A 115,343-nucleotide genomic window follows, 5' to 3' on the forward strand; every position below is an offset into this window, starting at 1 on the left:
TTGAATCTTTTGATATGTCACCATTCTTTATGCCCGTAAGAGTACGCTGTTGATTTTTGTTATTGGTAATATCGATTTTATCACCACCTGCACCCTTGCCTATAGTGATGTCTTGCGTTTCAGCATCTTGTTTAACAAGGCTATTATTCACCACATCTTTAATTTGATTTTCAACATTTGTGACAGAATTATTCACATCCGTAATCTGTTGCTTTACCTCTGTAAAAGAGCTACTCACACCAGCAAAAGCACTCGCAACATCATTATAGGACTTGTCTTCAATAGTATAGGTGGGTGCTTTACTATTCAATATATCAGCACCACCACCCAAATATTGCGATGTATTTGCAGCTATTGTTGATAAGTTTGTTTTAACACTTTCTACACTCGTTTGTATCTCAGAAAAGTTACTCTTAAGAGTTGCAACATCATTATTGGTCACAAAAAGCTGCGAACCAGTCACTGCTTCATTTGAATCTTTTGAAAGTGCTCCATTCTTTACACCAGTAAGAGTCCTATTTTCTTTATCCTTGTTAGCAATATCAATTTTATCACCACCTGTATCTTTACCAATGGTGATGTGTTGCGTCTGCTCATCTTGTACAACTAACCCACTGCCTTCTAATTGTTTTTTAACTTCCTCAAGCTGCGCAAAATTCACCGCATCTGTATTCTCTGTACCCGTTGCAACTCCTGTTATTTTTTTATTGCCAGAATTAATACCAGAAGCTGTTATGCTTGGACCATCTTCGATGATTAAACCTGTTTTATCTAAGGTATTTTCACCTGTTTTTACACTATCCAGCGTAACGTTCTTTGCTAGATCAAATTTTACCTTATTGTCGCTTTCACCTTTGGTAATTTCAAGGTTTTTACTTCCAGCTGCAAAATCTACTGTATCGTCTATCCCCACAGTTTTAGCATTTTCACCGTCAACAGAGAGTTTCCAGCCTTTGTCTACATAGGTTTGTAACGACTTTAACTGCGCAATATTGACTGCATCAGTATCTTCAGTTCCTGCTGCTACTTTTGTAATCTGTCGCGTCTTGTCTGAGGTACCAACACTTACCGCACCTCGTCCACTTTTCCATGCAACATTCGTATCAGTTGCAGCCTTCTTAAGGAGAGGATCAAAACCAAAAACACCAGAAGATACATCCGCTACAGAAGAATCACCTAAAGCAACACTCCCCATAGCCGTTGCTTTTGTATAAGCACCAAAAGCACTGCTTAACTCCCCACTTGCATTTGCATTATATCCAAAAGCAACAGAATCTTTTTTCTCTGCCTTTGAAAATACCCCTAAAGCAATACTTTGCTCTGCCTTTGCCTCTGAATAAAAGCCTACAGAAATAGCGTATTTATCCATTGCATAGGCACGATGACCAACAGCAGTGGTACCATACTCCATAGCCTTAGAAACAGCACCCAAAGCCGTTGAATAATCACCCTTCGCAGTAGTATAATCATTCTCCCCGTGCTCACTCTTCTCATTATATTCAGAACCTAATGCGGTACTGCTTTTACCTAAAGCGTGTGCCATGCGGCCTATAGCCATGCTATCTTCTTTTGTCGCCTCTGCCTCATTACCCACAGCTATACCGAATTTCCCCGTTGCCTTTGCTTTCTCACCTATAGCAACACTATGTTCACCGCTTGCTTTTGTCAGTCCACCAAAAGCAAGCGCAGCATCTCCTGACGCTTCTGCCCCCACACCTATAGCAACCGTCACCTTCCCACTTGCAAGTGCAGCAACACCAAAGGCTTGCGATCCCCCAGTCATTGCTGTTGCATTTGCACCAAATGCCACGGAATAATTCCCCTGCGCAGAAGAACCACAACCGGTTGCAAAAGAATAAATACCATAAGCCTCAGGCATGATATTTGTATCACCACCAGTTGAGTCCTTCCCCATATAACCAATGTTGCCATCTGTTTTTCCATCACCAGTCCATTTATGTGATGTTGAGCTTTGGCTATAAGGAGAAAAGCCATTAAACTTTACTTGTTCGAGAAATCTCCGATATTCTTCTTCCACAGTTATTGCAGCCCCAGTACGTGCAGCAGTGCCTCCACGACCCGTAACATTATCCACACCGCAGTAATCATCATCACCAGAAAAAACAATACTGCCATGACTCCCTTTAGAATAACTTACACTTGGAGCATTTTGACTCATATTCTTCGCTCCTGTAATGGCAAGATTTGCAGCCATCACAGGCGATACACTCGATAAAAGCACGGCCATTGCAGTTCCAAATGAAAGCTTTGCAGATACAGATAAACACCGAGAAACAGGTGAAATATTCCAATCATTTTTCTTTAGTATGGCAGGTATTTTTTTCATAATAAGTTTCCCAATGCAAAAAGTAAAATCAATATATTTATGCCACAAAAAAGACATATTTCAATTTACAAGGCTTCCTCCTTTCATCATTAATGAGTTATTAATAACTGCTGGAAAAAATTGTTTCTGTGTAACGTAATAATAAAAAGAAACCGATCTTAAGAAAACCTGAAGATTTTTTACGGTTTTTTTGTGTTAGTATTTTATTGGGACAATGATCCCGTTTAATAAATAAGTAAAAGTGTATTTTCGTGTAGATTAGTAGACTGCCGTTTTTAGAAGTCAAGTAATTCTTTTTTTTATGATCTTTTAAACTGCTTTTTAATAACTCGTAGAAGCTTTTAGTATGTGTTATTCTACATTCTTATCAAATTATAAAATGATGTGTTCTATTTTGTTACACATTTACTTGTAATGTTTTTCTTTAAAGTCTGCATTATCTTATTTTTTGACTTTATTGTTTTCTTATTAAAAAATTTTCGCCCTTGTCTTCATTGAAGACAAGGGCGAAAACGTTTACTCAAGCTATTTTATTGATTATCAGTTCAATGTCATATTGAATCCCGCACCTATACCCCAATGACCACCAGAATTCGTGACAGATACATTAGACAGAACAGATCCGCTTTCAGATGTATAACCAGCACCAAAGGCAAAGGCAGATTTATTACGCCATAAGCCGGTACCAAATCCAACACTTAATTTTCCAGGCGTTTCATTGTAGCGTAAATTGGCCACTGCTATACCAATAGCCGCTGCTTGTCTTGCTTCTTTTCTCACACCCTCAATGCTGTAATTTAAAGCATCAAATTTCATGTCCGTATAAGATTTTGCTTCATTAATAACATCGCCCATTTGGTGATTGATAATGTCATTGAAACGCTCATCCGTATATGTTTTTGCCTTATCAAGAACTACATCTATCTGCTGGTTTGTCTCCCAAAGTTGACTACCATTCACAGCTTGTTTCGAATCTTTGGATAATTCACCAGCCGCTACATTGTCTAACACGACTGGGTCACTTTCACTCACACCAGCTAATGTGACTTTATTTATTTTATCACCCTTGTCATTTTTATCATACTTAACTGCATCATTCGTAACCGTATTTTTAATATTTTCTACCTTTTGATTAATATCCTTTACACTCTCTTCAACCTTTGTAACCCTATTATTTGTCTCAAAAAGTTGACTACCATTAACGGCGTCTGTCGAGACTGCTGTTACACTACCTTTCTCTACATGCGTAATCTTACTTGGCTTTCCATTATGGTTAGCATCATAGGCTTTTTCTGTCTCATTCCAATTTAAACCACTCAATGAGACATCCTTAGCAACATTATTAATACGCTCGTTGATACTGGACAGACTTCCATTAACTCCTTCAAAAGCAGCAGCAACATTGTTATAATCTTTCTTTTTGTCATCAACACTACCATCGACTTTAAATTGCGAAACATAGAATGTGGGCTCTTTCCATTGGCCATCCTTATACTCTGCACCACCACCAAAATATCCAGTAAGGGAATTGATCACTGCATAAAGCTGAGATCCATTGATTGCATCCATTGAGTTTTTAGTGATGTCACCATTCGCAAGAAAGCTGATCTTACTATTCGTCTTTTCTTTTCCATGCTGAGCTACAAATGCTCTATCACTCTCGCTCCACAATAAAGCATCACCTTTTGTTTTATTGATTTCCTTGGTAATTTCATTGGTGATTGTATTCTGAATATTCGTGAAAGATGTACCAACAGCAGAAAATGCTTTTTCTACAGTATCATAACTTTCTTCACCTGCTGTACCATCCTTTTTAACTGTGTTAACCTTAAAAGTAGGTGCTTTCCATTCTCCATTCTTATCATAACCAGCGCCATCACTAAAATATGCGGCAAGATTATTACTCATCGAATAAAGCTGTGAACCATTGATTGCATCCGTTGAGTCAGCAGTAATGTCTCCATTTAAAAGGAATTTAAGCTTGCTCTTTGCTTTTTCTTCACCATGCTGGGCTACAAATGCTCCATCAGAAGCACTCCACAATAAGGAATCGCCTTGAACTTGTTGCGTAATATTCGTTAATTGATCAGTTACGCTCTTGATACTATTATCAAGCTGCCCCTTGTTAACAGCGTCATTGTTGTTTTTGGCATCATCCACACCAGAAATAATCCGATTTGCACCGCTTGCGTTGGCAATACTGATTTCTGTGCCTTCTGTTTTAGCACCAATCGTAAGGCGATTTGTTTCCTTATCCTGCTGAATAAAACTCTCACCCTCCATTTTGGTAATAGCATTATTAATCTGGTTGGTGATATCATTGGTCATTTTATTCTGAACATTCGTGATAGAACTACCAACTCCCTCCAAAGCTTTTGCTACATCCGGATAAGTCTTCTCTTCAGAGTTACCATCCTCTTTAACTGTGCGGACCTTAAAAGTAGGCTCTTTCCATTCTCCTTTTTCATTATAGCCAGCACCACCACCAAAATAACCTGCAAGCTTATTACTTATCGAATAAAGCTGAGAACCATTTATCGCATCCGTTGAATCAGCAGTAATATCTCCATTTAAAAGGAATTTAAGCTTACTATTCATCTTTTCTTCGCCATGCTTAGCAACAAATGCCCCATCACTCTCGCTCCACAATAAAGCGTCACCTTGAACTTGTTGCGTAATATGCGTTAATTGATCAGTTACGCTCTTGATACTATTATCAAGCTGCCCCTTGTTAACAGCGTCATTGCTGTTTTTGGCATCATCCACACCAGAAATGATCCGATTTCCACCACTTTTATTAGCAATATTGATTTCTATGCCTTCTGTTTTGGCACCAATCGTAAGGCGATTTGTTTCCTTATCCTGCTGAATAAAACTCTCACCCACCATTTTGGTAATAGCATTATTAATCTGGTTGGTAATATCATCATTAATATTCGTGAAAGTAGTACCAATACCTTCAAAAGCTTCTGCTACATTCTTATAGATTTTCTCTTCTTCTGTACCATCAGCTTTAGTTCTTTTAACTTTAAAAGTTGGAGCAAACCATTTGCCATCCTTATATTCAGCTCCACCACCAAAATAGGTAATAACCTTTTGATTTGTAGCAAAAAGTTGTGAGCCATTAATCGCATCGGTTGAGTCTTCGGTAACGTCACCACCCTTTATACCCGCAAGAATACGCTTTTCATTTTTGTTGTTGGTAATATCAATTTTATCACCATCGGTATCCTTACCAATAGTGATGTATTTCGTTTTATCATCCTGTTTCACAAAGCTACTGGCTGCAACTTGTTGTTCGACCTGTTTCTCAATTTTCTGTAGCTGTCCAAAATTTACGGCGTCAGTCTCGTCCGTACCTTCTGCTAAACCTGTTATCTTCTTACCGTCAACATTCATACCTTCAGTCGTTATTTGTGGACCGTCTGCAATTTTTAAACCCGTTCCATCTAAGGTACTTGTGCCTGCTGTTAAACTATCCAGTGTAATATTCTTTGCGAGATCAAATGTTATCTTATTGTCATCTGTGCCTTTTGTAATTTCGAAATTGCTACTTCCAGCTGCCAAATCTATCGAGCCGTCTATAGCAACAACTTTATCATTGGCACCATTAACAGATAGCTTCCAACCTTTGTCCACGTAAGTTTGTAATTCTTTCAATTGTGCAATATTCACCGCATCAGTATCTTGAGTACCAGCTGCTACCCCTGTAATTTGCCGCGATAGCATCTTAGCTTTATTACTAACACTAACAGCACCTAACTTACTTTTCCATACATAATCTGGATTTTTTGATGCATCCTTTCGCAAAGGACTATAACCAACAATATCAGCAGCAACATCAGCTACAGAATACGCCCCTATAGCAACTCCTGAATTCACTGTTGCTTGTGCTTCTGCTCCCAAAGCTACAGACGACTCCTTTGATGCAGATGCCTCAGAGCCTATAGCAACTGAAGATTCCCCATCAGCTATAGCGTCTTTAAAATCATTGCCAGTCGTGTTAATTTTTAAACCTTTTACAACCGCTGCTTCTTGTATTGCTTTGAGCTGTGCAAAATTCACCGCATCGGTCGCATTAGTACCCGTTGCCACATTAGTAATCTTTTGACTGCCAGCATTAATACCCTCAGTCGTTATCTGCGGACCATCCGTAATTTTTACGCTCTTCAGCGTTATGTTTTTCGCTAGATCAAATTTTATATTATTATCACTTCCGCCTTTGGTAATTTCAAGATTTTTACTTCCAGCTGCAAAATCTACTGTATCGTCTACCCCCACAGCTTTAGTATTTTTACCTTCAACAGATAGTTTCCAGCCCTTATCTACATAAGTTTGTAGTGACTTTAGCTGTGCAATATTTACAGCGTCAGTATCTTCTTTACCAGCCGCTACGCCTCCAATTTGCCGTGTTTTGCTCTTAGAAATATCACCAACACTCACGGCACCTTCTGTACTTTTCCATACAAAATTAGTATTTTCCTCCTTCGTCCTAAGAGGGCTATAACCCTCAATACCAGCTGCAACATTAGATACAGAAGCACTGCCTAACGCAACTCCTCCTACTACTTCAGTTACAGCATAATCCCCAAGCGTAACACTTCTCTCTTTATTCGCTTTCGAATAAAATCCCACAGAAATAGATTGTTCACCTGTTGCATATGCACGATGCCCAACAGCAGTTGCACCATCTGCAGTAGCCCTAGAAACAGAACCCAAAGCTGTTGAATAATCACCATTAGCCGTTGTATAATCATTTTCCCCATGTTCGCTCGTAGCATTATATTCACCACCCAGTGCTGTACTGCTTTCCCCCATAGCATGCGCCATATAACCTACAGCAACACTCGAGTTTTTTGGCGTTTGCGATCCCTTACCAAAATTAACACTTGTGTTTGCACGTTGTAATCCGGCATCAGGCTGCGCTATTGCAGTTGAATCATCACGCGAGGCATCAAATACACCAATGATCGCTGTATTTTCATCATGCTGTGCAAGCTGTTGTGAAGACATACTATTACGAACAGACAATTGCGGGCTGATAATAGATTGCTTCTTTTCTTCCTCTGTATTTACCGCTCTTTTCGAGCGATTACTACCATCTGCTCTAAAAGCATTTACAACAAAATTATCATCACTCCCATCAGAAAGGGTGCTCGTTAAAAAATTTGCATAGTCACTGTCACCTGCAGAAGCACTCACTTTTTGTATCAGCGCTGTATTCAACACTGTCACATAATTATCTTTTGATACATCAAGAGGTTCCAAATAACCAGTAGAGGTATGATAAGCAGAGATAACACTTTGTGGATACACCACAGCAACATTCTTTATATTCGTAGAAATTTCTTCTTTTGAATCAAGATTTTTTGCCAATACAGGAGAGACGCTCGATAAAAGCGCAGCAATTGAAGTTAATGACAGAACTTTAATAAAAGGAAAACGAGAAAATTTTAAATCAATCCCCGCTGATTTTGTACATAATTTTTTCATAAACAAATTCCCCAATGAAAAAAAATTAACTATAAACACAAAAAAGACATATTTAAATGTAGATGCTAAAGGCCCCCCGATTTGTTTTTTTCTAACGTATTCAGAAAATTAAAGCGTAATTGAAAAGAGAGAGAAATTACGTTTAGTTAAAGTGAATGTGTTCGTCTTTTTTAAAGAAAACAAGAAGTATCTTTTTGTATATTGGTTAATATTTATTTAATTTTTTAGACTGATTGATTATTTTTTGCAAGGGAATGTTGTTTTCTTAGTTTTTGATCTGCCCTTTTTATTTAATAATAACTTATTGCACTGTAAAAAAGGTTTTTTCTTTGTTTAGTAAAGCGCTGAAAAGGAGTGTTTTTTGAAAAAAATAAGCTTAATATTAGGGGCTTAGTGATTTTTCTTGAAAAATGTGTGAAGAAGTGTTGTTGTTTCTAGATTCTGCGTTTGTACTTCGTTTTTCCTAAACGCATTACAAGGTTAGAATGGTATCACTGTTTTTACAGTTCAATACAAAAAGTAGATGTATGTTAGAATGTACTATGTGCTATTATCAAATGCTGCTTGACTTTTTTGCTAAATAAAGGCATTTATACTTCTATTTCTCTTCTTTCAGTGCAAAAGTACTAAAGAATGCTGTTTCATTATCAGCACTATAATTTTGTATGCCTTCAGCACCTGTTATGACAGCAATAAAGAGATAAATCGGTAAATGCGTATTTTATGATAAGTTCGTAACTTGTTTTCTGTAGAAATTAATTAATCCATTGGTTTTAGAGCTCTTTTAAACTGCTTTTAGCAGAAAATATTCATGTGTGGTATTTTACCTTTTTACCAGATTATACATGGGTTAGAAAAAGAGCTTTATTACGCATGTTGTGTTTTGTTTTACTCTTCAGCTCTTTATAATTTATTGCTTTTAAGATTTAATTCACCCTTTATTATCTCATTTATAACTTTAGTTGTTTCTTATCAAAAGAAATTTTTTCCCTTGTCAATTAAGATAAAGGAAAAAATTCTCTTAAAATTTAGTTTTCATATTATTTTATTTTCAGAGTTATCGCACCGCCTACTCCCCAATGACCACCAGCACTCGTTGCAGATAGATTAGAGCGAATTTTTCCATTTTCAGACGTATAACCAGCACCAAGAGCAAATGCAGATTGTCCACGCCACGTGCCGCTACCAAATGAGACACTCAAAGATCCTGGATCATCGAAGTAACGTAAATTAGACACGGCTAAACCAATGGCTGCTGCTTGCCTTGCCTCTTTACGTACATTCTTAATATCATAAGTTAAAATATTAAACTTCATATCTGTATATTGGTCAGCCCGATCAACAGCATCATCAATGGCATTAATAACGATATTCTTCACCTGACTATCCGTATATTTTTTTGCATCATCGAGAACTATCTTCATTTGTTGTTCAGTATAGTCATGCAGTTGTCCACCATTAATAGCTTCTTTCGAACCTTTCTCAATGCGACCATCAGCGACATTATCAATCATAACAGGTTCACTAGGATCGCCACCTTTCAACGTGATTTTATTGGTTTTTTGACCAGTTTTATCTGTGTCATAGCGAACAGTATTTTCAGCAATACTGTTAATCCTATTATCAATATTATCAACTTTTGCATCAATATTGAGAACTGTTTCACCAATATCAGCAATAGTATTAGAAATGTTATCAACTCTATTGGAGATATGTTGAACATCTTTTTCAACACCAGAAATACGCTCATTGGTTTCCCATAATTGCCCTCCATTTACAGCTTCTTTCGAGTCTTTTTCAATTTTACCATTGGCAACGCTATCAATCTTGCTTGCTTTGCCTTTATGACTAGCGTCATACATCCCTTTCTGCTCATTCCAATTTAAGCTATTGGAAGAGACATTCTTTTCAACATTTTGAATGCGGTTGTTTATCTTCGACATACTCTCACTTACACCGTCAAAAGCACTGGCAACATTATTATAGCTTATCTTCTTACCAACAGTACCATCAACATTGAATTGCGCAACTTGGAAATTAGGAGCTGTCCATTTTCCATCCTGATAGCCAGCACCACCACCAAAATACATAGCAAGTTGATTGCTCATCAAATAAAGTTGATTGCCTGTGATGGCTTCCATTGAGCCCTCTGAAATATCTCCATCTGCAAGAAACTTCAGTTTGCTCTTGCCTCTTTTATCTCCTTTTCCATGAAGAGCTACAAATGCTTCATCCGCATCGCTCCACAACAAAGCATCCCCTTTAACTTCTTGAGTAATGTTTGTAATTTTTTCATTAACATCTTTGACTACATTCGTCAGATGCGTATTCACATTGTTGATATTCACATCAAGTCCCGTTAATGCTGAACCAACATCATAAAAAGCAAAATCTTTCGATGTTCCATCCTCAGAAATACGCGATAAATGATAGTGCGGACCAAACAAGATACCATCACTAAATTCCGCATCACCACCAAAAATGCCCGCTACATCTCGGGATATTTTTTCAATCTGGCTACCATTAATTGCATCATGCGACCCTTCTGCAATTATACCAGCTTGTACATTATGGAGAGCAACTGGTGCCATAGTCTTATCACCACCTAAAGTCACACTCTTATAATTAATGGTTCCATTTTCTTTATCGTAGAGAACTGCAGCAGCACTTGCCAAATTAATATCCTTAGAAATCTTCTCTATACTTTTATCAAGCTGGGCTTTATTAACAGCTTCATTGTTCGCAACAGCCGCCTTCACACCAGAAATAGTCCGATCTTCACCCGATTTGTTTGTAATATTAATTACAGAACCGCCTGTTGCCTTACCTATGGTGATGGTACCTTCATTTTTTTCCTGCTTAACGAGGCTGTTTTCTGTCACATTCGCAATCTGATTTTGGATATTCGTGATAGAAGTATCAACAGCATTAAAAGTCGATTCAACATCATTATGTGGTTTGCCTTGAATGATGTAAGTGGGTGCCTTACCGTTCGATACATCTGCACCTCCACCAAAATACTTTGATATATTGGTGTTTATATCTTTAAAATTCTCATTTATATCAGTAATAGCACTCTTAACCTCAAACAATTGCGAACCATTTATCGCATCGGTCGAATCTTTACTGATGTCTCCATTGGCAAGAAACTTAATTTTGCTATTTGTTCTGCCCTCTCCATGCTGTGCTACAAATGCCTGCTCATCATCGCTCCACAACAAGACATTCCCTTTAACTTCTTGAGTAATATTCGTGATTTTTTCATTAACATCTTTGACCACATTCGTCAGATGCGTATTCACACTCTTCACATTTGTATCAAGCCCTGTTAAAGCATCACCAACATTATAATAGTTAGCTTTTGCCACCTGACCCTCTTCAACAATAACAGATAAGCTATATTTTGGTCCTTTAAAGGCGCCATTAACAAATTCTGTGCCACCACCAAAATAGTTTGCAATATCCTTAGATATTTTATTAATCTGGCTACCATTAATAGCATCGTGGGAATCTTGGGAAATTCTGCCATCTTTAACATTAAGAAGAGCAACCGGTCCGTTATTTTCTACTCCACCTAACGTTACACGACCATAATTAACGATACCATCCTCATTTTTATCGTAGAGAACCGCAGCAATGCTTGCTGTTTCAATATCTTTAGAAATTTTCTCTATGCTTTTATCAAGCTGGTCTTTGTTGACAGCTTCATCACCCTTCTCTGCTGCCTGCACACCAGAAATCTTGCGTGTTAGCTTACCAACACCTGCAATATTGATTTCAGTACCAGCGGTATCCTTACCAATAGTAATCGCACCCTCATTTTCTTCCTGCTTAATGAGGCTATTTTTTGTCACATTCGCAATCTGATTTTGGATCTTCGTGATAGAAGTATCAACAGCATTAAAAGTAGATTCAAAATCATTATGTGATTTGCCTTGAATGGTGTAAGTTGGTGCCTTACCATTAGATACGTCTGCACCTCCACCAAAATATTTAGATGTATTTTTAGCAATCTCGAAGAGCTGGGAACCATTTATGGCATCTGTTGATGTTTGAGATAGTTCTCCCTTTCTTACACCAGAAAGGGTTCTCTCTTGATTATCTTTATTTACAATACTGATTTTTGTGCCACCTGTTGCTTTACCAACAGTAATAAGATTGTCTTCTCCATCCTGTTTAACAATGCTATTTTCTGTTATATTAGAGATCTGATTATGAATATTTGTGAAAGAATTATTCACACCTTCAAAAGCATCAGCAACATTATTATAAGGCTGCTTAGAGGAAGTACCATCATCCTCAAAGTGGATAACCTTAAAGATAGGGGCATGCCACTCTTTTTGATCATCATATCCAGCTCCACCACCAAAATAAGATGCAGTATCATTCATCGCATAGATGAGATGATTATTGACATGTCTGATATTGGTATCGAGCCCCGATAAAGCTGAACCAACATCATTATATTCATTACCTTTTACCTCACCGTTTTTATCAATAGTAGTTAAATTATACCTAGGTCTTTTAAAAATACCATTCTCAAATTTTGTGCCACCACCAAAAAATTCTGCAATATCTCCAGATATCTGATTAATTTGGTTCCCATTAATCGCATCATGTGAATTTTCAGCAATTTTGCCATCTTTGACATTAAGGAGTGCAACTGGTGCCGTAGTCTTATCACCACCTAAAGTCACACTATTATAATTGACAGTGCCATCTGTATTTTTATCGTAGAGGACAGCAAAGCTATTTGCTTCTTTAATGACCTTAATACTGTCCGTGATATCTGCAATTTCACCATCGAGTTGTTTTTTATTAACGGCTTCATCATCATTCTCTGCTGCTTTCACACCAGAAATAGTCCGGTCTTTACCTGATTTATTTGTAATATTAATCTCTGCGCCTTCTATTTCCTTACCAATGGTGATACGATTTGTCTCTTCTTCTCGCTTAACAAGGCTATTACTTTTTATGGTGTCAACAATATCTGCAATTTCACCATCGAGTTGTTTTTTATTAACAGCTTCATCATCATTCTCTGCTGCCTTCACACCGGAAATTGTACGAGCATCACCTGATTTGTTTGTAACATTAATTACAGAACCACCTATCTCTTTACCTATGGTGATCCTACCTGCTTCTCCCTCATCTTGCTTGACAAGACTATTTTTTACTATTTGATCTTTTGTCTCTTGTAGCTGTGCAAAATTCACTGCATCGGTATCTTCTTCCCCTGCCGCTACTCCTTTAATCGTTTTATCACCAGCATGAATGCCATTAACAGTTATGCTCGGCCCCTTACCACCTTCAAACCCAAAGCCAACAGCACTCATAATGCTTTCTCCTGCTGTGACAGTCATTACATTAATATCATCAGCTAAAGCAAATTTGACATTATTATCTGTTTGACCTTTTGTAATCTTAAGGTTGTTATTTGCTGTTGATAAATCTACCACGCTCGTTATACCAACCGTTGTAGCATCTTTCCCTCCAACAGATAGCTTCCAACCTTGGTCTACGTACAGTTCTAACGCTTTTATCTGTCCAACATTAGCAGCATCAGTAAATAGAGTACCAGCTGCTACCCCTTGAATCTGGCGTGATAGAGTATTCTTATGATCACCAACAGTCACTGCAGGTGCAGTACTTTTCCATGCGAAGTTGTCAGTATTTGCAGGACCTTTTCGCAAAGAACTATAACCTACCTCACCAGCAGGCGTTTTTGTTGCAGAACCGTCTCCAAGAATAACATTACCATATGCTCGCGTCTCAGATTTAGTCCCTATAGCAATATCTGCATTACCTTCAGCTCTTGCTCTTGAAGAATAATCATTCACGAATGTATACTCCTCAATGCCATCTTGGTGATTGTATTCGGAATCTATAGCGCTATTGCTTAGCCCTAAAGCGCGAGCCATGGATCCTATAACAGCACTTTTCTTCTTTGTCGTATATGTCTTTGGATTTAAAACAATAGCATTTTTAGTCTTCTTGTCTTGCTTTGAATTAGAAACAACAACAATCCCCGCTGTAAAGATATTTTGTGCATCTTCCCTTATAGACCTTCCGTCAACTGTTAAAACATTTATGACAGAATTATAACCACTCATACCACTGTTATCATCAGTATAAGGAGAAAGAATAGTTTGCGGATAAACCACAGCAGTATTCTTTACACTTTCAAGAGATACTTTTGTTAAATCAAGTTTTGCTGAAAAAACAGGAGAAACATTTGATAAAAATAAGACCACCGCAGTGCCCAATAAAACTCCTTTAAAAAACGAGATCCTATCATGTGAACGAGAAAATTTTAAATCACATGCCGTTTGTGTCGTATATAATTTTTTCATAATACCCCCCCCATAATAATACATTTTAAACACAAAAGACACATTCTAGAGTTTTAAAGCTCTCTCTTTTCTTTGCGTATTTGTGCTTTTACAGCGTGTTTTTAGACTATAAATAAAACAAGATATAAGCTGTTATTGCTACATCACCTTTAAGGGGATTTAGGAGCCTATTTGTGAAAATCAATGTGGGGAACATAAAAAAGTGATTTTCATCATTAAATATGTTTTCGTTTTTATCAAAGATGACGCACTGTTTGTTTAATTGTATCCTCTGTGAGTTAGCGTAATCTTTATGCTTATGGATCATTCTGTTAAGAGAGGGGTTATTATTCACGGATAAGATTTTTTACTTCATGAAAGGATTTTAAAGCTCTTACCAAAATGCCCCTGCTTCATCAAAGCAAGGGCAAAGAATGTGTTTAAAAAAGTTTTCGAATATCAGTTCAGAGTCATATTGAATCCCGCACCTACACCCCAATGGCCGCCAGAAGTGGTGACAGATACATTAGACCGAATATCTCCTTTCTCTGATGTATAACCAGCACCAAAGGCAAAGGCAGATTGGCTACGCCATAAGCCACTCCCAAATCCAACACTTAATTTTCCAGGTGTATCATTGTAGCGTAAGTTCGCTACTGCTAAACCAATAGCCGCTGCTTGTCTTGCTTCTTTTCGTGCCCCCTCAATACTGTAATTTAAAGCTTCAAACTTCATATCGGTATAATGTTTAGACTTATCAACAGCATCGTCAATCGCATCAATAACGATATTATTTACCCGTTGATCTGTATAGCGCTTCGATTCATCGAGAACGATTTTCATCTGTTCTTTGGTGTAGTCATGGAGTTGCCCACCATTTACAGCTTCTTTTGAACCCTTCTCAATGCGACCATCAGCAACATTGTCAATCATGACAGGTTCACTAGGATCACTTCCTTTCAAAGTGATTTTATTGGTTTTCTTACCGCTTGCATCTCTGTCATAGCGAACAGCATCCTCAGCAATGTTGTTAACCTTGTCATCAATCTTATCAACTTTAGTATCAATATTGATAACTATATCACCAATATCCTCAATCGTATTGGAAATATTATCAACTTTTTTGTCGATAATCTCAACATGATTTTCAACATCCGTAACGCGATTTTCAACCTTTGCAACACGCTCATTGGTTTGCCAAAGTTGTCCACCATTCACCGCTTCTTTGGAACCTTTTGCAATTTTACCATCGGCCACATTGATAATCTTACTTGGCGTTCCATCATGAGTAGCATCATAGGCTTTTTTATCACTATTCCACTTTAACGCATCTAAATCGCTCTTGTTGATGACATCATCAATACGGTTATTAATGTTTGACATATTCTTATTGACGTCACCAAAAGCATCAGCAACATTACCATGGGTTTTTTCAACCGTCGTACCATCAACATTGACTTGAACAATCTTGAATTGAGGTGCTGTCCATTGGCCATTTTCATATTTAGCACCACCGCCGAAATAAGCAGCAATCTTAGCACCCATCGCATAAAGCTGGCTACCATTGATTGCATCTGTTGAATTTGCAAAAATGTCACCATCTACGAGATATTTAAGCTTGCTGTTTGTCTTCTTGCCATCTTTTTCATGACGTGCAACAAATGCTTGCTCCTCATCATCCCACAATAACGCATCTTTGGAGATATCTTCAATTTTCTGATTAAAGTTATTAGCTACATTTGTTATACGATTATTTACACTTTTGACATTCGCATCAAGCCCCGTTAAAGCATCACCAACATTATAATAGTTAGCTTTTGCTACCTGACCCTCTTCAACAATAACAGATAAGCTATATTTGGGTCCTTTAAAAGTACCGCCAACAAACTTTGCATCACCACCAAAGTAATTTGCAATATCTCTTGATATTTTATTAATCTGGCTACCATTAATAGCATCGTGGGAATCTTGGGAAATTCTGCCATCTTTAACATTGAGAAGAGCAACCGGTCCGTTGTTCTTATCACCACCCAAAGTTACGCTACCATAATTAACGATACCACCTTCATCTTTATCATAGAGAACCGCAGCAGCGCTTGCTGTCTCAATATCTTTAGAAATTTTCTCTATGCTTTTATCAAGTTGATTTTTGTTAACAGCTTCATCGCCCTTCTCTGCTTCCTGCACACCAGAAATCTTGCGTGCTATTTTACCAACACCTGCAATATTGATTTCAGTACCAGCTGTATCCTTACCAATAGTGATAATACTTGTTACACCTCCTTCTTGCTTAACAAGATTATTTTTTTCCAAATTAGAGATTTTATTATCAATCTTATGGATAGAAACATTCACACCCGTGAAAGCCTCTGTAACATTATTATATGAATTTCCATCAATAAGGAAAGTAGGTTGTATCCCTTCAATTACATCTGTGCTACCACCAAAATATTCCGATATGTTTTGAGCAATATTGAAAAGCTGAGAACCATTGATGGCATCTGTTGAATCTTCCGTAACATCACCCTTCAAAAGAGAGGTAATTTTACTGTCTGTTTTACCTTCACCTTTTTCATGGCGTGCAGAAAATGCTCTCTTCCCATCATCCCACAAGAGGGCATCTTGAGAGAACTTATTAAATTTATTGTCTACATATTGTACATGTTTATTGACATTTTTGACATTCGCATCAAGCCCTGTTAAAGCATCACCAACATTGTCAAAGATCTTCTGTTCTACATTACCATCTGCAGAAACTGTAGATAAATTATATCTTGGACCTACAAAAGCACCATCCTGAAATGCTGCATTACCACCAAAAAATTGTGCTATATCTCCTGATATCTTATTAATCTGGCTGCCATTAATAGCATCAGTTGAAGCCTTTCCCAGGTTACCATCTGCAACACCAGAAATAACTCGATTTTGGCCGTTAGAGTTGGCAATACTGATTTTTGTGCCATCTTTTTGCGCACCAATAGTGATAAGCTTCTGGTCTTCTATCCATTTAACTAGACTATTGCCTGTTACATTGTTAATCTGACTATAGATATCTGTGATAGAAGTATCAACAGCATCAAAAGCATCAGCAACATTCTGGTAATTGTTCTTAACAATACCACCATTCGTGTCACGCCGAGAAACCTTGAAAGTAGGAGCTTGCCATTTGCCTTTCTCATACTTAGCGCCACCACCAAAATAGTCTGCAATATCATTAAATCCAATAATCATTGTGTGGTCAACATGAAAGACATTTTTATTAACTGCATCTAAAGCTGAACCAACATCACTATATCGCTTTATAGCTATTGTACCATCTTCATCAATAGTCGTTAACTGATATTTTGGACCTACAAAAGCACCATCCTGAAATGCTGCATCTCCACCCAAAAATTGTGCTATATCTCCTGATATCTTATTAATCTGGCTGCCATTAATAGCATCAGTTGAAGCCTTTCCCAGGTTACCATCTGCAACACCAGAAATAACTCGATTTTGGCCGTTAGAATTGGCAATACTGATTTTTGTGCCATCTTTTTGCGCACCAATTGTGATAAGCTTCTGGTCTTCTATCCATTTAACTAGACTATTATCTGCTACCTCTTTTATTTTCTCTTCTACTTTTTGTAACTGTGAAAGATTCACCGCATCCGTGTATAAAACACCGTCTGCTACGTTTCTAATCTCTCTATCTCCAGCATCAATACCGCCATATGTTATACTTGGACCATGTCTAATCGCTAAGCCCTTATCATTTATAGTAACTTCGTTACCTACTTTTATGTTTTTAACTTTAATAAGTTCGTTTAAATCAAATTTTACTTCGTTATCATTGCCTCTTACAATTTTGATATTTTTGTGACTATCCTGATCCATAGCAGCTACAAATTTTACTGTACTTTCTGCCCCAATATCTGTAGCATCATCACCATCAACAGAAAGCTTCCAGCCCGTTTTGATGCCTGATGTGATTTCTTTTAACTGCGAAAGATTCACCGCATCTTCATCTAAAACACCATTTGCTACTCTGCTAATCGTTTTACCACCCGCGTCAATACCCCCCTTTGTTACTCTTGGTCCATCTTTAATCATTAAACCTGCGTTACTTAAAGAAGTTATTCCTGTTTCTACACGATTAACTTTAATATAATCATTTAAATCAAAGGATACTTTATTGTTTTCGTCTTTTATAATTTTAATATTTGTGACCTCATCATTTTCACTACCATCATCATTTTTATGCTTAATGGCAACAAAATCTACTGTGCTACCTGCTGTAACATCTGTAGCATTTTGACCATCAACAGAAAGCTTCCAGCCGCTCCCTTTTCCTACAAATCTTTTCAGCTGCCCAAAATTCACTGCTTCATCATCTTCAGTCGCCTCTAACACTTTTGTGATGTTTGTATAGCCAGCATTAATACCATCCACAGTCATACTTGGGCCACTATCACCATTAATAAAAAAGCCATCATCATTCATAATGCTTTCTCCTGCTGTGACAGTCATTACATTAATATTATCAGCTAAATCAAACTTTACTTCATTGTTGGTGCCTCTTACAATCTTGATATTTTTATTAAGGTCATCATCTTCAACGGCTATAAATTTTACTGTACTACCTGCTCCAACATCTGTAGTCTCTTCATCTTCAACAGCAAGTTTCCAGCCTGTTTTTATCCCTGCTGTCAAATCTTTCAGCTGCTTAAAATTCACTGCATCGGTATCATCAGTCCCCTCTACTACTTTCGTAATCTTTTTACTACCAGCATCAATACCAGCAGTCGTGATTTGAGGACCATTACCATTAACAAAAGCAAAACCTGCTTCACTTATAAGAGTATTCCCTGCGGTGACACTTTTTACTGTAATATTATCAGCTAAACCAAATGTGACATTGTGGTCACTATCTTTTTCTATTTTGATATTCTTTTTATTTTCGTTGCCAGCTGCTTGTAAATTTACCATGCCATTTGGACCAATAGCTGTAGCATCTCCACCTTCAACAGCAAGTTGCCAAATTGTCTTATTTGCTTTTGCCATAGCTTTCAGCTGTTTCAAATTCACCGCATCGTTATCTTCTTCCCCGTCTGCCACATTTTTAATAGCTTGATTGCCAGCATCAATACCGTCAATAGTCATGCGTGGACCGTTGTCACTATTAATAATAAAGCCATCGTTACTCATAGAGCTTTGGCCAGTAGTGACACTTGTTAACTTAAGATTATCACTCAAGGCAAATTGGATTTTATGCTTATTATCTGCAGTGTTTTTTACAACTTTTAAGTTATCTTGTCCTACGTTACTCTTTGTCACTGAAAAATCTACGGTATTGCCTGCATTAACATTTGTAGGATCTGTATCGTTAGCAGAAATTTTCCAACCTCCTCCTCCTGCTATGACTTCTCTCATAGCTTTCAACTGTGCAACATTTACTGCATCAGTATCAGCACTACCAGCAGCCACACCAGTAATTTGTCGTGTTAGATTACCATTACCTGTGCCACCAACTTCACCAACGCTAAAAGCACCTGTTGTGCTGATCCATGCCATATTATTTGTTTCTGTCGTATCACCATCAAGGTAAGGGTCGTACCCCTTAACCCCTTTTGCTCTATCAGAAACAGCCCCTCCACCCACAGCAACACCATCATGAACAAGTACCTGTGCATTTGCACCAATAGCAACCGAATCTTCTTCTTTAGCGAAAGTATCTGTACCTATAGCAATGGCATTTTTAGCAACCGCTATGGCTTTTCTATTTGGATCATTAGGATCAGTTCTGTCAGAACGCCTGCTACCTATTGCGATGGAACCTGAAGCTTTCGCTTCAGCAGATAAACCTATCGCAATCGCATAATTATCTTCTGCTTTTGCTTCAGCACCTAAAGCAATACTTCTGTTACCAGCTGCAGTTGCAAGACCACCAATAGCAACTGCAGCCTCTCCTGATGTTTCTGAACTCACTCCCATAGCAACACTTGCTCTACCGCTTGCAAGCGCAGCAACACCAAAAGCTTGCGCTCCACCAGCTTTTGTGGTTGCACCAGCACCAAATGCCGTTGAGTAGTTCCCTGTTGCCGAAGCTCCACACCCCGTGACAAAAGAATAAACACCATAAGCTTCAGGCAAAATATTCTGAGATCCCCTTGTAGCTGTTCCCATATAACTCGCTTTGGGATCACTAAGGACCCCATCGGACACCCAAGTAACTTTTTTAGTAGTTGTACCATAAGGATTACGACCACTGTCTGTTGCTTGGTCATAAATAAAATTTTCAAACTCTTGTTCTGCAGATATTTTATTAGCAATTCCCTGCTGTTGCGTCCCCCCACGTCCAACAACATTATCCACACCACAGTAGTCATCATCACCAGCAAAGACGATACTCCCATGACTGCCAAATGGATAGGGAACATCAATACCACTCGAATTACGAACAACTGCCCCTGTTGTAGAAACACCCGCAGCGAAAACGGGAGAGACACTTGATAAAAGTGCAGCCATGGCGGTTCCTAATGAGACCGCTTTAAGCAAATTTGATTTTGAATATTTGTTCATAAAAAAAACCCCTCCAACAGAGCTCAATATCATTACAACGCGCAAAAACTCCCACGGCAAAACCCTGCTTGCGCACCTAAAAACGAATAAAAAGGTAAAGCTGTCCCCTCCTGATGCCGGCGTTTCTTACGGCTTCATCCTAAAGTCTCAGTAAAACATTGAATCTAGAAAAGTCCCCAACCCTTTTAGCTAGAGGGATTCAAGCTAAAAATAAATAAAAACACAAACTTTGAGAATATTACATCATTTCCATCCAAACATATCGCGATTTAGCTCATAATAAAAATAGCTTCTTAAAGAGCAACTCTACCTTTCAAATAAAGCGCATAAACAGAATGGCAAGAGTATGAAAAATAATTTTTCAATAATTTGCAAAATTCTTCTCATTAAATACAAAAAGAGTTCTTTATAATAACTGTTCTTATAAACATAAATTTATTTTTGTTAACTTATAACATCATGTGATAAATAATGATCATACTCATCAACGCATTTTTTCTACGAGATACTCTATCCTAGAAGAGGCGTGTTCGAAAAAACTTTTCCATTTATTGCTCTATAATATCAGTCTTCACTTTTCTGAGCGATTTTATCTTCGTAAAGCAGAGTTTTTTTCATAAATGTCTCTTAAGAATGAGCATCTAAAACAAACTTTCAAAACATTTTTTACAAATAAACCATGCTCTCTCTGTTTTTTGTACAAAAATACAAAATATTTTCTGAAAATGAATAGCTTATAGATTTTTGATTTCCTAAACAGACATTATAGAAAAATGCATATTGCTAAATCCAAGATGTTATCACAAAGACAATTGCTGATATTCTTTGAACATTCTCAAAATATATCACTCGGATATCGGTATGTTTAGATATCCTATTATCTAAAATACATATTTTAGTGAATTTTCTGACTTCTCAAAGATAAGACACTTACAGCGTTCTCTTCTTATCAAATGTTATGTTTTGAAAACTTGCTTTTTCTTTATGAAAGTAAATACAAAAACTTTACCAAAATAATAAAAGACTGAAAAACCAAACTATTCGCAGGTCAAGCCTTTATAATTGCTCTCTTTTGCCTTTGAATATCATTCGTTCATTTGTTTCTTGACAAAGATCTCTACAGTATATTTGGAAATAAATATGCACGTTGTGCAAATCTTTTTCTGTATCCAAAATGATCAAAAGCCAATAAAATGAATTTTCTGTATTATCTGAAGCTTTGTATCCTATAGAAAAAAATTCAACGAAAAATATGTCTTAGAGATATTTACCATTCAAGGCACTGTTTTTGAGAGAATATTTTTATAGCAAAAAAGATTTTTCTTTTGAGATCATTCATCTGTCTCTTTTGTCGTTGTTTGCTGTGCCTTTTCAGCTTCGATTTGGCGTTTTAAATGAAGTTTTAACAAAGGCAAAGTGGCTTCAACTTCTTCCATATCATAGATGTTTTGAATAAGCTCTTGCAATCTTCCATAAAGCTCTGCTGCTAATTCCGCCACATCTTCAGGAGAAAGTATTATTTTTGCATCATGATAGGTTGTATCAGCTAAATGCCCAAGCTTTTTCATCAGCCCTACAGGAATCGCTTGCGGTTTAAAACCAGCAGCTTTTGCCTTGGCTATGTCTGCGAACATTTCACCTGTACCAGTTATCAACCAATCTAATGAAACACCGCAAATTTCTTTGTATTTAGAGAGAGCAGAGGCGGTAGGTTCACTGATGCCCGTCTCATAAGTTCCTATAGAACCAGCAGTTACCCCAAGATGTTCAGCAAATTGTTTACGCTCGGTAAAACCAAGTGCGCGCCGCACTTCACGAAAACGTCTTGCCAATTCGGTTTTAGGTTCTTTTTCAGGACGTGCCAAAAAATTACTCCAAAATCAATATAATTGTTGACTAAATAATTATATTGATTTATATCTCCTATCACTGCCCGTTAAGGTCGGCGGTTATTTAAATAAACCCCACAAAAATGGATGCTTTACCATCTATTTAAGCAGGAGCGAAATTTATGACAATCACACAAAAAATGCGATCGCCGTGGTATTTTGTTAAACTGCCCCGTTGTCATATGACCTTGGAAAAAGTACAAAAACCTCTTACAAACTATTTTCCAGTGTCAAAAGCATTTGGACACAGCCCAATGAAAAAGCCAAACGCGCCATTACTCACTTTATCAGTTTGCCCGCTAAGCCAATTTTCTCGATCACTCTTTCAAAAATCGCAGTCACACTCCTTCAGCCGAAAAACAGCTTAATACGATTTTTCTCACCTTCCTGCCTTAAACCTCTTTGCAAGGATCTACATATCAAACGTATTCCCATCATTTTTAAATTACAACATAAGATAAAAGGTTTATCAATGTCTAAAAGTCAATACAAAATGGATAAGATAAGTGATGTTCTACAAAAAATGTGCATATCAACTCTTCTGCAAAGACTAAACATTTATAACCCACACTTGCTTATTAACAATGGCACTGATTTGGCTTTTATTGGCAAGGATAAAATCTTAAAGCGCTTTGTTCATCGTAAAAATATCCTCTCTTACATGCAAATTAAAAGCTGTTTAGAAATACAGCTTAAATTCTGCAAACTCTATCATCATATTGCGAGATCTCTTCATGATTGGAAAATTCATAGTATTAACGCAATAACGTTTCTCACAAATAGCGTTTTAAAAACTGCTCCTTTGCAGAAAATTGACAAAATGATCACGTTGGTATACATGGCAATTCTTGGTGATGACAGTGAGGTGAGACCTAAAATATCAAAGCCACATGGAAAAGCCGCAACGTGGAGGAGTAGGCATGGCCTCTTTAGGCGATAAAGAATTGTCCGATACACTTGTTGGTCTTTATGACGACTATCAACGCGGTTTTGATATTGGAGAAGAGCTTAAATTGTGCGTGGATTTGGCTTTATCTCTTGAATTGGAACTGAGTATTCATCGTTTAAGCGAAGCAGATGCACTTTTGAAAAAAGAAATTATACAAACCTTGCACCGTCGCAAAAATATTCATTCTAATGAAGATGAAACAATTGATGAGACGGACACAATTATTCATATGGATTTTGAAGAACGCAATTAAAAAAATATAGCAGGTATGAGAGAAGCGGATTGTTCTGCTCTCTATTATTTTTATTACATTGATTTATAAAGATAATCACTATCCCTATTGAATAATAACCCCGCATATCCTAAAATTCTCTCCATTCAAATCTAGAGCTCTTGAACCCATTAAAACCATTTGTTTGCATGCCACAAGCGGGAGTGCCGTGTAGATAAAACAAAGAAAGAAAAAATACCTCTCATAAATGCTCTCAGGCGCTAAAGAATATCGTAACATTGGGAGCTGGCAAATAGTATGATGATGCTGCTTGCTCAAACATAAAAACTTTTCAAAATTTTAAAACGCTGTGTTAGAAAACCATCGCATAATGAACTTAATCAAAAAGAACTCTTGATGCTTTCTTGGTAATGCATCAACACAACTTGCATTTAAAGCATCGATAAAATTTATGCTTTATTCGTTAGCTTCCTTAGCATTCACTTCCCCTTTAAAAGCAAAATATGAAAGCTCTCGCAACTGTTTGTGAATAATACTTAAATACAATTTATTGTTTTCCATTCTTGTAAAATAGGGTGATGAGCGTACCAATAACAGCAATCATACCTTGAAAAAAGTATATCGACTGAGATGAGATGCTGTTGGTATCACTTGCCATAAAGAGATAAACTCCAAGAATAAAGCAGCCAGAAAGACCATTAAAACTTGCTTGTAATCTTCCTTGATATTTGGGATCACAAGAGAGTTGCGATAAAGAAATCGAAAGAGCCCAACTTGAAAGTCCAAATCCAATCATGAAATAAACAGGAAAAACAATGTGTGTCTGTGTATTAACAGACAGAATAATAAGACCGATAGCCATAATAGCTAATAAAAGTGCCAATGTTTTCCTTATAGAGAAAGCTTTACAAAGAAGTGGCGAAAAAAGCGCACCGATAAATGCACCCGCAGAATAAAGCGCTTCCAATATTGCAAAGATCTTGTTATCTGCTTTTAAAATCTCTTGCGTATAAGGAACCAGAATAACAGGAATGGTCATCAAAAGAGTCATAATAATCATCTGGCTTACATAAGGCATAAAAAGAGCCGGATTCTGCTTAAAATAATGAAATGACGCTATATAACTTTTCCACCAATTGAGTTTATTTTGATTTTCATATTTTCGCATTTCAGGTACTTTCATTGCCAAGTTAAATAAACCAGCAATAATAAAGAATATACCACCTATGAGAAGCGTTCCTTTTGTTCCTGCATAGGTGAGTATAAATCCACTTACCCCCATACCCACGATGGTGCCAAGTTCATAAACCATATCGATTGTCGCATTTGCATTAACAAGCTGTTCTTTTGGAACAATACTTTGGATTAAAGGTACAGCTGATGGCATATAAAAAGAGACAAAAATACCTAAGCAGGTAGACAAGACCATCAATTCAATTTCTATACCCAATTTCCCAAATATTACCCAAGCCACGAGTATCATCCCCCTGACAAGATTTGAAATCATAATCTGCATTTTACGATTGTATTTATCCGCCAATACGCCAAAAACAGGTGCAAAAATAATGCTCGGCATCCAGAGAAAAAACATGAGAAGCGCTACACCACGAATTGAACTTGTCTGATGGTAGGCAAGCCATGACAAAGCGATATAATTTAGCCCATTACCAAATGTAGCAAATAAGCCGCTCAACGTAAAATAGAGAAAAGTCCTACTTTCCAATAAAGCAGCGCGTTCTTTCAAATTTGCCGCGAACATAAATTCGCTCCCTTCATATCAATATTATTTGCTCTATATTGAAATCCCTTTTAAAAGATATGCTTTTTTTACAATTTTATATTTTAGCCAGTTAAATTAAAAACTCTTCGCTTGGATGCTTTTAAAATGTTCATTTTGTCATAATGTGACTCACTTTTCTATGAAAATAAAGCACCTTAGATATAAGGTTAGATCATTTTACAATAACAAAGATTCATAAACATCACTGCTCTCATTGAATATTTACACCGTAAACACAAAATAGTCGTGTTGAAATAATTGCTCTGCTCGTACCAAAGGATAGCAGCCACAAATCAAAGATTTGCGAAATCTTACCGAGCTAAAACTGGTGTCATTTTATAGATATCAAGGAAAAACTATAGCTTCTACTCTGAACGAACCTTTGCCATTTCATCTCTCACGCATCTATGAAAGGCAAGAGGATATCAAATTCCCCCCAAAAAAAGAGACGTTATTGCCTTCATCTTTCGTTTACTCTCTGTATGCAAATATGTTTGAGTATATCCATACCTGATCGTGCTTATAGCGCTACATTTAATGTAAAGAATGAAGATATTATCATCATGATAAATATAGATCATTTTTCTAACACTGTATCCCTCTTGCCAAAAATCTTTCAAAAAAGTATTTTGCGATTTAATGATAGATAATTTTTCAGTAAAAAGCTTCAAATATTCAAGGAAATATTTTTCCAGCACATATCAATTATTATGACATCTTTAGAATTTCCTATATAAGCTTTAAGCCAATAATATAAGAAGAATATACCGCAGATAGGTTTTTATATTACATTTATGCATTGGCCAAAACAAACCTTATCTATATAGTGCCGTATTTGATTATGGATTGAAGAAACAGAATTAGTTCCATCAATTACAATAAATCGCTCATCCATTTCTGACAAAAGTTGATATACTTCACAAACTTTTTCAATAAATGAGAGTTTTTCTTCGTATTTTAAGATTAAACCATCCCTTTTTTGCAACCGTTCTATAATCACAGCAGGCGGTAAATGAAGGTAAAATGTGATATGAGGTCTTGGAATAGATTGATTTAATTTCACCACAGTTTCAAGAGAAAGATCTCGCGCATAAAAATAAGCAAGACTAGAATAAACATATCGATCGCTGATTAATAAATTTTTTGATGACGTTAAAGAGGGCTCGATAATTTCAAGCGTATGTTTGCGTCTATCTGTCGCGGCTAAAGCCCTAAAAGCAATGGATCAATTTGTTTTCCATTATCTAAATAATCTCTAACCTCTGGTTTATTTCTATACCAATTACTAGGCTGAAAAGTTTGTATTATATGTCTTTCTTGTGAGTAATGGCGAGAATTTTTTTTGTTTGAGTTGTTTTTCTACTCCCATCAAATCCACATAAAGCAATAAAAGAGCCAGAATATTTTTTTAGAGACCACATGGAATTATAAACATCTTTATTAAGATACATTTTATCTATTAAACCATCCATTCTTTAAGTCATTTGATACGCAAAATCTCTTTAGATATGTTTAAATTCATCACTCGTTACCAGAGAGAGGCATCAAGAATATCAAGTTCCTTTAGTGTAAGAGACTGAAATTTTTGAACATTATTTGCAACGAGAGACATATTTTTAAACTTTATATTCAATGAAGCCTTTTGATTCAACAAGAGATAAGAGACGCCACTTTACTGAAAATACCAGCCCCCCGCTCCTATGAAGATAAATTAAATTTATCTTGCATTGATGTTTATAAGCCAGTTTATAACACTTCACCTCATTACTATTTATACTCATATACTCTTTTTATACCTTGTATATGAAATATGCTTATTTTATTAAACCACAGTCATAAGCATTTCAATATAACATAGAACTCTTTCTGCACGAAAAACGAAGATATTAAGCATACCCCCAACTTTATAGGGAGTATAGGCAATCCTGATATTACCATATATTGGTCAATACCGACTATTGCTCCCAAAATGGCATGAGAAAATATCAACTTTGATAAAGCGCTTTATAAATTTCAGAATTCACCCTTCGCTAGGGATGCTTCTATAAATGCTATAATCTTCCTCACTATAAACACATAGAGACAAATTCCATATATTTAGCATCTCACATTTTTGAAAATTTTTGACTTGAGTTTTCTAATAGCGTACAAATGCGTGACCTCATCTTTTTCATTCCAGTATTCGAATTTGATCGTTCCCATCTAGTGAGCTATAAATTCAAGACTCGCTCAAAACATTGAAGCGATAATCGCACTAGAATTGGGACGGATTTTTATTGGAATGTATGAAATTTCTACCTGATTATAATTGCATTGCAAAAGAGATCATTTAAAGAAAAATGTGTGTATCAATTTTATCGAATGAAAGAGAGACAATACTAAAGGATAGTACTCATTTCGCCCTTTTGCAGAATTTATGCTTACTAGCCAAAGAAGAGCTTCTCAATTATTTTGGCAACAATTATAAGGGAGGGTACTATGATACAAAGCGTTCAGCCAAAAAATGAAAAATTTGACGGATTGGCTGATGATTATGATCGCTATCGTCCGCGTTATCCTTTTGCCTTATTGAACACTATGTTGCTTCCTTTTAAGAATAAAAAGCATTTGTCTATCGTGGATGTGGGAGCTGGAACAGGCATTGCATTAGAGGGAATTGTTAAAATTCTAGGAAATGAACACCAATATCATGCTATCGATGTCTCAGCAGATATGATTAAGCAGGGGCAAAGAAAGTTTCCTTTTGTGCAATGGTATCAAGGCAAAGCTGAAAGCCTATTGCCCAAAATCGGTAAAATTGATCTTGTTGTTGCAGCGCAAGCGTTTCAGTGGATAGATCGCCCTCTGTTGCTTAGCACCGTCTCAAACCAACTCCGAGCTGGAGGTGTCATGGCGGTCATTCAAAATAATCGCGATTTTAAACAGAGCGAATTTCTCAACGCTTATGAGACATTATTAGAGGAGATGAGCCCTAACTATTCCCGTTATTATCGCCATTTTGATTTTTTACAGGAAATGCGTGATGGTTTTGCGGTAAATCCAGAAAAGATTTCTCTCCATACACACAATTGGGTGATGAAAATTCCATCTAACACCTTTATTGGTATGAGCCGCTCTTCAACGCAAGCACAACGCGCGATTGCTAGGCATGGAGACGAATATTTGCAGCAATTAGCTATATTGATAAAACAATATGAAGTACAAGGGAATTTGCAGCTTTTGTATCAAAGCGAGCTCTACATGTATGTAAGATAAGCTACCTCAGTTACCTTCACTTTCTTTCGGTATCCTAAAACAAATGATGCGAAAAAAATGCACGCATTACTCATATGCGCGTTTAAAAGCAGCGCACAGATTTTCCCCCTCAGGGCTTAAACGGACATCTCGTTGCATTCAATCTTACTGTCTACTACCGATGTTTGTACTCAACAGAGAACTTCTTGGCTATGCCATGATATTTGAAAAAAAATGTTATTTTATCTTCTACTTCATAATAATCAACCGATCGACAGACTGGATGAGAAAAAGCCTTTGTTACAGCCATGGTGTTCAAAGCTGTAAACGTCAAGTTTGGATGCATGAAAATATACGTTTTTTTACCAAGGAGGGATTATCCGAATGATGCCCTTTAAATCACCTGTCCATTATGGATATCAGCTAGAGTCAATTCAACGAACAATAGATACATTGCTTGTTTGGTTACAAGTACATTGCTTCTTAAACAAACCACTCAAAGGAGGAAACGGAAAATGCGTTTAAAGACAATGCGATGTATAGATTCAGTTCTAAACTAAAGGTTCTCTTCTTGATCCCTTAAAATGAAATTCATTCCTTGTCATCAAAGATATTTTTGTTCACACTGCATAACCTGCTATTTTTCAGTAAAGCTTTTGAGGATTGATCGCGTAGTGTCAGTGCTATAGAGACAGATGTTATCAAAGCATATTATTGCCTCTAAAAGAGAATACTCCATTCTGCTACATAATTAGCTTATGAATTCTTGACCTTTTCTTGAACCACCGCCCGTTATATACATTTGATATCCAATCTTGTCAAAAAGGAGCAAGGCAAGTCTTAAAGCATCACAGAACTATTGGTATGCTTCTTGTAAAAGCGTTTAAAGAAAATATTTCTTATATATTTTCAGTTTGATAAGAAGCTGTTATATAAACTTAACAACAACGATGCCGATCCATATAAATCCGTTGTATAGAATCCTCTAAAGCTCATTTATCGCGTGCCCAACTTGAAAAAAATACTCTGTAAAACCGTTAATACAACTGTGTCTTCAGCCTGAGATCATAAATGATTTTCTGCCCGATAACAGAAGTTGTCGTCACAGCAAAATCAAAGCTTATTACCGTAACGATCAATAGCAAAATTTCAACACCAAACATAAACATAATCAACCCTGAAAGCTTCATCTCAAGGGCATCGCTAAGCGTCTCTCTTCGTGAAGCGTCCCCTTATCGACAACGCATCAACACGCAGAGAAAATACTAAACTGCCCTCAATCCTTGAACATGAATTATCGTCATAAAAAAGATCAACGTTCAAATTTATATTATGTCCCTCTCAAAAAAACTTGAAATACTCGCCAATGCGTGTACTCATTATTTGTCGGCATGCATGTTGATTATCATATTGCATATTTTTAGACCTGCGGGCATAGAGGTTATAGGGGGGAGATATGCGCAAACAACTGATATTTCGGTTTTATGGTCTTGTTGTCCTGCTCTATCTTTCTGATATGGTGCTCTTTTTAAGTAATCTTTGGAATGCTTATCGTATAACATCCTCATCGGTTTTCCTAGGCGTAACCATGGCTTTGGCACCCTTACACCCTATCTTTTGAAAAAAAGCAAACTTGTACGCATTAAGTCCTCACTGCGGTTGGTAGATTTATACAAAAGGCGGATTATCATTTATAGTCTTCTTTTATTGATTGCCCTTTTTCATTATGTCGATTCCCCTTTTGGTTTTATTGCTGTCTCTATCTCTATTGGTTATCTTTCTTTGATCACTCTAAGCACACTCGAGACTTATAATACTAAACTAGCGCTTAGTGGTTATATTAGCGCGCAAAAGGCTTCCCGCATCATGCAAACAGTGGTGCAAATTGGTGCCTTTTTGGGAGCAGCATTGAGTGGTTATCTCTTAAAAGCAACCAGTTCACAAGGAATAGCAGCTGGAATCGGCTATAATGGCTTGATTGCAGCAATTTGTCTGTTTGATATTATCGTAAGCCTTGTGGCCGGTTATGTTATCTTTCGCGATGAATATAGCACCGATAATGCTACAAATGCTACGCCACTTGCAACCGAGAATATTCAAACAATACCACCAAAAGCAGATGGGCTCACTCCTGAACTAAAGCTTTTATGCGTCTGTATAAGCCTTATTGGCTTTCATGCTTGCGCCTATAATACACTGGCAACCATTCTTTTTCAAAGTGTGAAAAATTTTGGCTCTGAATATTATGGGCTTTGCAGCGCTGTTGCAGGTGTTGGCGCTTTTTTGGCTGCTTTTATTAAAATCCCTCGCTTTGAATTCATCCTCCCAGCCCTATTGTTGAGTGTAGCTGATGCCATTTTTAGCATCACCCAATTACCCTATTTGGCTGTGGTCTTTTGCTTTTTTATTGGCTTTTCGATGAATACCATACGAATTAATGCCCGCAAACATACGATTGAAGCAACCAAGACAGAAACTCAAGCAGAGCTGGTGGGAAGCTATAGCGGCATGCTTTATACTCTTTCCCAATCGGCTGGTTATGTTATCCTTGGTCTCCTTACAAGCTCTGCCCTTATGGGGCCACAAGCAGCTGTTTATCTTCTCCCCCCTATAGGGCTGATAATCTTTATTTATGTCCTTTTCCTTGTCACACAGCGGACCACAGCATGAGTAAACCCATTCTTATCGTCGATCCTTTCTCCACGGGTGCCCTCTATGGCCCTGCCTTGCAAAAATTAGGTTATGCTTGTTATGGCGTTGTCTCTCAACCAACTCTCTCTTCGCATCTCACGCTTGCTTATCAGGGTGATGGCATGGCAGAAGCAAAACTTCATAGTGTCGATGAAATCAAGCAGCGTTTTCCGATTAGCACGATAGAAGCCGTGGTGGCTGGTGCTGAAGTCAGTCTTTATTGTGCAGAGCAATTGGCTGCTTATTATGGTTGCCCTGGAAACAATCCCTTGACCACCGATTGGCGACGGAAAAAAGCAGCAATGCAAAAGCGCCTCCATGAAAATGGTTTGTCTTATATCCGCTCAAAAATTCTTACAAAAGACAATTGTGCTCTCGATGATTTTGAAAGCCACAGCGGCTATGTAGTGAAGCCCAATGCTTCTGCTGGAAGCGATGGTGTTTTATTTTTCTCCAACCGTGAGGAAGTGGAAGCGTGGATCTCTGGAATCGATTGGAGGCAGAAAAATATTTTTGGTATGCCTAATGAGGCTTATTTGCTCCAAGAAAGATTAGTAGGAGAAGAATACATCGTAGATGCCGTTGTAAAGGGAGAAGCTATCAAGATATGCAGTTTATCGCGCTATAAAAAGGGGCTCCATAATGGCAGTGCTTTTGTTTATGAATCGCTTGATGTGCTCGATGCTCAAGACTCTCTTTATGCTGATCTTATCTCTTATGCAAAAAAATGTATTAGCGCAGTGGGAATTGAATATGGACCTGCGCATATGGAAATCATGCAAACCGCTCACGGTCCCGTGATGATTGAAGTGGGAGCCCGCCTCCACGGAGGGATTGCACCCTCCTTGTTCGTGCATTGCTATGAAGATGATTTACTGAAAAGCTCTGTCAACCTTATTGCGGGGGTATTTTCGCAAACACCAAGCCGCTTTAAGAAAAAAGGACGTATTCTCTTTCTTATCAACAAGACTGAGGGCTTTATTATAAAAGATATGAACCTATGGCAGCAAAAACTTCATTCTTGCGAAAATGTGGTTCATTTTATGCTCTTTTTTAAAGAAAATGAACCTCTACCCATGACAATTGATTTAAATACCTGCCCAGCTATTATAGCAATTTTGGGCGAAAATGATGATGAATTATCGACCTTAGAGGCCTCAATTCGTAGCAATTTCTTATAAAATATAACAGTTTGGAGAAAAACAGGAATTCAGCAACACAAATAATGAGGAATAGAAACTAAAAATCGAAGCAGGTTGTTTTTAAAGAATTCGATGCGCTCATGAATAACAAAACTAGAATTTTCCCTGCCTATTCAGGGTGAATGGATAGCAAAAAGACATGCTCTGATTTGGATTCTACAACAAGTTGACCACAAAAATATGATGATCCCAAGAATAGAGCGCGGATGCAATACTTCTGCAGATAATAATATTGAATCCCCATCTTGCCCATATCATCTCATGGAGCACGATAATGACTAAGTTTTCTAAAATTCAATTAAATAAAAATATCTATGATATCTTAAAAATGATGCTGCCAAAACAAGGCTCGATAGAGATACAAAGAGATTTTCCAGGAAAAATACACGATTGGCATACCCATAAGGTCGATGAAACTCTCTTAATTATAGAGGGAGAGTTAGATTTTTTCTATAGTGAGAAGCGTATAACCTGTACACCAGGAAATATGATACATCTTCCTGCCAACACAAAGCATAAATCAGTAGCTGCAGATACAGGATGCATATATGCAATCGCTACGGAAATCCTTGCTCTTGAAAATGGTAGATAAATGCGCTCTCGTTGATTGCCTCTGATACAGGGGACCTTTTCGTCCCATTCCCATAAAGCTGTACTCCTTGGGTTTTGTGGCGGATCAAATCATTAATTTGACTGCTTCCAGCTCACATCTAATGTTAGAACCCCTTCGAGCATCGCATTGCGCTCGTCACAGTTCATTTTGCCCTATGTTCTATAATGAAAAAATAGATAATGTAGAAAAACACCTGACCACTCGAAAGTACTGAGTTTGTGCTATACACAGCCAATAACCTGAGATCATATTTTTTCATTTTACCTACCAAACTATCTGCAAGATGAAGGGTGCACCCTTATATACCTGTTTAGTTATAGCAAATGCTGTCGTGGAGCTGTTTATTATCCCAAGTAAAACCAGATGTTCTTCATGTGCAAATCAGAATCATATGAAAAATTTCAGTGTATTGATCAAGAATATTAAGAAAAATTCTATGCATAGTTTATTAGATCTATACAATACGGTTGCTGTTTTTTGGATTGTTCTTAAAGAAATGAAATATTTAATGTATTTTTTACCAATAAAAAATTATAGAAAAAAATTCTTCATGAAGCTTTCTGGATAAAAGATTGATAAAACTGATGCTCCATATAGGGCTATTGCTCTATTTTTTATAAAAGTATAAGTTTTCGCGTCTATCTCTTTCACAAAGTAATGTACTCATTACTTTATTCATTGTTGGTGTGGAATAAATGACGAGTATATGAGCATTTGGGTTTTTATTTAACGGTATAAGGATTTCAACAGGCGCCTTTATTGTATTTTATATGCTTGAAAAAGGCTTGACGCTTATTGATATCGGTATCATTAAGTCATTCCAAACCTTTGTCATGATGGTTACAGATATTCCTCTTGGATATTTTGCAGATAGAAAAAGTTATAAAATATCGATCATTTTAGCAGCGACTTTTGCAGCCAAATGGCTCTTTCTTATGGGCATTTCTACAAGCTTTTACGGTTTTCTTCTAGCAGAGCTTTTTAATGCATTATCACTTACATTGATTGCTGGTACCTATAACGCTTTACTTATTCAAGATGCAAAAACAAAACGTACATCTACGAAAAAAATGTTTGATCATAGCTCTCAATATAATTGCATTGGCATGCTTCTCTTTAGTTTGATCGGTGCATATTTTGCCGGTTATTCTAGCCAACACATATGGTATAGCTCTACATTTCTCATGATGAAGACCACAATATTCGGTTTGTTTTTTTGGATGATCTAAAAGGAGAGAAAGAAGCAAAAAAGCGACTTCTTTTATTTGTGGCGCAAAAGAGATGTTGTCTATTTTTATTAAAGTTTCTTATATTTCTCTCTGTTTTTATTTTTCACTTATTTTTTCAATATCTTTTCGCAGTATTGGCAGTGGATATTTAAAGATTATAATATCAATGTAAGTTATTTTTATCTTGGCTTAGTCTTCTCTCTTCTATTGCTCTCCCAGCTAATGGTTAGTTTCCTATTTAGAAAATTCAGTGAGAGAATGAATTTTGTTTTACTGCTGTTGCTTTCAGTTGCCATAATTTTGACAGTTGTTTTCTTTGAACCAAGAAAAGAAATTGTTGTTCTTTTAGTCTGTATGATTTTTTATTTCATTAAGCATACATATCTTCGTGTAGAAATTTCCCTGCACAACAGTATTAGCGACAGTCTTAGAGCCACATACGAGTCATTCTTGTCGACTATTGGAAGACTTAGTCTCTTGGTATTTTTTTACATGAGTGCATATATGGTCAATATATTTGGCTTTTTGTCGTTGGTTTATATTTTGGGTATATATTTACTTATTTATTTGCAGTGTTTTTTTAGAAGGAACTCTTAAAAAATCACACTGAGAATATTAGCTTATCATTATCACAAAGGTTTCACAGAAGACGGAGTGAAACGTTTAAATATCACGATAGAGCTTAGAATTTTCGACCACCAATCATATGACTTCCCATGAATCTATGGCTGTTTGAGTCTTTGGTGTATAAGCCATTAACTTTTCTGCTTTCAACCCAAACCCAGCACAGAAAATTTTCAGGCACCACATCATGTTCTTTAGGTTGATTTTGTAATGTGAGATAGAATACTGAAAGAGGTCCATTTCCTTTATAGTAAAAGAGGCTTGTGCATTGAACAGCACATCAACCAGTGGTAGGGTGATAAAATAGAGAATGGCTCATTCAGCAATTACTGCATTTTTCTGCAACAGTTCGGCCTGCTCTTCATCTATACTGGCTTAAAAAATTCTCAGCGTCTTGGATTTCATGGCTGTAGTGAATAGTAACCTTCTAGACCAAAATAAACGATTTAATCGAATCTCTCGAGCCCTTTAAAGGATCAATCCATTTAATATGTCTCATTTTTCCGGCATTCCTGTAACTTGCAGACTTTTATCTATCTATTCAAAAGCACGCATTTTGACTGGTCCACAAATAAACAGCACCCTCTATATCAATGACCTATAAAAGCATTCAGCAATGTAAAAAATTTAACAGGTAGATAATAAACAGTAAAATCAGCCAAAAGAAGCACAGAACCTAAAATGCCCAAACTTTTATATAACCTATTAATTTTATGATCGATGGCGGAGAGAGAGGGATTCGAACCCTCGATATGATTTCTCATATACACGCGTTCCAGGCGTGCGCCTTCAACCACTCGGCCACCTCTCCAGAGGTTTGCACACTATACCCAGAAAGAAATAACGTGCAAGTCTAAATTATAACTCAAAATTTAAAAAACAACTTTATTTCCCAAAATAAGATGCGATACTTGTTGAAACACAAACACATCCTCTCCTTTTAAAAAACAAATTTTTCCCGTGAATATAAACAGCTAAAATAAGATCACAAAATTACCATAAGTAAGCCATTTTTATCTCACATGTCATCTTCTCACTGATGAATAACACTATTGTTGATTACACTGCCTAATGTTTTTGAACAAAGCATTACTCAAAACCCATTACCCTTCATTGCATCTCATAATCAGCTAAATAAGTAACTGCTTTAATCTGTGGTTCTCCAATATTTAAATATGCTTCATGGATATAATAAAATTATTCTAACAAAAATGATTCATAATGCGCTTACTTTACCAAATTGCCAACTGGCGCACCCTTCTCCTCTTTAAATCTCTTATTGCTTTATCTCGTTGCTAAGAGCGCGTACAGCTCGCGCAGTCTCACACTGTAATGCTTTTTTTGCTAAAATTTTCATATCTTCAAAACTATGAGCTTGTAAGCACGCTTTGACTGAAGCAATATCACAGGATATCATAGAAAGTTCATTAATTCCCAATCCTGTCAAGATCATTGCTGCAAAAGGATCGCCAGCCATGCCACCACAAACACTAACCCAACACTCGTGTTTTGCTGCACCTTGAACCGTTTGATGTATCATGCGTAAAACTGCTGGATCAAGACTATCCGCTTCAGCAACGAGATAAGGATTTTGTCTATCAACAGCCATTGTATATTGTGTTAAGTCGTTGGTTCCAATCGAAAAAAAATCAACATAAGCACTTAAAATATCTGCCATAATGGCAGCCGCTGGAACTTCAATCATAATACCAAGTTTTAATTTTGGTGCATCAATATCGTTGCGAATTTCTTCTGTGATCTTTTTTATAGCAAAAATTTCTGAAACAGACATGACCATTGGAAACAGAATCCATAAATCTCCACCTTCTTTTGCAACTCGATAGAGAGCACGTAACTGAGGAACCAAAAGATCACGCCGTCGCAACAAAAGCCGCGTTCCCCTAATACCCAAAAAGGGATTGTCCTCTTTAGATAAATGTAAATGTTTAACCTGTTTATCCCCACCAATATCAAGTGCGCGAATAATTAATGGCTTATCTCCTAGAGCTGCAATCATCGCACGGTATACATCAAATTGGGCGTCTTCATCTGGAATATGTGGACTATCTAAAAACAAAAATTCTGTACGCATGAGCCCAACACCCTCAGCCCCCAAATCTAGTGCAATAGGAACCTGATTTGCGTAGTTGACATTAGCCATGATACGAATTCTTTGGCCATCTGTTGTTTGTACTGGTAATTTACACACACCTATCTCATAGTCACGCTTTTGCATGACAATACGCATCTGCCTTTGAGCATCTTCAATATCTTCAGGAGCAGGATCAAGATAAATAAACCCGTTATCGCCATCAATAATCGCTTCGATACCACACTCAACTGATAAAACATCTACACCCATAGCGACAACCATAGGAATACCAAGGGTACGCGCCAAAATAGACGTATGAGAGAGTGGACCTCCCCATGCTGTTGCTACCCCTTGTACTTTTGTACAATCAAGCTGTGCTACATCGGAAGGAGAAAGGTCATCCGTAACAAGAATAACATCACGTGGAATATCATTTAAAAAGAATGATCTATAGGATGGATTGATTTCTCCTAAAACACGACGACCAACATCAATTAAATTAACAGCACGTCCTGCTAATATAGGATTATCTATCTTAGAGAACATATCTGCAAATTGCTGAACTGCTCTATCCCAAGACCAAGCGACACCATGACCTTCTGCCATAAAACGATAAGCCTGAGCTATCAAATTTTCATCTTCAAGCAAAACCATTTGTGCAGAAAAAATCGCAGCCGAATTTGCACCCATACGCGCTGTAATATCAGCAATCACAGATGCCATTTTATGTTTTGTTTTTGTAAGAGCATTTTCAAGACACGATGCACCAGCTGCAAAACCTATGGGCTGATCTATGATGGAAATATCATTTTTCTTTAAAACAAAAATCTTGCCAAAAGCTAACCCTGAACTTGCCCCAACACCAGAGATCTCTTTTTGTCTGAAACGTGGATACCAACCATGAAAAGTCTTTGTTTGAGATTCCATTTCTCTCACCATACACTTTTCACTTATACTCACTTGCTTCACAACGGAAATCGCATTCTCAAGAAGTTGTGTACCTTCTACAGCATCCGTTGAAAAAATGAGAACATCACCGTTTTTTGCCCCTAATTGCAATAAACCAACCAAATTTTTCATTTCAACGGCATATTGACCGTGGCGAACTCTGATAGAACTTTGCGCTTTTTTCGCAAAATCAACCCAAAGAGAGGCTGGACGCGCATGAAGACCACTTGGATAATCTAACGTCCATGCTTGACACACTGAAAGATCACCTATAGACGCTTTCCCTATCTTCATATCCTGACCAAAAAGAGTTGTGACAATCTGTTGTTTATCACCAGTTGTTAAAAGTGTTTCAAGCCGTTCCTTATCAAATAAAAGATGTGTTAACTGTTGGCAAATGTCTCTATAGCGATCCGCACAAGCAGCAATGGCAATAACCAAACGCGCCTTATTTCCATCCCACCACTCAACACCAGCAGGAATCTGTATAACAGCAATAGCATCCCTGATGATCAAATCACCACTTTCAAACATTCCGTGGGGAATTGCTATACCATTCCCAAACCAAGTATTTGTTATTGCTTCACGTTTGAGCATACTTGCTAGATAACATTTGTTAACGGCACCAACCTGCACAAGCAATTCAGCAGCAGCATGGATCACATCATGCTTATGATCAAAAGTAGCTGCAAGCTGTACAGATCTAATAGACAAGATTCCACTCTCATTAAAATCTGTATCCATTGCCTCTACTTCCTCACATCTCATAATGAATCTAAACTGCCTCACATTTAAGTATAAATATGTTTGATCAATTTCATGCCAAAGCCGCAGTTCCCAAAAAGATAAATGATAAATAACACTACAATTTGCTTCTGGTATACCAAAGATAACTTAAGCAAAGTGTTTAAATACCCCAACATGACTGATTCAATAATTGGAGAACAACGGCACCCAAATTGCCCTAAAACTATCATAGGCAAATATGCTTCTTCTTCTGTTTCTGTACTTCACAAAGACAAATGTCCCACTCTTGACATACCCACTTACGAAAAAACTCTTTTTAAAATGCTCCCACACTCCAAGTTACCCTCTATAACTTGTTATTATTCCCCATACAAAGAAAGCAACTCCCCAATTATCCGCAACTTTAACTGATCTCCCTTCAACTAAACAAGCCATATTTCTCTCTGATCCAGTACGGAATCACAAATGCCTACACATCATTTCCCTCTTTAAAATCCGACGTCGCTAAATATCTCATAACATAAAATCCTCAACATATCACTTTAATGATATCATATGTTTTCCCTTCTCAAATCAATACTGCAACCCCATAGCCCCCTCTGTCTACGTCCCAATTCAGTATTTCTCCCTAAAAGTGTGTGAGATCGCTAAAGAAAAAAATTATAAAACGGAAAACGCTTTTAGCTTAGATCAATCTTCTCTTAAATACTAATAGAGTTTATGTTCATAACATGCCATAATAGATAGATCAAAAAAACTCGATATCACTGATTACATACCAGTCATTTCGATCATCTCAAACCACGCTTCCTTAAAGGTGATTTCCTCTCTTCTAGATTGTTCTTCCCTAAAAATATTTCATTTCAAAATTGTTTTGATCAACATTTTGTATAACCTATTTTACATATTTTTTCTCTCTCAAATGGATAACCTCATCACTATCTATAACCGTTTAAAGAATATTTATGTACACCCTTAACCTCTACAAATTTATTCACCCTTACCCAAATGATCATGCAAATATTCCCATAAAATTTCTCTAAAATTCTCTGAAAATATAAATTATTGAGCACTTTTTGCACGTCAAAAGAAAAAAACTTCTCACTGCTATCATACACCAATTTATCAGGAAATTCTATCACCGTATCAATGTCTTCATTACAAACTCAATAGAGTCGTCATTTTTTCATTATTTGAGGAATAATAATTGCCTAAATTCTACCTTTGCAATTATCTACATGCTTCTGTGTTCATTATACTATCAACAAAAAAGGAAAGACAGTATCCTATCTTTCCTTTTTTTTAAGATTCATAATCTTACTACTAACTTCCAATGAAATATTGGCTTATACAGAGAATATTATAATCTATTCGGGCGCCTCTACCACAGGAATGACGGAAACATAGGAACGGTTATTGGCTTTTCTTTGAAAAGAAACCACGCCATTTGACAGTGCAAAAAGGGTATGGTCTTTTCCAATACCAACATTGTTACCAGGATGCCAGCGTGTACCACGCTGGCGAATAATAATATTTCCAGCGACAACGGCTTCACCACCAAATTTTTTAACGCCAAGACGTTTCGATTCTGAATCGCGGCCATTACGTGAGGAACCACCAGCTTTTTTATGTGCCATGGACGTTCTCCTTTAATCTTCTTTACTCTTTGATGCTACAGCCGCTTTTTTTGGCGGCATAGTCTTTTTTTCAGCTGCCTTCTTAGCTGTTTTTTTAACAGAAACATCCGCTTTTGTTTCTTCTTTTAATGCAGTTGCTTCTTCTTTAATTGGTTTTGCTGCTGCTTTTTTAGGTTTTGCACCACCCATTAACACTTCTAAAATACGCAGTGTTGTTAGCTCTTGGCGATGACCACGCGTACGTTTCGAATTTTGACGACGGCGCTTCTTAAATGCAATAACCTTACGTCCACGTATTTGCTCTACAATTTCAGCCGTAACTAAAGCACCCGCAACAACAGGAGAACCAATAACCGCATCACCCTCTTGCCCTACCATCAATACATCATTAAATTCAATGATATCACCGGCAGTGCCAATAATTTTTTCAACTCTCACCACTTGGTTAGCAACAACGCGGTATTGCTTACCACCGGTTTTAATGACTGCGAACATTTTTTATCCTTTCGTTCACTCCAGCTCTTATTTGACTCTTATTGAATTTCTACCTTATTAATAAGAAAAAATAGGCCGCTTTTTATCAGTCGTAATAGATTTTAAAAGAAGGACAAAATACCCTTCAAACACAAATATGCGCAGATTTCTCCACGCTTGTATTTTGCGTATATGACCGAATTTCTCTTCTCTGTCAATAAAGTCATACAAAAAAACAAAAAAAGGGTTGTACTAGGAGAGATTGAAGTTTATCTACCCGTCATATACTTAAATAGTGCAAATCTTGTTGTACTTTTACGGAGAGATGGCTGAGTGGTTGAAAGCACCGCACTCGAAATGCGGCATAGGGGCAACTCTATCGGGGGTTCAAATCCCTCTCTCTCCGCCAGAGCACTCAATAAAGTGTTCTTTTTAAATATTTTAATGCATATAGCTTTTATAGCTTGCCGGCAGATTTTGTACCAATTTATTTTTTTCAAAGAGTTTTTTAAGGGGCTCTCAAAGGATCTTCAGAAACCTTTCAAAGATCATTTAAAATCCCTTTAACAAGTCTTTTTTCTTTTAAAGGTCGCAATTTTTGAGAGTAGGTCATCAGCAGGAATCGTATTATAGGAAACACATTATTTGAGAAGCAGCATGCATAAAATATGATTTCTTTTAGCATAAACTGGCGTGATAGCTTTTTCGATTTTCAGTACGTTATTAAAAAACAAAAGAAAATTTGAAGAATCGGTCAAGTTGACCGAATTGCATTTCAATTTAATCTAGTGGACAAACACGAATAATATGGCCGTCGGGATCTTTGATGAGGAAGGTACGTCCGAATATGTCAGTATAGGGTTCCTTCAAGACATTTATCTCAACGGTGGTTTGCTCTTGCCATTCCGCATAGAGTTTATCTACATCCTCTCCATGAGGCAACATAATGCCAATTTCTGAAAAACGAGGCACATTTTCCTCAGGTGCATCGCCCCCAGACCAAAGTGCAAAGAGTGCATCACCCGAAGAAGCAAATGCAACATAGCGTGGCGAGATGAATACAGGCTCCTTCTTGAAGATGAATTTGTAAAAAGCGGTAGAATGCTCTACGTTTGATACGTATACCAATTGTAGATTTGGCGTAACAGGATAAGTAGGAATATTGCTCATAAATTCTCCGTGATTTAGTAGCTGTTGCTTGACACGATATACCTATTCGAGAATCTTTCAACAAGAGTTTATCATGCTTCCGTTCGCAGTGGGCTCTACTGATATATTTTTACTCGCTTATTGCTCGAAGCCGCTACTTTATAGTCTTTTCTAACCTGATTTTGCCACCAATATAAACAGCAGCTGGTGTGATAGGATCAACGGATTTTAATTTGTATAATTCCTCGTTGTTTTCATTTTCTGCTGTTAAAATTTAATTTAGCAAACAATGTATGAATGATAAATGTACATAAAATGGTGAATTATCACGCATTATTTTGATTTATAATGGAAATTTATCTTTTCGCATGTTGAATGAAAGTTTCGAATATTGTAAAATTCCCTCATTTAAAACTTTCTTATTTATTTTGAATCAAGCAAAATCATCTGTAGATCAGAACAAAAATGAGCGTATGAATTAAGAAATAAAAATGCTCTTTATAAATTAATAAATGTAAGGGTTATCGCGATATTTTGAGCGCGCAAATAGAATGATGTTGCTGTTGCCTAACACCCTCATAGATGTAAAGATGAAGGTACACAATGGATTATGCGTTATTTTGCACGTCTTGCCTGAATATGTGCTAACAATCCCAATGTCGAGCTATCGCGTTTATCTGCTTTATTTTCTCCGCGAAGTATTGGTAACAATTCATCTGCTAATTCTTTACCAAGCTCAACACCCCATTGATCAAATGAATTAATGTTCATTAAAATCCCTTCAACAAAAATACGATGCTCATAAAGTGCAATGAGACGACCAAGTGCAAAAGGTGTCAATAAATCCTGAAGCAACATAATACTAGGGCGGTTTCCTGCAAAGCTTCTATGACGTGCTAAATTATCCGCTTCGCACGTATCAATGCTCTTTTTTAAAAGGATACGCCGCGTATCTTCAACACTGCGTCCTTTCATTAAGGCTTTTGATTGTGCTAAGCAGTTCGCTACCAACATATCATGCATAGGATGTAAATTGTGCTCATGACCTTTTATAAACAAAATAAATTCTACAGGAATAACATCTGTTCCTTGATGCAGAAGCTGAAAAAAAGCATGTTGACAATTGGTTCCTGAATCACCCCAAACAACTGGACCACTTGAAAAATTTAATGGTTTGCCTTCTAAAGAAACTTGCTTACCATTTGATTCCATATCAAGTTGCTGTAAATAAGCTGGAAAATGCTCCAAACGTTGTGCATAGGGAATAATAGCACGTGATGAATAACCACAAATAACACGATGCCAAAATCCTAAAAGTGCGAAGCGAATAGGAATATTTTTATGGAAAGGCATTGTCTTAAAATGTTGATCCATTTGCAAAGCGCCTTGGAGAAACTGACGAAAATTACGCCCCCCTATCGCTAACATCACAACAAGACCAACAGCTGACCAAATGGAATAACGCCCTCCAACCCAATCCCAAAATTGAAAAACTTTCGAAGAATCTATGCCAAATTCCTCTACTTTATCAAGAACACTCGAAACAGCAACAAAATGCGTACAAACAGCTTTTTCTCCTAAATGTGAACGAATCCATTGGCGTGCAACTTGAGCATTTGCCATTGTTTCAGCCGTTGTAAAAGTTTTAGAAGCAATGATAAATAACGTTGTTGCCGGATTCAAAACAGAGAGAACATCAAAAATATCTGCACTATCCGCATTAGAAACAAAATGACAATGGGGACCATCATGATAAGGTTTTAATGCACATGTAACCATCACCGGTCCAAGATCAGAACCACCAATACCAATATTGACAATATCGGTTATCTTCTCACCACTGTGCCCCTTATAGCTGCCATCACGCACTCTTTCAGAAAATCTTTCCATATCATGGAGAACAGCTTGAATATCCTGAATCAAATCATGACCATCCAACATGAAAACTTCATCAGCAGGTAAACGGAGTGCAATATGAAGAACTGAGCGCTTTTCCGTTGTATTAATCGCCTGCCCTGAAAACATTGCTTCACGTTTGCCGAACACATCTGCTGCAACAGCCAAATCATCTAGGAGTTTCAATGTGTTAAACGTTACGCCACATTTTGAAAAATCAAAAAGGAGATCATCAAGTTTTAAAGAAAAATGAGAAAAACGCTGTTTATCTTCCAAAAAATGCTTACGGATGTCACTCACATCATCCTTCGTAGCGTGTTCTCTTAAAGCCTTCAAAATCCCCTCAAAAGCTTTCTCGTTCCGCAGCGATAAACGATCTTTCATGGATTTATCCCGTACAGTTATTGACAATAAAATCTACACACAAAATGCATCATAAAACAGCGAATACCTCCTTTATTGCTTATCCTTTTAATGCTCACATACAAAATGAAAGGATCAAAAGGAGAACGATAAGATCCGAAAACGACATTTTTAAAACAAATAAAAAACTTCTCAATCTCTTTATAAAATGTATCATTCAACTTGGCTAAGTTCTCTTGTTAGACGTACCGCTTCTTCTGCTTTTGATTTTACAAAATGTCCAAGAAAAAGGTAAACAACCGGTGTGACATACAACGTAAAAATAGTTGCTAAACCCAAACCACCAACAATAACCCAACCTAAAGCTACACGTGCTTCTGCACCCGCACCCTTGGCTAACACCAAAGGAATCCCTCCTAAAATGGCACAAATCATGGTCATACAAACCGGACGAAGACGAATATTGGCCGCTTCTTCTACGGCTGCACGAACAGTTTTGCCTTGATCTCGTAATTGATCTGCAAACTCAACAATGAGAATACCATTTTTGGCCATCACTCCAATCAACAAAATCAAGCCAATTTGACTATAAATATTAAGGCTAACACCGCTCAACAACATCGCAATCACAGCACAACCAATCCCTAATGGTACGGTCGCCATGATAATAAATCCTGAAACAAAACTTTCAAATTGTGCGGCTAAAACCAAGAGGATAATTATAAAGGCAATTCCAAAAACAATCATAAAATTGGAAGATGTTTCATCAAGTGTTGCCGCCTCCCCTAAAGGTACCACATAATTTCCTTTTGATAACAAAGGAGCAGCAATTTTTTGTACAGTCTGATAAGCATCCCCTAAAACAACACCTGGAGCAAGATTAGCACTTAAAACAACAGCACTCATACGTTTTTCCCGTTTTAATTGGGGCGCAATAGCTTTTTCATGTAAATTCGCAATGACTGATAAAGGAATATATTGATTTCCTTTTGTTTTTAAAAAAATATTTTCCAAATCATGAGGACTTCTCATAGGATTCTTCCGCGATGTCAGTTTAACATCATAAGAATGATCATCCACATAAATGGAACCTATCTTTTTACCATCCAGCATCGCTTGTAATGTATTGCCTAAATTCGTGATATCAATCCCTAAATCTGCCGCTTTTTCTCGATTTATTTCAATAAAAAATTGCGGTTGCGTTGCATCAATAGTAAGACGTGGACGAATAAAATGCGGATCAGCTTGTAGAGCACTCACAAGCTTATCAGCAATTGGCTGCAATTTTGTGTAATCATTGCCAAGAATTGCAAATTGTAATCCTTGCCCCGTTCCTCTCACACCTAAAGAATTTCCCTGCGCTGCAAACACCAAAACTGCTGGAAACTGTCTTACCTTTACATTAACATCTTCTACAATCTCTTGTTGACTCCGCAAGCGTTTGTCCCAGGATGAAAGCAACAAAACTAAAAAAGCAGTATTAGGCGAACCACCAATCCCCGCAATAGAATAGCTATTAACAATCTCTCCAGCATCACGTAAAGGTTGTAAGCTTGCTTCAACCTGCTCTACTTGCTCATTGAGATATTGTGTTGAAATACCCTGTGGCCCATTAATGACTAAAAAGATAAGAGCCCTGTCTTCTGCTGGTGTTAATTCTTGTTTGAGTTTCGTATAACCTCCAATACAAAGACAGGCAAAAATAAGCGAAACGAAAACAACTGTCCAAGGCCTTTCTAAACATTTATGCAAACTATAAGCATACCATTTGCTAAAAAAAGAGCCTAATTTATCCAGAAAAGCAAAGTAATGTGCCTCTTCTCTATTACCCTCAACATGTCCTTTAAGAAAGCGTGAAGCTAACATGGGACAAAGCGTCAAAGCGACAATAGAAGAAAGAAGAATCGAAATTGCCAAGACAAAACCAAATTCTCTAAAAAGTCCCCCTACTTGCCCAGGAAGAAATGAAATAGGCACAAAAACAGCAACGAGAGTCAATGTCGTTGCTAAAACAGCAAAAAATACTTCCCTTGTTCCTAACACTGCTGCAGCCCGAGAACCTAATCCCATATTACGCCACCGAACAATATTCTCAAGCACGACAATCGCGTCATCCACTACGAGCCCTGTTGCTAAAACAAGTCCCAAAAATGTGAGAATATTTAACGAAAATCCTACAAGATAAATGGCAGCAATGGTACCAATCAAAGCAACAGGAATCGATAAAGCAGGAATAAGCGTTACACGAATGTCTCTCAGAAAGAGAAAAATAACTAGGATAACGCTGAGAATAGCAATAACAAGGGCAACCTCAACCTCATGAAGTGCACTTTTAATAAAAAGTGCATCATCACTAATAACACTCATATGTACAGAAGAAGGAACAACAGTTTTGAGATGATCAAGAGCTTCTCGAACACCTTTAGAAATATTAAGGGTATTGGATTGTGCTTTACGCACAATTCCCAACCCAATGCCTGTCTTTCCATTGATACGAAGAATTACCGTTTCCACATCAGGTGATAGAGTAACACGCGCAACATCACCAAGATGCACATGTGGCTTTAAAACAACTTGTTCAAAAGCTTCTGATGTCGTTAAACGTGCGGTGGCACGTACAATTAAAGTCTGCTTAGAATTACGTAATGACCCTACCGGTACATCCGTTGCCATATCAGCAAGTATACGTGAAATATCTGCTACAGTTAATCCATAGCTAGCAAGCTTTGCTTGATCAACATCAATCTGAAAAATCTTCGTACCAGCACTATCAACCTGGACATCACCAACACCATCAACAGCGGACAATGCATCAACAATTTGATCATTTACAACCGTTGTTAAATCATCAATATTCATGATTGATGAAGTCACAACCAAATACATCATCGCGGCAGCATTCGAATCTGCTTTAATAATCATAGGTGCATCAGCATTTTTGGGCAAAGTATAAGCAATACGAGAAAGAGCATCACGAATATCAGATGCTGCAATATTTAAATCAACACCAACATTAAAATGGACCTCTACACGAGAACGACCAAAAGAAGAACTTGAAGAAATCGTTTTAACACCTGAAACACGAGCAACAGCATCTTCTATAACTCTGGTAATTTCTCGATCAATTGTTTCTGCTGATGCACCAGAAAAAGTGGTCATAATTGTCGTTACTGGAGTATCAACATCGGGGAGTTCGCGTACATCAACATTCAACCATGCAGCAAACCCTGCAATCATAATCATCGCATTCAAAACAAAAGTGAAAACTGGTCTGCGAATAAATAATGCAATCATCCCACCTTGCTCGGCCTGTGCTGGAGGATGTTTGGTGCTCAATTCTTGACTCATTGTACATCCTGTCCATGAAGTGTTGATAATTGCTGTTGATTGATTTTTGGATCCTCAATAGTCACTTGGCTTCCTAGATGAAGCATCTGTACTCCCTGTATGACAACTTGATCACCATCTTTTAAGGGGGCTTTCACAAAAACCTGATCTGCTTTATGCTGAATAATTGATACTGGAATGGATTCTACCTTACCCTCCCTTACTCGCCAAACAAATGATCCTTTGCTGTTCCATTGAATTGCAAGAGGATTCACAACAGGGAAAGAACCTCCATGAAATCGCAAAGCAATAGAAAAAGACATACCAGACATGAAGATATCTTTTTCATTCTCGATTCCAATCTGGACATGAAGTGTACGGCTTTCAGGATCAATAACATTATCAATCGCATGAATATAACCAACAAAAGTTTTATCCGGCTGTGCTGTTAAAGTTGCTGTTACCTTATCTCCTTTATGGATATGCGATATATAACGTTCAGGAACCCTGATATCAACTAAAATACGTTCTCTATTCTCAATACGTCCTATTATGGTATTAGGTGTCACAGCATTGCCCTCACCAATGGGTAAAATGCCAACAACTCCATTAATTGGTGCTCGAATTGTTCGCCGATCAAGGTCTAATTCAGCATTACGCAAAGCTAAATTTGCGTTATCCAGCTCTAAATGGGCAGTAATCTCTTGAACCTCTGTTGCTGTCTTGCTGGCACGTAATTTAAGAACACGTGAAAGTGTTAGTGCACTGTTATCACGTTGTACTTTTGCTTTTGCAACCGCTATTTCTTCCTTTTTAGAATCAAGCTTTGCAATTACATCCCCCACTTGTACTTTCATACCAGCTGACACAAAAACCTTATCAACAACGCCTGATAACCAAGGCGTTAATTCTACAAAAGCCAAAGCTTGCCCACTGCCAAGTGCATTCAACTGTTCATAAAAATCTTTAATTTTTACAAGATCAACAACAACATGTGTTGGCGGCCTACTGCTTTGCATTTTTGAAGTTTTCTGGGATATATTTATCGTTTTATCCACTACAGAAATGCGTTGCTGTGCACTTTGTTTGCCTGCCCAATAAGTAACCATCAAAACGATAACGAGAAATACCAGTGGGAAGGCTTTTTTAAACAGCTTCATATATCTACCTTTGCTGTGTTATGAATATATGTAAATTTTTCTGAAACAGTTCTTAACAGTAATATCCGAGTTTCATACAACAACCGAACTGCAGGTAGCGTATCTCATCCCCCACCGCAAAAAACATATCTCGTGTTGCGCTTGATTATCTTTCGTAAATGAAAAGGTCAAGTTAACTATCGTTCATCTTAAATGACACCATTCACACAACAAAAAAATAATCATCTCAAAATCCAACTAAAACCTAAAAATATGGCACTTTTTTTAAAATATATCATAAACAAAGAGATAAAATTTTTATTCCTACCAAGTTTTGCTTGCAATTCCTTCGTGAAACGATTAGGAACCCTTTGTCTTAAGTAAGATAGAAAATTGAAATCTATGCACCCGTAGCTCAGCTGGATAGAGCACCAGACTACGAATCTGGGGGTCAGGAGTTCGAATCTCTTCGGGTGCGCCACTTTTATAAATTTCTACTTTCTTCAGTGTCGGAATTTAATCACTCTTCTTTTCTTGAACCCTTTGCCATTATGTATTTATAGCGTTGTCAAATGCATCATAGTTGCTTTTTATAACTGCGAATCAAGGCTTCTTTTCGAGATATTTTTAGATACAGCAGATATTTAAGGTGTTTTCATTCCTCAATAATGGAAATCTTTGCAAATTTTTTGCATTTCTTAAAATGTAAAATAAAATATTTTGTCTTCTTTTGAAAAAGTTACAAAACTTTTCAAACTATAACATTCTTACCTCATCAGATGAGGTAAGAAGAATACTTTATAATGAGCTGTAAAAACGCAACGGTTCATTCTCATGAACCGTTTCTGATATACATGCATTTTTTCTCAATCACGTATCCTTTCCTAAAGCTTATCAGAATTAAAAAGGGAGAAATTCTTTTTTTAATTATAATATTTCTTTCACTTTAGTCTTTTCTCTAGCACAGTATGTCATCAATTCCATATGTTATGATGTCTTGTACCCTCCTATTCTATAGGTTATCTTGTCTGATTATAGTACACGCTCTCAATGTCAACAAAAGCCAAGTTTAAAGGGTTCTTCTATGCCTAAAACAGATATTGAAATTGCTCGCACTGCTCAAAAGCAACACATCACTGAAATTGCCCAAAAAATCGGCATTGCCCCTGAAAATCTCATTCCTTATGGACATGATAAAGCTAAAATTTCTTCTGCATATATAAAATCACTCAATAAAAATCCGGAAGGGAAACTTATCCTTGTTACAGCTATAAATCCAACACCTGCTGGAGAAGGAAAAACAACAACAACGGTTGGTCTTAATGATGCCCTCAATCTCATCGGAAAAAAAACCATAGCCACCTTGAGAGAGCCATCTTTAGGTCCCTGTTTTGGTATCAAAGGTGGTGCTGCTGGAGGTGGTTATGCTCAAGTTGTACCGATGGATGATCTTAATTTACATTTTACCGGTGATTTTCATGCTATTACAGCGGCTCATAATCTTCTTGCTGCAATGATAGATAACCATATTTACTGGGGAAATACTCTGAATATCGATCCTCGCCGCATTGTTTGGAGACGAGTCCTTGATATGAATGACCGTACATTGCGTGATATCGTCACTTCCTTGGGTGGAGTAACCAATGGTTTTCCTCGCCAGACAGGCTTTGATATTACTGTCGCATCCGAAATTATGGCACTTTTTTGCCTTGCCAACAATCTAGAAAATCTTACGCAAAGACTGAAAAAAATTATCGTTGCTTATCGTTATGATAAAACACCTGTGACAGTTGCTGATCTCAATGCAGAGGGAGCAATGACAGTTCTTCTTAAAGATGCTATGCAACCTAATCTTGTACAAACAATCGAAAATAATCCTGTTCTTGTACATGGAGGTCCTTTTGCCAATATTGCTCATGGCTGTAATTCAGTTATAGCAACAAAAACCGCTTTAAAACTTGCCGATTATGTTGTCACAGAAGCAGGATTTGGAGCCGATCTTGGAGCAGAAAAATTTTTCAATATTAAATGTCGACAAGCAGGTATTATCCCGAATGCTATAGTAATTGTCGCAACAATTCGTGCATTAAAAATGAATGGTGGTGTGAATAAAAATGACCTAACTAAAGAAAATATTGCCGCTTTAGAAAAGGGGACCGCCAATCTTTTACGACATATCAAAAATATGGAGTACTACGGTATTCCTTGTGTCGTCGCACTTAATCATTTTGATACCGATAGCGATGCTGAAATAAGGACGTTACAAAAAATAGTTGCAACAACCGGACATAAGGCTATCGTTTGTAAACATTGGCAGCAAGGGGGTAAAGGCGCAGTAGCACTTGCACAGGAACTTGTTACCTTAATTGAAGAAAAAGATTCTCATTTCAAAGTTTTATACCAAAATGATCTTCCTCTTGTTCAAAAAATTAATTCCATTATAAAAAATATCTATGGTGGTCGTGGAGCTATCATCTCTGCCCCTCTTCTCAAGCAGCTTGAATGTTGGGAAAAAGAAGGTTATGGCACACTCCCTATTTGTATGGCTAAAACACCCTATTCCTTCTCTGCTGATCCTACTCAATACGGAGCGCCTGTTGATTTTGAAATTCCTGTACGTGAAGTCCGTCTCTTGGCAGGGGCAGGTTTTATTGTTGTCATTTGCGGAGATATCATGACTATGCCTGGTTTACCGCATTACCCTATTGCTGAGAAAATTTATCTTGATGAAAATGATCAAATACAAGGGCTCTCCTAAGATTATAGCTGTAAACTCAATCATTCATTATGAAAGGCGCCTGATAACAAAAAGAATAGAATTTTAAAAAGCGATATAGACAAACACCTTCTTTATGTGGTATGCGTATTTATATTGTACGTATATTATACGTATGGTAGGTTTCCTTTTGGATATTCATTTAAAAGGAACTAGGTTTTTCCTATTATTTATGACACTGAAACAAAGCAGGATAAATAGTGCAAGTACTCGTTCGTGATAATAATGTTGATCAAGCGCTACGCGCGTTGAAAAAAAAGATGCAACGTGAAGGTATCTTTCGTGAAATGAAAATGCGTAGTTATTATGAAAAGCCATCGGAAAAGCGCGCTCGTGAGAAAGCTGAAGCTGTTCGCCGTACACGTAAGCTTGCTCGTAAGCGTGCGCAAAGAGAAGGTGCTGTTTAAAAACGGTCTAGCTTCTGCGGTAAGATAGTCTGTTTTCTGCTTTATAAAATTCCGTAGCAATAACAGTGCTTGGAGTATCTAAACAGTCTGTGTAATACGATGAAGGTTTTTCTTTATCGTATTATTTTTCGTTATCTTCTGTTGTGGACTAATGTGTTGTTGAGATTGTCGCCGTTAATTTTTTACAACAGCGTTGGTGGGTTTTATTGAGCTCTTAATTTATATCGCGCTTAGATTGTCGTTTGCAATCGTGAAGTGCGTTCGTTGTTATGTAAAGTACACATTGTGTGTACAGTGTTTTTTATCTTTTAATATCATCTTTGCTTTGTACGTACATTCTTTTGAGAGTTCTGTTATTTTCTACTCACTCTTTAGCATCTTTCAAATTCTTTTAAACAGCTGAAATCACGAAATATAAATTAGCTACGTCAATATGCAATTGAGTGTGTAGAAGGTATAAATTTCGCATATGCAATCTTTCTTCTTAACATTTATTAAATGAGACAATGAAACTCTATAACCTCAAGTGTTTCATGACAATTTGGACTTCATGCGAGGCTCTCTTATAGGCTCTTGTATCTGCTTATAACATTCCAGTATTACTCACTAAACAAATAATGTTATTTTATAACTAGAATAAAAAGCTTGTAAAAAACGTTAGCAGCCAAAATCATCTCATGTTTGTAAGATTATAGCCCCTTTTCCTTTGGTTTATCCCCAATCATGCGGATGGTTTTGTATTTGAACGGCTCATCGATTGCGTGTTTTCTCTCTTCTAAAACGGCTTTTCAGGTTATATGCTCATTTCTCTCTTGTGCTCTTATTGAACAATTTTTTGATCATAAGACAAAGACAGCTGTTTCATCATTTGATGAAATAAATCAAACAGGTAGACACAATACTTCCCCCCAATCTGTTTATAAAGGCTTATACAACTCATATACCCTTCAATCCGCTCAATATTTATCTCAATCCTATAACTGGATGAAAATTCACTGTTGATTTAAAGGTATCCTCTTATACATAAAGAAAATGTTAAGTAGTTTAAATTTTTATCTTAACTTATTCCATGATTCTTGTAACCATTTCCTTATTGTTTAGATCTCTTTAACTAGCAGTGTGCCATAGCTTTTATCAGTTCTCAATTCTCTCTCAGATCTTAGATTGCCAATATCAGAGAAACAAAAAAGGTTTAAGTGTGCAATATTTTCGTTGGTTTCGATTCTCAGTACTCACATCATGTATCCTCATAGCAGGTGTTTTTGTATTCAATTCCCTTCGCTTTGTGAACGCACAAACGCTCAATCAAAACTCAGGGCAAAACTCAGGGCAAAACTCAGGGCAAAATTTAGGATCAAGTGGTTTACCACTCCCACGGTTTGCTTCTATTAAGCCTACACGCGTGAATGTGCGCATCGGACCAGGAAGCAATTATGCTATTCTCTTTACCTACACAAAACAGGGGCTTCCTATTGAAATTATTCAAGAATACGATCAATGGCGCAAAATTCGTGATGCCGAAGGCGATGAGGGGTGGGTCTATCAATCTCTTCTCTCTGGAAAAAGGACCGCTATAACTATTCCATGGCAAAAAGATAAAACAAAAAGGCTAATGCTACGCAAAAATCCCGCAAACAACGCAAAACTCGTAGCAGAAGTAGAACCCAATGTCATTGGTAATATTCGCCAATGTGATGAACAGTGGTGCGAATTAAATATCAATAATATCCGAGGATGGCTTCCTCAATCTCTGTTATGGGGAATCTATCCTGATGAAAAAATAAATAATTAATGAATTTTTTAATCCATAAAGTTTAATTTTTATCTCTTATTGAACTTTCTCATGTTCTCTATGCAGATTAGCTTTTCGGTTTTAATCGAACGATCAAGTCAACATGTGAGATTTCCATACCTTCTGGTGGTTTGGGCAAATTCCCAATAATAGGCGCTTCTCCTAAATCGCAAGGAATATCAAGAATACGATTTTCGCCTTCTATATAAAAGTGATAATGATCAGAAGTATTGGTATCAAACCAAGTTTTCGAACCTTCTACGGCAATAATCCGTAATAACCCCGCTTCTGTAAACTGATGAAGCGTATTATAAACCGTTGCCAAAGACACAGGCACACCTGCCCTCACCGCTTCTTCATAAAGCTCTTCAGCAGCAATATGACGGTTCCCTTGAGAAAAAATCATATGCGCAAGTTCTAACCGCTGACGTGTTGGTCGCAAACCATTTTTACGCAAATGCTTTTCTAACGTAGAAATTGAATAATAACGTATAACCTTCTCACAATCTTTTGCAGGTAGCTGCTCTTGATTGGAAATGAAATTGTCTGCATTCACTGACATGTTTAAAACCACAATATAATCTATTCAAATAAGTAAAATATAAAAAATGGGAACAGTTTGATATAATTTTTCATTCCATTTTTTTATAATCACACACACAGGATACATAAAAAAGGGCTTTTGTCATTAAAAATGATATAAAATCATTTCCCTCTCTTTCAAATTTGCTCTAAAAGTAGATTGGGGAAAAGCGCAGAAGTCAAAATATACGCTAACAAATGGAGTAACAATGGCTGAACAAAAGTCTCGCTATACTTATGAAGAGCTTCTAAGCTGTGCTCGCGGCGAAATGTTTGGTAAAGGTAATGCACAATTACCTGCCCCACCAATGTTGATGATTCATCGAATCACCCAAATTAGTGAAACGGGAGGTGAATATGATAAAGGAATGGTTCGCGCTGAATTTGACATTACCCCAGACCTATGGTTCTTTGATTGTCATTTTATAGGTGATCCAGTTATGCCGGGCTGTCTCGGGTTGGATGGTATGTGGCAATTAACAGGTTTTTTTCTCGGCTGGTTAGGTGAACCAGGAAAAGGGAGAGCTATATCAACAGGTGAAGTAAAATTATCAGGTATGGTAACTCCGCAAACCAAACTTCTTGAATATGGAATAGACTTTAAACGTATCCGACGTGGAAATTTGGTGTTAGGAATAGCAGATGGGTGGGTAAAAGCAGATGGTGAAGCTATCTATAAAGCAAGTGATTTACGTGTTGCCTTATTTAAAGAAGATTGAAATTATTTCCACCAGAACATTTTGTTGTTCTGTATGAAACAAGGAGGTATGGATGCGTCGCGTTGTTGTAACTGGAATGGGAGTTGTCTCTGCAATTGGAAATGATATAGAGGCAGTTTTAACCAGTTTGTATGAAGCCAAATCCGGAATTTCTTATGCACCTCAGTATGCTGAATTAGGTTTTCGTAGCAGAGTTTACGGTAAACCTGATGTTAATATAGAAGAACTGGTTGATCGACGTGCTTTGCGTTTTCATGGACGTGGAACTGCTTGGAATCACATCGCTATGGATCAAGCAATTGTTGATGCGGGTTTAGAGCCCCATGAAGTATCAAATGAACGCACGGGTATCATTATGGGCTCTGGAGGCGCTTCAACTCAATCAATCGTTGAAGCTGCTGATATTACACGGCAAAAAGGTCCAAAGCGCGTTGGTCCTTTTGTCGTACCCAAAGCAATGAGTTCTACAGCATCTGCGACACTTGCAACTTTTTTTAAAATTAAAGGCGTGAACTATTCAATTTCTTCAGCATGTGCAACCTCTAATCATTGTATTGGAAATGCTTATGAATTAATACAGTATGGTAGACAGGACCGCATCTTTGCTGGTGGTTGTGAAGATTTGGACTGGACATTATCTGTACTCTTCGATGCTATGGGTGCGATGTCCAGTAGATATAATGACACACCAGAAAAAGCTTCACGTGCCTATGATGTCAATCGTGATGGATTTGTTATTGCTGGTGGAGCAGGTGTTTTGGTTCTTGAAGAGCTCGAACTTGCTAAAGCGCGTGGCGCGAAAATCTACGGAGAAATTGTTGGATATGGTGCTACATCAGATGGTCATGATATGGTTGCTCCATCCGGTGAAGGGGCAGAACGGTGCATGCGCATGGCGCTTGCAACCGTAAAGAATAAAATTGATTATATCAACCCTCATGCAACAGCAACACCTGTTGGTGATCCCCCCGAAATAGAAGCAATTCGCCGTATCTTTGGAGCAGGTGATCAATGCCCACCTATTTCTGCCACAAAATCTCTGACCGGTCATTCTTTAGGGGCAGCAGGTGTTCATGAGGCAATCTATACATTGTTAATGATGAAGCATAATTTTATTTGCGAGAGTGCTCATATTGAAGAGCTTGATCCAGCTTTCGCCGATATGCCCATTGTTCGTGAACGTCGTGATCATCAACAACTTAATACTGTATTGTCAAACACATTCGGTTTTGGCGGTACCAATGCAACGCTCATTTTCCAACGTTATGCATAAAGAGGGATTCTTAGCTGGTTGAAAAAGCACGGTCTTACGGAGAATAACATGAAAGGTTTGATGGAGGGCAAACGTGGCCTTATTATGGGGGTTGCAAATGACCATTCAATTGCATGGGGCATTGCCTGCCAACTCGCAAAAGCAGGAGCTGAATTGGCTTTTACCTACCAAGGAGAAGCCTTTGGAAAACGCGTTCAACCTTTAGCAGAACAGCTCGGTTGCAAATTGTTGCTTGAATGCGATGTTGAAAAAATTGAAAATGTTGATCGTGTTTTTGAATATCTTGAAAAAGAATGGAAAACGATTGATTTCGTTGTTCATGCCATCGGCTTTTCAGATAAGAATCAATTAAAAGGACGTTATGTTGATGTAACAACACGCGAAAACTTTCAGCGCACAATGGTTATTTCTGCCTATTCTTTTACTGAAATTGCTCAGCGCGCTGGTAAGCTTATGCCTCATGGAGGTGCGCTTTTAACACTTACCTATGGAGCTTCACAACAAGTTGTCCCTAATTACAATATTATGGGTGTGGCTAAAGCTGCTTTAGAAGCTATGGTACGTTACTTAGCAGCGGATTTTGGTCCTCAAAACATTCGTGTCAATGCAATTTCAGCTGGACCTGTGAGAACTTTAGCAGGCAATGGAATTGCAGCTGCACGCGCGATTTTTTCCTATCAACGTCGTAACGCGCCATTGCGTCGCACCGTAAATATTCACGAAATTGGAAAATCTGCTCTTTATCTCCTTTCTGATTTATCATCAGGCGTTACTGGTGAAATTCATTATGTTGATTCAGGCTATAATATTATGTCTATGCCAACCCTTGAAGAATTAAAACAAAGTGAGGAAACACAAGGAGGATAACTCTTCCTAGTGCTTGGTCAAAGTACGAAAATACCCCTTTGCACAGCATATAAAGATATGTTGAGTGCTTTCTTCTCTCCTGTAAAATCTATAATTAGAGAACATAGCTTGCTTTTTAAAGATATAACTTAGAGTAGCAGTTAAATTTTTCCATGTTTTAGCTATATCCGCTATACTTCAGTCATCCACATAAAAAGCGATCTGGTTTTCTTTCATTTGCTATAGTATGACTGCTTTATCTTATGGTCAGCGTACTAAACTTCAAAATTTCTATTCTATGACCACTATCTCTCTCATCTGTTTGAATAGTTTAGAAACATACTGTATCACGTATTTCATCTTTGAGTGCTCGGCTCAATAATGTATTTGCTGCTTCGATTACACTTTTATCGCAAAATAATATTTGATAGATTTGCTCTGTAATTGGCATTTCTACTCCTATGCGTTGTGCTAATGCATGCACTTCTTTCGTATTTAAATAACCTTCAACAACTTGGCCAACCTGTTTTTCCGCTTCTTTTATATTCATTCCTTGACCAAGCAGCATACCAAAACGGCGATTGCGCGATTGATTATCAGTACATGTTAAAACCAAATCGCCTAAGCCTGTCATACCCATAAATGTGGAAAGTTCAGCGCCCATAGCAACACCCAAACGACTGATTTCAGCTAAGCCTCGTGTGATGAGCGCTATTCGAGCATTTGCCCCAAATCCCATGCCATCTGATATTCCTGCACCAATGGCAATAACATTTTTGACCGTTCCACCCAATTGAACGCCAATCATATCAGAATTTTTATAAACTCTCAAAGCCTTATCACAATGAAAAAGTTGCTGTAGCTCTTTACTAAATTCAGCATCAGAAGCTGCTACTGTAATTGCTGTAGGCAAACCAATGGCAATCTCCTTGGCAAAGGTTGGTCCAGAAAAAACAGCTAAAGGAATTTTATCTCCTAAAATTTCACAAGCAACTTCTTGTAAAAGGCGTCCTGTACCATGCTCCAAGCCCTTCGTTACCCATATAATACGTGAATGTTGATCCAAATAAGGTTGAATATTGTATAATACTTGGTGAAATATATGACTTGGAACAGCAATTAATATATTTCGGCTTGCTGTTATTGCAGTTTCAAGCGAAACTTCGGGAGATAGATTTTCAGGAAATTGAATATCTGGTAAAAATGCTTGATTGCAGCGATATTTCTGTAATTCTTTGATATGCTGAGGATTATGACCCCAAAGTAAAACACGATGGCCATTACGAGCCAAAGCAATCGCCAACGCCGTGCCAAAAGAACCAGCACCAATAATTGTTATCGAAACGGCTTTCATCAAACTTTCTGATTATTCTCCAAATTTCTCTTTGTAGTCCGTTATGGCTTCATTCTAACATACTGTGAAATCTTTTCAAAATTCTCATACCTTCTGTATTCAAGCGTATGAAAATAATATTATAGCTTCTCCAAATGACTGCTTATCTCAGGTCAAATTGAGGTTACACTTAAGTCCCCATAAACTTTCTCGTTTAAAATAAACGTATATTCAAAATGATGCCTCTTCAATTTCCTCTCTAGCCCTCTGTTTATCACTCACCTTAGCCCCAATAAACTTGTTTATAACGAACTCTCGCAAAAAAGCCAATGCACTTGGCATTGGCTCTATGAATCTTGTTATTTTTGATAATTTTATTGCACAGGCGTTTGCATGCTTGGTGTTTGTTCCATAGGCATTTCCACACCTGGTGCTTGCTCTACAGGAGCCGGCATACTTGGCTCTTGCCCCATAGGCATTTCCACACCTGGTGCTTGCTCTACATGAGCTGGCATACTTGGCTCTTGCTCTGTAGCAACCTGAGTGCTTAATAAATCTCCTGCTGGCTTTTGTTTTTCTGATAATTTTCCTGTCGATATAGAACTATCTTCTGTTGTTCTTTCCGGCTCAATAATACGTCCTGAACCACCCATCATATTATAATTTAAATGGGAAATAGCCCACCACGTACCACCAATAATAATCAAAACGCAAATGGCCGCAAACCACAAAGCGCTTAAATTCCATTTCGCATCTGGACCAGAATTCAAGTGCAAAAAGAAAACAACCTGCACTATAATTTGAATAATCGCCATTCCAATAAGATATGCAACTTTTGTACTAATCGCCCAGCTCTCCATCATTCCATACATCACAGGAATAAAAGAACCTAAAGTAAAAAATATCGCGAGAATAAAGCCGATTAAATAGGAACCAGTACTGGGACCATGTGTTTCGTTTTGCATGTTCATTACAGCGCTCCTAACAGATAAACCATGGTGAAAACACCAACCCATACAATATCAAGCAAATGCCAAAAAATTGAAAGGCATGCTAAACGCGTTTTATTATCCTGATCCAAACCACTCCGACGTAGATGAAAAAACATCACCACCATCCAGAGAAGACCAACACTCACATGAAGACCATGGGTGCCAACCAAAGCAAAAAACGCTGACCAATAAGCAGATAAAACTTCTTTTCCAAAAAGCTTTAAACCCGTTGCAGGGTCAATACCAGCATAAGCACCAGGATCGTAATAAAATACTTCGCCCAAAAGTTCATGGAATTCGTAAATTTCCATGCCAATAAAGCAACATCCAAGTACAAAAGTAATAGCCATCCATAAACGCACACCACTGAGATGCCCCTTATGGGTTTGTACCATCACAAACCCATAAGTAATTGATGAAAGCAACAAAATAGCAGTTTCAACCAAGACAAACTTTAAATCAATAAATTCACTGCCTGCTTTTCCTCCACCGTAAGAAGCGGAAAAAACAGCGAAACTTGAAAAAAGTGTCGAAAATAGGATCAAATCCGAAAGGATATAAACCCAGAAACCAAACGTCATGACGGAACTATTGTCGTGATGATGCTCATCAATGTGAGTCTTCTTCATTGCCATCGTACTCATACTGTTACTCCTTGTTTTTTAAGGACAGCTGTAAAAGCATCTTCTGTCTTTTGCACTTCTTCAGCTGGAATATAGTAACCATGATGATCACCTGTTAATGAATGACACACTATCGTCGCCACAAAGCCAATCATTCCAATCGCAACGAGCCACCAAATATGCCAAACAAGCGCAAAACCAACAACTAATGAAAAGAACCCAGCAATAATTCCAGCCGATGTATTTGACGGCATATGAATTTTTGAAAATCCACTTGTTGGACGCTGATAACCATTTTTCTTCATATTCCAATAGGCATCGTCAGAGTGTACCTCTGGAATAATGGCAAAATTGTAAGAAGGTGGCGGTGAAGAGGTAAACCATTCAAGTGTACGTGCATCACCCCAAGAATCATTGAGCGTTACTGGTAAGCGTCCCTTATGCTTAATACCGTACCAAATTGCCAAAACAACTTGCAGCACAAAACAAAGGATACCAAGTAAGATAATAAAAGCTCCTAGTGCTGCAATTATAAACATCGGCTGCCAACTAGGCTCCATGTAATGTTGAAGACGACGCGTCGCACCCATGAGCCCAAGCGCATAAATTGGAAAAAAGGCAAGATAAAAACCAATGAACCAACACCAGAAAGATGCAATGCCTAGCATCCGATTTGGTTTATAACCAAAAACTTTTGGAAACCAAAAAGCAAGTCCAGCTAAGTAGGCAAACACAACACCTCCGATAATTGTGTGGTGGAAATGCGCTATCAAAAACAACGAATTATGAAATTGCCAATCCGCAGGCACAATAGATAGCAAAACACCTGTTAAGCCACCTCCAACAAATGTAAAGATCATCCCCATGCACCAAAGCATTGGAGGCTCAAAACGTATCCGCCCTTTATACATGGTTAGTAACCAATTAAAGACTTTTACACCCGTTGGAACGGCAATGATCATCGTAGCAATACCAAAGAAGGTGTTTACAACTTCACCCCCACCCATGGTAAAGAAATGATGTCCCCAAACAAGAAGTGAAAGGATTAAAATAACCAACATTGCCCATACCATTGAAGTATAACCAAAAAGGCGTTTTGAAGAAAACGTCGAGACAACTTCAGAAACAATCCCAAAAGCAGGGACAACCAAAACATAAACTTCAGGATGCCCAAAAATCCAAACATAGTTAATCCATACCATTGGATTTCCGCCACCAACATTGGTAAAAAAATTCATGCCCAAATAACGGTCACATGCCAAGAGAGCAAACGCTACAGCTAAGACAGGATAAATCACTAAAATAAGAACATTACTAACGAAAGCACTCCAACAAAAGACGGGCATTTTCATCATCGTCATACCAGGTGCCCGCATTTTTATCATCGTTGCAACAAAATTGATTGCTCCCATCGTTGTTGCAATACCAGACAGTTGAAGTGACCACAAATAATAGTCTACCCCCGTATCTGGACTTCCTTGCAACTCTGTGAAAGGTGGATACATCAACCAGCCACCACGACCAAAATTACCAACACCTAGTGATATGTTAATGAGTATTGCTCCTGCAGCTGTAATCCAAAATCCCAAATTATTGGCAAAAGGAAAAGCAACATCACGAGCACCAATTTGAAGTGGTATAATATAATTGAAAAGACCAAATAATATCGGCGTGGCCATGAAGAAAATCATTATAGTACCGTGAGCCGAAAAAATCTGATCAAAATGATCAGGAGGTAAATAACCCGCCGTTTCGCTCCCCAGAGCCAAAGCCTGATGCGTTCGCATCATAATTGCGTCCGCGAAACCGCGAACAAGCATAATAATACCAAGCACTATATACATAATGCCAATGCGTTTATGGTCAACTGTTGTAATCCAATTTCGCCATAAGACTCCCCACCATCCAAGCACTGTCAAAGCAAGAACAGCAATTAAACCACCCACAACAATCGCAATACACGTGTATAAAACGATCGGTTCATGTGCCAGCGCGTGAAAAGCACCAGCTGTAGGATCTGTAAGTCTTCCAAACATTTCTCAACCCGTATCAGATAAATTTCATTTTAAAAAAACCTTATTTTTAAAAGGTCTCTTTCTCGATTGATGCACTCAATAACCATCAGGATCAAAAACTGAACAAAGTGCACCCCAAAGTGTCTGAGCTGCAGCTCGCTTCATTAAATCTTCATTACACACCGTATTTGCATCAACACATCGATTAACAATCCGGTAGTAGAGCTGCTTCTCAACAGGTGCAAAATAACGTACCTCAGCATCCTTTTCCTTCGCAGCAATATCACCCATACGAGGCGCAATAGAAAGCTGACGATAAGATGCACGATCAAGTACTTGACCATGGGCCCGAGCTTTAGCAACCCAATTATCAAAATCCTGCAAAGATACAGAATGCCATTTAAATCGCATTCCTGCGAAACCATCACCACTGTAATTCGCCGAAGTTCCGTTGAATACTCCTTGCTTATCAGCAACCAAATGCAATTTAGAATTCATTTGTGGCATAGCATAAAGAACCGTGCCCAGTTTTGGTACCCAAAAAGCATTAACAGAATTCTCTGACGTCAACTGCAATAAAACTTGGCGACCTTCAGGTGCATAAATTTCATTGACTGCTGCAATACCATATTGAGGATAAATAAAAACCCATTTCCAATCCGTAGCCACAACATTTATCTGCAACGGCTCCCCTTCACCAACAATTTCCGTGGGAAGCGGATTTTCTGGTTCAAGCTTATAGGTGTAATAGGCAGTCAACGCACCCAAAACACACACGATAACAATTGGAATGCCCCACATAACTGCTTCAATTTTATTGGAATGCCCCCAATCAGGTAAATATTCTGCTGACGTGTTCGACGCATGATATTTAATAGCCAAAAATACGACACTCACCATGACTGGAATCACAACGCAAAGCATAACAGCAACACAAATAACAATCAAAATAAGCTGTTGCCGCGCAACATATCCCGCCGGGTGAAGAACGTCAAACTTACAACCTGATAAAAGCAACACAACCCCTAAAATTACGAGCATCTTTATTCGTTTAACAAAGTTTTTCATTTCACCTGCCCCATCATACATACCAGAAGTTGCCATCAAAACATGACAAAATCTTAACGATATGCTTACCAATTTAAAAAGAATTATCAAGTAAATTCAAATGCCCTCATCAACATTATACAACTTTTGATTCCTCTCTGCCCAATTTAAGCCTCTTGGCAATATATTCAAGCGCAAACCAATACCCATCGCTCCCACAACCGGCAATGACAGCATCCACACCAGCAGACGTATAAGAGTGGTAGCGAAAGGACTCACGATGATAAATATGAGATAAATGAACCTCTACTTTTGTCCCTGTAAATATTTTTAAAGCATCAAGAATTGCAACAGAGGTATGGCTATAAGCAGCAGGATTGATTATCAATCCTGCACTCATTCCAACCGCTTCCTGTATCCACTCTACCAATTGCCCCTCATAATTGCTTTGATGGAAATGTACGACTATACCCGCTCTGGTTGCCCATTCCTTGCAAAATTTTTCAATATCTTCTAGAGTTTCAGTTCCATAGATCTCTGGCTCACGTTGCCCAAGAAAATTTAAATTAGGACCATTTAAAACCGTTATAATTGTAGACATCATAAGCCTCTTTTTCGTCGACCATCACTTATAAAAAATTTAGCACATTTTTATTGAAATAAAGCTCCATCCTTAATCTCAAAAAACTCTGCTCGTCCTTTTAAGGAATCAAACAAAATGCGGTCTGTTCCTGTCATAAATGTTTGCCCCCTCAAGTCATCAAGAATATCAAATAAAGCAGCGCGCCGATGAGAATCAAGATGTGCTGCCATTTCATCAAGAAGTAGTATAGGTGCCCTCTGCGACATCATACCTGTTAAACGCGCATGACATAAAACCAAACTTGTGAGCAACGCTTTTTGCTCACCCGTAGAACAAAATGTTGCAGCCATGTTTTTATCAGCATAAAAAACTTGTAAATCTGTGCGATGTGGTCCTTCCAGAGTCCTTCCAGCTGCCCGATCTATTGCACGGTTATGTCGCAATCGATCATAAAATTGCTCTTCAACCTCAACCGCCGATAATTTACTCAAAGCCGTTTCTAAAAAACCATCAATTTGTAAAAAAGCGCGTGGAAAAACTCTCTGAGATGGCATTTGTACAAACAGATCATTCAAAAGCCTAATAAGATCAATACGTGCGGCAGCAATAGCCGTTGCTAGTTCTGCCATCTGCTTTTCTAACGCATTAAACCAAGCATCATTTTCATTGTCATCCAAAAATAAACGATTGCGCGCGCGCATCACCTTATCATAATCTGCTATGCGACGACTATGCAAAGGATCAATAGCCAAAACCATACGATCTAAAAAACGACGCCGCTCAAGCGAAGGGCCTGTAAAAAGCCCATCCATAGAAGGTGTCAGAATACTGATATGACAGTAATCTGTTAAGCAATCTCCTGTCTCATTCACACCATTAATATGTACTTTACGACTATTAGTCCCAATTTCGAATGCTGTACCAATCTTTACTTCACCATAAAGAGCACATTCAAGACGTGCAAAGACAACAAACCCTTCACCACCATCATTTGCAAAACTAACATCAGAATAAGCAGCACGCCGCAAACCGCGACCAGGAGAAAGAAAAGATAAAGCTTCTAAAAGATTTGTCTTACCCGCACCATTATGGCCAGTAAAAACCACATGCTGACCTGAAAAATGGATATTAAAGGAGGAATAATTGCGATAACGCACAAGCTTTAGCTGCCGCACTGCCACTTTGTGCACATAACCAGCTATGCATTGCAAAACAATAGTCCCTAAACGCGAATGGGCATCAGCACATAAAGCGCATCTGAATCATCATTATCACGAATCAGAGCTGGTGCTACAGCATCTGCCAACATAAAAACCATCTCATCACTGGAAAGCTGACCAGCAATGTCCAAAAGATAACGCGAATTAAATCCTATCTCAAGCGGATCAGATGTATAAGTTGCCGCTAATTGGTCTTCCGCACTACCTGAATCAGGATTATTAACGACAAGCTTTAATTGCCCATGCTCAATCGTTAATTTCACCGCACGTCCACGATCACTCGAAATCGTTGAAACACGATCAACCGCAGAAGAAAAATCCTGTTTGTTAACAATCAATTTTTTATCATTTCCAAGAGGGATAACACGTTGATAATCTGGAAATGTTCCATCAATTAATTTCGATGTAAAAACAACAGAACCTACAGAAAAACGAATTTTTGTTTCTGAGACTTCTACAGACACATCACCGTCAATTTCTTCTGAAAGAAGCTTTTGTAATTCTCCTACAGTTTTACGAGGAATAATGACACCTGGCATACCTTCAACTTCTAAAGGCGCTTCCATATCAACTTGTGCTAAACGATGACCATCGGTGGCAACTAAACGCAACTTCAAAATACCATCATTCACAACATGAAAATAAATCCCATTGAGATAATAACGGGTTTCTTCCGTAGAAATAGCAAATTGCGTACAATCAAGTAAATGTTTCAAACCTGAGGCCGATAGAGAAAAGCGATAACCAAACTGACCTGGAAGAGACTCTGGAAAATCTATCTTCGGAAGACACTGAAGCTGAAAATGCGCACAACCCGAAACGACAGACATCGTGTTTGCCTGATTCTCATCAACGGACAAGACAATTTCACTCCCATCAGGAAGTTTTCGCACTATATCATATAACAAATATGCTGGTACAGTTATCGCTCCTGCTTGTTCAATATTGACTGTAAAAGATTCCGTGACCTCTAAATCAAGATCCGTCGCTTTTAATTGCACACTTCCATTCTCTGCATCAATCAAAACATTTGATAAAATAGGAACGGTATTACGACGCTCTACCACACGGTGAACCCGACCAAGAGATTTAAGAAACTGACTGCGATCAACTATAATACGCATAAAATCTCCGTTACAATTTACTAAAAACTATAGAAATTCTCTAGAAAACAACCCATTCCCTTAAGAATCATTTGCTGGATTTTATTCAACGTCTCTTAAAATGGCAAGTGACTCTTGTATAAGAAAAAAAGCTAGCTTACCTCCCCCCTGCACTCTTTCTTTCAAGATAAGGAAAGATTGGAAATACTAAGCAGCCTGCTCTCCAATTAATCGCTTAAGCAACTCAAGCTCTTTGGCCAATGTCTGATCACCACAAACCAAGTCTTCAATTTTACGAACTGCGTGTAAAACTGTCGTATGATCACGACCACCAAAACGACGCCCAATTTCTGGCAACGAGCGAGGCGTCAACATTTTTGCTAAATACATCGCAACTTGTCGCGGCTTGACAACTGTACGTGTCCGACGATTGGATAACAAATCCTGTTTAGACACATTATAATGACGTGCAACCGTACGCTGAATTTCTTCGATTCGAATGCGCTTAGGCTCACCAGAACGTGTCAAATGGCCTAACAATTCATCAATCCGCTCTAAGGATAAATCTGTTTCAAATGACTGGCGGAACAAGAGTTGATTAAATGCTCCCTCAATATCACGTCCTGATCCTAAAACTGTTCTTGCAATATATTCTAGAATATCATCAGAAATCGAAAGCGTACTATCATCTTGCTGTGCTACCTTCAATCGCTGTTGTAGCATACTCAAACGCATTTCATAATCTGGCGCCTCAATTTCAAGGGCAACCCCTCCCTGAAGACGAGAGCGAACCCGAAGATCAAGCGATTCTAATTCTGCTGGTGGACGATCCGCAGCAACAACAACTTGTTTCGCACTATCAAGCAACATATTCAGTAAATGACAAAACTCATGCTGAATCGACTTTCCTTGCAAAAATTGCATATCATCAATAATGAGAAGATCAATATCACGAAGCTGCTCTTTAAAGGAAAGAGCATCATTATCACGAATAGCCGTTGCAAAACGCCACATAAAATATTCAGCAGTCAAATAAATAACTCGTGCAGGCGTTAAACGATTCAACGACGCTGCCGCAATAGCTTGAAGCAAATGCGTTTTCCCTAAACCAACAGATGCATGAACAAAAAGAGGATTAAATCTTAAAGCACTTTTATGCCCTTCTGCAATCGAACGCGCTGCAGCTAAAGCAACACGATTAGAAGAACCCTCCACAAAACTTTCAAACGTATAGCGAGAATCAAGAGGTGAACCAAAAACACCTGCTTGAACACTCTTTACAGAATTCTCTGTGTAACTCTCAACAAAAGATGGAGTCGTTTGCTCTTCCAGAGCAACTGGAGCGGCACTTGTTTTACAGACCACACCTCCAGAAACGCGTTTCATACCGCGAACAATAACTTCAACACGAAGAATCATCGGGTTCTCTTGTTTCCATAAATTTATCAAAAGAGAACCATAGTGATTATTAATCCATGAACGTAAAAACGCTGTAGGAACAGAAAGTTTTACAAGATTACGGCTATATTCAGCAAGCTTTACACGACCAAACCAACTCGTATAAGCCTCAATACCAACTTGTGCCTTTAATTGGGCCATCACACGTGCAAAAGCCGCAGCACCCTCTTCCTCTGAAATAATAGGAAACCCTCCAGAAACATTTCTACTCACCGCTCCACCATTATCCGTCATCTTGATTATTTTTTCTGCCGACAGGATATTCACCGTAACCCTTTTAAAGGAACTAGCTTTAGAGTTCAATTTATCCACCATCTTTCATCCTGATAAAAATAAAAATTTTGTCTTGCCAAATCGCTAAAAATCAACATAGCAAAGGCAAAACGCCCTACCCCAAATAAGATTACTTATCCCCCCCTTAGGATAGCTTCATTAAACCCCACCAATAAAGATGACCAATAAGATTTACTTGCACTCATGATATGAACCATTCTTCTAAAATGGATAACATACCAACAAAGAAACAAAAAACACCTTAGAAAAAATCTATCCAACATGAGAGTCCATGACAGCCTAAATTCAAGCATTTTAAACTCATACATACCGCAGGATAAAAACTGATGTGAACCCTGCCTGTTTTTCGTCTCCATGAGAAACATACAAAACAGCAGAGGTAAAATGCAAGAGGCCAAAATAAAAGCAAAACCTCCTATAAACCTGCTCATATAAATTAGAGATGGAGAAAATTATTGATTCAATTCATTTTTTTTCTCTAAATTTACCAATAATTAAAGAATCCCTCCGGATTAAAAAAAAAAAATAAAAATGCTTGACAAAAAAGACTCTGTAAAAATCCACAAAGCTTGTGGATAACCATACAAACTCTATGAATCTTCTCGTCTTTCTCATAGAAGAAAAAATCACTGATTCCCTCTCCTAAAAAGTGAAGGTTTTGGGAAAATAAAAAAACCAGCACCTACAGATGCTGGCCTGATTTTTAAATCTTTCATAAAATAGAAAAAGTTTAAACGTCCAAAGCTTTCAAGCGCTTAGCTAAACGCGAAACTTTTCGCGCAGCAGCATTTTTATGAAAAACGCCCTTGGAAACAGCACGCATAATTTCAGGTTCAAAATTCTTAAATGCTATTTCCGCAGATGCCTTATCACCACCAGCTACAGCATCATCAAACTTACGAATAAAAGTACGAACGCGCGAACGACGTGCCCTATTAACCTGCGTGCGTGCCGCAACTTTGCGTACCGCTTTTCGAGCGGAAGGTGTATTCGCCATAAATATATCTTTCTTTCAACGCATTGGATATGGTTAGCCTCAATAATATCTCTACCAATCCAAATAAATCCAATTCAAGCAATACTATAAAGCTGCCAATAACTGAGCAGCTTATAACGCAATCCTTAAACCAACGTCAATCGATTTCTCACAGATTAAGTATAAAAAAGCAACCCCTAAACTTTTGAGACTTTCATCGTTTAAAGACACTCCTAAATGCATAAATGCGGTTTAAACTGCCAAATGACGCAAAACATATTGCAAAATACCACCATGGTGCAAATAATCTAACTCATCTTCAGTATCAACACGGCATAATAATGGAACAGTTTTTATCATTCCATCGGAAAAAGTGATGATGGCAACTGTTTTTTGACGAGGTTTTAAGTTATGAATCCCTTCAATGGTTACCTTTTCATCCCCTTTTAAACCCAAAGATCTCCAGCTCGTACCCTCTTCAAACACAAAGGGAACAATTCCCATACCAACAAGATTCGAACGATGAATCCGCTCAAAAGATTGAGCGATCACTGCTTTTACACCAAGAAGGTTAGTTCCTTTGGCCGCCCAATCACGAGAAGACCCATTGCCGTATTCAATACCGGCAAATACAACCAACGGCACACCTTCTTGTTTATACGCCATAGCTGCATCATAAATTGCCTGCTCTGTTCCTGATGGATAATGGACTGTATAGCCTCCCTCACGACCATTTTCTCCTAACATGAAGTTACGAATACGGATATTGGCAAAGGTTCCACGCATCATCACTTCATGATTCCCACGACGTGTTCCATATTGGTTAAAATCAGCCACTTTAACCCCATGATCTATTAAATACTTTCCAGCAGGAGAATCCATCTTAATAGAACCAGCAGGAGAAATATGATCCGTTGTGATTTTATCACCAAACAAACCTAAAATCCGTGCATCTTTAATATCTGGCAAGACATCAGGAGTCTTTTGCATCTCATCAAAATAAGGCGGATTACGCACATATGTTGACTGTTCATCCCAAGCATACGTCACCCCTGTTGGAACCTTAACCTTTCGCCAATTTTCATCTCCCTTAAAGACATCCGCATATTTCTGGGAAAAAATCTTACGCGTAACATTCTTTTCGATAAATTCTTGTATTTCTTGAGAGGTTGGCCAAATATCTCTCAAATAGACTGGTTGTCCATCTGAACCTATTCCTAAAGGCTCTTTGGTTAAATCTTTACGCACTGTCCCAACCAAAGCATGTGCAACAACTAATGGTGGTGAAGCTAAATAATTTGCTTGCACATCAGGTGATACACGCCCTTCAAAATTACGATTTCCTGAAAGAACTGCAGCGGCAATGAGACCATAATGATTAATCGTTTTAGAAATAGCAGGATACAAAGGACCAGAATTGCCAATACAGGTTGTGCATCCAAATCCGACTAAATTAAACCCTAGTGCATCCAAATCTTTTTGCAATCCTGAGTTGCAAAGATAAGCTTCAACAACTTGTGAACCAGGCGCAAGAGATGTTTTAACCCATGGTTTGCTTTTGAGACCTTTCGCTACAGCATTACGTGCTAAAAGACCAGCAGCAATAAGAACGCTTGGATTCGATGTATTCGTGCAAGAAGTAATGGCAGCAATTACCACATCGCCATGACTAAGTGTGTATTCCTCACCTTCAACCGGATAACGACCATCTTGCTCAGAAGTCTTCTTATAATCCTCGGCTAATGCTTGTTCAAAACCTTGCCCAACACTTTCCAATGCAATACGCCCTTCAGGACGCTTAGGACCGGCCATAGAAGGCACAACATTTTCCATATCTAATTCTATTGTATCACTAAAAGTAGGATCGATTACAGCTTCATCATGCCACATCCCTTGCGCTTTGGAATAAGCTTCCACTAACGCTATCCGATTCTCATCACGCCCTGTCATATGGAGATAGCGTATTGTTTCCTTATCAATGGGGAAAAAGCCACAGGTTGCTCCATATTCGGGAGCCATATTTGCAATTGTTGCTCGATCAGCAAGCGTCATATGTTCTAGACCAGGGCCAAAAAACTCAACAAATTTACCAACAACACCCTTCTTGCGTAGAATTTGTGTTACCATCAACACTAAATCAGTCGCTGTGACACCTTCTTTAAGTTTACCTGTGAGACGGAAGCCTATCACTTCAGGCAATAACATAGAAACGGGCTGACCTAACATTGCCGCTTCAGCTTCAATACCACCAACGCCCCAACCTAAAACACCCAAACCATTCACCATAGTCGTATGCGAATCAGTTCCCACACAGGTATCAGGATAAACCGTCTGATGTGGCTCTTCACCCTTCAACCACACGCATTGCGCTAAATATTCTAGGTTTACCTGATGACAGATCCCTGTTCCTGGAGGAACAACGCGAAAATTTTGAAATGCTTGCTGCCCCCATTTTAGGAAACGATAGCGCTCACCATTGCGTTCATATTCATGCTCAACATTTTCTTTGAAAGCCATGGGATTGCCAAAGTCATCAACGATAATAGAGTGATCAATGATAAGATCAACAGGAATAAGAGGATTGATTTTTTCCGCATTCCCCCCCAGTTTAACCATAGCATCACGCATCGCAGAAAGGTCAACAACCGCAGGAACACCTGTAAAATCTTGCATAAGAACGCGTGCAGGGCGATAGGCGATTTCTGCTCCAGCACTGCCCTTATCGTTTAACCATTTAGCAACGTTTAAGATATCTTCTTTCTTAACCGTGCGCCCATCTTCAAACCGTAATAAATTTTCAAGAATGACTTTCATCGAAAATGGTAAGCGAGAAATACCATTAAGTCCATTTTTCTCGGCTTCGATTAGGCTATAATAAGTATATTCCTTGCCACAAACATTCAAAATTCTACGACAATTAAAGCTATCAATTTGAGTCACGACTGTCCACCCTCATACTACAAACCATCTAATTTTCCGGAACAAACAACACAAACTACGAGTCAAGGTCGCAGCTTGAGTGCAGACGCAATAACTTCCCCCTTCCATTTCCTCCTCTACCTTTTCATCAGCAAATTCAGAAATCGACACCAAAAACCATTCTCCACCAGATCTTGATGTAATACATATCTTATAGAACTATTTCTAGAACTATTCTAGGTACAATTACAGAAAAAACGTGTTTTTTATCTTATAATGCAATAAAGATTATAGAAATAAAAGAAAAATAGGTAAATACATGGTGCTCTCGGGCGTAAATTTAGCAGCTCACAGAAACGAAGAAATTTTATTCCAAGGTCTTTCTTTTTGTTTACTCCCACAGCAACTTATGACCATCACAGGTCCAAATGGTATCGGTAAATCTACATTACTACGAATCATTGTTGGTCTTCTTAAAGCCACTGAAGGCAATATCATCCTTAAAGACCAAGAACAAACATATCCGGTAGCAACTGCATGCCATTATCTTGCCCCCCAAAATGCTATGAAACCTTTTTTATCTGTTATTGATAATCTACAATTTTGGTCAGCATTTTATGGACAATATCTACGCTCTCCCCATGAAGCCCTTGCCGATATTGGTCTTTCTGAGCTTGAACACTTACCCTTTCATGTCTTGTCAACTGGGCAAAAAAGACGCGTAGCCATTGCCCGTCTTTTGCTCTCTTATCGTCCTATTTGGATTTTAGATGAACCAATATCGGGCATCGATAGCTATGCGCAAACTCTTCTTTCTCATATTTTTCAACATCATCTAAACCAAGGTGGTATGATTATTGCTGCAACCCATCATCCCCTCGGTATTCCAGAAAATCATAATATTGCTTTGGAAAAATTCCTATCTCTCCAAGAAAGATAAAGAATGAAAGCACTGTTTTGGCGTGATCTTAAATTAACTCTAGCACCACAAGCCTCTTCGTTAAAAGGGCTGTTGTTTTTCATCGCCGTTATTATGATAACCCCTTTTGCCATTGGGCCAGAGCCTAAAGTCCTTGCACAAATAGGCCCTGGCATATTATGGTTTGGAGCCCTTCTTGCAGGACTCCTCAATCTTAATAAACTTTTTCAAACCGATCATGATGATGGCAGTCTTGATCAATTCATTCTTTCTGGACAAAGACAAAGTTTTACTCTGATTGTATTTATTAAATGCCTCGCTCATTGGGCAGGAACAATGCTCCCTCTTATTTTTGCTACGCCGATTTTAGCATTCATGCTCCATCTCGATGCAGTAACAACTTTTACAACAACACTCACCCTCTTATGTGGAACACCTGCTATTATTTTCATTGGCGCTATAGGAGCTGCCCTCGCAACCTCATTGTTACATAGCACTCTCCTCGTCTTTATTATTATCTTACCATGGATCATTCCTATCATGATTTTTGGCGTTTCAGCCGCTACAGCCCCAACAAATCCAAGTGTCTCTTTTCTGAGTTCCCTGACTCTTCTTATCGCTTTCTCACTTCTTTTGAGTCTTTTTAGTTCCTTTGTTGCTGCTATAACGCTCAAGCTTTTAGCAGAAGAGTAAAAGAGGATTGCCGCACAGCAAAACTCTGCCTATTATAAATTTCATGAATAAAATATCTCACAGACATAAAATGGGTACGCTCCCAGTAAGTTTAACTCGTTTTATGAAAATAAGTCGTGTTGTGTTACCTTGGTTAACAAGTATGACATTGGGCCTTCTTATCCTAGGGCTTATTTTGATTATCTATTCTCCTGATGACTATCAACAAGGCATCACTGTCAAGATTATGTATCTTCACGTACCATTCGCGTGGCTCTCTACATTTTGTTATATCATCATAAGTGCAGCTGCTTTAGGGAGTTTGATCTGGAGATATCATCTTGCTGATATAGCACTTAAATGTGGTGCACCTATTGGAGCAATCTTTACAGCCTTAGCTCTGATAACAGGCGCGCTTTGGGGGCGCCCTACATGGGGAACATGGTGGGTATGGGATGCACGACTCACATCTGTTTTGATCTTATTTTTTATCTACCTTGCTATTGTCATGCTTGCTCGTGCTTTTTATAATCAAGAAAAAGCTGCACGCGCAACAGCCATTCTTACCCTCGTTGGACTTGTCAATATCCCTATTATCAAATTTTCCGTTAATTGGTGGAACACACTCCATCAATCGTCATCGCTCTTACGTTCAGGAGGGCCAACTATCGAACGTGCTATGTTATGGCCCCTTATCACAATGATCTTTTGTTTGAGCTTTCTGTTTATTTTGCTCTATTTGATGGCTATACGCAACGAAATCAATAGCCGTCATATCCAGATACTTCAGAAGAAAAAAGCCCGTCATGCACAATATTAGGAATTTTCATCATGCTTGATCTCAATAGCAGTCATAGCGGACTTTTAGGAAATCTCTCTCAGCAAATTGACTTGTTTCTTGGTACTCTTCACCACAAGCAAATTGTTATTTTGAGTTACATGCTTTCCGCAATCTTCCTTCTGTGCCTTATGGGTCATATCCTTTGCAAAGCTATCTATCAAAAAAAAATCCTACAACAGTTGAACAAAAAAGAGGTGTTTTGGAAAGAAAAGCATCATGAAAAATATCCTTCAAAAAATTAAAAAAAACACATTCTTATCTATCGTGTTTGGTCTTTTTGGACCATTTATGTTTTTTTCTCTTCTCACTGTGGTTTTCTTCTCTCTTATAGGGAGAAAATACCCCAATGATACTTCTCTTCTGCCAAACAGCTTTGTTGAAAAATCAGCTCCCCAAATAAGTCTTCCCCTTCTTGGCAATGAAAAGCATCTTCTCCATTCAGATCAATTGAAAGGACGTATAACATTAATCAATTTTTGGGGATCTTGGTGCTCATCCTGTCGTAAAGAACATCCGTTTTTGATGAAGATTGCACAAGATAAACGTTTTGATCTTATTGGTATTAATTATAAAGACAATAAAGAAAACGCTCAACGCTTTCTGAATCGTTTTGGGAACCCTTTTAAAGTGATTGGCTTTGATGCTTCAGGATATACAGCCATTAATTGGGGAATATATGGAGCGCCAGAAACCTTTCTTTTAAATAAAGAGCGCATTATTATTGCTAAACATGTTGGTCCCTTAACATGGCAAATTTACCAAAACAAAATCCTACCAAAAATTGAAAAGGCTATCATGCAAGAAGAGATATCCAACAACAATGCATTGATGCATAAAGATAATGCGTTATTTTCTCATATTGAAGAATGAGAATAGGGTTAAATTTTTTTATTTCTCCCTCTGATGATACCCTCTTTAAAAGATTCCCTTGCATTGTTAATGCAATACATCGATTTATCATGATCATTTCTTTTTACAACTTGAATGAGAGTCCCAAACATTGTTAGATTCTTTCCTATCAAAGCTGTTATGCTGTATCAGCTCAGAATTATCTCCTTCACATCACAAATGAAGTTGGCGTGTAGATAAAAACTATTAAAGAAAAGAGCAATATTTCTTATCAGCACTCTCAAATACAAGAATTGTCGCGGCATTTTGAGTTGGCAAAGAGTATGATGGTGCCGACTTATTATAATAAAAAAGGCAGGCAGAATAAATTCACTTGAGAAAACTTACTCTGCATTTTTGTGGGACTTCATGCAAAAGTAGCTAAACATGAGGAATAGATAAATATGAGAGTACGCTATAAATTTTGTATTATGCCATTAAAACAATAAAATAAACAAAATATAATTTCTTTAAGTTTAAGTGCGTCACTGAATAAATACTGTGTTCTTTTGCATAAGAAAAGCGAAGTCATTATAAGAGTATAAAAAACAAAAATATGAAGCTTTATACAATTCTGTATTATTCACAAAATGCTGCTGTAGATACTTTGATCCGTAAAGCTAAATAAAAATAGACAACTTTTCGCACCTTAACGGCACTTCATTATGCAATAACACAAAAATACTACTTGGAGATTCCCTTAACAGAGAAAACTTCTCTTTTCAGCAAAAGCCTTATCTTTAATAATCAAGATAAAACAGAAAATGTAATAGTGCTTACATTCAAATATTATATTCTTATCCGCCGTCTTTCAGAGATTGGCTGAAATGCTATTTTAGCATGAAAAGCACAGTAGGGACTATTTTCACCGGAATCAGCACCACAAAAATGAAAATCCGATGATAAGGGATCTCCAACGGGCCACCTACATGTATTCTCACTTAATTGCAAAAGATTAAGATGGCGTGATATAGGCACAACTACATTCGGTTTCTCAGGCACATCGGGTTCTTTTATATCCTCGACTACAGACTCCACCTTTAATGCCGTTGCTCCAACGCTGCAAGACGGAGCAATCGTTGGTGATACCGTCGATGGTGTACGACGTATACGCGGAGATGATGGACTACTAGCAGGTGTCTTTTGGGCACGCACATTCCCTTGTGCTGTTTTACCACGTCCCGGTAACTTTAATCGATGCACTTTACCAATCACTGCATTCCTGCTGACCCCACCTAACTGGGCGGCAATTTGACTTGCACTTAACCCCTCACTCCAGAACTTCTTAAGAAGTTCAACGCGTTCATCTGTCCAACCCATATCAGCACTCCAATCCTGATCACCTCAATGAGATGCTCCCCCTTGCATCTTCAAATGTTTGAATAATGTCCCCAATGAATCGAATGAAAAAAAATTACTCTGCCCTAAGCATAACAATTTCATTCAACCTATGGAACTTAAAAACTCAACACAACCTTGCTTGCTGATTTAAACTACAATACGCATCGACTCTCTGACAAGAGTCTTTCCCTCTTGAAGAGTTTATTTAGAACGTTTTCCCCAACTTGCAAATCAAGTCTAGACCAAACTATCGTATTTGCTTAAGACTTGCCCCTCTAAATACTTCTTGCAGAACCTTTATTGACTTTTTAGCCATCTCGGTCACGATCTATAACATGGGTGTGTAATGAAATACTGTATCTAAAGCTAGAACACTGCTTTATTTATCACATTGTTTTGTTTATTGTATGACAAAATTTAAAATATAAAAGGAAAGAATAATGGGCACTCCTGCTCTACAGCCACTTTATAAGTGTTTTGCTCGACGTAATTTGCATTTTAAACAAGGCAGTGGTGTCTGGCTTATTTCTGATAAAGGAGAGCGTTATCTTGACTTGACATCTGGTATTGCTGTGAATGCATTAGGATATGCGCACCCAAGGTTGGTCGATACTCTCAAAAGACAAGCTGAAAAACTTTGGCACATTTCCAATCTTTTTCAATCACCTGAACAAGAAGCTTTTGCTGCACGGCTTTGTGCAAATAGCTTTGCTGATAAGGTTTTCTTCTGTAATTCTGGTGCTGAAGCATTAGAATGCGCTATCAAAACAGCTCGTCATTATCATTACGCATCTGGCCATCCAAAACGCGTTGAAATTATTACTTTTGAAGGTGCCTTTCATGGACGCACACTTGCAACGCTTGCGGCTACTGGGCACGAAAAATATCTCGAAGGCTTTGGGCCCAAAGCTGGTGGATTTATTCAAATTCCTTTTTGTGATGAAACCGCTTTGCGAAACGCCATCAATCAAAATACCGCAGCTATTCTTATCGAGCCTATTCAAGGCGAAGGAGGAATACGAACGGTTTCTTATGACACTTTAAAATTTTTGCGCAAAATATGCGACGATCATAATTTATTATTGATTTTAGATGAGGTCCAAACGGGTATTGGACGTACAGGAAAGCTTTTTGCCTATCAATGGAGTGATATTGCGCCTGATATTCTTACTCTCGCAAAAGGATTAGGTGGTGGATTTCCGCTGGGAGCTTGTCTTGCAACAGAGGAAGCCGCAAAAAGTATGATACCAGGGACCCATGGTTCAACCTTTGGAGGAAATCTTCTTGGAATGGCGGTGGGCAATAGTGTTCTTGATATTATATTAGAACCAAGCTTTCTCCAACATGTTGAGCAGGTAGGCGATAAGCTCAAAAGTGGACTTTCGAGAATTCTCAATATCTATCCTGATATTATCTCTGCAATTCAGGGGGTAGGTCTTATGATTGGTATTCAGTGTGTGGTTCCCGCAAATGTAGTCGTAAGTGCCTTGGAAAATGAATATGTTCTCTGTACTCATGCCAACAATAATGTAGTGCGCTTATTGCCTCCTCTTATCATCACGGAAGAAGAAATCGATGAAAGCTTGCGTCGTGTTGAAAAAGCAATTGCCTCTCTTTCGCAAACAAATAAAACAAGGAAAATATGACAAACATGACAAATGCTCTTCGCCACTTCACCGATTTATCTGCTTTAACCCCGCAAATAGCACGTGCTCTTATCGATTATGCAAAAAAACTTAAAGCATCTTTCAAAGCAGGAAAAAGCTCAAAACCTTTTGTTGATAAAACACTCGCAATGATTTTTGAAAAACCATCCACACGAACCCGTATTTCATTTGATATCGGGATGCGCCAACTTGGGGGAGATACAATCATGTTAACGGGTTCAGAGATGCAGCTTGGTTATTGTGAAACCATTGCTGATACAGCTCGGGTCTTATCGCGTTTTGTGGATATTGTTATATTACGAACAACAACACATAATCGAATGCTTGAATTGGCACAATACGCACAGATTCCTGTCATTAATGCCCTTACAGATGACACTCATCCTTGCCAAATTCTAGCAGATATCATGACCTATGAAGAACATCGTGGACCCATTGCAAAAAAAATATTTGCATGGATGGGGGATGGCAATAATGTGCTTCATTCCTTGATCGAAGCTGCTGCCCTTTTTAACTTTCACTTACGTATTGCCACTCCAAAAGGCAGCGAACCACAAGAAAAATTTGTTCACTGGGCACGTGAACGAGGTGCTCATATTGCCTTAACGCATAATCCTCAAAAGGCTGCTAAGGATGCCGATTGTATTATTACCGATACATGGTTTTCCATGGGACAAGAGTTTCGTGCCCGCGATCATTCTATTTTTCAACCTTATCAAGTCAATGAAGCTTTAATGAAATTAGCCAAACCCAATGCTCTTTTCATGCATTGCCTTCCTGCGCATCGTGGTGAAGAAGTTGTTGATGCTGTGATAGATGGAGCGCATTCCGTTGTTTTTGACGAAGCTGAAAATCGCCTTCATACCCAAAAAGCAATTCTTGCATGGTGTTTACAAGATGGATTTTTCACTTCACAATATCTTACAAAACAGATTATATAAAAGGCAAAAATATGCGCGAAAAATCCACAGATGAAGCTTCTCTCAAAAATATCTACTTGAGTGAAGATGATACTGTTATTCCCTTTCAAGTCGAAGAACTGGATATTCGTGGGCGTTCTGTACAATTTGGTGACGCTTTAAATTCTATTCTTACAAGACATCAATATCCTGAACCAGTTTCTTACCTTCTCGCAGAAGCTTTAGTTGTGACTGTTTTGCTTGGAACTTCCCTAAAACTCAAGGAAAAATTTATTTTACAAACCCATTCCAATGGGCCGGTTAATATGTTGGTATGCGATTTCTCTCCTCCCTCTCATCTGCGTGGTTATGCGCGTTTTGATAAAGAACAGTTAAAAAAAGCAATTGCCAATGAGCAAATATCTTCAGAAACCCTTCTGGGAAAAGGCACTTTAGCCTTCACCATCTACCAAGGCTCCCATACACAGCCCTATCAGGGAATCGTTGCATTAGACGGAACAAACTTGCAAGAAGCTGCTCGTATTTATTTTGATCAATCAGAGCAAACTCCTACCGATATCCGTTTGGCAGTTGCTATATTGGTCAATCGAGACCAACAAGGAAAAACACAGAAAAACTGGCGAGCAGGAGGAATTTTGACCCAATTCTTGCCCAAAGCATCATCTCATCATGAAATAGATGATCTAGGTCAAAAACAAGAAAAAGCAAAAATCGATGGACAACTTGAAGACCATTGGCAAGAGGCTAAAGCGCTAACCGCAACCATTGAAAGTGCCGAATTGACAGATCCCCAAGTCGGCAGTAAGCGGCTCTTATTCCGTCTTTTCCATGAATATGGTGTCAGAGTTTTTAATCCGTTTTCTCTTGTGGATCAATGCTCTTGTTCGCGTGAAAAGATTAAAGGTATGCTTGAAGGCTTCCCCCCTGATGAACGAAATGAAATGGTTAAAAATCAATATATTTCCGTCACATGTGAGTTTTGCTCAACAACTTATCGTTTTAAACTGCAAGAATTTTCTGAAGAAAAAAGCTAACAAATATTTCTTACAAACAAGGAAATGCTTTCTGTCACTAAAGTTATTTTCATGATACAGCTGCACCTAAAGACAGCTTCGTATCAACTTTTAAAATCTTTTGTGTATTTTGTTCTCTGCAACACACCCTGTTTTTTCCTTGCCTAAACGATTATACGTTTTTTCAAATCCTATGTATGCGTTCCCTATGTTCTTTTATAGAAACAACTTATAGTTTCACATATGCTTTATTCTTTTTAAATACAGTTCTCTTTTACATTTGCACATCATAAGTGAGTTTTTTATACTGAAGAACTCTTTCTTTTTTAATGATCAACATATTGATTATTAATGGTAAATTATCTTTGTCAGATGCAATAAACTTGCTCAATATCATTGTATTTTCTTATTCAAATCCTCTGATTATGAATCAGAAAAAATAAAAATGAGGAAAATAATCCTTATGAATCAGTTGACTACAAGAAAACTTACAGCATGAGTTATCAATATAATGATTTTTCTGCTTATATTTATTGATAAACATAAGCATGATAAAACTTTATTACCGTGTCTGTCTTAAATAAAAAGTGAAGGTAGAATATTTTATGCTCTTTTATATATCAACTCATCGATAGTATCTGCCCATCTCAATATGCTACTATGCTAGCCCAAAGTATCAAAAATAAAGACAGCAAACAAATATTTCATTCTTGAGGAAAATGAAAAGTTTTTAAAACTTTTTTAGAGCTTTGGATATTCTTTCTACAGACTTGTGATTCCACGAATATTTTTTGAACTGAGGATGTCTCTTTCCTTATAGTTTGGCTTAAACAGAATGACTCTTTATAAAAATCAAACACAATAGCATAAAACTCATGATTAAGTTTTGCGCTCCCCCCTATTCCTGCCAAGAAAATATAACTTGTAAAATACTATAACGAGCCAAAGAAAGATTGAACCTACAATAACTCAAATGACATCATGCCCTTTATCTCGTGCAAAACGGCGCAACCAGATATAAAGCGCACCTCCACCACCATGTTGGCGGGCCGCCTGCTCAAAGGCATGCACATAATATCGAAAAGTTGGTGTTGATAACCAATGAGGAACCAACTTATACAAAGCACCATCACTTCCAAGCGATCGTCCTTTTCCTGTGATCACAAGGACATAACGCAATCCATTCTGCTGAGACGATTGTAGAAACTTTTTTAAGAAAAAATAAGCTTCTTCCTGCATACAACCATGAAGATCAAGACGTGCCTCTATAGGATAATGCCCTTTGGCAACCTTGCGATATGCAGCACGATCAAAAAAATGGATTTTATGCGCTCGTGCAAGTATTTCCTTTTCTGTTTTAACAACTGTTTGTTTCAGTTGTTTTTTTTGAGATAATGAACCGATTGGTGCTAGGCGCTGTTTTTCGTTATCAATATTTGCTGCATCTTTTGTAAGAGAAGAAAGGAGAGTATCATGAAGCGGTCTTATTGTACGACACACCCTCTCCCATAAAAGACGATCTTGTGGAGTCAAGAATTCCTTTTTGCATCTCCATTCACCCATAGACATTTCAATCGTCAATCTCTTATAAAGCTTATTTATTATAATCTTATAGAAAAAAGATCTTAATTTTCATCTTCTGTTGCAAAAAGCTTCCAATTTGGGTCTGATGATAAACTGTTGCGAACAAAAGTCCAAACATCTCTAATTTCTACGATAGCATCAGGATCACCATCTATACGCTCTCCTTGCCCATTATAGGTTACAGAAATCATCTCACTGATAATCCGCACAGTTATAAATTCGTCCTTATCTTGTATTGCTGCTGAAACGAACTCTATCTTATTAATTCCAACGAAAGTAAACTGAACCTTTTCATTGTTGTTTTCACGTTTTTCAATAGCAGCACAAAAGCTTTCAAAAACATTTTGAGAAAGCAATCTTTTAAGTTGATCTCGATCACCTCTAGCAAAAGCTGTGACAATCATTTCATAAGCAACCCGTGCACCTTTTATAAAAAATTGAGGAGAAAAATGGGAATCAATTTTGCGAAGTGCCCGTAACCCTTCATTCAGTACAGTCCCTTCTGGTGAAATCGCATCAATCTCGCTAAAATCATTCTTTTGCGAATTGTCTTGATGAGGGAACGAAACAATACTGTCTGTCGTTTCTACCTCAGTTTGCTTTTTAGAACAACGTGAATAAGGATCAAAGGGAGGTTTTTCAAAACCAATCCGTTTTCCTAATACATTACGCAGTTGCACAAAAACGATAACCATAATGATAAGAGCTACGACAAGTATAACGTCAAATTCCATGGGTGCTGTCAATCTCCAAACCTAAGATGATCTGTAATAAACATTGCAGTCAATATCATTTATCAATAAATATGTAAAATAAGGAATCTACGATTCAAATATTTTTATAGCCTTTCATGTATTTTTATAAACTTTATTCATGTATGTTTAAAAGAATGGCTCTTATAATCTTCTATTATCCTAAACTATCTAGAAGGGAGTTTTTATGTGATAAAGTCTTACCCTATCAATCCTCGCTTTTTTATCATTATCTTCCTTAGCACTCTTTTAATCGAAATTGCTGGTTTTATTTTTGTTGGAAAAGAAATTGGCATTCTAGCAACTTTGAGTCTTGTTGTTCTCACAACAATAGTTGGAGCTGTTTTATTGCGAATTCAAGGCATTAGCCTTTTAAAAAATATACAACATGAACTTATCCAAGGACGCAGACTGGAAAACAATATTACCGATGATGCCTTTATCATTGTGGGAGCGATTTTGCTTATTCTTCCTGGATTTGTCAGCGATATTTTTGGAATACTACTCCTTATTAAGCCAATCCGTTTTCTTATCTGGCACTTCTTTTTATCATTTCAAAATAGAATGAACAAACATACTAAAAATAAAACCAATACTCACAATGATTCTGAAAAAATCATTGATCTTAAAGCTGAAGACTACGAAGTCTATAATACTACAGAATCTCCATGGCGTAAAAATGATGATAATCATTGAAAGAGAAAAAAATCTGTCACCAACTTAAAAAATAATCAAGACAAGAGGAGCGTTTCTTGCAACCTTTTGCAAGGCGTGATAACCAGCTTAATCTGTAGCTCTAAAATAGAAATATATAATAATAGAAATTGAGAAAGTTTATACTATGGCCGAAGGTGAAATGAACAACAGTGGTGGAGAGCCCGTTTTTGCTGTATTAACGCAGTATTTAAAAGATTTCTCATTCGAGAACCCAGCTGCTCCTCATTCACTGCGTCCGCGTGAAAAATCACCACAAATAGATATCAATATCAATGTCAACGCAAACCCAATCGGTGATGATAATTATGATGTTGTCTTATCCCTCTCTGTTAAAGCCAGTGATGATACGGAAATATTGTTTCATGTAGAACTCATTTATGGTGGTGTTTTTCATATTAAAAATATTCCACAAGAGCATGTTATGCCTCTTGTTTTTATTGAATGTCCTCGTCTTTTATTTCCATTTGCGCGGCAAATTATATCTGATGCTACCCAAAATGGAGGATTTCCACCTCTTTGGATTGATCCAATTGACTTTGCAGCATTATTTCAAAAACGTCTTGCTGAAGAACAAAACGACAATCAGAGTCAGGTACAACCATCGTAAAAATTTATTTTTTTATTATCAAAAAGGCCCTGATACTTCAGGGCCTTTTTTTTACAATTTTTTTGCATGATACGCTGCTAACATTGCGATATTAACAACATCTGTATCATTTCCACTAAAAGGTACAATTTGGACAGATTTTTCCAATCCAATCAGAATAGGTCCAATAAGGGTTGCTTCACCAAGCTCTTGCAACATTTTGCTCGCAATAGAAGAGCTATGATAGCCAGGCATTATTAAAATGTTGGCTGGTTCTGTTAATCCCATAAAGGGATATTGTTGCATCAATTTCAAATTGAGCGCAACATCTGCACTCATTTCTCCATCAAATTCAAAGTCAACCCCGCGTTCATGCAAAATACGAACAGCATCCTGGATATTTTGTGTAACTTTTCCTTTCATATAGCCAAAAGTAGAAAATGCTAAAAACGCGACCCGTGGTTGATATCCAAATCCATGGACAAAAGAAGCTGTTTGTTCCGCTATATCAGCAAGTTCTTCAGCGTTAGGATCCTCATAAACAGCTGTATCTGCAATAAACACCGTTCGTCCACGGCAAATAGCCATTGAGATACCAATCAACCGTTCTTGTGGTTTTTCATTAATCACACGACGTATATCGATCAATGCTGTTTCATAATTGCGTGTTACTCCTGTAACCATTGCATCAGCATCCCCTAATGCCACCATACAAGCAGCAAAATAATTGCGATCATTATTGATACGATGGTGACAATCACGCAATAACCAGCCTTGACGCTGCATCTTTTTATAAAGGTAATTCGCATAAGCATCCGTACGACAGGAGAGCTTTGCATTCATAAGTGAAATACCTTCACGCTCAAGATCAATACCAGCAATAGCTGCAGTTTCTCTCACTTGTTCTTCATGGCCAATCAAAATTGCTTGTCCTAGTTTTTGATGAACATAGGAAACAGCGGCTCTGATGACTTGCTCTTCTTCACCTTCTGCGAAAACAATCTGTTTTGGCGCTTGGCGAATATGATTATAAACTCCACGCATCACAGAGGAAATGGGATCACGTCTTGCACTTAAATCACGCTCATAAGCCTCTAAATCATCAATATGCTTTCGCGCAACACCACTCTCCATTGCCGCTTTTGCCACCGCTTTTGAAACAACCGTAAACAAACGTGGATCAAAAGGAACAGGAATGATATAATTAGGTCCGAATTTCAATCGCTTGCCACGATAAGCTTCTGCTACACTGTCAGGAACCTCTTCATGGGCCAACTGCGCCAAAGCTTTTGCAGCAGCAATTTTCATGTCCTCATTGATAACCGTCGCACGTACATCAAGTGCACCACGAAAGATATAAGGAAAACAAAGAACATTGTTAATTTGGTTTGGATAATCTGAACGACCTGTTGCCACAATGGCATCATTACGCACTTTCATAACCTCTTCTGGTGTAATTTCTGGATCGGGATTGGCCATAGCAAAAATAATCGGCTGTGGTGCCATCGATTTGACCATCTCAGGGGTAATTGCACCTTTCGCCGAAACCCCAAAAAACATATCAGCGCCTTCCATTGCTTCGGCTAGCGTGCGTTTATCGGTTCGAAGAGCATGGGCAGCTTTCCACTTATTCATTCCCTCTTTGCGCCCTTCATAGACCACACCCTTCGTATCACAGAGTATAATATTTTCAGGTCGAAACCCCATTGCTTTAATCAATTCAATACAAGCAATTCCAGCAGAGCCAGCACCATTACAGACTAACTTCGTATTTTGCATGTCACGCCCTGTTAAATACAGAGCATTCAGTACGCCAGCGGCAACAATAATTGCTGTACCATGTTGATCATCATGAAAAACAGGAATATTCATAACTTCGCGTAAGCGACTCTCAATCATAAAACACTCTGGTGCTTTAATGTCTTCAAGATTGATACCGCCAAAAGACGGTTCCAAATGACGTACTAAATTGATAAAATCTTCTGGATCGTTTGTATCAATTTCCAAATCAATGGAATCAATATCCGCAAAGCGCTTAAAAAGCACTGCTTTGCCTTCCATTACAGGTTTCGATGCAAGCGCACCTAAATTGCCCAAACCTAAAATAGCTGTTCCATTTGATATCACAGCCACAAGATTTCCTTTTGTCGTATAATCATAAGCCAATGCTGGATTTTGAGCAATTGCTTTCACTGGAACAGCAACACCTGGTGAATAAGCAAGTGCTAAATCATGCTGTGTTGCCATAGACTTTGTTGCAATAATTTCAAGCTTTCCAGGTCGACCACAACTATGAAAATCAAGAGCTTCTTGCTCACTAACACCATAAATCATTTGAGGTAGTTTCTGATTTTGCTTTTTCATTTCACTCAATTCTCTCCAAAACAGTGTCAATTATGCTCTATGATACGTGTAATTACCCGATTTTAAAATTTGATTCATATATGAGAAATCGCTATGCTTGCTTTAACAAACCTGATTACACGTTTCAATTTTTAGAGATAATGAAGATAAGTATTACTGAAGTAAACAAAAAAGGGTATTAAAACTTCACTTGAAGGAGACAGGCGCGTAAACATGGATAAAAAAAACAACTCTAAAAATAATTTAATTCCTCAGCCTGCCCTCTCATCTGCTCCTCATCAACAACGCCTCACACCTATGATGGAGCAATATATAGAAATCAAAGCAGTCAATAATGATTCCCTGCTCTTTTACCGGATGGGTGATTTTTATGAATTGTTTTTTAATGATGCTGTTGAAGCTGCTCAAGCTTTAGGAATCACCCTCACAACACGCGGCAAACATTTGGGTGAAGATATTCCTATGTGCGGGGTTCCCGTTCATGCTGCTGATGATTATTTGCAAAAACTTATTGCTTGTGGATATCGCGTTGCTGTTTGTGAACAAACAGAAGATCCTGCCGAAGCCAAAAAGCGTGGATCAAAATCGGTTGTTCGACGCGATGTCGTGCGCCTTGTCACACCTGGAACTCTTACCGAAGAAAAACTTCTTGATCCAACGCGTGCAAATTATCTGATGACACTTGCGCGCATCAAAACCAGCGATGGAGAGGATTTTGCCCTTTCTTGGATTGATATCTCAACAGGCATATTTCGTGTAACAGAAAGCCGTCCTGAAAAACTTCTGGCAGACATTATGCGCGTAGATCCTCAAGAAATTATTGTCGCTGACTCTTTCTTTCATGACAAATCCCACAAATCACTTTTTCATGTTCTCGATCGCATTGTTTTACCTCAACCTGCTAATCTCTTCGACACAGTTACTGCCGAACGCGATATTTGCGGTTATTTTAAACTTTCAACCCTTGAAGGTGTTGCCGATTATTCTCGCCCTGAACTCTCTGCAATCGCTGCTGCCATCCGTTACATCGAAAAAACACAAATCACGCATCGCCCTCTTCTTATGCATCCTGAACGTCAAAATGAAAGTGCTACCCTTTTCATTGATGCTGCAACCAGACTTAGTCTTGAGCTTGTCCGAACCACTTCAGGACAACGTGATGGAAGCTTATTAAAAGCTATTGATCGCACGGTAACAGGAGGGGGATCACGTCTTCTTGTCGATCGTCTCATTGCACCCCTCACCACACCCTCGGCTATTGATCATAGACTCGATTCGGTTGCCTTTTTTTTACAAAATACCTCCCTTGCAGAAGCCATAAAACTTATTTTAAAGGGGGGCCCAGATATGCCCCGTGCAGTGTCACGTTTGGTGCTTGGACGAGGTGGTCCCCGTGATATGGCTGCAATCCAGCGTGGTTTTGAAATTATTCGTGAAATCAAGCAGCTTTTTAATGATCAATTGCTTCCTCAAGAAATCAGTGACGTACAACAGGTTTTCTCACATTTGCCCACTGCTTTACATGATCATTTAGAACGGGCATTAGCGGATGACCTTCCTCTGCTGAAACGTGATGGTGGTTTTATTCGCTCTCAATATCATAAAGAGCTTGATGAAATGCGTGCTCTACGTGATGAATCGCGCCGTGTCATTGCCGAACTTCAAGCACAATATGCCCAAGAAACAGATATTAAAACGCTTAAAATCAAGCATAATAATATTCTAGGCTACTTCATTGAAGTCACCAATGTACAAGCATCTGCACTCACAAATAACCCTCAAGCCAAAGAACGTTTTATTCATCGGCAAACAATGGCAAATGCTATGCGCTTTACCACAACAGAGCTTGCTGATCTTGAAAGCCGTATTGCCCATGCCGCTCACCACGCACTGACACTTGAACTGGAAATCTTTGAAACCCTTGTGCATGAAATTACTGAGCAGATTGATTTCATTCGTAAAGCAGCCGAAGCACTTGCTGTCTTGGATATATCCGTCGCATTAGCACATCTGGCTGAAGAACAAGGATATTGTCGCCCCAAAATCGATCATTCTCTTACCTTTCGTATCACTGCTGGGCGCCATCCTGTCGTGGAGCAAGCACTTCGCAAACAAGCTGCAGAACCCTTTGTTGCCAATAATTGTGATCTCTCTGTACAAGAAAATCATCAATATGCAGCCATCTGGCTTTTGACAGGTCCCAATATGGGAGGAAAATCCACTTTCTTACGGCAAAATGCGCTGATTGCTATTATGGCGCAAATGGGATCCTTTGTTCCAGCAACTTGCGCACATATTGGCGTCGTTGATCGCCTCTTTAGTCGTGTTGGTGCTTCCGATGACCTTGCAAGGGGGCGCTCAACCTTCATGATGGAAATGGTGGAAACAGCAACAATTCTTAATCACGCTAGTCACAAATCCCTTGTTATTCTTGATGAAATTGGACGAGGAACATCAACCTTTGATGGACTTTCCATTGCTTGGGCAGCTGTAGAATATCTGCATGAAGTGAATCGCTGTCGTGCTATTCTTGCTACCCATTTTCATGAAATGACAGCACTGACAGAAAAGCTTAACCGCCTTTATAATGTAACAATGAAAGTTAAAAATTGGGATGGTGATGTGGTTTTTCTTCATGAAGTCACACCAGGAGCTGCAGATCGATCCTACGGCGTACAAGTTGCAAAACTTGCTGGACTTCCCCCAGCAGTTATTGCCCGCGCTACAGATGTTCTCCACCAATTAGAACAAGGTGAAATGGCTGGAAAAGGACATAAACTTATTGATGATTTACCACTTTTTTCCCTTAAAGCAGTATCTCCTGTAAATGAAAAAACACAAGAGCATTGCGCACTTCATGAGGCGTTAGCAAATATTCACCCTGATGAACTTTCCCCTAAGCAAGCTTTAGAAGAACTTTATCGCCTCAAAAAACTAGAAAAAAGCTAAATCCTTTATAAAAAAATCAAAGAAAACATTCTTTCTTGATCATTCTAACGCATATCGACTCTTCATTACCTTATCATTTTGCTTTTACATAATGTCTCTTAACAACCGTAAAGTAGAGACCGGGAAAGAAATTATACCATACTTTTTAAAGCCAATTGTTTTATACAAACAAGCAATTTATAGCGCCATATTCATCAGCGCGATACTTGTCATTCTGATGCACTCTGACTTTCAATATTCTTCTAAAAAATGTAAAATAATCAGTTTGAAACTCTGCTTTCCGACTTTCAAAAGTATCTCAAACAATATCCTTTAAATAATGGCAATTGGCATTGCTTCACGCTTTTATTTCTCTCGTTTTTTCATGAAGTCACGACCTTCATGTAAAACAGAACGCCACCCAATTACACATTCACGTGCTTTTTTAAAGAAACATTTCTTAAGACACAAAAGCCTATTTCACGAAACCAACCATGAAGGGTATAACGATCAAGCTATTAGTACCACCATCTTTATACTTGTGGAGAAGCAAACCGGCACCATCCTTATATTTGCCAATTCCCAATGTTGCGACAACCCTTGCCTTTGAGAGCATTCATAAGAGGCATTTTTACTCCTTTCTTGTGTAGTTTTACCCACACGCCAGCCCCGTTTGTGACGTGCAAGCAAGTGATATTAATCGACTAAGAGGATTTGTGATGAGAAAATTTCTCTCGATTCGGAGTTGTGATCCACGTTGAAAAATGATACTTTATCATTATAAATCAATGTGTTGTCATCTTACGAAAAAGAGTTATAATTCTCTTCATTTTCCATAAATAAGGTTTTTCACACAATCATATGCTACGAACCGCACCCTTAGCAGCAGAAGTTGTCATTGCTGCATAAGCTTTGAGAGCCTTTGAGACTTTACGCTCACGCTTCTCAATGGGTTGCCAAGCTGCTTTTCCTTTCGCTTCCATTTTAGCACGACGATGCTTTATCTCAGCGTCATCGACCAACATATGAATGGTACGATTAGGAATATCAATTTCTATGATATCGCCCTCTTCTACCAAAGCAATTTCTCCTCCCTCTGCAGCCTCTGGTGAGATATGTCCTATTGAGAGTCCTGAAGTTCCTCCTGAAAAACGTCCATCCGTTATAAGTGCACAGGCCTTGCCTAATCCTTTCGATTTGAGATAACTTGTTGGATAGAGCATTTCTTGCATTCCCGGTCCACCGCGTGGCCCTTCATAACGAATTAAAACAATATCACCTGATTGAATTTTATTATTTAAGATTGCTGAAACAGCGGAATCTTGGCTTTCAAAAATTCTTGCTGAACCTTTAAAAGTTAAAATTGATTGATCCACACCTGCTGTTTTCACAATACAACCATCTCTGGCAATATTCCCATAAAGAACCGCTAATCCTCCATCTTGCGAATAGGCATGTTCTCTATTACGAATCACACCTTTTTCACGATCAAGATCAAGAGTTTCGTAGCGACAAAATTGACTAAACGCTGTTTGTGTTGGAATCCCCCCTGGCGCTGCACGATAAAATTCATGAACGGTTGTTTCAGCTGTCTGTTTTATATCCCAGTGACAAAGAGCTTCCTTCATCGTTTTTGCATGAACCGTATAAGTAGACGTATCAATCAGTCCGGCAGCATCCAATTCTCCTAAAAGGGCCATAATTCCACCTGCGCGGTGGACATCTTCCATATGCACATTTGCAACAGAAGGAGCAACCTTACACAAAACAGGAATACGACGTGAAAGTCGATCAATATCCGTCATGGTAAAATCTACTTCACCTTCTTGCGCAGCCGCTAAAAGATGTAAAACAGTATTGGTTGATCCTCCCATAGCAATATCTACAGCCATGGCATTTTCAAAAGCCTTGCGTGAGGCAATCGAACGCGGTAAAATTGTCTCATCTTCTTGTTCATAATAACGTTTGACCAATGTAACAATTTGTCTTCCTGCTTCTTCAAAAAGCATTTGGCGATCTCTATGCGTTGCTAATATTGACCCGTTGCCAGGAAGAGAAAGCCCTAATGCTTCGGTTAAACAATTCATAGAATTAGCCGTAAACATTCCTGAACAAGAACCACATGTTGGACAAGCAGCACGCTCCATTTCCGCAATTTCTTGTTCTGAATTATGCTCTGAAGCCGCAGCAACCATGGCATCCACCAAATCAACAGTAAGATTTTGACCTTTCCATTTAATCTTACCTGCTTCCATAGGACCGCCTGAAACAAAAATTGTTGGAATATTCAAGCGTAAAGCAGCCATTAACATACCTGGCGTTATTTTGTCACAATTGGAAATACAGACAAGTGCATCAGCACAATGGGCGTTGACCATATATTCAACAGAATCAGCAATAATTTCACGTGAAGGCAAAGAATAGAGCATTCCATCATGCCCCATCGCAATTCCATCATCTACAGCAATAGTATTAAACTCTTTCGCAACACCGCCAGAAATTGCTATCTGTTGTGCTACCAACTGTCCAAGATCTTTTAAATGGACATGTCCTGGTACAAATTGTGTAAAAGAATTGGCAATAGCAATGATAGGTTTGCCGAAATCAGTCTCTTTCATCCCTGTCGCACGCCAAAGACCGCGAGCCCCTGCCATATTGCGTCCATGAGTCGATATTCTTGAACGGTAAGAAGGCATTATTTTTTCCCCTCAAATAATTCCATTTTCTTTGTTTTGCTGCAATCTCCCCTTAAAAACAAGAGCTCGCCTGCGAAAAATAAAAAAAGCCCGTTATTGAGACAATTAAATCACAAAATTGAAAGCTGCAGCTATTGTTTGTTATCCAAAACATTTTCTGCAAAAATGATCGCTAAAGCTTTTGAAAATCATAAAAGCTATCTTATAAAGAGCTATTGATTTAAGAAATCATATGAGAACAGACTTTCATTTTCGGTATAGAGATATTTGCGCAAACTATAAAATATCACTCATCTGCTCTTGCGCTTTCATAACAATAAATTTCATGAGTATTATCAAAGAAAAGGCATAGAGCGAACTCTTGGAAAGAAGCACTTTATGCAATCATTGAAAATGCTATAGATAAAAATGCGCCCTTCACAGCAGATAAATTCTTTTTATAAATATTGATAGCTTATTGAAAAAACTTTTGATCTTTTGGTGGAGCTAAGCGGGATCGAACCGCTGACCTCTTGCATGCCATGCAAGCGCTCTCCCAGCTGAGCTATAGCCCCATATTAAAGACAGTTATCCCTTAAAAGAAAGGCAAATAACCTGACTGAAATTTTCTAGAACGATAAAAATCGAAGATCAAGAAAAATTTGTATTCAATGAAAAGAATAACCTTCGTTTCTCTTAACTTTTAAGAATCGTCGTCGTTAGAAACACCGCCTCCGAGAATATCGGCAACATCATCATCCTCATCGTCCTCATCGTGGGATAAAAAGGCGTCATCGTCATCACCAAGATCAACATCACCATCCTCCAAATCAGGAAGATCATCATCTTTAGAATCGTCACCATCCTCTTCAAGAAGCATAAAAGCAGATTTCTCAAGTGCTGTATCAAGCTCTTCAGTATCAACATCTTCTTCACTATTTGCTTCAGCTGCTGCAACCTCAAAATAAGAACGTGGATAAGAAATCCCTGTATAAGGTGATACAATAGGGTCGCGATTAAGATCATAAAACTTCTTTCCCGTTTCTGGATCAACACGCTTAGTTCCAAGATCCTGTTTTGCCATGAACCGTGCCTCTTTTGCTTAACTATCATTCCATTAAAAAATAAATTTCATGGTGCTTAATCAAAAAATAATGTCTTTGTCAAAAGATAAATACATCATTCTTCATGGATTTCCTCATGACGCCTCTCAAAGCTTGTGCTAAGGAGGGGATTAATTTCGTAAAATTTAGATAAAATTAAATAGAATTTCTATGCAAAAAGCAATACCTATAACCGCTTACAGATCTACCCATCTTTCTGGAAAAATTAAAATACCAGGAGATAAATCAATTTCTCACCGATCTCTTATATTGGGAGGGCTAGCAACTGGTGAAACACATATTCACGGACTGCTTGAGAGTGATGATGTTTTAAAGACAGCGGCTGCTATGCAAGCTTTGGGCGCTTGTATGCAAAAGAAAAATGATCACTGGATTATACGAGGGACTGGAAATGGTTGCCTTTTAGCACCACAAAACCCTCTCAATTTTGGCAATGCTGGAACGGGTGTTCGCCTCGTTATGGGAATGGTTGGCCCTTATCATATGAAAACAACCTTTATCGGTGATGCCTCTCTTTCCAAACGTCCCATGGGACGTATTCTCGATCCATTACGATCAATGGGTGTTGACGTTACAGCAACCCGTGGAGACCTTCTTCCTTTAACGCTTCATGGTCCCAAAATGGCTAACCCGATTTGCTATCGTGTTCCCATGGCTTCTGCTCAAGTTAAATCTGCGGTCCTGCTTGCTGGTCTTAATACTGCTGGTACCACAACCGTTATTGAACCAATTCCCACGCGAGATCATACGGAGAAGATGCTCAAAGCATTTGGTGCTAAACTTGAAATAGAAACAGATATGGAAGGCACGCGTTTTATTCACCTCAATGGCCAACCACATCTGACCGGACAGCTTCTTGATATCCCAGGCGACCCCTCTTCTGCAGCTTTTCCACTGATCGCCGCCCTTCTTGTAGAGGATTCTGATATCACCATCGAAAATGTTCTTATAAACCCTTCTCGAATAGGGCTTATCGAAACATTATGGGAAATGGGCGCTCAAATTGAACTTTTGAACCAACGCCAAACAGGTGGAGAGGATGTTGCCGATTTGCGCGTTCAATCTTCAACGCTAAAAGGGGTTGTTGTGCCAAAAAAACGAGCCCCATCAATGATTGACGAATATCCCGCTTTAGCGGTAGCAGCAGCCTTTGCTGAAGGCAAAACGATGATGCTCGGAATTGAGGAATTGCGTGTTAAAGAATCAGATCGACTCTCTGCAATCGCAAAAGGACTCAAAATGAATCATGTAGAATGTGAAGAAGGGGAAGACTTTCTCATTGTTCATGGAAAAGGTTCCGGAAAAGGATTGGGTGGTGGAAACGTTACCACATATCTTGATCATCGAATTGCTATGTGCTTTCTGGTTTTTGGACTCGCGTCAGAAAAACCTGTTACCATTGATGATCAAAGAATGATCGCTACCAGTTTTCCAGAATTTATTTCTTTCATCAAACAACTTGGGGGGAAAATCGCTTGAAACCTTTTGTGATCGCAATTGATGGACCAGCCGCTTCAGGAAAAGGAACATTAGCACGCAAAATTGCTAGGCATTATCATCTTCACCATCTCGATACTGGGCTTACTTATCGTGGTGTTGCCTACGCACTTTTACAACAAAAATTCCCTCTCAATGATGAAAAAAGTGCTATCGATTGTGCCAAAGAGCTTGATTTTAACACTTTAAATCCAGTTCTTCTTTCTTGTCATGAACTTGGTGAGGCTGCCTCAAAAATAGCACTTAACTCCGCTGTGCGTGAAACCCTTGTCGAAAAACAACGTGATTTTGCTAAAATTTTACCTGGAAGTGTGCTTGATGGACGTGATATTGGTACTGTTGTTTGCCCCGATGCCGATATTAAGTTTTATGTTTTAGCGGATGTTCAAACACGTGCAAAACGCCGCTATCAGGAGATGGTAGAAAAAGGAAACCAAGCAGATTATCACAAAATCCTTAGCGATCTTGAACAGCGCGATAGACGTGACATAACCCGCAAACAAAGCCCACTGCGACCAGCAAAAAACGCCCACTTGCTTGATACGTCAGAATTGAGTATAGAAGCAACATTTGCAATTGCATGCACTTTTATTGATCCTATCATAAAAGAGCGTATAATTGGATAAAGTTGTAAAGGTGATTTCCGGCCGAGCGCTAATTTTTTTCCTGCATTCAAGGAAAAAGGCGGGAACTTGCCCCATGTTAACACTAACCTAGCGCTTATACCTTTTACAATGAAGGTATGTATCAGGAGTTCTTATGTCACAATACAATCCCACAACAGCGGATTTCGAAGCCCTTCTTATGGAATCCTTTCAAACCAATGATCTTAATGAAGGATCCGTTGTTAAAGGTCGCATTATTGCAATCGAAAAAGACATGGCCATTATTGATGCTGGACTTAAAGTCGAAGGACGTATTCCACTCAAAGAATTTGGAGCTAAAGGAAAAGACGGTTCCTTACAAGTTGGCGATGAAGTTGAAGTTTACATTGAACGCATCGAAAATGCGATGGGTGAAGCTGTTCTGTCACGTGAAAAAGCACGGCGTGAAGAAAGCTGGATTCGGTTGGAAGAAAAATTCAATGCTGGTGTACGCGTTGATGGGGTTATCTTTAGCCAAGTAAAAGGGGGCTTTACGGTCGATCTCGATGGTGCTGTTGCTTTCTTACCCCGCAGCCAAGTTGATATTCGCCCTATCCGTGATGTTTCACCTCTTATGCACAATTCACAATCCTTTGAAATTTTAAAAATGGATCGTCGTCGTGGTAATATTGTTGTTTCACGCCGTACTGTCTTAGAAGAAAGTCGTGCTGAACAACGTTCAGAAATTGTACAAAATCTTGAAGAAAACCAAATTGTTGAAGGTGTGGTTAAAAATATCACTGATTATGGTGCTTTCGTTGATCTTGGTGGAATTGATGGGCTCTTACACGTCACAGATATGGCTTGGCGACGCGTTAATCATCCATCAGAAGTTCTCACCATTGGGCAAACAATTAAAGTCCAGATTATTCGCATAAATCAAGATACACACCGTATCTCTCTTGGCATGAAGCAGCTTGAAAGTGATCCTTGGGAAAGCATCAGTGCGAGATATCCTGTGGGCAAAAAAATTACCGGTGCTGTTACCAACATTACTGATTATGGTGGTTTCGTTGAAATAGAGCCAGGAATCGAAGGATTGATCCACGTCTCTGAAATGAGTTGGACAAAGAAAAATGTTCATCCTGGAAAAATTCTCTCTACATCACAAGAAGTAGAAGTGGTTGTGCTTGAAATTGATCCTTCTAAACGGCGTATTTCTCTTGGCTTAAAACAAACATTTGAAAATCCATGGGTCGCTTTTGCCAATAAATTTCCTGTCAATTCACAAATTGAAGGAGAGGTTAAAAATAAAACAGAATTTGGTCTCTTCATTGGTCTTGAAGGCGATGTTGATGGTATGGTTCATCTCTCTGATCTTGATTGGAATCGCCCTGGTGAACAAGTCATTGATACCTACAATAAAGGAGATATCGTTAAAGCTGTGGTCCTTGATGTTGACGTTGAAAAAGAACGTATCTCTCTTGGAATTAAGCAACTTTCTAGTGATAAAGTTGGAGAAGCAGCAGCAGCAGGTGAACTTCGCAAAGGGGCTGTTGTGACATGTGAAGTGATCGCCGTTAATGATAATGATATTGATGTTAAATTAATTGATCATAACCTTGAAACAACTATTCGCCGTGCTGATCTCGCCCGTGATCGTGATGAACAGCGTCCTGAACGTTTTTCTATTGGTCAAAGAGTTGATGCCCGCATCACCGCATTTGATAAGAAAACACGCAAACTTTCAGTGTCTATCAAAGCTTTAGAAATCGCAGAAGAAAAAGAAGCTGTTGCACAGTACGGTTCTACAGACTCAGGTGCTTCTCTTGGTGATATTCTCGGTGCTGCTTTGAAAAAGCAAGAACAAGATTAATGTTCCATTGTTAAAAGAAATTATCTATAATGTGAGGTCGCTCATTTTTCGGGCGGCCTTTTTTATTTGTTTTAAAAAATTGTTTGCTTATTTCTTCAATTGTATTGTTAAAAATTACAACTATTCTTAAAGAAACAATTTATTTTTTCTTTGAACTGTTCAGTATTAAAATAAAATGCTTACAGCCTATTAAATATGAAGAAACCACATCATTGAATCGAAATAATATGGTATTCACAATATCCTGCATAAAGTATCTTTTTTCTCAACAAACTAAGATTCATCATCTGACTCAAACCAGTGCTCCTCTTCGTTCAACTTATAAATCGCAGGATGAACTTTATAAATTAGGCTATGACATAGCTTCTAAAAAAGAAATCCTCCTTCCTGAATATAAGGGAGAAAATAATTTTCACAAAAGGTTGAATGAAAATGCTAAACTTATTCTCCGTGCCTTTCACACCTGTTATATTGCTGCTCGAAACGATGAAACCATGGCGCCATCTGCTCAATGGCTGCTTGATAATCATTATACCATTGACAAAACGATACAACAACTCCGTCGTAACTTATCTAAGTCTTTCATTAAGCAACTTCCTCTTTATGAACAAAGGGAAGACATACCACGCATTTTTGCGTTAGCTTGGCTTTATATTGCCCATACGGACAGTATATTTTCACAAAAAACACTCACGGCTATGATCAATGGGTTTCAAGAAGTTTGTGCTCTCAAAATTGGTGAATTATGGGCTCTTCCTTCTGTTATACAGATGTTGCTCATCGAAAATGTCCGTCGTCTTGCACTGCGTATTGAACAAACACGCACTATGCGCCAGCTTGCCCATAAAGTTGCTGATAAAATTTCCCTCACTGATAATGAAACAAAATTACATACTCTTTTTACTCGTTATACACCATTCACTGTTTATCCAAGCTTTTCAGCCCATTTATTCTATCGTCTGCGCAGTGCATCTGTGGATTCAACAACCGCATTAAATTGGCTTGAACAGCAATTACAAAACCAAGGCAGTAACCTCGAAATTGCCACAACTGATGAACATATACGCCAAGCAGCAGATGGTGTCACCATGGGCAATATTATCCGTGCACTTAAAGCACTTGGTGATGTTGATTGGGCAGTATGGTTTGAAACTGTTAGTTCTGTAGACTCTATTTTGCATAAAAATAGTGATTTTTCTAAAATTGATGCTCATTCACGCAATATTTATCGACAAGTGATCGAAAAAATCGCTCGCTTTTCACCTCTTAGTGAACAGGAAGTTGCACGAAAAGCGATAGAAATAGCACGTTCTCCTTCTGAAAATACACCTCTGCACTCCTCTGTTGGGTGGTACCTTATTGGTGATGGACGGCATAGTTTTGAAAAAGCATGTGGCTATACTTCACCTTTGCTTATAAAATGGGCACGGTTTTTCTGCTGTTCAAAGATAAGCATTATTACTATTCCTGTTTCTTTTCTCACGCTTATCCTTTTGCTTGCAATCTACGCTCTTTTACAGACATCTGAAACACTCTGGATAACGCTTCTTTTCACTGCTTTAGCGCTGTTTCCTGCTATGGATGCTGCTTTTGCTTTTTTCAACACTGTTGTTTCATGGATTATTCCCTCAAAACAACTCATTGGTTATGAATATAAAAAGGGGATTCCGGAACATGCACGCACAATGGTTGCTGTGCCTACTTTAATCACCTCACGCGACTCTATTGATGAGCAAGTGCGCAATCTTGAAGTGCACTACCTTTCCAATCCCAAAGGCGCCATCCATTTTGCAATCCTCACAGATTGGGTAGATTCTCCCTTAGAGCAAACGCAAGATGATCTTGACTTGCTGTATTACGCGCAAAAGAGTATCGATAAACTTAATTGTCGTTATCATCGTGATGATATCCCTCTTTTTTTCCTTTTACACCGTCGGCGTCTTTATAATCCCAGCGAAAAATGCTGGATGGGATGGGAGCGAAAGCGTGGTAAACTTCATGAACTTAATCTGTTATTAAGAGGTGATAAAAACACCAGCTTTTATCCTCCTAACCCACATCTTCCCATGGATTGCCGTTTTGTTATGACGTTGGATGCAGATACGCGCCTGCCCCCTGAATGTGTCACAAAACTTGTTGGAAAACTGAACCATCCGCTCAACCACCCCACTTTTGATCCTCTCCATGAAAAAATTGTAAAAGGCTATAGCATTTTACAACCCCGTATTACGCCTTCTCTTACCACAGGAAAAGAAACATCCATTTTGCAACGGGTTTTTTCTACCAATCGCGGTATTGATCCTTATGTCTTTGCTGTTTCCGATACCTATCAAGATCTTTTAGGAGAAGGAACTTTTATCGGCAAAGGTCTTTATCATATTGATGCATTTCAGCAAGCACTTAACGGCAAAATCAAAGAAAATACTGTTCTTAGTCATGACCTTTTAGAAGGAGGATATGCACGTACCGCATTGGTGAGTGATGTAGAAGTCATTGAGGATTATCCAATAGCTTATAATGTTGATGTTGCGCGTTATCACCGTTGGGTTCGCGGAGATTGGCAACTCTTGCCTTATCTCTTTTGTCCTCGTCAAATTAGTTCTACGACACGTTGGAAAATACAGGATAATCTGCGCCGTTCTCTCACACCACTGATGTGGCTCATTGCTGCCTTTGCTGGATGGTCTCTTTTGCCATTAAAGAGTGCAATTATTTGGCAAACATTCTTGTTCTTTAGTCTCTTCATTGCACCAATTTTAAGTATCTTACAAACGCTTGTTCCATCCAATATTGGTGATTCTTTACGTGGATATTTTCAATTAATTTTCAATAAAACGACCCTAACTGGCGCAAATATATTTCTTAAAATGACATTTCTTGCTCATTCAGCTTATTTTATGACTGATGCAATTATCCGCACACTTTATCGCATGACGATTTCAAAACAGCACTTGCTTGAATGGAAAACCTCTGCTGCAACAAAATCTATTCCCAATAGCCTTCGCTTCTCTATCTTTACAATGTGGCCAGCAACACTTATGGGTATTCTTGCTATAGCACTTCCTTTCTTTTCCCATAATTTTGCAAGCTTTATTGCCTTACCGTTTGGTCTGACATGGTTTTTTTCACCCTTCATTGCATGGATTGTGAGTCAACCTTCAACATTTCAAGATACTCTTCATAGTTCTTTTGAAGATAAAAAAACACTACGCTCTATTGCACGACAGACATGGCTTTATTATGCAAGTTTTGTCAATGCGCAAAGCAATTATTTGCCCCCCGATAATTTTCAAGAAGACCCTGAACCTCTGATTGCACAACGCACATCTCCGACCAATATTGGGCTTTATCTTCTTTCTGTTATTGCTGCGCGTGACTTTGGCTGGATTAGTTGTCAAGAAACCATTACCCGCATTGAATGTACACTACGTTCTCTTGCTAAAATGAAAAAATTTCGTGGACATCTTTATAACTGGTATGAAACAGATACACTCAAACCTCTTCTACCAACTTATGTATCAACCGTTGATTCAGGAAATCTTGCTGGCCATTTACTGACCCTTGCTTCAGCTTTAAGAGAATGGGCGGAAAAACCTCATGTTTTTATTCAAAGTGATCTGGACGGCTTGCGTGATGTTTATGCTCTTTTGGAAGAAACTGTCAAAGAAATTCCGGATAATCAACCTATTTTACATCCCTTACGTCAACAAATCGAAAAGTACATCAGCAATTTTGATCATTGTATGAGTACTGTCGTAGAAACACCAAACACCATCATTTCTCAGCTTACAGACCTATCCTTTATCGCGCATGATCTTATACACTTAATAGATGAACTTCATCAAAAAGTTCAAACGAAAAAATCTTCTCAAACACTCTCTTGGGCTCAATGTCTTTTAGAAACCTGTAACGCTCACCATCATGATGCTACTGCTGGCTATGACAGTGAAAAATTACGTAAAACATTGAATAGTTTAGCTGTAGAAGCGCGGCAAATTGCCTTGGATATGAAATTTGACTTTTTAGAACAACCTGAACGTCATCTTTTGTCTATTGGGTATCGTGTGCAAGAAAATAAACTCGATGAAAATTGTTATGATTTACTCGCCTCAGAAGCGCGCCTTGCAAGTCTTTTTGCCATCGCAAAAGGCGATATAAAAGTAAAACATTGGTTTCATCTTGGTCGACTCCTCGTCCCCATTGGTTGGAAAGGTGCATTGTTATCATGGTCTGGCTCCATGTTCGAATATCTCATGCCTTCCCTTGTTATGCACGAACCTTTGGGATCTCTCCTCGATCAAACCAATCGACTGATTATTCATGATCAAATACAATACGCCTATAAACGTGGAGTCCCTTGGGGAATTTCAGAAGCAGCATTTAACGCTCGTGATCAGTTAATGAATTACCAATATGCTCATTTTGGTGTTCCAAGCCTCGGACTCCAACGTGGTCTCTCACGCAATACCGTTATTGCTCCCTATGCTAGTCTTTTAGCAGCACAATATGTTCCTGACCAAACCGTGACCAATTTAAAACATCTCCGTGATCTTGGAGCTTTAGGAACATATGGTTATTACGATTCTCTTGATTTCACCCCCTCACGCGTGAAAACAGGAGAAAAATACGCTGTAGTACGCAATTATTATGCGCATCATCATGGCATGTCCATTCTTGCTATCGATAATGTTATTTTTCAAGGGCGGATGCGTGATCGCTTTCATAGTGACCCAATCATTGAAGCAATCCAATTTTTATTACAGGAAAGAGCACCACATCAAATTCCTATCATTCATAGCAAAGTTATTCATCGCATGCGTAACAATTATCAAGAATTCAACGATGCTCCTTTGCGTATTATCAAAAACCCGCTGCTTAAACCACGTGAAACTTTGCTCTTGTCCAATGGTTCCTATTCTACAATGTTGACAGCCAACGGTTCTGGTTACAGTCGTTGGCATGATTATGCGATTACACGCTTTATTCCCGATGCAACAGAAGATCAACAAGGAACTTTGTTCTTTCTCCGTGATATAGAGAATGGTCGTTGGTGGTCTGTGACTGGTGAGCCAACACGCGTTGTCGGAGAAGATGCAGTCTGCATTTTTACAGATGAAAAAGCTGAATATACAAAAATGGTTGATGGTATCAAATCAACACTTGAATGTCTTATTACCTCTGAAGGATGTGGTGAAGGCAGACGTCTTCAACTTATTAATACAACAAACAAAGACCGTATCATTGAAGTGACCTCTTATGGTGAACTCGCCCTCGCAACAATGGATGCAGATCAAGCACATCCTGCTTTCTCGCGGATGTTTATAGAAACAGAAATTGCTAACGGGAGAAGGACAATTTTTGCTAAGAGGCGCAAACGCTCTCCCCATGATCCTGAAATCCACATTGCCCATTTTGTGACTGGTGATAATATCCAAGAAACAGAAGCTGAAACGGATCGCTTGCAGTTTATTGGTCGAGGACGATCTATTCATCGACCTGCTGCATTTGACCACAATGCGCATTTTCGCAATAGTCAAGGTTGTGTGCTTGATCCCATTATCTCACTGCGATGCCGTGTAAAAATTCCAGCACATGAAAAAGTTGAACTGATTTTTTGGACTTTTGCTGCTCATGCAAAAGAAACACTGCACAATTATATTAAACATTATCGGCAGCCCAATATATTCCAGCAAGAATTTTCAATGGCATGGACACGCTCGCAAGTCTCGCTCTATCAAAGTGGTATCAGCCTTAAAGAAGCTATTACCTATCAAAAATATGCAACACCACTTATTTATCTTGATCGAACATGGCGTCTTTCTTCAAAAAACTTAGCAAAAAATCTTGGTAAACAATCTGATCTTTGGCCAATGTCACTTTCAGGAGACATTCCGCTCTGTCTTCTCAGATTAGATAATGAGGGAGATATCACTGTTCTACGTGAACTTCTCAAAGCACATGAATATTGGCGTATGCGTGGACTTATTGTTGATCTTGTCATTCTTAATGAACAAGCATTTTCCTACATACAAAATACACAACATGCTATTGAATGGGTATGCGAATCCTATCGCCATCACATTCATGATACAGATGAACGCCAACATATTTTCACTCTTCGGCGTGATCAAATGAATGAACAGAGTTTTCAAACTCTTCTTGCTTCAGCACGCATTATTCTTGATGCTCAAAATGGATCTTTGTCTGAACAACTCAAACAACTTGACAATAATGACTTTGATCTCACCATCCATAAAGAACATCAAGAATCCTATTATCAATTAAACGAGCAAAAACATCATCAAGAACGACAAAGTATCATATCAAAGGAGCAAAGCCTCTTTGCTTCTCTTGGTCTTATCGGTCAACAAAAAATTTCACCTCTCCCCATTGATGGAAATGACCTAAAATATTGGAATGGTTATGGTGGATTTAATCATCATAATCATTATGTGGTACGTCTTCATGGGCATACCACCACACCACAACCATGGATTAACATCATTGCTCATAAAAACTTTGGCTTCCATGTCTCTGCTGAAGGAGCGCTCTTTACTTGGGCAAATAATAGCCGTGATTATCAACTAACCCCTTGGAGTAATGATCCCATTTCTAACCGTCCAGGAGAAGCACTTTATCTTGTAGACCGCCTTTCTTTAAAACGGTTCTCACCCGTTTCTGCCGTTGAATGTGATGAAAATGTTGTCTATGAGGCTTGCCATGGTTTTGGATTTTCAACCTTTAAATCTACACATACAGAGATCGCCTTAGAGCTCACCCATATACTCGATCCAGAAAAACCAGTACGTCTTTCACGACTCACCCTTAAAAATAACGGGAAAAAATCACGCAGTTTACGCCTTTATAATTATGTTGAATGGGTTTTGGGCAATGTCCGTACAAAATATGCACCTTTCATACTCCCCTATTATGATCCTATACGTGGTGCACATTTTATCCAAAATCCCTACCACATCGACAAATCTCAACAAGTGGCATTTTTATCTGCTTCCCAATTACCAACAAGTACGACTACTGATCGCACTGAATTTATCGGTGTAACGGGAACAGTGATACATCCTCACGCGATCCGTAAAGCCAATGCTCTTTCAAATACAGTTGAAGCAGGATGTGATCCTTGTTCAGCATTTTCCTATGATATTGATCTTCTCCCAGGACAAACAAAAGAAATCGTTTTCTATCTTGGCAATGCTGAAAATAGGCAAGAAGCGGAAAATTTACTAGACAAGGTGCGTGCAAGCGATTTTGAAATTTTGCTCACACAACAAAAACAGCAATGGGATGATTTTGTTTCTCCATTCCAAGTTAAAACACCTGACCCCTCTTTTGATCTTATGGTCAATCATTGGCTTCCTTATCAAATTTACGCTTGCCGTATGATGGCACGCGCTGCCTTTTATCAAGCAAGTGGTGCATTTGGCTTTCGCGACCAGTTACAAGACAGCTTGTCCTTATTATTATTGAACCCGAAACTGGCGCGTGAACAATTGTTAAACGCCGCAGCACATCAATTTCTCGAAGGCGATGTACAACATTGGTGGTTGCCTGATACAAACGCCGGTGTTCGCACGCGTATTTCTGATGATATTGTTTGGCTTGCTTATGGCACAGCACTTTATGTCAACACCACTGGTGATAGCATATTTCTTGATACCCCTATTGCTTTTATTGAAGGAGATTCTCTTAACAATGAACAACAAGACGCTTATTTTAAGCCCATACAATCCTTAAAGGTTGCAACAATTTATGAACATTGTGCTTTGGCTTTAGATCTTGCTATCAAACGCTGTGGACCACACGGACTTCCTCTTATTTTAGGCGGCGATTGGAATGATGGCATGAATTTGGTAGGTATTAAAGGAAAAGGGGAAAGCACGTGGTTGGGATGGTTTCTTGGTACTACACTCCAAGCATTTATCCCCCTTGCCCAAAAACGGAGTGACAACACCCGTGTTGAGACATGGCGTGCATATCTTGAACGTTTAACCAAATCCTTAGAAGAAAACGGTTGGGATGGTGCTTGGTATCGGCGTGGTTATTTTGATGATGGTACACCTCTTGGCTCTCAAATCAATGATGAATGCAAAATTGATACCATTGCTCAATCTTGGGCTGTTATTTCGCAAATGGCATCGCTTGAGCGCCAAAAACAAGCAATGGCATCAATGCTTGAACAGCTGTATGACGAAAAATGCGGTCTTATACGTCTTTTCTGGCCACCTTTTGATAAATCTCCTCTCGAACCCGGTTATATAAAAGGTTATCCTCCAGGTATTCGAGAAAATGGTGGTCAATATACGCATGGTGCCATTTGGAGTATTTTGGCGCTTGCCCAAATGGGTGAAAGCGATAAAGCTTATGCTTTATTTTCTGCCATTAACCCGATTACCCACGGGCAAAATCCTGAAATTTATCGTGTGGAACCTTATGTTATGGCCGCAGATATTTACGCCGTTGAACCATATCGTGGACAAGGAGGTTGGACATGGTATACAGGCTCAGCAGGCTGGTTCTACCGCGCCGCAACACAAGCCATTCTTGGGATTAATCGTCAAGATGATCAATTATTCTTAGAGCCACATTTACCTTCTTCATGGTCTGAATATGAAGCAAAAATGAAATTTTATGATGCCATTTATACCATCACCGTAAAATGGGGAGTTGAAAATATGCTTCATGTTGATGATAAAAAATATGCTCATACTCAAGCAAGAATAAAATTGGAAAAAACAGGAAAACATGAAATCATATGCGTTCTTCAATCCTCAAAACAGAAAAGATAAAAGGCTTTTTTTTATTCTTGCTCAAGACCTTAGAGTTGTTATAGTTTTTCTCATTCCTATATGTATTTTGTTGGCCTATGTGGATTTTGTTGGAGCACAATAATTTTATATTCTGTAAGACTGAAAGAACGAGGGTTATGAATCATCCAGATATTGCGAGGCGTGTATACAATCACACTTGGAAACTTGATCCTATTATTCGTTCATTGCTCGATACGGATTTTTATAAACTTCTTATGGTACAGATGATCTGGGGGCTTTATCCTCATGTCAATGTTACTTTCTCCCTTATAAACCGCAGCAAAACAATACGTCTTGCCGATGATATTGATGAAAGTGAACTGCGTGCTCAACTTGATCACGCCTTGAGCTTGCGCTTTACAAAAAAAGAAATGATTTGGCTTGCTGGTAATACATTTTATGGGCGTAAACAAATTTTCGAACCAGATTTTCTTCATTGGCTTGAGAACTTTCAACTCCCAGAATATGAACTTACCCGCAAAGATGGTCAATATATCCTTCATTTTCATGGTCCGTGGGCTCATAGTTCCATGTGGGAAATCCCCGCTCTTGCTATTATCAGTGAATTACGTTCACGTGCCGCTATGAAAAACCTCGATCGTTTTGCTCTCGATGTGCTTTATGCACGCGCTAAAGCAAAAATGTGGAGTAAAGTTGAACGCCTTAAAAAATTACCTGATATTAAAATATCTGATTTTGGTACAAGGCGTCGTCATTCCTTTTTATGGCAACGCTGGTGTGTTGAAGCATTAAAAGAAGGTATTGGCAATTCTTTTACCGGAACTTCTAATGTTCTTTTAGCCATGGATACAGATTTAGAAGCTCTTGGAACCAATGCCCATGAATTGCCCATGGTTATTGCTGCTCTTGCAGAAAATGATGATGATCTACACAGAGCACCCTATAAAGTCTTGCAAGATTGGAATCGCTATTACGGTGGAAATCTCCTCATTGTTTTGCCCGATACCTTTGGCACAGAAGCATTTTTGCGCAATGCACCAGATTGGGTCTCTGACTGGACAGGGTTTAGGCCTGACAGTGCTCCTCCCATCGAGGGAGGTGAACGCATTCTTCAATGGTGGAAGGAAAAGGGAAAAGATCCACAGGAAAAATTATTGATTTTTTCTGATGCACTTGACGTCGATACAATCGAAAAAACCTATCACCACTTCCATGGAAGAGTACGCATGAGTTTTGGCTGGGGAACAGACTTGACGAATGATTTTGCAGGATGTTCCCCCCAAGAAATTGCAACTTTTGATGCCCTGTCCCTTGTTTGTAAAGTCACCCATGCTAATGGTCGACCAGCCGTAAAACTTTCAGATAATCCTGAAAAAACCATTGGTGATCCACAAGAAGTACAGCGTTACCTCAATTTTTTTGGCAATGAAAAACGTATTGCGAGATCTATAAAAACTTAGCTGCTTGCTAATTTAAAAAATGAATATATTGATACCGTGATCATTTACCATTCCCTATTTGGAATGAGAATACAACGTAAAACAATTTCTTATTTCAAGTGTTTTCCATTATATAAAAAAAATCTGTTACTTGTTTGTCATAAAAAGAATGAATCTATGCATAAAAACTTTTTGAAAAGAGACTTGATTACTTTCTCTCAACTCTCTGTAAGGCAAAAATACTTATAACATGAGAACAGGCTTCAGATAATCGCTGGTCTGTTACTTTATAAATAAAAAAATGATGACGTTTAAAAGAGCTCTCATTATTCATACTATTCATAGAAAATATTGAAAACTAAAAGAGGATAAAGTACATCACTGATGGATAGGGCCAAGGTAGATTTTAGTCATCATTTACTTGCAAAAATACCCCCTCTGAAAGCTGCTCTCATTTCTTATCAATGTATTTTACGCATATTGAGTTATAAGGTATTTGCAGATAATCTTTTTTTTATAAAATTATTTCACCCACATGTTATCTTATCATAAATTATCCTAAAAGCATTCTCTTATAGATATCTTTGTTATGTAAGCATCTCCCTCAAATTTTGGAGTTAAAAAACTATCACATAACTCTCACAAATCTGCGAAAATCAAAAAACTGCTCGGTTTATAACTCCTTTACTTTCTATCACTACGAAGATGGACGCGTTAAGATATAAAGAACAATAAACAGTAAAAGTGCAGCAACCAATAAAGCAAGCCACAAAGCAGGATGCGTTATCACTAAAAAAGATAAAAAACCACCTGCTATACTCACCAATGCCAAAATTTTAACAAATGTGGAAATAGCTCTCTTTTCCTCCCATTGCTTAATGGGTGGGCCAAAAACGCGATGATTATTCAGCCAACGATGAAAACGTGGCGATGAACGAGCAAAACACCATGAAGCAATTAATAAAAACGGCACAGTTGGCATAATAGGTAATACTATACCGATAATTGCCAATATAATCATTGCCCAACCTGCTACATAATAGCAAATACGCAAGGGGTGAGATATTTTAAAATCTTTTTTCATCCTCTCGTACTATTTCTCTCCATATTTTCCTGCTTTTGCATGCTCTAGAGCACAATCATTTATACGACTTTATACGCAAGTGTATTTTCTTCGATAACTTCTTTTAAAGCAAAAACAGCTTACGCAATATGATGATCATTTTTAAATTTTCAAGAAATATGAATAAATTTTTAGAAAAAGAAAAAATAAAAAGGCTGCAGAATAAATCAATGCAGCCTCTTAGTTACGAATGCAGTGTTGGGAGGAGAATACATACTGCATTCATTTGCCAGATGTTAGGAGGAAAATAATCTAGCGAGGTGCTTTCTAGTTAAAACAAACATGAGAGACAATACACAAAAATGCATGGCTGATATGCATGAACTTTAGAAATCTCAAATTTCCTGAACCGTAGCGCGACGAAAAAAAACTGACATGAAAATCGCAATAAAAATCAATGTCAAAATCAATACGATCGTAGAAGCGGAATCAGAACCAATAAACAAACTGAGATAAATTCCTAAAAAACCAGAAAAAGCTGCAACAAGTATAGCAATCACCAACATAAAAGAAAATCGCTTCGTAATAAGATAAGCGATTGCTCCTGGTGCTATAAGTAAAGAAATAACCAGAACAATACCCACAGCTTTCAAAGCTGCAACAATTGTGAGAGAAATCATTGTTAAGAGAGTATAGTGAAGTAATGATATTCGCAATCCCATAGCACGACCTTGAACGGAATCAAAAATATACAGCATAAAATCGCGCCATTTTGCTCCTAAAATAAAGGTAACAACAGCAGAAATAATTGCCGTCTGTGTAATATCAAGCCAGTTAACACCCAACAAATTACCAAATAGAATATGATTCAAATCTAAACTGCTATAAATAGATGTGGCCAAAACAAGCCCTAAACCAAACATCGATGAGAAAACAACGCCCATCACCGTATCCTGTTTGATCCGACTATTGCTTCCTAAAAAACCTGTTGCAAGCGCACAAATCATACCTGCGACAAAAGCTCCGCAAGTAATCAAAGTCATGGTAATATTTTCTGAACGCATATGCTGAAGCCAAGCAAACGGTAAAGAAGTCAAAAATGCTATCACCCACGGCGTCGTCATATAACCCACAACAACACCAGGAAAAACAGCATGAGAAATGGCGTCGCCTAACAGTGCCCATCCTTTCAAAATCAGAAAACAAGAAAGCATCGCCATAGGAATAGAAAGGATCATGACAATAAGCATGCCTTTCAACATAAAAGAAAATTGAAAAGGAAGTAGTAATTGATCAATCATGACAATATCACACCTTTTTTGGCCGCATTTATACGCAAACGTGCAGCAATAAACCCGTGTTTAGGAGCAAAAACAAAAGCTAACATAAATAAAAATGCTTGAAAAAGCACAACAACACCACCTGTTTGCGCATTTAAAAAGTAACTCACATAAACACCTAATACACTTGTGACGGTCCCGATTATAACTGCAATGATCAAAACATTTACAAAGCGATCACTTAAAAGATAAGCCGTTGCCCCAGGCGTCACCACAAGGCAAATGACCAAAAATGCTCCAACTGTTTGCATAGCAGCAACAGTACAAGCAGCAAGCAAGGTGAAAAAGAGAATCTTTAAAAACTTTACATTCAGTCCAATGGCACGCGCATGTGTCTCGTCAAATAAAGAAACAAGAAGATCTTTCCATTTTAACAGCAATATAAGTAAAGAGAAAAAACCAATAAAAGCCAATTGGATAATATCTGATGAACTCACTGCTAAAATATTTCCTAAAACAATTGTATCAATATTCACAGCCATTGGCTTTAATGATTTAAGAAACAACCCAAAAGCAAAAAAAGAAGAAAAAATAAGACCAATAATCGTATCTTCTTTGAGTTTTGTCCGTTGATTAAAAAACAGCATCGCTGCTGCTGCAAGCCCACCAGAAAAAAAAGCTCCAAGCGCAAAAGGTAAACCTAAAAGGTAAGCCCCTGCTACACCAGGAACAATCGAATGGGAAAGCGCATCACCAATAAGCGACCAACCTTTTAACATCAAAAACGCAGAAAGAAAGGCACAAACACACCCAACTAATCCAGAAACCCACATCGCATTAACCATGTACTGATAGCTCAGTGGCTCAAGCAACCAAGAAATCATGCAACGTGCTCCATTCTTTGAATATTCTCATGAAGAGCAGAGCGGTTTGCCCCCGTGAAACCATCATTTTTGTTCACAGCTTGAAGATCAAAAATATGATGATGCAAAGCACCACCAAAAGTTTTTTCCAGATTTTCCTTTGTAAAGACGGTTTCAGTTAACCCAGAAGCCAAAACTGTTCCCTTGATTAAAACTGTATGGTCACAAAACTCACGAATAGAACCTAAATTATGCGTAGAAACTAATATCACTGCCCCCTCTTTACGAAGATCCTGTAATAAAGCAATGATTTTATCTTCTGTTGTGACATCAACCCCTGTAAATGGCTCATCTAATAAAATTGCTTTTGCCTGCTGGGCAAGAGCGCGTGCTAGAAAAACACGCTTCTTTTGCCCACCAGAAAGTTCGCCAATTTGGCGCTTGGCAAATGCCAACATATCAACCCGTTCTAAGGCAACACGAACTGCTTCATAATCTCGTGAGCGTGCATAACGAAAGAAATTCATATGACCATACCGCCCCATCAAGACAACATCTTCAACGAGAACAGGAAAATTCCAATCAACATCTTCACTTTGGGGAACATAAGCAATAAGGTTTTTTTTCAAAGCTGTATCAACAGGCAAACCAAGCATGCGAATTTTCCCTTTTGAGGGGCGGACAAACCCCATAATAGCTTTAAATAACGTTGACTTCCCTGATCCATTCACGCCAACCAATGCCGTAATAGAACCTGTTGGACTTTCAAAATTCACTTCACGTAAAGCCGTATGTCCATTACGATAAGTTACTGTTACCCCTTGGGCAAATATTCCAGATCCCGTCATTGGCTTTTTACTCCCTCTAATAAGGCACTGCTAATACGCCCACTTGTGACGCGTAATAAATCAATATAGGTTGGTACTTCACCATTTTTCTCACTCAGAGAGTCAACATAAAGCACACCACCGTATTTAGCCCCTGTTTCTCTGGCAACTTGCTTAGCAGGCGCTGGAGAAATAGTGCTTTCAGAAAAAACGGCATGGATATTGTATTTACGAACCATATCAATAACATGCTTAACCTGCTGTGGTGTTCCTTGCTGATCCGCATTAATGGGCCATAAATAAAGTTCTTTTAGATCAAAATCACGCGCTAAATAGCTAAATGCACCCTCACTGGTGACAAGCCAACGCTTATCTTGCGGTACTGCTTCTAATGCAGTCCTGATTGGGTCAATCGTTGCGCGAATCTTCTGCTTATAAATTTCAGCATTTTCTTTATAAATAGCAGCATGCTCAGGATCATACTTTACAAAAGCATCGCGAATATTATCAACGTAGATCAAAGCAGAAGTGGGTGACATCCAAGCATGAGGATTGGGCTTGCCGCTAAAGGGACCTTCACCAATTTTAATGGGTACAACACCTTTGGAAACAACCACACTTGGAACATCCTTGATATTTTGAAAAAACTTTTCAAACCAAAGCTCCAAATCTAATCCATTCCACAAAACAAGATTGGCTCCTTGTGCGCGCATAAGATCGCGAGGAGTGGGTTGATATTCATGAATTTCAGCACCTGGTTTCGTGATCGATTCAACATCAGCAGCATCACCCGCTACATTGCGCGCCATATCAGCAATGATAGTGAATGTCGTAACAGCTTTAAATTTACCTGCACATAAGGCAAAATTGGGAGCAAAAAAAACAAGACTCCCAAAAACTATCGTGAAAAACGTCCTTACCTTCATTGCTTCTCTCTTTCCTTCATATGCCCTCTCTCCTTATTGCGAATAATTTGCATTATCATTTAGCAATAACAGTTATATTTTATATTTGCAATGAAAGATTATCAGAAATCATAACTTTTCAAGATGTTTAAAAATCGTCTTTTTCATCTTGAAAAACTTAATGACTTCAAGTGAGCCTGCTTTAATAAGAAAATCACCTTTCAAGAAACTCTATAACTCTTGAATGCAAAAAGGGAGCATTCAAAAATGCTCCCTTTTTATAAAGGGTCCAAGAACCAAGAGAAGATAAGAATACTCAACAGCGCAAATATGCGCCTGTCATCTTCGTGACATTTTCCACTACTTTCAAGGCAAGACCTTCTAGATCTTCATCTGTTAGAGTCCGTTCCATGGGTTGAAGAGTTACTTCAATGGCAACAGATTTTTTATCTTCACCAAGGCTTGAATCTTCAAAAATATCAAAAACCTGTACAGAATGAATAAGCTTTTTGTCCGCTCCACTCGCCGCACGCACGATAAGAGAAGAAGCAACCGTTTTATCGACGACAAAAGCAAAATCACGCCGCACCATTTGGAAAGGCGATAATTTCAACGGAGAACGACTTTTTGTCATTTTTTTCTTTGACTCTGGAATTTGATCAAGAAAAATTTCAAAACCACAAACAGGACCACTAACATCTAGTTTTTCCAATGTAGCAGGATGAAAAACACCAAAAAAACCAAGGATAATCTTTGATCCAAGTTTTATGACCCCTGAACGACCAGGATGATACCAATCCGGTGCTCCAACTTCAATTTGTAGCTTGCCACTCTCTATACCACATGCTTCTAAAACAGCCAATGCATCAGCTTTTGCATCAAAAACATCAATGGCTTTTGCATTCCCATGCCAAAAGCGTCCTGCCCCTTCAAATCGTTCTGTTCCACGACGTATACCACCGGCAACACGTTGTTGCGTATCTGGAGTATCACCCTCATAGATATTGGAAACTTCAAACAAAGCAAGATCTGAGAAGCCTCGATCAGCATTGCGCTGTGCCGCCACCAACAAACCAGGCAAAAGAGAAGGACGCATAATGGACATATCAGCAGAAATAGGATTTATTAATTTAAGCTGTGCCTGACCACCTCCAAAAGCCAATGCTTGTTTTTCAGAAATAAAAGACCAAGTCACGGCCTCCTTCATACCACGATGCGCTAAAACCAAACGTGCAACACGTGCACGAAGTTGCGAAACTGTTAAAATCGGACCTTCGCTTTCTATAAAATTTTCCAATGGAATAGGCTTAATTTTATCTAGCCCATAAATCCTCATTACCTCTTCCACTAAATCAGCTTTACCAGTAATATCAGGGCGCCATGTGGGCACTTTAACCGTAACCACATCTCCTTTTCCTTCAACACAAAAGCCAAGTTTTGTTAAAATGGTTACAGCTTGTTCACGCTCTATTGACAAATTTGTTAAACGTTTAATTTCAGAAAAAGGAAAAGCAATCTGTTTGACTTCTGGTTTTTGATAACCAACAATCCTCTTCTCAGATACTTCACCACCACAAAAGCGTAAGGTAAGTTCTGTGGCAATTTCAAGCCCTGTTTCCATAAAAGCTGGATCAACACCCCGTTCAAACCGATAACGGGCATCACTGATAAGACCTATTGTGCGACCAGTCCGTGCAATACTCTGTGCATCCCAAAGCGCTGACTCAATAATAACGCGCCGCGTCGTCTCATCACAACTTGTTCGCTCACCACCCATGATCCCAGCAATGGAAACAACCCCCTCTTCATCGGCAATGACACAATCTTTAACACTCAAATGATAAATTTTTCCATTAAGCGCTTGAAGCTGTTCACCTTCACGCGCACAACGTACATGCAAATTGCCTTTAATCTTGTCGGCATCAAAAACATGAAGCGGACGACCAAGATCAAAACTGATGTAATTGGTCATATCCACCAGCGCATTAATCGGTCTTAAACCTATGGCATTTAAACGTTTTTGCATCCATTGCGGCGATGCACCATTTTGAACATCACACACTTCACGCCAAGCAAAACCTAAACATAATGGCGCGCTTTGCGAAAAATCTAAAGAAACATCAAGCAATGTCTCAAAGCTCACGTCGAATTGTGGCAAAGATAATTCTTTTAATTTTCCAATTCCAGCAGCAGCAAGATCACGGGCAATACCGCGAACACCTGTGCAATCAGAACGATTGGGTGTCAAACCAATATCAATAATTGGATCATCTAAACCGGCGTAAACCGCAAAAGATTCCCCAATCGGTGCATCTTCTGGCAGCTCAATAATCCCGTTCTGTTCCCCTGATAATTCAAGCTCGGCCCCCGAACACATCATCCCAAAACTTTCAACACCGCGAATTTTACCCACCGATAATGTCACATCAAGTCCTGGTACATAAGTGCCTGGTAAAGCAAGAACACCCACAAGTCCAGCACGTACATTTGGTGCCCCACAGATAACTTGTAGAGGTGTAGCAGACCCTGTATCTACCGATAAAATCTGAAGTTTATCTGCATCAGGATGTTTTACTGCCGTTAAAACTTTCGCAATGACAAACGCTTTTAAAGAAGAACGGTCATCAACATGATCAACCTCAAGACCTATAGCCGTTAGCTTCTCACAAATTTCATCCAAAGATGCATCTGTTTCTAAGTGATCTTTTATCCACGACAATGTAAATTTCATTTTAAAACCTCACATTAAAGCTTCTGATAAGATCACACATTTCTCAAACTAGGAAAAAAAGCTGGCATATCAAAACAGCGAAAACCATAATGATCTAACCAACGCAGATCCGCATCAAAAAACGCCCGTAAATCAGGCATACCGTATTTTAACATGGCAATGCGGTCAATGCCCATGCCCCAAGCAAAACCTTGATATTCATCAGGGTCTAAACCAACATTTTTTAAGACATGGGGATGCACCATTCCGCATCCTAAGATTTCTAACCAATCCTGCCCTTCCCCAAATTTTACTTCTGAACCAGAGCGATCACATTGAATATCAACTTCCATAGACGGTTCGGTAAAAGGAAAAAAAGAGGGGCGAAAACGCATCTTTACAGAGGGAACTTCAAAAAAAATTTTACAAAAAGTCTCATGAAGCCCCATCATATGGGCAATGGTCGAGGTTTTATCAATAACAAGACCCTCTACCTGATGAAACATAGGAGAATGCGTTGCATCTGAATCCATACGATAGGTTTTCCCAGGAATAATAATACGTATCGGAGCCTTCTGCTTTTCCATGGTACGAATTTGGACAGGGGATGTATGGG

General features: G+C 38.3%; 67 protein-coding genes, 4 tRNA genes and 3 pseudogenes (1 of these 74 running past the window's edge). 32 read left to right on the forward strand and 42 right to left on the reverse strand.

Features of this window, described 5'->3' with window-relative positions; translation table 11 throughout:
- The 4 genes and pseudogenes from PVV64_RS03905 to PVV64_RS03920 all read right to left on the reverse strand — a co-directional run.
- Window positions 1-2,347: pseudogene (locus PVV64_RS03905) on the reverse strand (hypothetical protein); the annotation flags it as partial.
- Window positions 2,348-2,887: 540 nt separating this feature from the next.
- Window positions 2,888-7,840 (reverse strand): Vomp family autotransporter, encoded by a 4,953-nt coding sequence (locus tag PVV64_RS03910; RefSeq protein WP_273759907.1) that lies wholly within the window; start codon window positions 7,838-7,840, stop codon window positions 2,888-2,890.
- Between the two features lie 1,040 nt (window positions 7,841-8,880).
- On the reverse strand, window positions 8,881-14,193 hold the full coding sequence (locus PVV64_RS03915; RefSeq protein ID WP_273759908.1) for a Vomp family autotransporter: 5,313 nt from the start codon (window positions 14,191-14,193) through the stop codon (window positions 8,881-8,883).
- Window positions 14,194-14,631: 438 nt separating this feature from the next.
- Window positions 14,632-20,679: a Vomp family autotransporter gene (locus PVV64_RS03920; protein ID WP_404978413.1), complete on the reverse strand. Its 6,048-nt coding sequence runs from the start codon at window positions 20,677-20,679 to the stop codon at window positions 14,632-14,634.
- Between PVV64_RS03920 and PVV64_RS03925 the strand changes: the two genes are divergently transcribed.
- Window positions 20,678-20,887, forward strand: coding sequence for a hypothetical protein (locus tag PVV64_RS03925; RefSeq protein WP_273759688.1), 210 nt, complete (start codon window positions 20,678-20,680; stop codon window positions 20,885-20,887). The genes PVV64_RS03920 and PVV64_RS03925 overlap by 2 nt on opposite strands.
- A gap of 1,177 nt (window positions 20,888-22,064) precedes the next feature.
- Here PVV64_RS03925 and PVV64_RS03930 read toward each other — a convergent pair.
- Complete coding sequence (locus PVV64_RS03930) at window positions 22,065-22,598, reverse strand: helix-turn-helix domain-containing protein (RefSeq protein WP_273759690.1); 534 nt, start codon at window positions 22,596-22,598, stop codon at window positions 22,065-22,067.
- Window positions 22,599-23,542: 944 nt separating this feature from the next.
- Between PVV64_RS03930 and PVV64_RS03935 the strand changes: the two genes are divergently transcribed.
- Window positions 23,543-23,824 carry a hypothetical protein gene (locus tag PVV64_RS03935; protein ID WP_273759692.1) on the forward strand — a complete coding sequence of 94 codons (282 nt, stop codon included), beginning with the start codon at window positions 23,543-23,545 and terminating at the stop codon, window positions 23,822-23,824.
- Window positions 23,825-24,350: 526 nt separating this feature from the next.
- On the opposite strand, the gene PVV64_RS03940 is transcribed toward PVV64_RS03935, so the two are convergent.
- Together PVV64_RS03940 and tmk are read right to left on the reverse strand one after the other, a co-directional pair.
- A complete protein-coding gene (locus PVV64_RS03940; RefSeq protein WP_273759694.1) occupies window positions 24,351-25,562 on the reverse strand; it encodes an MFS transporter in 1,212 nt (403 codons plus the stop codon).
- Between the two features lie 802 nt (window positions 25,563-26,364).
- Window positions 26,365-26,805: a dTMP kinase gene (gene tmk / locus PVV64_RS03945; protein ID WP_342753409.1), complete on the reverse strand. Its 441-nt coding sequence runs from the start codon at window positions 26,803-26,805 to the stop codon at window positions 26,365-26,367.
- 1,256 nt (window positions 26,806-28,061) lie between these two features.
- Here tmk and PVV64_RS03950 point away from each other — a divergent pair.
- From PVV64_RS03950 to PVV64_RS03975, 6 genes are all read left to right on the forward strand, one after another.
- Window positions 28,062-28,838, forward strand: a complete 777-nt coding sequence (locus PVV64_RS03950; protein WP_273759696.1) for a trans-aconitate 2-methyltransferase — start codon at window positions 28,062-28,064, stop codon at window positions 28,836-28,838.
- A gap of 1,435 nt (window positions 28,839-30,273) precedes the next feature.
- The gene (locus PVV64_RS03955) at window positions 30,274-30,438 is read left to right on the forward strand and encodes a hypothetical protein (RefSeq protein ID WP_273759697.1); all 165 of its coding nucleotides are present in this window, start codon (window positions 30,274-30,276) and stop codon (window positions 30,436-30,438) included.
- Entirely contained in the window at window positions 30,435-31,487 is a 1,053-nt protein-coding gene (locus PVV64_RS03960) for a hypothetical protein (RefSeq protein ID WP_273759698.1), read from the forward strand. Before PVV64_RS03955 ends, PVV64_RS03960 begins: the two co-directional genes overlap by 4 nt.
- Window positions 31,484-32,689 (forward strand): ATP-grasp domain-containing protein, encoded by a 1,206-nt coding sequence (locus PVV64_RS03965; protein ID WP_273759699.1) that lies wholly within the window; start codon window positions 31,484-31,486, stop codon window positions 32,687-32,689. The genes PVV64_RS03960 and PVV64_RS03965 overlap by 4 nt, the downstream gene beginning before the upstream one ends.
- Before the next feature lie 295 nt (window positions 32,690-32,984).
- Complete coding sequence (locus PVV64_RS03970) at window positions 32,985-33,302, forward strand: cupin domain-containing protein (RefSeq protein WP_273759700.1); 318 nt, start codon at window positions 32,985-32,987, stop codon at window positions 33,300-33,302.
- 791 nt (window positions 33,303-34,093) lie between these two features.
- Window positions 34,094-34,552 carry a hypothetical protein gene (locus PVV64_RS03975; protein WP_273759701.1) on the forward strand — a complete coding sequence of 153 codons (459 nt, stop codon included), beginning with the start codon at window positions 34,094-34,096 and terminating at the stop codon, window positions 34,550-34,552.
- Between the two features lie 1,345 nt (window positions 34,553-35,897).
- Here PVV64_RS03975 and PVV64_RS03980 read toward each other — a convergent pair.
- The 4 genes from PVV64_RS03980 to rplU form a co-directional block, all read right to left on the reverse strand.
- A tRNA-Ser gene (locus PVV64_RS03980) sits at window positions 35,898-35,987 on the reverse strand.
- Window positions 35,988-36,452: 465 nt separating this feature from the next.
- The gene (gene ptsP, locus PVV64_RS03985) at window positions 36,453-38,960 is read right to left on the reverse strand and encodes a phosphoenolpyruvate--protein phosphotransferase (RefSeq protein WP_273759702.1); all 2,508 of its coding nucleotides are present in this window, start codon (window positions 38,958-38,960) and stop codon (window positions 36,453-36,455) included.
- Window positions 38,961-40,330: 1,370 nt separating this feature from the next.
- Window positions 40,331-40,600 (reverse strand): 50S ribosomal protein L27, encoded by a 270-nt coding sequence (rpmA, locus tag PVV64_RS03990; RefSeq protein WP_273759703.1) that lies wholly within the window; start codon window positions 40,598-40,600, stop codon window positions 40,331-40,333.
- Window positions 40,601-40,612: 12 nt separating this feature from the next.
- Window positions 40,613-41,095, reverse strand: coding sequence for a 50S ribosomal protein L21 (gene rplU / locus PVV64_RS03995; RefSeq protein ID WP_273759704.1), 483 nt, complete (start codon window positions 41,093-41,095; stop codon window positions 40,613-40,615).
- Window positions 41,096-41,393: 298 nt separating this feature from the next.
- On the opposite strand from rplU, the gene PVV64_RS04000 reads away from it, so the two are divergent.
- Window positions 41,394-41,483 (forward strand) — tRNA-Ser (locus tag PVV64_RS04000).
- A 371-nt stretch (window positions 41,484-41,854) separates the two neighbouring features.
- Here the strand turns inward: PVV64_RS04000 and PVV64_RS04005 are convergent.
- From PVV64_RS04005 to PVV64_RS04020, 4 genes are all read right to left on the reverse strand, one after another.
- Complete coding sequence (locus PVV64_RS04005; protein ID WP_273759706.1) at window positions 41,855-42,244, reverse strand: VOC family protein; 390 nt, start codon at window positions 42,242-42,244, stop codon at window positions 41,855-41,857.
- Between the two features lie 594 nt (window positions 42,245-42,838).
- Window positions 42,839-44,503, reverse strand: coding sequence for a glucose-6-phosphate isomerase (pgi, locus tag PVV64_RS04010; protein WP_273759708.1), 1,665 nt, complete (start codon window positions 44,501-44,503; stop codon window positions 42,839-42,841).
- A 192-nt stretch (window positions 44,504-44,695) separates the two neighbouring features.
- Window positions 44,696-47,830 (reverse strand): efflux RND transporter permease subunit, encoded by a 3,135-nt coding sequence (locus tag PVV64_RS04015; protein ID WP_273759710.1) that lies wholly within the window; start codon window positions 47,828-47,830, stop codon window positions 44,696-44,698.
- Entirely contained in the window at window positions 47,827-48,969 is a 1,143-nt protein-coding gene (locus tag PVV64_RS04020; protein ID WP_273759712.1) for an efflux RND transporter periplasmic adaptor subunit, read from the reverse strand. The genes PVV64_RS04015 and PVV64_RS04020 overlap by 4 nt, the downstream gene beginning before the upstream one ends.
- Before the next feature lie 383 nt (window positions 48,970-49,352).
- Between PVV64_RS04020 and PVV64_RS04025 the strand changes: the two genes are divergently transcribed.
- From PVV64_RS04025 to PVV64_RS04040, 4 genes are all read left to right on the forward strand, one after another.
- Window positions 49,353-49,429, forward strand: a tRNA-Arg gene (locus tag PVV64_RS04025).
- Between the two features lie 603 nt (window positions 49,430-50,032).
- Entirely contained in the window at window positions 50,033-51,706 is a 1,674-nt protein-coding gene (locus tag PVV64_RS04030; RefSeq protein ID WP_273759714.1) for a formate--tetrahydrofolate ligase, read from the forward strand.
- Window positions 51,707-51,924: 218 nt separating this feature from the next.
- Window positions 51,925-52,131 (forward strand): 30S ribosomal protein S21, encoded by a 207-nt coding sequence (rpsU, locus tag PVV64_RS04035; protein WP_273759716.1) that lies wholly within the window; start codon window positions 51,925-51,927, stop codon window positions 52,129-52,131.
- Between the two features lie 1,198 nt (window positions 52,132-53,329).
- Complete coding sequence (locus PVV64_RS04040) at window positions 53,330-53,923, forward strand: SH3 domain-containing protein (RefSeq protein WP_273759719.1); 594 nt, start codon at window positions 53,330-53,332, stop codon at window positions 53,921-53,923.
- A 67-nt stretch (window positions 53,924-53,990) separates the two neighbouring features.
- On the opposite strand, the gene irrA is transcribed toward PVV64_RS04040, so the two are convergent.
- Window positions 53,991-54,485, reverse strand: coding sequence for an iron response transcriptional regulator IrrA (irrA, locus tag PVV64_RS04045; protein WP_273759791.1), 495 nt, complete (start codon window positions 54,483-54,485; stop codon window positions 53,991-53,993).
- A 229-nt stretch (window positions 54,486-54,714) separates the two neighbouring features.
- Between irrA and fabA the strand changes: the two genes are divergently transcribed.
- The 3 genes from fabA to fabI are packed head-to-tail and all read left to right on the forward strand — an operon-like array spanning window position 54,715 to window position 57,364.
- Entirely contained in the window at window positions 54,715-55,224 is a 510-nt protein-coding gene (fabA, locus tag PVV64_RS04050) for a 3-hydroxyacyl-[acyl-carrier-protein] dehydratase FabA (RefSeq protein ID WP_273720182.1), read from the forward strand.
- A gap of 52 nt (window positions 55,225-55,276) precedes the next feature.
- Window positions 55,277-56,497 carry a beta-ketoacyl-ACP synthase I gene (fabB, locus tag PVV64_RS04055; protein ID WP_273759721.1) on the forward strand — a complete coding sequence of 407 codons (1,221 nt, stop codon included), beginning with the start codon at window positions 55,277-55,279 and terminating at the stop codon, window positions 56,495-56,497.
- Window positions 56,498-56,545: 48 nt separating this feature from the next.
- Complete coding sequence (gene fabI / locus PVV64_RS04060) at window positions 56,546-57,364, forward strand: enoyl-ACP reductase FabI (protein WP_273759723.1); 819 nt, start codon at window positions 56,546-56,548, stop codon at window positions 57,362-57,364.
- Between the two features lie 310 nt (window positions 57,365-57,674).
- On the opposite strand, the gene gpsA is transcribed toward fabI, so the two are convergent.
- From gpsA to acnA, 11 genes and pseudogenes are all read right to left on the reverse strand, one after another.
- Window positions 57,675-58,697, reverse strand: a complete 1,023-nt coding sequence (gene gpsA / locus PVV64_RS04065; RefSeq protein ID WP_273759724.1) for an NAD(P)H-dependent glycerol-3-phosphate dehydrogenase — start codon at window positions 58,695-58,697, stop codon at window positions 57,675-57,677.
- Between the two features lie 356 nt (window positions 58,698-59,053).
- A pseudogene (gene cyoD, locus PVV64_RS04070) lies at window positions 59,054-59,647 on the reverse strand (cytochrome o ubiquinol oxidase subunit IV); the annotation flags it as partial.
- Complete coding sequence (locus PVV64_RS04075) at window positions 59,647-60,312, reverse strand: cytochrome (ubi)quinol oxidase subunit III (RefSeq protein ID WP_273759726.1); 666 nt, start codon at window positions 60,310-60,312, stop codon at window positions 59,647-59,649. The gene PVV64_RS04075 and the pseudogene cyoD, both read right to left, overlap by 1 nt.
- Window positions 60,309-62,327, reverse strand: coding sequence for a cytochrome o ubiquinol oxidase subunit I (cyoB, locus tag PVV64_RS04080; protein ID WP_273759727.1), 2,019 nt, complete (start codon window positions 62,325-62,327; stop codon window positions 60,309-60,311). Before cyoB ends, PVV64_RS04075 begins: the two co-directional genes overlap by 4 nt.
- 75 nt (window positions 62,328-62,402) lie before the next feature.
- Entirely contained in the window at window positions 62,403-63,374 is a 972-nt protein-coding gene (gene cyoA, locus PVV64_RS04085) for a ubiquinol oxidase subunit II (protein WP_273759792.1), read from the reverse strand.
- Window positions 63,375-63,489: 115 nt separating this feature from the next.
- Window positions 63,490-63,954 (reverse strand): type II 3-dehydroquinate dehydratase, encoded by a 465-nt coding sequence (aroQ, locus tag PVV64_RS04090; RefSeq protein ID WP_273759793.1) that lies wholly within the window; start codon window positions 63,952-63,954, stop codon window positions 63,490-63,492.
- 50 nt (window positions 63,955-64,004) lie between these two features.
- On the reverse strand, window positions 64,005-65,138 hold the full coding sequence (recF, locus tag PVV64_RS04095) for a DNA replication/repair protein RecF (RefSeq protein ID WP_273759794.1): 1,134 nt from the start codon (window positions 65,136-65,138) through the stop codon (window positions 64,005-64,007).
- Between the two features lie 20 nt (window positions 65,139-65,158).
- Entirely contained in the window at window positions 65,159-66,280 is a 1,122-nt protein-coding gene (dnaN, locus tag PVV64_RS04100) for a DNA polymerase III subunit beta (RefSeq protein ID WP_273759729.1), read from the reverse strand.
- A gap of 186 nt (window positions 66,281-66,466) precedes the next feature.
- Entirely contained in the window at window positions 66,467-68,032 is a 1,566-nt protein-coding gene (dnaA, locus tag PVV64_RS04105) for a chromosomal replication initiator protein DnaA (RefSeq protein ID WP_273759730.1), read from the reverse strand.
- A 709-nt stretch (window positions 68,033-68,741) separates the two neighbouring features.
- The gene (gene rpsT, locus PVV64_RS04110) at window positions 68,742-69,008 is read right to left on the reverse strand and encodes a 30S ribosomal protein S20 (RefSeq protein WP_273759731.1); all 267 of its coding nucleotides are present in this window, start codon (window positions 69,006-69,008) and stop codon (window positions 68,742-68,744) included.
- Between the two features lie 231 nt (window positions 69,009-69,239).
- Window positions 69,240-71,927, reverse strand: a complete 2,688-nt coding sequence (acnA, locus tag PVV64_RS04115; RefSeq protein WP_273759732.1) for an aconitate hydratase AcnA — start codon at window positions 71,925-71,927, stop codon at window positions 69,240-69,242.
- Window positions 71,928-72,225: 298 nt separating this feature from the next.
- Here acnA and ccmA point away from each other — a divergent pair, with 298 nt between their 5' ends.
- Genes ccmA through PVV64_RS04140 form a run of 5 tightly spaced genes read left to right on the forward strand, consistent with a single transcriptional unit; the run spans window position 72,226 to window position 75,208 of the window.
- A complete protein-coding gene (gene ccmA, locus PVV64_RS04120) occupies window positions 72,226-72,846 on the forward strand; it encodes a heme ABC exporter ATP-binding protein CcmA (protein WP_273759733.1) in 621 nt (206 codons plus the stop codon).
- Between the two features lie 3 nt (window positions 72,847-72,849).
- Window positions 72,850-73,518 carry a heme exporter protein CcmB gene (gene ccmB, locus PVV64_RS04125; protein ID WP_273759734.1) on the forward strand — a complete coding sequence of 223 codons (669 nt, stop codon included), beginning with the start codon at window positions 72,850-72,852 and terminating at the stop codon, window positions 73,516-73,518.
- Window positions 73,519-73,561: 43 nt separating this feature from the next.
- Window positions 73,562-74,317, forward strand: a complete 756-nt coding sequence (locus tag PVV64_RS04130; protein ID WP_273759735.1) for a heme ABC transporter permease — start codon at window positions 73,562-73,564, stop codon at window positions 74,315-74,317.
- A gap of 11 nt (window positions 74,318-74,328) precedes the next feature.
- Window positions 74,329-74,580, forward strand: a complete 252-nt coding sequence (locus tag PVV64_RS04135; protein WP_273759736.1) for a hypothetical protein — start codon at window positions 74,329-74,331, stop codon at window positions 74,578-74,580.
- Window positions 74,555-75,208, forward strand: coding sequence for a DsbE family thiol:disulfide interchange protein (locus PVV64_RS04140; protein WP_273759737.1), 654 nt, complete (start codon window positions 74,555-74,557; stop codon window positions 75,206-75,208). The genes PVV64_RS04135 and PVV64_RS04140 overlap by 26 nt, the downstream gene beginning before the upstream one ends.
- An 807-nt stretch (window positions 75,209-76,015) precedes the next feature.
- On the opposite strand, the gene PVV64_RS04145 is transcribed toward PVV64_RS04140, so the two are convergent.
- Window positions 76,016-76,546: a GcrA family cell cycle regulator gene (locus tag PVV64_RS04145; protein WP_273759738.1), complete on the reverse strand. Its 531-nt coding sequence runs from the start codon at window positions 76,544-76,546 to the stop codon at window positions 76,016-76,018.
- Window positions 76,547-77,007: 461 nt separating this feature from the next.
- Here PVV64_RS04145 and PVV64_RS04150 point away from each other — a divergent pair, with 461 nt between their 5' ends.
- Genes PVV64_RS04150 through PVV64_RS04160 form a run of 3 tightly spaced genes read left to right on the forward strand, consistent with a single transcriptional unit; the run spans window position 77,008 to window position 80,188 of the window.
- Window positions 77,008-78,213 carry an aspartate aminotransferase family protein gene (locus tag PVV64_RS04150; RefSeq protein WP_273759739.1) on the forward strand — a complete coding sequence of 402 codons (1,206 nt, stop codon included), beginning with the start codon at window positions 77,008-77,010 and terminating at the stop codon, window positions 78,211-78,213.
- A 5-nt stretch (window positions 78,214-78,218) separates the two neighbouring features.
- A complete protein-coding gene (gene argF / locus PVV64_RS04155; protein WP_404978412.1) occupies window positions 78,219-79,175 on the forward strand; it encodes an ornithine carbamoyltransferase in 957 nt (318 codons plus the stop codon).
- A gap of 11 nt (window positions 79,176-79,186) precedes the next feature.
- Window positions 79,187-80,188 carry an Hsp33 family molecular chaperone gene (locus PVV64_RS04160; RefSeq protein ID WP_273759741.1) on the forward strand — a complete coding sequence of 334 codons (1,002 nt, stop codon included), beginning with the start codon at window positions 79,187-79,189 and terminating at the stop codon, window positions 80,186-80,188.
- 948 nt (window positions 80,189-81,136) lie between these two features.
- Here PVV64_RS04160 and PVV64_RS04165 read toward each other — a convergent pair.
- Together PVV64_RS04165 and PVV64_RS04170 are read right to left on the reverse strand one after the other, a co-directional pair.
- Window positions 81,137-81,736, reverse strand: a complete 600-nt coding sequence (locus PVV64_RS04165; RefSeq protein ID WP_273759742.1) for a Smr/MutS family protein — start codon at window positions 81,734-81,736, stop codon at window positions 81,137-81,139.
- 56 nt (window positions 81,737-81,792) lie between these two features.
- Window positions 81,793-82,485: a Tim44/TimA family putative adaptor protein gene (locus PVV64_RS04170; RefSeq protein ID WP_273759795.1), complete on the reverse strand. Its 693-nt coding sequence runs from the start codon at window positions 82,483-82,485 to the stop codon at window positions 81,793-81,795.
- 207 nt (window positions 82,486-82,692) lie between these two features.
- Between PVV64_RS04170 and PVV64_RS04175 the strand changes: the two genes are divergently transcribed.
- Window positions 82,693-83,199, forward strand: a complete 507-nt coding sequence (locus PVV64_RS04175) for an FxsA family protein (protein ID WP_273759743.1) — start codon at window positions 82,693-82,695, stop codon at window positions 83,197-83,199.
- Between the two features lie 145 nt (window positions 83,200-83,344).
- On the forward strand, window positions 83,345-83,827 hold the full coding sequence (gene secB, locus PVV64_RS04180) for a protein-export chaperone SecB (RefSeq protein WP_273759744.1): 483 nt from the start codon (window positions 83,345-83,347) through the stop codon (window positions 83,825-83,827).
- Window positions 83,828-83,878: 51 nt separating this feature from the next.
- Here the strand turns inward: secB and PVV64_RS04185 are convergent, their stop codons facing one another.
- Window positions 83,879-86,170, reverse strand: coding sequence for an NADP-dependent malic enzyme (locus PVV64_RS04185; RefSeq protein WP_273759745.1), 2,292 nt, complete (start codon window positions 86,168-86,170; stop codon window positions 83,879-83,881).
- Window positions 86,171-86,383: 213 nt separating this feature from the next.
- On the opposite strand from PVV64_RS04185, the gene mutS reads away from it, so the two are divergent.
- Window positions 86,384-89,119, forward strand: a complete 2,736-nt coding sequence (gene mutS / locus PVV64_RS04190; RefSeq protein WP_273759746.1) for a DNA mismatch repair protein MutS — start codon at window positions 86,384-86,386, stop codon at window positions 89,117-89,119.
- A 301-nt stretch (window positions 89,120-89,420) separates the two neighbouring features.
- Here the strand turns inward: mutS and PVV64_RS10500 are convergent.
- The 4 genes and pseudogenes from PVV64_RS10500 to PVV64_RS04205 form a co-directional block, all read right to left on the reverse strand.
- Window positions 89,421-89,727 (reverse strand): annotated as a pseudogene (locus PVV64_RS10500) (integrase); the annotation flags it as partial.
- Window positions 89,728-89,955: 228 nt separating this feature from the next.
- Entirely contained in the window at window positions 89,956-91,794 is a 1,839-nt protein-coding gene (gene ilvD / locus PVV64_RS04195; RefSeq protein ID WP_273759747.1) for a dihydroxy-acid dehydratase, read from the reverse strand.
- A 478-nt stretch (window positions 91,795-92,272) separates the two neighbouring features.
- Window positions 92,273-92,348: transfer RNA gene (locus tag PVV64_RS04200), tRNA-Ala, on the reverse strand.
- A gap of 128 nt (window positions 92,349-92,476) precedes the next feature.
- Window positions 92,477-92,857: a TIGR02300 family protein gene (locus PVV64_RS04205; RefSeq protein ID WP_273720221.1), complete on the reverse strand. Its 381-nt coding sequence runs from the start codon at window positions 92,855-92,857 to the stop codon at window positions 92,477-92,479.
- A gap of 190 nt (window positions 92,858-93,047) precedes the next feature.
- On the opposite strand from PVV64_RS04205, the gene aroA reads away from it, so the two are divergent.
- The 5 genes from aroA to pncB all read left to right on the forward strand — a co-directional run bounded on the left by aroA (window position 93,048) and on the right by pncB (window position 107,100).
- Window positions 93,048-94,376 (forward strand): 3-phosphoshikimate 1-carboxyvinyltransferase, encoded by a 1,329-nt coding sequence (gene aroA / locus PVV64_RS04210; RefSeq protein ID WP_273759748.1) that lies wholly within the window; start codon window positions 93,048-93,050, stop codon window positions 94,374-94,376.
- The gene (gene cmk, locus PVV64_RS04215) at window positions 94,373-95,020 is read left to right on the forward strand and encodes a (d)CMP kinase (RefSeq protein ID WP_273759749.1); all 648 of its coding nucleotides are present in this window, start codon (window positions 94,373-94,375) and stop codon (window positions 95,018-95,020) included. The genes aroA and cmk overlap by 4 nt, the downstream gene beginning before the upstream one ends.
- A 133-nt stretch (window positions 95,021-95,153) precedes the next feature.
- A complete protein-coding gene (rpsA, locus tag PVV64_RS04220; RefSeq protein ID WP_273720226.1) occupies window positions 95,154-96,854 on the forward strand; it encodes a 30S ribosomal protein S1 in 1,701 nt (566 codons plus the stop codon).
- A 227-nt stretch (window positions 96,855-97,081) separates the two neighbouring features.
- Window positions 97,082-105,658, forward strand: a complete 8,577-nt coding sequence (locus PVV64_RS04225) for a GH36-type glycosyl hydrolase domain-containing protein (protein WP_273759750.1) — start codon at window positions 97,082-97,084, stop codon at window positions 105,656-105,658.
- A gap of 137 nt (window positions 105,659-105,795) precedes the next feature.
- On the forward strand, window positions 105,796-107,100 hold the full coding sequence (gene pncB / locus PVV64_RS04230; protein ID WP_273759751.1) for a nicotinate phosphoribosyltransferase: 1,305 nt from the start codon (window positions 105,796-105,798) through the stop codon (window positions 107,098-107,100).
- Between the two features lie 676 nt (window positions 107,101-107,776).
- Here the strand turns inward: pncB and PVV64_RS04235 are convergent.
- The 7 genes from PVV64_RS04235 to pheS form a co-directional block, all read right to left on the reverse strand.
- Window positions 107,777-108,163 carry a YbaN family protein gene (locus tag PVV64_RS04235; RefSeq protein ID WP_273759752.1) on the reverse strand — a complete coding sequence of 129 codons (387 nt, stop codon included), beginning with the start codon at window positions 108,161-108,163 and terminating at the stop codon, window positions 107,777-107,779.
- Window positions 108,164-108,537: 374 nt separating this feature from the next.
- Entirely contained in the window at window positions 108,538-109,443 is a 906-nt protein-coding gene (locus PVV64_RS04240; protein ID WP_273759753.1) for a metal ABC transporter permease, read from the reverse strand.
- Window positions 109,440-110,306 carry a metal ABC transporter permease gene (locus PVV64_RS04245; protein ID WP_273759755.1) on the reverse strand — a complete coding sequence of 289 codons (867 nt, stop codon included), beginning with the start codon at window positions 110,304-110,306 and terminating at the stop codon, window positions 109,440-109,442. The genes PVV64_RS04240 and PVV64_RS04245 overlap by 4 nt, the downstream gene beginning before the upstream one ends.
- Entirely contained in the window at window positions 110,303-111,133 is an 831-nt protein-coding gene (locus tag PVV64_RS04250) for a manganese/iron ABC transporter ATP-binding protein (RefSeq protein WP_273759756.1), read from the reverse strand. Before PVV64_RS04250 ends, PVV64_RS04245 begins: the two co-directional genes overlap by 4 nt.
- Window positions 111,130-112,038 (reverse strand): metal ABC transporter substrate-binding protein, encoded by a 909-nt coding sequence (locus PVV64_RS04255; RefSeq protein WP_273759758.1) that lies wholly within the window; start codon window positions 112,036-112,038, stop codon window positions 111,130-111,132. Before PVV64_RS04255 ends, PVV64_RS04250 begins: the two co-directional genes overlap by 4 nt.
- Before the next feature lie 295 nt (window positions 112,039-112,333).
- Complete coding sequence (pheT, locus tag PVV64_RS04260; RefSeq protein ID WP_273759760.1) at window positions 112,334-114,748, reverse strand: phenylalanine--tRNA ligase subunit beta; 2,415 nt, start codon at window positions 114,746-114,748, stop codon at window positions 112,334-112,336.
- Between the two features lie 32 nt (window positions 114,749-114,780).
- Window positions 114,781-115,343 carry the 3' portion of a phenylalanine--tRNA ligase subunit alpha gene (gene pheS / locus PVV64_RS04265; protein ID WP_273759761.1) on the reverse strand. It continues 523 nt past the right edge of the window, so the window shows 563 of its 1,086 coding nt (coding positions 524-1,086); its start codon lies off the right edge, out of view; it ends in the stop codon at window positions 114,781-114,783.

The sequence above is a fragment of the Bartonella sp. ML70XJBT.G genome (genome assembly GCF_028618575.1).
Classification (GTDB): domain Bacteria; phylum Pseudomonadota; class Alphaproteobacteria; order Rhizobiales; family Rhizobiaceae; genus Bartonella.

Excerpts from the sequence above, each read along its gene's own strand:
- PVV64_RS04160 (WP_273759741.1), top strand. The coding sequence starts at position 79,187 with ATGCGCGAAAAATCCACAGATGAAGCTTCTCTCAAAAATATCTACTTG.
- PVV64_RS04145 (WP_273759738.1), bottom strand. The coding sequence starts at position 76,546 with ATGGGTTGGACAGATGAACGCGTTGAACTTCTTAAGAAGTTCTGGAGT.
- PVV64_RS03950 (WP_273759696.1), top strand. The coding sequence starts at position 28,062 with ATGATACAAAGCGTTCAGCCAAAAAATGAAAAATTTGACGGATTGGCT.
- PVV64_RS04130 (WP_273759735.1), top strand. The coding sequence starts at position 73,562 with ATGAATAAAATATCTCACAGACATAAAATGGGTACGCTCCCAGTAAGT.
- fabB (WP_273759721.1), top strand. The coding sequence starts at position 55,277 with ATGCGTCGCGTTGTTGTAACTGGAATGGGAGTTGTCTCTGCAATTGGA.
- PVV64_RS04165 (WP_273759742.1), bottom strand. The coding sequence starts at position 81,736 with ATGTCTATGGGTGAATGGAGATGCAAAAAGGAATTCTTGACTCCACAA.
- ptsP (WP_273759702.1), bottom strand. The coding sequence starts at position 38,960 with ATGGATACAGATTTTAATGAGAGTGGAATCTTGTCTATTAGATCTGTA.
- PVV64_RS04150 (WP_273759739.1), top strand. The coding sequence starts at position 77,008 with ATGGGCACTCCTGCTCTACAGCCACTTTATAAGTGTTTTGCTCGACGT.
- PVV64_RS03965 (WP_273759699.1), top strand. The coding sequence starts at position 31,484 with ATGAGTAAACCCATTCTTATCGTCGATCCTTTCTCCACGGGTGCCCTC.
- PVV64_RS03925 (WP_273759688.1), top strand. The coding sequence starts at position 20,678 with ATGGCGGTTCCTAATGAGACCGCTTTAAGCAAATTTGATTTTGAATAT.
- PVV64_RS03920 (WP_404978413.1), bottom strand. The coding sequence starts at position 20,679 with ATGGCTGCACTTTTATCAAGTGTCTCTCCCGTTTTCGCTGCGGGTGTT.
- dnaN (WP_273759729.1), bottom strand. The coding sequence starts at position 66,280 with ATGCGTATTATAGTTGATCGCAGTCAGTTTCTTAAATCTCTTGGTCGG.
- PVV64_RS04235 (WP_273759752.1), bottom strand. The coding sequence starts at position 108,163 with ATGAAAAAAGATTTTAAAATATCTCACCCCTTGCGTATTTGCTATTAT.
- gpsA (WP_273759724.1), bottom strand. The coding sequence starts at position 58,697 with ATGAAAGCCGTTTCGATAACAATTATTGGTGCTGGTTCTTTTGGCACG.
- aroQ (WP_273759793.1), bottom strand. The coding sequence starts at position 63,954 with ATGTCTACAATTATAACGGTTTTAAATGGTCCTAATTTAAATTTTCTT.
- PVV64_RS04015 (WP_273759710.1), bottom strand. The coding sequence starts at position 47,830 with ATGAGTCAAGAATTGAGCACCAAACATCCTCCAGCACAGGCCGAGCAA.
- PVV64_RS04030 (WP_273759714.1), top strand. The coding sequence starts at position 50,033 with ATGCCTAAAACAGATATTGAAATTGCTCGCACTGCTCAAAAGCAACAC.
- PVV64_RS03975 (WP_273759701.1), top strand. The coding sequence starts at position 34,094 with ATGCTTGAAAAAGGCTTGACGCTTATTGATATCGGTATCATTAAGTCA.
- PVV64_RS03940 (WP_273759694.1), bottom strand. The coding sequence starts at position 25,562 with ATGTTCGCGGCAAATTTGAAAGAACGCGCTGCTTTATTGGAAAGTAGG.
- pheT (WP_273759760.1), bottom strand. The coding sequence starts at position 114,748 with ATGAAATTTACATTGTCGTGGATAAAAGATCACTTAGAAACAGATGCA.
- PVV64_RS04005 (WP_273759706.1), bottom strand. The coding sequence starts at position 42,244 with ATGAGCAATATTCCTACTTATCCTGTTACGCCAAATCTACAATTGGTA.
- argF (WP_404978412.1), top strand. The coding sequence starts at position 78,219 with ATGACAAATGCTCTTCGCCACTTCACCGATTTATCTGCTTTAACCCCG.
- PVV64_RS04250 (WP_273759756.1), bottom strand. The coding sequence starts at position 111,133 with ATGACGGGATCTGGAATATTTGCCCAAGGGGTAACAGTAACTTATCGT.
- pncB (WP_273759751.1), top strand. The coding sequence starts at position 105,796 with ATGAATCATCCAGATATTGCGAGGCGTGTATACAATCACACTTGGAAA.
- fabI (WP_273759723.1), top strand. The coding sequence starts at position 56,546 with ATGAAAGGTTTGATGGAGGGCAAACGTGGCCTTATTATGGGGGTTGCA.
- PVV64_RS03935 (WP_273759692.1), top strand. The coding sequence starts at position 23,543 with ATGGCCTCTTTAGGCGATAAAGAATTGTCCGATACACTTGTTGGTCTT.
- PVV64_RS03955 (WP_273759697.1), top strand. The coding sequence starts at position 30,274 with ATGCGCAAACAACTGATATTTCGGTTTTATGGTCTTGTTGTCCTGCTC.
- rpsA (WP_273720226.1), top strand. The coding sequence starts at position 95,154 with ATGTCACAATACAATCCCACAACAGCGGATTTCGAAGCCCTTCTTATG.
- mutS (WP_273759746.1), top strand. The coding sequence starts at position 86,384 with ATGGATAAAAAAAACAACTCTAAAAATAATTTAATTCCTCAGCCTGCC.
- rplU (WP_273759704.1), bottom strand. The coding sequence starts at position 41,095 with ATGTTCGCAGTCATTAAAACCGGTGGTAAGCAATACCGCGTTGTTGCT.
- cyoB (WP_273759727.1), bottom strand. The coding sequence starts at position 62,327 with ATGTTTGGAAGACTTACAGATCCTACAGCTGGTGCTTTTCACGCGCTG.
- PVV64_RS04140 (WP_273759737.1), top strand. The coding sequence starts at position 74,555 with ATGAAAAATATCCTTCAAAAAATTAAAAAAAACACATTCTTATCTATC.
- PVV64_RS03915 (WP_273759908.1), bottom strand. The coding sequence starts at position 14,193 with ATGAAAAAATTATATACGACACAAACGGCATGTGATTTAAAATTTTCT.
- PVV64_RS03970 (WP_273759700.1), top strand. The coding sequence starts at position 32,985 with ATGACTAAGTTTTCTAAAATTCAATTAAATAAAAATATCTATGATATC.
- PVV64_RS04255 (WP_273759758.1), bottom strand. The coding sequence starts at position 112,038 with ATGAAGGTAAGGACGTTTTTCACGATAGTTTTTGGGAGTCTTGTTTTT.
- PVV64_RS04135 (WP_273759736.1), top strand. The coding sequence starts at position 74,329 with ATGCTTGATCTCAATAGCAGTCATAGCGGACTTTTAGGAAATCTCTCT.
- secB (WP_273759744.1), top strand. The coding sequence starts at position 83,345 with ATGGCCGAAGGTGAAATGAACAACAGTGGTGGAGAGCCCGTTTTTGCT.
- PVV64_RS04185 (WP_273759745.1), bottom strand. The coding sequence starts at position 86,170 with ATGAAAAAGCAAAATCAGAAACTACCTCAAATGATTTATGGTGTTAGT.
- rpmA (WP_273759703.1), bottom strand. The coding sequence starts at position 40,600 with ATGGCACATAAAAAAGCTGGTGGTTCCTCACGTAATGGCCGCGATTCA.
- cyoA (WP_273759792.1), bottom strand. The coding sequence starts at position 63,374 with ATGAAAAACTTTGTTAAACGAATAAAGATGCTCGTAATTTTAGGGGTT.
- PVV64_RS04020 (WP_273759712.1), bottom strand. The coding sequence starts at position 48,969 with ATGAAGCTGTTTAAAAAAGCCTTCCCACTGGTATTTCTCGTTATCGTT.
- ccmA (WP_273759733.1), top strand. The coding sequence starts at position 72,226 with ATGGTGCTCTCGGGCGTAAATTTAGCAGCTCACAGAAACGAAGAAATT.
- PVV64_RS03910 (WP_273759907.1), bottom strand. The coding sequence starts at position 7,840 with ATGAAAAAATTATGTACAAAATCAGCGGGGATTGATTTAAAATTTTCT.
- ccmB (WP_273759734.1), top strand. The coding sequence starts at position 72,850 with ATGAAAGCACTGTTTTGGCGTGATCTTAAATTAACTCTAGCACCACAA.
- PVV64_RS04170 (WP_273759795.1), bottom strand. The coding sequence starts at position 82,485 with ATGGAATTTGACGTTATACTTGTCGTAGCTCTTATCATTATGGTTATC.
- PVV64_RS04225 (WP_273759750.1), top strand. The coding sequence starts at position 97,082 with ATGGTATTCACAATATCCTGCATAAAGTATCTTTTTTCTCAACAAACT.
- rpsT (WP_273759731.1), bottom strand. The coding sequence starts at position 69,008 with ATGGCGAATACACCTTCCGCTCGAAAAGCGGTACGCAAAGTTGCGGCA.
- fabA (WP_273720182.1), top strand. The coding sequence starts at position 54,715 with ATGGCTGAACAAAAGTCTCGCTATACTTATGAAGAGCTTCTAAGCTGT.
- ilvD (WP_273759747.1), bottom strand. The coding sequence starts at position 91,794 with ATGCCTTCTTACCGTTCAAGAATATCGACTCATGGACGCAATATGGCA.
- pgi (WP_273759708.1), bottom strand. The coding sequence starts at position 44,503 with ATGAAAGATCGTTTATCGCTGCGGAACGAGAAAGCTTTTGAGGGGATT.
- PVV64_RS04240 (WP_273759753.1), bottom strand. The coding sequence starts at position 109,443 with ATGATTGATCAATTACTACTTCCTTTTCAATTTTCTTTTATGTTGAAA.
- PVV64_RS04245 (WP_273759755.1), bottom strand. The coding sequence starts at position 110,306 with ATGATTTCTTGGTTGCTTGAGCCACTGAGCTATCAGTACATGGTTAAT.
- dnaA (WP_273759730.1), bottom strand. The coding sequence starts at position 68,032 with ATGGTGGATAAATTGAACTCTAAAGCTAGTTCCTTTAAAAGGGTTACG.
- PVV64_RS04075 (WP_273759726.1), bottom strand. The coding sequence starts at position 60,312 with ATGAGTACGATGGCAATGAAGAAGACTCACATTGATGAGCATCATCAC.
- aroA (WP_273759748.1), top strand. The coding sequence starts at position 93,048 with ATGCAAAAAGCAATACCTATAACCGCTTACAGATCTACCCATCTTTCT.
- PVV64_RS04205 (WP_273720221.1), bottom strand. The coding sequence starts at position 92,857 with ATGGCAAAACAGGATCTTGGAACTAAGCGTGTTGATCCAGAAACGGGA.
- irrA (WP_273759791.1), bottom strand. The coding sequence starts at position 54,485 with ATGTCAGTGAATGCAGACAATTTCATTTCCAATCAAGAGCAGCTACCT.